Source organism: Flavobacterium filum DSM 17961, from assembly GCF_000425465.1.
GTDB lineage: Bacteria > Bacteroidota > Bacteroidia > Flavobacteriales > Flavobacteriaceae > Flavobacterium > Flavobacterium filum.
Window position 1 is genome coordinate 57,672 of sequence record NZ_AUDM01000011.1, and the last position, 85,727, is coordinate 143,398.

The window sequence follows — 85,727 nt, forward strand, 5'->3', positions numbered from 1 at the left end:
TTTGAGGATTTGAAGTTCCCCAAACCACCTCAGCAATAGCTGTAAGTCGAGGAAAAAGCATGTATTCTACTTGGCTGGTTGTCTCAATATACTCTGTCCATAAATTGGCTTGGGCTCCTAATATATATGCCGATTCTGCCTCGTTTAACTCAGCTGGAATTGGATTGTAACTATACACTTTTTCTAAAGTAGTATATCCTCCAAAAGCTAACGGTTCATTGGCAGGTTCGCCTTGGTAATGGTCAAAGTAGCAATGTGAGCCCGGTGTCATAACAGCAAAATGTTTTTCTTTGGCTGCTGCAATTCCGCCATCGGTTCCTCTCCAGCTCATTACGGCTGCGTTGGGAGCCAAACCACCTTCGAGAATTTCATCCCAACCGATGATTTTTCGTCCTTTACTGTTGACAAATTTTTCAATGCGTTGGATGAAATAACTTTGCAATTCGTGTTCGTCTTTTAACTTCTCGTCTTTCATTCTTTTTTGGCAAAGTGAACAACTTTTCCAACGTGTTTTAGGACATTCATCTCCGCCAATATGAATGTATTCTGACGGAAATAAGGCAATTACTTCACTTAAAATATTTTCTAAAAAGGTAAACGTTTCGTCTTTTGGACAAAAGACATCGTCTAACACACCCCATGTTTTTCCCACTTCAAAAGGTCCACCCGTACAAGAATATTCCGGATAAGCGGCTAAGGCAGCCAAGGCATGACCCGGCATTTCAATTTCAGGAATTACCGTTATGTGTCGTTCTTTGGCATACGCCACAACTTCTTTGATCTCTTCTTGGGTGTAAAATCCACCATATTTTATATTGTCAAAAGATTGGTCGCGGTAATGCCCTACCATTGAACCGTTTCGCCAAGCTCCAATTTCTGTGAGTTTTGGATATTTCTTGATTTCTATTCGCCAACCTTGATCGTCGGTTAAATGCCAGTGAAAAGTATTCATTTTGTACTGAGCTAAATAATCGATATACTTTTTGATAAATTCTATATCAAAAAAATGACGAGATACATCTAAATGCATGCCTCGCCATTTAAATTTGGGTTGATCATTAATTATTAAACAAGGTATCTTAATTTCATCTTTTTCTTCCAACGGAAGCAATTGCAATAAAGTTTGAATACCATAAAAAACACCAGCATTTTCATGTGCTGCAATTGTAATTTCATTCTTATTTATTAACAACAAGTATTCTTCATCATTACTTTTAAAAGAAGAGCGTTTTCCTGATGAATCTTTAGTTACTGATAATTTTGGAGAGAGAGCATAATTTAATGCAATACAATTTTCACTCTTAGCATTTTTATTGATTGTTAGTTTCAACCCATTATTTTCATGAATATATTGTTGAAGAAATTGAGCTTCAAATGAATTTTCATCTGCTTTAATTACGGTTTCATTGTTTAACGTAAAAGTACCATCGCGAAATTCTAACGATTCAGGCTTTGGAATAATATTTTGACCAAAACCTGAATATGAAATTAAGCCAATTAGTAAAAGAAAAAGTCTTATCATAACATAAAATTATTCCGCTAAATGTAGTAAAAATAAAAATGCCTTGCGTGGGCAAGGCATTTTTTATAGTTGTAAGATTAAAAATTATTGCTTTTTGAATTCTTCAATTTTAGCAGTAACTTCTTCGTCTGTTCCTTCAAAAGTTTGCGTTTCTGTTTTTTCTTCACCATTTACTTTAGAGGTAATCGTTACAACAGCCCCAACTTTACCGGAAGCATCTTTAGATTTTTCAACAGAAATGTTTTTGTAAACTTCTTCTTTTTCTTCGTTCATGTATTTACAATTCTTGTTGGTGCACCCTTTTGCAATACATTCTTCTTTAGACATTGAAGCACACATTTCAGTAGAAGAACAACAAGCTGCTTTTTCTGAAACTGTTGTTGCATTGTGACCTCCTAAAATTGGAGCGATTACCAAACCTATCAAACACGTTAATTTGATTAAGATGTTCATTGATGGTCCTGAAGTATCTTTAAATGGATCACCAACAGTATCACCGGTTACTGCAGCTTTGTGAGCATCAGAACCTTTATAGGTCATTTCACCATTAATCATTACACCTGCTTCGAAAGATTTTTTAGCATTATCCCAAGCACCACCGGCATTGTTTTGGAAAACAGCCCAAAGTACTCCAGAAACAGTAACTCCTGCCATATACCCACCTAACATTTCAGCAATCAATTTATTGTCGTATCCTAGCAACATTGGTAAAACTGCTATTAAAATTGGGAAACCAATCGTCAAAATACCAGGTAACATCATTTCGCGTAAAGCCGCTTTAGTAGAAATTTCCACACATTTACCATATTCAGGTTTGTTTTTACCTTCCATGATACCCGGAATTTCTTTGAACTGACGACGTACTTCATACACCATATCCATCGCCGCTTTTCCAACTGAATTCATTGCCAAAGCAGAGAATACCACCGGAATCATACCACCCACAAACAACATCGCTAAAACCGGAGCTTTGAAAATGTTGATACCGTCAATTCCAGTAAAGGTTACATAAGCAGCAAATAAGGCTAACGAAGTTAACGCCGCAGAAGCAATAGCAAAACCTTTTCCGGTTGCAGCCGTTGTGTTTCCTACTGAATCCAAAATATCGGTACGAGTACGTACTTCTTTAGGCAATTCACTCATTTCGGCAATACCACCGGCATTGTCAGAAATAGGTCCGAAAGCATCGATTGCTAACTGCATTGCTGTTGTAGCCATCATCGCAGAAGCTGCTAAAGCCACACCGTAGAAACCAGCAAATGCATAAGAAGCCCAAATAGCTCCAGCAAATAACAATACAGTAGGGAAAGTAGAAATCATACCTGTAGCTAAACCAGCGATTACGTTAGTCCCCGCACCAGTTGATGATTTTTGTACAATTGCTAAAACCGGTTTTGTACCTAAACCAGTGTAGTATTCTGTTACAGATGAAATAATTCCACCTACAGCTAAACCAACAATGGTAGCATAAAATACACGCATAGAAGAAATTTCTTTTAACCCTTCACCAAAGAACTCCATGTTCATCGTTTCAGGCAACATATATTGTACTAAGAAATAACAAGAAATCAATGTTAGAACAATAGAAACCCAGTTTCCAATATTCAAAGCACCTTGTACTTGTTTTTCTTTTGCATTATTATCTTTAATTTTTACCAACATGGTTCCGATGATCGAAAATAAAATTCCGAAACCGGCAATTGCCATTGGTAATAAGATTGGACCAATTCCACCAAAAGCATCGTCAATAGCACCACCCATATCTTTGATAACATAGTTACCTAAAACCATCGCAGCTAAAACGGTTGCTACATACGAACCGAATAAATCGGCACCCATTCCGGCAACGTCACCAACGTTATCACCAACGTTATCAGCAATAGTAGCTGGATTACGTGGGTCATCTTCCGGAATTCCCGCTTCAACTTTACCTACTAAGTCAGCACCAACGTCAGCAGCTTTGGTATAAATACCACCACCTACACGAGCAAATAATGCAATAGATTCAGCACCTAATGAAAATCCGGCAAGTGTTTCAAGAACAATAGTCATTTGGTCTGTAGAAGTCCAAACCCCACCCATGAAATAGTGGTAGAAAAATATAAAGAAAGCCGTAAGACCTAAAACAGCTAATCCGGCTACACCTAATCCCATTACGGTCCCACCACCAAAAGAAACTTTTAAAGCTTGTGGCAAACTGGTTCTGGCAGCTTGTGTTGTTCTCACATTGGTTTTGGTTGCAATTTTCATCCCGATATTCCCTGCAAAAGCAGAAAAAATAGCACCGAAAACAAAAGCTACAACAATCAAAATATCGGTTGTTGGAACAATAAATGAAATAGTAGCTAAAGCCACACTGGCTCCAACAACAAAAACGGCTAATAATCTGTATTCTGCTTTAAGGAAGGCCAAAGCACCTTCGTAGATATAATCTGAAATCTCTTTCATTTTACCATCACCGGCATCTTGCTTTAACACCCAAGCTCTTTTGGCCCACATAAAAGCTAAGCCTAAAAATGCCATTATTAATGGCACATAAATCATAATTGAATCCATAAAAATGTATTTTATAATTTTTTTAACGATTGCAAAAGTAACAAAATAGGAATAAAAAAAAGCAACAAATCAAAATTGAATGTTGCTTTTTTTATTAAAATACTAAAATCTTTAGGAAATACTAAATAATCCTTCCGGCTTATCTGCCAAATTCGCAAAACGATCAACGCATTTTTCGATGATTTCTTTGGCTACAGTTACATCACCCCAACCTTCTACATCTACTTTTTTTTGCTCTAAATCTTTATAAACTTGGAAAAAATGTTCGATTTCTTTAAGTAAGTGTGGATTTACATCCGATAAGTCGTTTAATTTATTCCAAACGGGGTCGGAAACAGGCACACAAATTACTTTTTCATCCGGTCCTTTTTCGTCTGCCATGTGGAAAACACCGATTGGTTTTACTTCCATAACACAACCCGGAAATGTGGGTTCGGTTACCAAAACCAATACATCAAGCGGGTCTCCATCTAAAGCTAATGTTTCCGGAATAAAACCATAATCGGCCGGATACATCATCGATGAGAAAATCATTCGATCATAACGGACTTTTTTGAGTTTAAAATCGTATTCGTACTTATTTCTGCTTCCTTTAGGTATTTCAATCAATACATCAAAAGATTTTTGTTTTGCTGGACTCATAATTCTCTTTATTAGGGATTGCAAATTTACGAGCAATAACAATCAACTCCTTAATTAAAATTAATTTTTATGAAAATCTTAATCTAGCATAAACTAAATTACAACAAATCAAAAAATAGCGATAAAAAATGAGAGATTAGAAATAAAACCCAAATGACCCGTTTACGGCAAAATTATTGGCTTCAGGTAGATTACGGTATTTACCTCGCCAAGAAAAATCAATTCGGAAAACTTTAAAGATGTTATTTACTTTATTTATTTTTAAATTAATTCATTATATTCTTTTTCAACTAATAAGAAGAAATCACTCAATTGAATTGAAAAATACTCACATATTTTGGATAATGTTGACACCGTTATATTTTGTTTACCTTGTTCTATTCTAGCTAAATGTATACCAGTATCAAAATAAAACATTTCTAATGTTATATTTTTTGATTTTCTAATTTGCTGAATACAAATTACTATGCTTTTTAGCAATACAGTATTTTTAACCTGCTTTGGCATCATGCTAAGTTGAAAATACCTTTTCAAAAAAATAATTACATTTTTGTCATTTTATTAATTTATTTTATATTTTTGGTAAACATTAATAAACTCATTATCAGATGAAAAAAATCTACCTTTTAACAACATTATTTTTTTTACTTTTTTTCAAAAATTATGCTCAAAAAACTGAAAATCCTATAAATAATGAAAAAGTATCTTCAACAAGTTCCAAATCAATACAAAATCTCTCTTGTGTTGTAAATGGAATCAATATTACTACAACAGGCACTCAATTGGGAACATATAATACTCCTACTGTAGATAATAGTTGTCCTGTAAATGTTTCAACAACCACAGGTGTAATTGGCACAGGCACCTCTAACACTGGATGGATAAGATATACTTTCAGCTCACCTGTTTCGAGTGTTACTATTGGATACAGTTCTGTAAATAGTCATGATTCTGGATTAATATCAATAAATAATCCTAGTGGTGTTTTCCTTTCTAATCCTTGTGGTGTTTATATCACTGGGAATAATGTTATTACAGGTAACAATTTTGGTGATGAAACTTTATATGGTGATATAAACATAAGAGTATCGGCTGCAACTTTAGGTGCTACTTTTACTCAAATTACCTTAACAAATATTAGTGGGTTAATTGGTAGTGGATGGGCAAGTGCAAATGCATGCAATTTTATAATTCATCCAACACAACCCACATCTTTTTCTAATTGTCTTAAAATATATTTAGATAGTTTTTGTTATAATGCTACACAATCTCAAACTACTGCCCATTCTGTTTTTAACGGAACAATAATTGATGAGTCCTGCTTTGGAATGCCATGTTTGATTAATGGTTTACCATGTTCGTCGTCTAATGTTATTCTAGAGTTAGAAGAACCATTACCTTTTGGTTGTATTTTAAACCCTAATGGAACTGTAACTTTTCCACCTGGAACAATGCCTTTTTATCACGAGTTTAATTATAGACTCCGATCCATAGCCAATGGAGCCGCATCTATTTATTACAGGGCTAGCATAAGAATACATAAAAAAGTTTTGCCAGCAAGTCCAACTATTTATATTGATGCTGATGGCCCTATAAATGGGGTATATTCCAACGGAAGTGTAAACATATTAAATGGAGCTGCAACCAGTCAAATCAATACCTCCACAACAGGCGTATGCGGTTACATTCCATCAGTAATTGGGCAACCTAATGTTTCTAACACGGTTAGTATAATTGAAACAACAACACCTCAAAATCCTTATTACAGGATTAATACAGGAACAGGTGCAATTGTTTTTAGACCACCTTATAATGCTAGTAACCCTCCTCCTGTTCCAACTCTTCCGGAGAAAAATTATTATCTTACTTATCAAATGTGTATTAATAATACAGGTGCGGTTTCTTTTTGTGAAAATGGTCAAGTAACTATACATCATTATTATGACAATTTTAAACAAGGTAATAAAATTGACACGAAAAACATCTCTATATATCCAAATCCTTCCTTAGATGGAAATTTTACTGTATCTTTGGAAGACAACAAAACCTCTTTTGATCTTGAGGTATATGATATGCTTGGACAATTAATTTATTTTAAAGAAAAAAATCATTCAAATGATATTTTGATTAATTTAACCACTTTTTCAAAAGGAATTTATCTTATAAAGATAAAGAGTGATGACGAAGTAATAAATAAAAATATCGTCATAAAGTAATTAATTGAATAGAACAAAATCACTATTATGAAATGAAAAAAATATATTCACTTATATTTTTCATTATTTATTATGCTAATGGACAGATAATCAATATTCCAGATCCAAACTTCAAAGCATTATTGTTACAAGCAGATGTTGATAACGATATTGCTGGATTTGTAAAAATTGACATTAACAACAATGGTGAAATTGAACAAAGTGAGGCTTTGTCAGTATATTATTTTATTATTCAGCCTGGAAACATTTCAGATTTAACAGGCATAGAGTACTTTACAAATTTACAAGACATTTACTGTGCAGGCAATCCAATTACAACTTTAAATTTAAGCAACTTAACGCAATTAATTACGATTAGTTTTGGAGCCAATCAGTTAACAAATTTAAACTTAACAGGTTTAACCAATTTAGAATTTATCCTTTGTGGTGGCAATCAACTTACTGAACTTGATGTTTCAACGCTTACAGCTTTAAAAATAGTGATTTGTGGACAAAATCTGTTTACCGAATTAGATTTTAGTAATAATCCGGTTTTTAGTCAGCTAAGAGCTGATGAATGTCCCAATTTAACTACCATAAAAATAAACAATAATTATCCTCAAAATTTTACGCCAACACCTTATAATGGTTGCTGGAGTGGTAACCCAAACTTAGTGAATATCTGTGTGGATGCCAATGAGGTTACACCTATTCAAACTTTTCTTAATGATTGTAACATCATCCAACCCATAAATATTTATACGGATTGTGCGTTGAGCAATGATGATTTTGTGTCAAATACCCTTAGGTTAGCTCCTAATCCAACAGAAGGAAATATTTTCTTTGATAATAGTATAAATCCATTTAATATGGCCAGTGTTTATAACTATCTTGGGCAAGAAATTTTGAGAAAAAAACTAACCCCTATTTATAATGAACAACTAAATCTATCACTTTTTGATAAAGGTATTTATATTGTCAAATTCTCAAACGAAAAAGAAAATACTTTTGTTAAAGTAATTAAAAACTAAAAATAAAACCCGAAAGAACCTTTGATTGCAAATTTATTAGCATCCGGTAAATTGCGATAATTTCCTCTCCATGAGCAATCAATTCGGAAAACTTTGAAGATATTACCCACTCCTACACTATACTCCCAATACGGTTTTTCTGGAGCTAAATACGTTAATCCGGAAGCATTTAAAGCTCTGTTTGCATCTGATACGGTTCCAATTACGCCTTTAATCCCAACGATTTCTCTCAAATTCATTTTACGTAATCCCGGAACTCTCGATAAAATTCTTCCCAAAAAATGATGCTCTAATTGTAAAGTTGCATATTCGTCGGTAACAAACTCATAAAAATTCAAATTATTAAACGTGTTTTCTATCAAAAAATAGGATTGGTTACCCGGAACCACGCTCATTAATCCAAGAGGTACTTCTCCAAAGGTTTTACCTGCTTCTGTAATTACATTTAATCGACCAAAACCACCTACTAAAATGGGTTGTTTAAAATAAAGTTGAATTTTTTGATAATCAAAATCGCTATCCATCACTCCTTTTAATCCTTGACTATAATTTACAAAAACTCTGGTAAAAGGGCTATCAACTGTACTTCTTTCAACACCGTATCCAATTGTTTTACGTTTTGGCGTATAATCAACAGACAAGGTTATTTCAGATTGTTTCACTTCACTTTCAACTCCGGTTGAGCTATCTGAAGAAAAATAATCCAAACTAAATCTATCCCAAGCCGGTTTCAATGTTCGATATGAAAAACCGGTTTCTAAAGTTAAATTTTTTACCGGCTCAATATTTAAGGAAACAGTGCTCAAATTTATACTGGTTAAATTATTATTAGCACCCGCCATAAAAAGTCCGGAAGAAGCAAAACTTCGTCCTAAAACATTATTGGTAGTAGTTAAACTAGCTCCTAACTGCTCAATATCTCTGCGGTTTCCTCCTTCTAAAATCAATCTGTTTTTTTTGTTAAGTAAAATTTTTCCGGAGACTCCATATTTTACTTGGTCATCTTTAAAACCATAAGCGGTATAAAATTGTAAACGCCACGGATCATTTTGACCAAAATAGGTTCTCCCACCGGCTCGAAGTCTAATTCCTTCTACATCATTATATCCTACTGTTGAGAAAATAGGGCCGAAATCAAAGTTGCCTTTTTGAATATATCCACTTCCTAAAATAGCAACAAGATTATACATCTGCTTGAATTTTTTTACGGTTTTCAGCGTATCAAGCATTTTATACACTCCCAATTCATCTTTGCTTAATTCTTCAAAACGATTTTCTGACCAATATTCATCATTTTTACTGTAAACGGAATTATCAATAAAATTTACTTCCTCTTTATAAAACTCTTTTGGCTTTGGTTCATTGAACTTGTAATTTTTATATAAGGTTGTTCTTTTTCCATACACCCCTTTTGATTCTTCCTTTTTATTAAAGGCAAAATCTGACATCATATGATCACGTTTGAGTAAGAATACAGAATCGTTGACAACTTCAAATTCTTGCTCAATATAAATTTCTTTAACCCAGTTGATGTTGGCACTTTTTGTAACTGCCAGATTTATATTTTTAACGGCAAAAGTGGTATCGTTTACCCAAAAATCACCTTTAAAAGTTAATTCACCTTTTCTTCTAGGATAATATACAATATTGTAACACCATTTATTATCAATAAACATACTGTCGGTCAAAGCATAATTGTAAACATCAATTCCGGTTCGCGAAAGTGGACTCACAAAATCTTTATCAAAAAATTTCAAATAATTATTGTATATATCATAGTCGGCATATAAATCTTTGATGAATGCAATAATTTGCTGATTGGAACTAAAACCTGAATTTTTATTGGCTTTTAGAATTTCCTTTTCACGTTTAGAAGTATTATCGCCATATACTTCAGAAAGTGATTCATTAATAAAAATTGGCAAATATGTTTTTCCGGTAATTTTAGATGTATCCATTTGCTCAAATACAAATTCCATTCCTTTGAAAAGCTTACTCTTCATGGTGGCACTGTCAATTGTATTCAAATCAAATTCAACTTTTTCATACTTATTGTACTGATAATGTTGAAATTGCCTTAATCCATTTTGCTTTTTTCTCGCCCAAATTTTACGTAAAATATCGATAGCCGGATTATTTTTTTTAGGCATTTTTCCTGAAATCAAAACTACTTCGCGTAGTGTTTCTCCTTCTGAAAGGCTTATTTTTAAATTATAAGTAACCGCTTTTTCAAGTTTAATTTCTTGTGAAGTGTATCCAATAAAAGAAGCTATCAAAAACGCATGTGATTTAGTAGATTCCAAATAAAAACGTCCATTTTCATTTGTAATTACTCCTTCAGTTGAGTTTTTAAAATATACATTTGCAAATGGAATGGGTTCATTTTTCTCATCTACAACAACTCCACTTACTTTGGTTTGAGCAATTACAGTAAGCGAAAACAATAAAAATAAAATGTAAAGGCTTTTAATTTTCATAGCATTAAGTGTAAAAAAAAACTTCATCAAAATTTAGGTTGATGAAGTTCCAAATATAGTTTTTATTTTGATTATTTATACATAACCTTTTTTACCGCTTTAACAACATCTCCAGCATTTGGCAACCATTCTTTTAAAAGTGTTGGCGAATAAGGAGCCGGTGTATCGGCGGTTGTAATTCTTTGTACCGGAGCATCTAAATAATCAAAAGCTCTTTCTTGTACCATATATGTGATTTCAGAAGCCACACTAGCAAATGGCCAAGCTTCTTCTAAAACTACCAAACGATTTGTTTTTTTCACAGAATTAATGATAGCATCATAATCCATTGGACGAACGGTTCTTAAATCGATGATTTCACACGAAATTCCTTCTTTAGCCAATTCATCGGCAGCTATAAAAGCTTCTTTGATGATTTTCCCAAAAGAAACAATCGTCACATCTGAACCAGCTCTTTTGATGTCTGCCACTCCAAGTGGAATGGTATATTCGCCTTCCGGAACTTCCATTTTGTCACCATACATTTGTTCAGATTCCATAAAAATTACAGGATCATTATCACGAATTGCAGATTTTAATAATCCTTTTGCATCATACGAATTCGATGGAACCACCACTTTTAATCCAGGCGTATTGGCAAACCAATTTTCAAATGCTTGTGAATGTGTAGCGGCTAACTGACCGGCAGATGCAGTTGGTCCTCTAAAAACCATTGGCATAGGAAACTGTCCGGCTGACATTTGACGCATTTTTGCTGCATTATTAATAATTTGATCAATTCCAACCAAAGAGAAGTTAAACGTCATGAATTCTACAATCGGACGACAACCGTTCATGGCAGAACCAACCGCAATTCCGGCAAAACCAAGCTCTGCAATTGGCGTATCGATTACTCTTTTCGGACCAAATTCATCTAACATTCCTTTTGATGCTTTGTAAGCACCGTTATATTCAGCTACTTCCTCACCCATTAAATAAACGCTTTCGTCACGACGCATTTCTTCACTCATCGCTTCTGCAATAGCTTCTCTAAATTGAATTGTTCTCATATGGATATTATCTTAAATTCATTTTTACGAAAGGCAAAAATAAAAATTAAAAATCACTTTACTGCAAAATTTTACTTTAAAATAGTGGTCAATTTATTCCGCTGAAATTTTACATTCTTTTCATTTTTACTACTTGATTTTTTAAAAACATTAGTTAAAATTTTACGAAAACGATTTAGTTTTAAAAAAATATTATGCACGCATAGTAAAATTAGAAAAAATATTCGTAATTTCGTAACCGAAAAATAATTTAATTCTATTATATGAAAATATTAGTTTGCATCAGTCACGTGCCTGATACTACTTCAAAAATTAACTTTATTAATGGTGATTCAGAATTTGACACGAATGGTGTTCAGTTTGTAATCAATCCGAATGATGAGTTTGGTTTAACGCGTGCGGTTTGGTTTCAAGAACAACAAGGAGCAAATGTAACTGTTGTAAATGTGGGCGGACCTGATACAGAGCCAACTTTAAGAAAAGCATTAGCGATTGGAGCCAATGAAGCTATTCGTGTAAATGCTAATCCTATGGATGGTTTTTTTGTAGCCAAACAATTAGCAGAAGTAATCAAACAAGGTCAATATGATTTAGTTATTTGCGGAAAAGAATCATTAGATTACAATGGCGGAATGGTTCCCGGAATGATTGCAGGATTGTTAGGTTATAATTTCGTAAACTCTTGTATTGATGTAAAAGTTGATGGTAACTCTGCAACAGCAGTTAGAGAAATTGACGGTGGAAAAGAAACTACTTCTACTTCATTACCATTAGTAATTGGTGGACAAAAAGGGTTAGTAGAAGAAAAAGACTTACGTATTCCGAACATGAGAGGAATTATGACTGCCAGAACCAAAGCCTTAACTGTTTTGGAATCGGTTGGAGCAAACAACAATACTAAAGCGGTGAAATTTGAAAAACCGGCACCTAAATCTGCCGTAAAATTAGTTAGTGCCGATAATTTAGATGAATTAGTAAATTTATTACACAACGAAGCGAAGGTTATTTAGTAAGGAGTTGGGAGTTTTTAGTTGGGAGTTAATAGATAGCAATTTACCCTCTTTTAAACTTTTTAAACCTTTAAACTTTTAAACCTCTTTTAAACATTTAAACAAAAAAATTATGTCATTATTACTATACGCAGAATCCGCAGAAGGAAAATTCAAAAAAGTAGCTTTTGAGTTAGCTTCTTATGCAAAAAAAGTAGCAGAATCATTAGGGACAACTGTTACAGCAGTTACTATAAATGCTGGCGATGTTTCTGAATTATCAAAATATGGAGTAGATAAAGTATTGAAAGTTACCAATGATAAATTAAGTTCTTTCAATGCAAAAGCGTATGCTGATGTTATCAAACAAGCCGCTCAAAAAGAAAATGCAAAAGTGATTGTTCTTTCTTCTACAACTGACAGTATTTATTTGGCTCCGTTAGTTGCAGTTGGTTTAGAAGCCGGTTATGCTTCAAATGTGGTTGGATTACCTTTAAGCACTTCACCATTTCAAGTGAAAAGAAATGCCTTTTCCAATAAGGCTTTTAATATTACCGAAATTTCTACCGATGTAAAAGTAGTAGGATTAGCCAAAAACTCATATGGATTAGTTGAAAGCAATTCTTCATTATCAACCGAAGATTTTTCGCCAAGTTTAAACGATGCTGATTTCTCTGTTAAAGTTGAGAATGTAGAAAAAGTAACCGGAAAGGTAACCATAGCCGATGCAGAAGTGGTCGTTTCTGGTGGTCGTGGATTAAAAGGTCCAGAGAATTGGGGATTAGTTGAAGAATTAGCAACTGTTTTAGGAGCGGCAACTGCTTGTTCAAAACCGGTTTCTGATTTAGGATGGAGACCTCATAGTGAGCACGTTGGACAAACCGGAAAGCCAGTAGCAACCAATTTATATATTGCGATAGGGATTTCAGGAGCTATTCAGCATATTGCCGGAATCAACTCATCAAAAGTAAAAGTAGTAATCAATTCAGACCCGGAAGCTCCTTTCTTTAAAGTAGCCGATTATGGAGTGGTTGGAGATGCTTTTGAAATTGTTCCTAAATTGACTCAAAAATTAAAAGAATTTAAAGCTCAAAATTCATAATTTTTTATAAATTGTGCCCTTATTGGGCTATCTAAATTGAGATAGTTGTATCTTTGTTTAGATAGCCCAATTTTTTATTAGTAATTAAACATAAATGCTTCACTTTTAGTGAATTGTTATACTATGAGTCTTGTAAAACTAGCCATAAAAGGAATTTCTTATAGCCAAACCCAAAACGGTGCATATGCCCTAATATTGAATGAAGTTGATGGAGAACGAAAATTACCTATTGTAATTGGAGCATTTGAAGCCCAATCGATTGCCATTGCTTTAGAAAAAGAAATTAAACCTCCTCGCCCCCTCACACATGATTTGTTTAAAAGTTTTGCCGATCGTTTTGATATTGTGGTAAAACAAGTTATCATTCACAAATTAGTTGATGGTGTTTTTTATTCCAGTATTATTTGCGAACGCGATAAAATTGAAGAAATTATCGATGCTCGAACGTCTGACGCTATTGCTTTGGCCTTACGATTCAACGCTCCCATTTTTACGTATAAAAACATTTTAGACAAAGCTGGTGTTTATTTAAAAGGAAATACCATGGAACCTGAAAATGCCGAAAATGAGGATCAAGGAGTTTTAAGCACACCTGAAACATTTGGTATTGAGGAATCCACAAAAGATATTTATAGTTCAAAAACGATTAAAGAGTTATATGAATTATTAAACGAAGCCGTTCAAAATGAAGACTATGAAAAAGCGGCAAAAATCAGAGATGAAATCTCCAAAAAAGAATCTTAAATAACACATCTTCCAATCACATTATAATGTATAAAAAAATCGTTTTACTATCATTAACCTTGTTGTTCACACTTGGTTTCAAAGCTCAAGAGTTAGAAAAAAAATGGCAATTGAGTTCTTCTAAATCGGATTATTTAGTATTAAAAGAGGGTAGCTATGAACTAAAAATTACATCTGACAGTCTTACACAAAAAGGAGATTATTTAGTTCAAGACAACTGCCTTTTTTTATTTGAAAATGGTGCAGATGCTCCAACAAAACGATTTATAATTACCTCAAAATCAGATTCGCTTTTGACTTTAAAATCGAAAGACAAAGCCTATTCTTTTTTTGCCTCTAATAAAATAGAATCGGTTCAAAATCAAGGTAAATTAATTGCCAGTGAAGGCTTTACTATTACTAGTTTGTGGAAAGGCGTATTAGGAATGTTGTCGCTTCTTTTCATTGCTTACATTTTCAGTTCCAACCGAAAAGGAATTAATTGGAAAACGGTTGTGATTGGTGTTTTAGCACAGTTAATTTTAGCTATTGGAGTGCTAAAAGTCGAATTTATTAAAAATCTTTTTGAGTTTGTTGGCGGATTGTTTGTAAAAGTTTTGGATTTTACAAGAGCTGGAAGTGAATTTTTATTGGGTGGCATGATGAATGTAGATAATTTCGGTTTCATCTTCTTATTCCAAGTTTTACCAACGATTATTTTCTTTTCTGCCTTAACTTCTTTGCTATTTTATTTAGGCATTATTCAAGTTGTTGTAAAAGGTTTAGCGATGCTTTTAACCAAAATTTTAGGTATTTCAGGAGCAGAAAGTTTATCTGTAGCTGGAAACATCTTTTTAGGACAAACCGAAGCTCCATTGATGATTAAAGCTTATTTGGAGAAAATGAATAAAAGTGAAATTCTCTTGGTTATGGTTGGTGGAATGGCCACAGTTGCCGGAGGAGTTTTAGCAGCATACATTGGATTTTTAGGCGGAAATGATCCTGTTTTGCGTTTGGAATTTGCTAAACATTTACTTGCTGCGTCAGTTATGGCAGCTCCGGGAGCGATTGTTGTGTCAAAAATGTTATTTCCGCAAACGGAAACTATCGATACCAATGTAGAGGTTTCAAAAGAAAAAATCGGTTCAAATATATTAGATGCAATAGCTACAGGAACAACAGAAGGGTTAAAATTAGCCGCCAATGTTGCAGCGATGTTATTAGTTTTTATTGCTTTTATTGCGATGATAAATTACACCTTAGGTTGGATTGGCGGTTGGTCTGGATTAAATGAAGTTATTGCCTCAAACACACCTTATTCTAAATTTTCATTAGAAACTATTTTAGGAATTGTGTTTGCCCCCTTAATGTGGTTAATTGGTGTGGCTCAAGAAGACGTCATGTTAATGGGGCAATTACTGGGGATAAAATTAGCCGCATCTGAATTTGTGGGCTACATTCAATTGGCTGAGTTAAAAAATGCCGCTTCTACGATTCATTTTACGTATGATAAATCAGTAATCATGGCGACTTATATGTTATGTGGTTTTGCCAATTTTGCTTCCATCGGAATTCAAATTGGAGGAATTGGGTCATTAGCTCCAGGTCAACGTAAAACACTTTCTGAATTTGGTTTAAAAGCGGTAATTGGTGGAAGTTTAGCATCTCTGCTTTCAGCTACAATTGCCGGAATGATAATTGGATAGGTGATGGGTAATTGGTGATGGGTAATTGGTGATGGGTGATGGGTGATGGGAGAAATAAAAAAGATTAAAAATTTTATTAAGTATATAACCTTTAAATTAATATAAGCCATGAGAAATTTTAGAGAATTAGACATTTGGAAAGAATCAAGAATTTTAGTCAAAGAAATTTATTTTTTGATGAAACAAATGCCTGAGGAAGAAAAGTTTGGGTTAACCTCTCAAATGAAAAGAAGTTCAATCTCAATTCCATCAAATATTGCTGAGGGTTGTGCAAAAAAATCTAATAAAGATTTTGCAAGATTTTTAGAAATTAGTTTAGGGTCATGTTATGAACTGGAAACTCAATTAATTTTGTCTGTAGATTTAGATTTTTTGCAAGAAAATAAAATTAATAATATTATCAACTCAACTCAATTGATTGAAATGAAGATTACGTCATTTATTAATTATTTAAATAAGCACAATTAAAAACCTTTTACCATTTACCAATAACCTATTACCTCCATTAAAATGAAACAGTATCATGATTTAGTCAAACACGTTTTAGAAAATGGTTCACAAAAAGGCGACCGAACCGGGACAGGAACCATCAGTGTTTTTGGGTATCAAATGCGTTTTGATTTAAGTGAAGGTTTTCCGATGGTGACCACCAAAAAACTACATTTGAAATCGATTATTTATGAGTTGTTATGGTTTTTAAAAGGCGACACAAACATTAATTATCTCAAAGAAAATGGTGTAAAAATTTGGGACGAATGGGCCGATGAAAATGGCGATTTAGGTCCGGTTTACGGACACCAATGGCGAAATTGGAACAGTGAAGAAATTGATCAAATTACCGAATTAATAGAAACGTTGAAGAAAAATCCAAATAGCAGAAGAATGTTGGTTTCCGCTTGGAATCCTTCTGTTTTACCGGATACATCGAAATCATTTGCAGAAAATGTAGCCAATGGAAAAGCGGCTCTTCCACCCTGTCATGCCTTTTTTCAATTTTATGTGGCTGATGGAAAATTAAGTTGCCAATTGTATCAACGCAGTGCAGACATCTTTTTGGGCGTACCATTTAATATTGCTTCATACGCTTTATTAACCATGATGATTGCACAAGTTTGTGATTTACAACCCGGTGATTTTATTCACACTTTTGGTGATGCACATATTTACAACAACCACATTGAACAATTGGAATTACAACTTTCACGTGAACCAAGGCCATTACCAAAAATGGTTTTGAATCCGGAAGTTAAAAATATTTTCGATTTTACATTTGATGATTTTACGTTGGAAGGATATGATCCGCATCCGCATATTAAAGGAGTTGTTGCTGTTTAAAATTTACTTATGAAATATCAATTATTCTTTTTTTTATTTTCATTTTCTTTGTTAAGTCAAGAAATTAAATCTCAAAAGTATTATCCATTTACGGATATCTGCAACATAGAGTCAGATTATTATGATTGTGAAAGAGAAGTTTTTGAAAAAGAAATAGTAGGATTAATTACTCCTGAAATTGAAAATGACATCATTAGGAAAATGATAGACAACAAAGCTTCTTTAACTTTTGCTTTTGTTTACGGTCCAAATAAACCTATTAGAGAAGATATTGATATTGACTTTGTAAATGAAGAATTGAAAATTAAAATAATTCAATTTTTACTTCAATTACAACCCTATCCAAGCGTTGAAAATCCTGAGGATATACTTAAAGCAAAACGTTTTGAATTTGTTTTTTTAAAAAATTCAGACAACAAACTTATTATTGCTAGTACTGAATTATTAAAAGAAATGAAATATAAATCTCAATTAAAATTTATGATTGGACCTCATCCGTCAGAATGTGCAAATTCAGCTGATTTAGAAGGTTGTGTTAATAAATATTTCTCAAATCATATAGTCAAAAATTTTCGATATCCGAATAAAGCACTAAGAAAAGGGATTGAGGGCAGAGTTGAATGTAAATTTTATATTGATAAAAGCGGAATGTTAATTATTCAAGAATTAAGTGGTCCTGATAAAATGCTGGAGGACGAAGCCGAAAGAATTTTGAAAAAAATTCCAAAATTTGTAAATGGAACAATTAAAGGGATTCCCGTAAAATTTTCGCTAAGTATACCTATTACTTTTAAACTTGACTAAATAATCACACAATAACTATTTAAAAGGATGTATAAAATTAGAATTTTGTTTTTTCTTTTATGTATTAATTTGATTTCAGCTCAAACAGAAGAGAGCGAGAATCAAGAAAATGTTTCTTTTCAAATTATTGAAGATGTTCCAATTTTTCCGGGTTGCGAGGAAATTTCTATGAAAGAAAGAAAACATTGCTTCCAAGAAAAAATACAAGAACATATTAAAATTAATTTCAGATACCCTAGAGCTGCAATTAAAGATAAAATTCAGGGAAAAGTATTTATTTCCTTTATAATTGAAAAAGATGGTAGTGTTAACATAAGTAAAATAAGAGGTCCACATCCTATTTTGGAGGATGAAGCAAAAAGAATATTTTCATTATTGCCAAAAATGATACCCGGTTATCAAAAAGGCAAGCCCGTAAGAATGTCAATGGCAATTCCTTTAACATTCAAGTTGACATAAAAAAACCACCTTAAAAAGAGGTGGTTAAATTTAAATTTTAAGCTATTCTTAAACCGCTACAACACTATTTTCAGCAGCAGCAAAATCATTCCATTTGTAAGCATCTGCTTGATCGTCGTTTACAAATTCTCCGTCAACTAAATAACGGAATTCGTACGAATTAGAAGCCGGTAATTCAAATGTTGCTTTGAATGTTCCGTTTTTCAACTTGCTTAATTCTCCTTCTTTTGGATTCCAGTTGTTGAAATCACCAACAACAGCGGCAGTAGTTGCCTCTTTTGCTTCGATTGAAAAAGTTACTTTACAAACCGGTTTTGTTTTTATAAATTGTTTCTTAATTGCCATAACTATCTAATTTTTAGAATTATGCTACAAAGAAACAAACAGAATAATGAAAATCAAATAGTTAGCGTTACTTTTATCATTTTATTAAAAAGTTAGTCTAAAAAAACACTATTCTACAATTTATAACCAGTTGATTTGCATATATGAAAACAGGAAAACGGTTTCGTAATTCATTTTACGTAATTTGATTTTTTTATTTTTCAAAAAAACTTTACCTTTCAATGCCAAAAAACAGCAAAATTTATGGATATGAATACGGAGCAACATGAAAAATATGAATATGCTCGCAGACGAATAAAACAAAAGAAAAGATTATATTTTCACTTTGTCTTGTTTTTAGTGGGTAGTTTATTTTTCTTTTTAATCGAAAAATTCTTTGATATTCAACCTTTTGAAGGATGGTATTTATGGGCTGTAACGCTTTGGTTTTTTCTATTCATCCTTCATTTTATTAAAGTTTATATCACCGACCGGTTCATGAATAAAGAATGGGAAAGAGAACAAATTGAACGCTTAATGGCAAAACAAGAACAACGCATTAAACAACTGGAACAAAAAGTTGAGAATGACATCAATTCAAAAAAAGTAGAATAAGCATGATTATTATGATTGCTGCTGCGGCAGAAAACAATGCCTTAGGAAAAAACAACGATTTGGTTTGGCATTTGCCCAATGATTTTAAACGATTTAAAGAACTTACTTCCGGTCATTATATCATAATGGGAAGAAAAACGTTTGAAAGTTTCCCAAAATTACTACCCAATAGAACACACATAATTATTACTCGTCAAAAAAATTATCAACCTGACCATTGTATTGTTGTGGATAGTTTAGAGAAAGCATTAGAATATATCCCCGAAGAGGAAGATGGATTTATCATAGGCGGTGGAGAAATCTACAAACAAGCTATTAAAATTGCCGATATTATAGAACTTACTCGTGTTCATGCTTCTTATGAAGCAGATACTTTTTTCCCAGAAATTAATGATGATGAATGGCAACTTATTGAAGAAGAATACCATCCTAAAGATGAAAAGCACGCAGTAGATTTTAGTTATTTAACCTACATCCGTAAATAAAAAAAACATCCCTTTCGGGATGTTTAGAATCATTGTTTCATGTTTGAGTAGCCTATTCAAGCATCAGTATCTGATAACTTAATATAAAAATTACCACTGCCAGAAAAACTCCAGAAATGAAGATTACGACATTGGCAAACCTCTGAGAATACATCTCAAAGAAACCTTTAATACCAAATACCACAAAGGTACTAAAGGCGAAAAAAACTAAAATTTCCAAAAACAAATTTAACCCTAAGAACGTGCTTGGCACCCCAACTGCAGAACCGCTTAATAAAACGGAACTGTCGATACTGCTAACAAGAAAAAATGTGATGACTAGTGCCAATAGTATCCATTTCATTTCAGCTTTAATAACTCTTGATAACATGTAAACAAGTAATTGATTCATGTTGTAAAATTCAACATTAAGAATCATATACACAATCCCTAAAAATAGGGATTTTTTATATCACTAAATTTAGTGATATTTTGTTTATTCTTTTTATAAAAAAAGTAAACATTTTTTACTTCTTAAAATTTTAATCCTAAACATTTAACCCTTATATTTGTCCAAAATATAATTATGGCGAAAATAGTAACTCCCTACAAAGATTCTTCACTTGGCAAAAAAGAACAGGTTGCCCAGATGTTTGACACCATTTCAGGGAATTATGACGGCTTAAATCGTGTAATATCTTTTGGTACAGACATCAAGTGGAGAAAAAAAGTGTTATCGATAGTTGAAGCCAAAAATCCAACTACAATTCTTGATATTGCAACCGGAACAGGAGACTTAGCCATTCTTCTTTCTAAAACTAAAGCAAAAAAAATAATAGGTTTAGATATCTCTGCCGGCATGCTAGAAGTAGGGAAAAAGAAAATTATACATAAAAAACTAGATGACCGAATTGAAATGATTTTGGGGGATTCTGAAAATCTTCCATTTGAAGACAGTTCAATTGATGCGATAACAGTAGCATTTGGAATTCGAAATTTTGAAAACCTTGAAAAAGGGCTTTCTGAAATTGTAAGAGTATTAAAACCAAATGGTGTTTTTGTGATTTTAGAAACTTCTGTCCCTCAAAAATTTCCTTTTAAACAAGGGTATCATTTTTACACAAAAAATATTCTTCCTCTTATTGGCCGTCTTTTTTCGAAAGACAATTCAGCTTATGCTTATTTATCTGAATCGGCTTCCGTTTTTCCATTTGGCGAAGAGTTAAACAATATTTTGAGAAAAATTGGGTTTATAGAAGTGAAAGCTATGCCGCAAACATTTGGTGTAGCCACAATTTATTCTGCTTCAAAACAATAAAATGAAAGCCATATATAGCATATTATTCTCCATAATAGCGTTTCAAAGTTATGCCCAATTTGGTAGCATTTTTGGCAAAGACCCTATTATCCATCTTGAAAATTTCGATAAACAAAGAGTACATTGGGGTTATTATCTCGGATTCAATTCTTTAGATTTTAAAATTGACCAAAACAGATTGGCCGATGAGATTGTTTCAGAAAACACATTAGGATTTAATGTGGGATTAGTTGGCGATTTGAGAATTTCGAATCATTTGAACCTTCGTTTTGAACCGGGTTTATATTACACCCAAAGAAATTTAACTTTCCCTGGTTTTGATAACAAGTTTGATGCATTAAGAGAGGTTAAATCTACATACATTTTTTTTCCACTTCTTTTGAAATTTTCTGCCCAACGAACCGGAAATATTAAACCTTTTATAGTTGGTGGTGTTTCAACGGCCTTAAATCTTTCCAGCAATGCGAAAGCCAAAGATGACAATGAAAACAATCGATTTAGAATGATTCCGTGGACTAATTTTTATGAAGTTGGTTTTGGTATCGACATTTACTTGGAATATTTTAAATTTTCACCGTCCATTCGTGGTGTTTTCAGTATGGATGACGAATTAAAAAGAGATAATGATCCGAATAGCCCGTGGACGTCTTCTGTTCAATCTATGAGTACAAGAGGATTTTTTATCAACTTTACATTCCACTAACCATTTCTTTTGAATTCGCTCAATAAAATGGCAGTTGCCGTTGCAGCATTCAAACTTTCAGTAACTTGAAGTTTTCCAAATCGTGGAATGCAAATTCGCTTTTGAATGTGTTTTTCTACTAGATTGCTAATGCCATTTGCTTCATTTCCAATGACTAGCACTGCATTTTCAGGAAGTTCTTGTTGATAGACATTTTCACCATCCATAAATGCTCCATATATAGGTAATTGAATGTCGTCAAAAAAATCAATTAAATTGGTATACCATACATTTACTCTACTGATTGAACCCATAGAAGCTTGTACCACTTTTGGATTAAAAACCTCTGTGGTATCTTCAGAACAAACAATATCTTCAATTCCAAACCAATCTGCTAAACGAATAATTGTCCCTAAATTTCCCGGATCTCTAATGGCATCTAAAGCCAGTAGTAAACCATTGGTTTTCGGCTTTCTAAAAGAAGGCATTTCTACTATCGCCAAGCAATCATTTGCAGTGGTTAAACACGTAATTTTTTTTAAATCTGTCTCTGAAATCAGAGTAGGAATAAGCGAAGAAGAAAAGGAAATATCTTCATTTGTGGCATAGATTTCGCTAATCGTAAAACCAGCATCAACCAATTCTTGAATTACTTTTTTACCTTCAGCAATAAACAATTTAAGTTCATTTCTTGTTTTTTTCTGTTTTAAAGCTGTAATTCGTTTGATTTGATTTTTACTAAGCATAAAAAAATGTACTTTTGATTAAATTTTGAAAAGCTTGAAAAGAATTTTCACAAAAATATCATTTATAATTGTATTCATCATTGTTTTTTACGCTTGTGATTCTACCAAAAGAGTTCCAAACGGTAAAAATCTTTTAACAAAAACCGAATTAAAGGTAGATGAAAAAGTGATTAGTGATGAAGAACTTACTAATCTTTTAATACAAAAACCCAATCCAAAAGTTTTAACCATTCCTTTTAGTTTACATATTTACAATTTGGGAAGACCCAATCCTGATTCGGTTTTTGCAGCAAAATACATTTATGACACCCTCAAATTCAGACGCACAGCAAAGTTGCTTTCTGAAAAGCAAGTTTATCGACTTGGTGAATCGTTTTGGCATAAAGGAGTGCATACATTTTTAAAAAATACCGGAGACGAACCGGTATTATATGATGAAATTAAAAGCAAGAAAACTATCAACCGATTAAAGTCACATTACTTCAATGAAGGTTATTTTAATGTAAAAGCATCCTACACAACAGATAGTTTGGGCCCTAAAAAAGTAAAATCTACTTTTTTAGTTCAATTAGGAGAACCATATAAAATTGACAGTATTTCAACAGTTATAGCTTCTCCAGCCTTGGATTCTTTATATATATTGACAAAATCCAATTCCTTAATAAAAAAAGGAAACAATTATAATTCATCCGTTTTTGATGAAGAAAGAAGTCGGTTAACTGCTTTTTTTAGAAATAATGGAGTGTATAATTTTCAACAAAATTTCATCACTTATGACATTGATACTATTGATACCGGTAAAAAGGCAAATGTAAAAATTTTGATTAGTGATTTTACTTATCGTGATGGTGACACTATTCGAACTAAACCTTTCCAAGTCCATAAAATAAGTGAAGTAAACATTTATACCATCAACCCTAACCAAAGAAATAATGCTACCATCACAGACAGTTTAACGTATAACAATTATAATTTATTCAGTTCAGGAAAATTTAAATACAAACCAAAATCAATTACCAATGCTGTATTCATTACAAAAGGCGGAACGTATGCTGATTTTAAAAATAATCTTACCACAAGGTCGCTAAGCAATTATAAAGTGTTCACTTATCCCTCTATTCAGTACAAAATCAATGAAAAAGATTCGATTCAAAATTCTTTAATTGCCTCTATTTTTTTAAATCCGCGACCTAAATACAGTTTTGGAGCATCGTTTGATGTTACGCATTCAAATATTCAAGATTTTGGAATAGCTGGTCAGTTAACATTCTCCATTCGAAACTTGTTTAATCGTGCAGAAACACTTGAAATTTCAGGTAGAGGTAATATAGGATCTTCTAGAGATTTGGCTAATCCTGATAATCGATTTTTCAATATTTCAGAATTTGGTGGAGATATTAGAATTAATTTTCCACGTTTTCTATTCCCATTTGCTTCAGATAAGATTATTCCAAAATCAATGTTTCCTTCAACACAATTAAGTGTTGGTTTTGCGAAACAACAAAACATTGGTTTAGATAAAGAAAATTTAACCGGAGCTTTTACTTATAACTGGATTCCAAAACGAAACAACACTGTAAAATTTGATTTATTTTCCATTCAATATGTAAAAAATATTAATATTAGTAATTACTTTAATGTATATCGCTCTTCTTATAGTGCTCTGAATGCTATCTCAAAAAATTACACTGTACCAGAAGAATATTATGATGATGGAAATTTAATTATTAACTCCGGAACAGATGGTTTCTTAAATGATGTATTAGGTGAAAACCCAACCATTTTTACGACAACAAACGATTTTAGAGAAATCCGAAGTATACAAGAAAGAAAAGAAAGACTAACTGAAAACAATCTCATACTAGCCTCTAGTTATAGTTTTACAAAAACCACCAAAACGGGAATCTTAGATTATAATTTTTATGTTTTCAGAGCAAAAATTGAATCTGCCGGAAATGTGTTATCACTTTTAGCTAACGCTTCCAACCAACCCTTAAACGATAAAGGAAACCGAACTATTTTTGACATTGAATTTTCGCAATATTTAAAAACAGAATTTGAATACATCAAACATTTTGAGCTAAAAAGACAAAATGTAATTGCAACTAGAGTTTTCCTTGGAGTTGCAGTCCCTTATGGAAACTCAAACAACATTCCTTTTTCACGAAGTTACTTTGCCGGAGGTATTAATGATAACAGGGCTTGGAGACCTTATAGTCTTGGCCCTGGTAGAAGTGGCTCACAGAATGATTTTAATGATGCCAACTTAAAATTGACCTTAAATGCTGAATACCGATTTAATGTTACCCAAAAAATAAAAGGAGCATTGTTTGTGGATGCTGGAAATATCTGGAATTTTTTAGATAACATTGAAAATGAAGAGGCAAAATTCAACGATTTATCTTCTTTAAAAGACATTGCTGTTGGTTCCGGATTCGGAATTAGATATGACTTTGGATTTGTGGTAGCTCGTTTTGATGTTGGTTTTAAAACGTTTGATCCTGCTGTTAATACTGAACAAAGATGGTTTAGAGATTACAACTTCAGTAACTCCGTTTTTAACATTGGTATCAATTATCCTTTCTAAATCGTTATCGTAACTTTTTGTGAAAAGTAAGCGATTGGAAAGCGAATTTGTGGTCAATTATTTTTAGTTCATTTTATTAATTCCTATTTTTGTTCTCTTAACTAATAAAAAAGCAAAATGGCACACAACATAAAACCGGGAGTTGCAACCGGAGATCAGATTCAAGAAATATTTAATTATGCAAAAGAAAAAGGATTCGCTTTACCAGCTGTAAACGTAATTGGTTCCAGCACCATTAATGGTGTTTTAGAAACCGCTGCAAAATTAAAAGCTCCGGTTATTATTCAATTTTCAAACGGTGGTGCTTCTTATAATGCCGGAAAAGGACTTTCAAATGAAGGACAACGAGCTGCAATTTTAGGTGCTGTTGCCGGTGCAAAACATATTCATACTTTGGCAGAGGCTTATGGTGCTACAGTTATTTTACATACTGACCATTGTGCAAAAAATTTACTTCCTTGGATTGACGGATTATTAGATGCTTCTGAAAAGCATTTTGCTGAAACAGGAAAACCATTGTTTTCTTCTCACATGATTGATTTATCGGAAGAACCATTGGAAGAAAATATTCATATCTGCAAGGAATACTTAGCTAGAATGAGTAAAATGGGAATGACTTTAGAAATTGAATTAGGTGTAACCGGAGGTGAAGAAGACGGTGTGGACAATTCAGATGTAGATAGCTCAAAACTATATACACAACCGGAAGAAGTAAGCTATGCGTATGAAGAATTGATGAAAGTGAGTCCGAAATTTACCGTTGCTGCTGCTTTTGGTAATGTTCATGGCGTTTATAAACCTGGAAATGTAAAATTGACACCTATCATTTTGAAAAACTCTCAAGATTATGTGCAAAACAAATTCAACACCGGTCACAACCCGATTGATTTTGTTTTCCATGGAGGTTCAGGTTCTACATTAGAAGAAATAAGAGAGGCCATTTCGTATGGTGTTGTAAAAATGAATATTGATACTGATTTACAGTTTGCCTTTACGGAAGGAATTCGCGATTATATGATCGGTAAAATTGATTATTTACGCACACAAATCGGCAGTCCGGACGGTGCAGATTCTCCAAACAAAAAACATTACGATCCAAGAAAATGGATTCGCGAAGGTGAAGTAACGTTCAACAAACGTTTGGAACAAGCTTTTGCAGATCTAAATAACGTAAATACTTTATAAAAATTTGTTTCAAGTTTCAGGTTTAAAGTTTATAACCTGAAACTTGAAACCTGAAACACTATAACCTTAAACTAATAAAAATGGCTTGGTTTAAACGAACAGAAAAAGGAATTCAAACTCCTACAGAAGATAAAAAAGATGTTCCAAAAGGACTTTGGTATAAATCACCCACCGGAAAGATTATTGACCAAGATGAATTGGCTAGAAATTTATGGGTAAGTCCTGATGACGATTTTCATGTTAGAATTGGTAGCAAAGAATACTTTGAAATCTTATTTGACAACAATGAATTCAAAGAATTGGATGCCAAAATGACGTCTAAAGATCCTTTGCATTTTGAGGACACCAAAAAATATGCCGACCGCTTAAAAGAGGCATACAGCAAAACCGGATTAAAAGATGCCGTTCGCACTGCTGTAGGTAAATCAAAAGGAAAAGATTTAGTGGTTTGCTGTATGGATTTTGCTTTTATCGGTGGATCAATGGGTGCAGTTGTGGGAGAAAAAATAGCAAGAGGAATTGATTACTCCATTAAAAACAACGTTCCTTTTATAATGATTTCTAAATCAGGAGGTGCCAGAATGATGGAAGCAGCGTATTCCTTGATGCAATTAGCCAAAACCTCAGCCAAATTAGCACAATTAGCCGAAGCTAAAATACCTTATATTTCATTGTGTACCGACCCCACTACGGGTGGAACAACTGCCTCGTATGCTATGTTAGGCGACATTAACATTGGTGAACCGGGAGCTTTAATTGGTTTTGCGGGACCTCGAGTAGTAAAAGACACAACAGGAAAAGATTTACCGGAAGGATTTCAAACTTCTGAGTTTTTGTTAGAACATGGATTCTTGGATTTTATCACACACCGAAAAGAATTAAAAGACAAAGTAAATCTCTATTTAGATTTGATTTTGAATGACGATATTAGATAAAATGAAATCCCGAGCAATCGGGATTTTTTTATGATTTTTTTACTTTGATATTTACATTCCACTCCTTATCGCTTCCACCGGATCTAGTTTTGAAGCGGAAACTGCGGGTACGATTCCTGAAATAAGCCCGATAATACCCGCTAAACCGGCACCAAGCATCATATTGCCAAAACTCAACACAAATTCAAAATCAAGAGCTTTGGATAGTCCCATGGCAATGAGCCACACCAACACTAACCCGATAATTCCACCAATCACGGAAAGGATTACGGCTTCAAATAAAAATTGAAACAAAATGAATCTGTTTTTGGCTCCTAATGATTTTTGAATACCAATGAGATTAGTACGTTCTTTTACCGAGACAAACATAATGTTGGCAATACCAAAACCACCTACTAAAAGGGAGAAACCGGAAATAATCCATCCCACCACATTCATTTGTCCTACAATGCCGTCTATCATATCGGTAAAACCAGATAACACATTGATGAAAAAGTTATCCTCATCGGCGGCTTTTAATCCTCGATAATTTCTTAATTTTTGGGTAATTTCCCCTTTAAAACCCTCCATATCAATTCCTTTTTGAGGTTTGATAAGAATGGCAGGCGTAATCATATCATTGTTTTCACCGTATAATCGTCTGATAAAATTCATGGGGATGAAAACTGCATTGTCGCGGCTGTCGCCAAAGGTTGAGAATCCTTGCTTTTGGGTCACACCAATTACCGTGAATCGTTGACCATATAACCTTACTTTTTTTCCAATGGCTTGTTCGTTATTATCAAAAAGCCCTTTTGCTACTTCATAACCAATGATGATTACACCTGTTCCGGCATTGGATTCAGCTTCGTTAAAAAACCTTCCTTGTTCAATTTTGATCCCGTCAATTCCGTCAAACTCATCGGTTGTTGGTGTAACGCGAACAGCACTCACCGTTTGGTTTTCAAATTTTATGTTTTCGTTACGGGTAAACAGATTAAAAGCCATTTTATCCACTCCATTCAATGATTTTTTTAAATAATCATATTCGTCATACGTTACATTAGGGAATTGTTCTCTTTTCCATCTCGGTACTTCTGAAGGTCCGAATGAAAATTTTAAAAGATACACCGTGTTTTTGTCTAAATCGCCTAAATCTGCTTTTATTTTTTGGTCTAAAGAATCTACGGCAGCCAGCACTGCAATAATCGAAAAAATTCCGATGGTTACTCCCAATAACGATAAAAAGGTACGCAATTTATTGTTTCGCAACGCATTCATTGCAAAATTGAAACTTTCTTTGAGTAATCGTAGGTAGAGCAGCATTTTTAGTTTTGTGAAAGTAAATATTATAATTGGTAGTTGAAATTGGGAAAATGTTACAGTTTTTTTGGTGTTTTTTGTCCTGCTATGCAGGAGAATCCTATTTCGACTGCGTCTTCTTGCGGATTGACAAAAAAGGGAATGGGTTTTGTGTCTTGCTTTACAAGAGAATGCTTCGCCAGTTCTCTTTCGCTCGTGTCCTATTTCGACTGCGTCTTCTTGCGGATTGACAAAAAAGGTGGTTGAGCGGATTGAAAAAAAATAGAAAAAAGTAATCTTGAATTTCTTTGAAAGTTAGGTGGACAAATAGTACTTTTGCCCCTTCTAAACAACAACACAATGACAACTACAAAAACCATTCAATCAGCTTTAATTTCAGTGTTTGACAAAACCGGGTTAGCACCCATTGTTGAGCAACTACATCAACAAAATGTAACGCTTTATTCAACCGGAGGAACCGAAGAATTTATTAAAAATTTAGGTATTCCTGTTGTTCCGGTAGAAGAAGTAACTTCTTATCCTTCTATTTTGGGAGGAAGAGTAAAAACACTTCACCCGAAAGTTTTTGGTGGTATCTTAAATCGTCAAGACCATCCTAGTGATGTGGAAGAAATGAAAACGTTTGAAATTCCGCAATTGGATTTGGTGATTGTGGACTTGTATCCGTTTGAAAAAACGGTTGCTTCGGGAGCTTCAGAAGCAGATATTATTGAAAAAATTGACATCGGTGGTATTTCATTGATTCGTGCTGCTGCTAAAAATTTTAAAGATACAGTAATTGTTGCCTCGGTAAACGAATACGATTATATTTTAGAAATGATTACTACTCAAAATGGAGTGACAACATTAGAGCAAAGACGTCATTTAGCCACGAAAGCTTTTCATGTCTCTTCGCATTATGATACGGCTATTTTTAACTATTTCAATACTGATGAAACGGTTTACAAAGCAAGTATTGACAATGGTCAAGTGCTTCGATATGGTGAAAACCCACATCAAAAAGGTTATTTCTTTGGCGATTTTGAACAAATGTTTACCAAATTACACGGAAAAGAATTGTCGTATAACAATTTATTAGATGTTGACGCAGCCGTTAATTTGATTTTAGAATTTAAAGATAACGACCCGACTTTTGCTATTTTAAAACACAACAATGCTTGTGGTTTAGCAACAAGAAGTTCAATGAAGCAAGCATATTTGGATGCATTGGCCGGTGACCCAACTTCTGCATTTGGCGGAGTTTTGATTGCAAATGGAAAAATTGATACGGCTACCGCAATGGAAATCAACCAACTGTTTTGCGAAGTAGTTATAGCTCCCAGCTATGAAGATGAAGCCGTAGCTATTTTACAAGAAAAGAAAAACCGAATTATTTTAGTTCAACACGATGTTGCTTTACCTGAAAAACAAGTGAGAACTTGTTTAAACGGTTTGTTGGTTCAAGATAAAAACAATATAACAGACAATAAAAAAGGTTTAACAACCGTTACTTTAACAACACCTTCATCACAAGAGATTGACGACTTGCTTTTTGCATCAAAAATTTGCAAAAACACCAAATCCAACACGATTGTTTTCGCTAAAAACGGACAATTATTGGGTTCAGGAACCGGTCAAACTTCTCGTGTTGATGCGTTAAAACAAGCCATTGAAAAAGCCAATTCGTTTGGTTTTGATTTGCGAGGTGCTGTGATGGCCAGTGATGCATTTTTCCCTTTTCCGGATTGTGTTGAAATTGCCCACCATGCCGGAATTACGGCTGTTATTCAACCCGGTGGCTCAATAAAAGACGAATTGAGTATTAACTATTGTAATGAAAATAAAATTGCAATGGTATTTACAGGAACACGTCATTTTAAACATTAATTTTTATACCTTTGCACGTTAGATTATTATAAACCTGATTAACCCTAAACAAACGTATGGGATTTTTTGATTTCATGACCGAGGACATCGCGATTGACCTTGGTACCGCCAACACTTTGATTATCCACAATGACAAAGTTGTAATTGATTCACCTTCTATTGTTGCCCGTGACAGAATTACGGGTAAAATTATTGCCGTTGGTAAGGAGGCGAATTTGATGCAAGGTAAAACACATGAAAACATAAAGACCATTCGACCGTTAAAAGACGGGGTTATAGCTGATTTTGATGCGTCTGAAAAGATGATCAGCATGTTTATCAAAAGCATTCCGGCTTTAAAAAAGCGTTTGTTTACTCCTGCACTTCGCATGGTCGTATGTATTCCTTCCGGTATTACAGAGGTAGAGATGCGTGCGGTAAAAGAATCGTGTGAAAGGGTAAATGGTAAAGAAGTTTATTTGATTCACGAACCTATGGCAGCGGCTATTGGTATTGGCGTGGACATCATGCAACCAAAAGGAAACATGATTGTGGACATTGGAGGAGGAACCACAGAAATTGCGGTTATTGCCTTGGGTGGAATTGTGTGTGACAAGTCGGTAAAAATTGCCGGTGACGTTTTCACAAATGATATCGTATATTACATGCGTACGCAACACAACTTGTTTGTGGGAGAAAGTACCGCTGAAAAAATAAAAATTGAAATTGGAGCTGCGATTGAAGAATTAGACACTCCACCGGATGAAATGTCGGTACAAGGGCGAGATTTATTAACCGGAAAACCAAAACAGGTAGATGTTTCCTACCGTGAAATTGCGAAAGCATTAGACAAATCAATTCAGCGTATTGAAGATGCGGTGATGGAAACCTTATCACAAACACCTCCTGAATTAGCGGCCGATATTTACAACACCGGAATTTATTTAGCCGGAGGTGGTTCGATGTTGAGAGGATTAGACAAACGTATTTCATTGAAAACCGATTTACCGGTTTATATTGCTGAAGATCCGTTGAGAGCAGTAGTTCGCGGAACGGGAATTGCTTTGAAAAACATTAACCGATTCAGAAGTATTTTAATAAAATAATTCGGTTTACGCGAAATTTTTAGTCACAAACTGAATCGTTGAAGTATGCAGCAGATATTTGTATATATATTTAAAAACAGCACTAAGTTGCTGTTTTTGTTGCTTTTACTTATTTCTGTTTTCTTAACAATACAATCACATTCTTTCCATAAAAGCCAAGTGATTACGTCTGCCAATTTTGTTTCGGGTGGCGTATATAAACGTATAAATGCTGCAAATGAATACCTCAATCTAAAAACAGAAAATGAGGGTTTAGCAAAAGAAAATGCACGTTTAAAAAGTTTACTTTTCAATAAAAAGGACAGTTTGATTGATGACAGCAAAAATTTACCTGCTGAGTTATCTACTTATAAAGTAATTCAATCAAAAATTATCAATAATTCGTATGGTGTTCATGAGAATTTTTTAACCATCAATTCAGGAAGCAAAGAAGGTGTTAAACCGGACATGGGAGTTTTGAACAGTAAAGGAATTATTGGTATCGTTGAACATACTTCAAAAAATTATGCCACCGTGATTAGTGTGTTGAACATCAAATCGCAGATTAATGCCAAAATCAAGAAGACCAATCATTTTGGTACGTTGACTTGGAATGGAAAAAACACCGGCTATGTTCAATTGATTGACGTTCCGAGATTGGCAACAGTGAAAAAAGGCGATACGATTGTAACAGGAGCCCAATCCATTATTTTTCCGGAAAATATCAATATTGGTACTATTCATAAAATTTATACCGACAATAAAACGAATTACTTTACGATAGATGTGAAGCTGTTTAATGATATGACGAGTTTAGGGCATATTTATATTGTGGAGAACAAACACCGAAAAGAAATTTTAGCCTTAGAAGCCAAAAACAAAGATGAATAGTACGCTATTGATAAATATCGCCCGTTTTATAATCTTGATTCTAGCTCAAGTGGCTTTTTTCGACAAAATTAATTTTTTGGGTTATATCAATCCTTATCCCTATATTTTATTTATCATCTTATATCCGGTAAATGCAAACAAAAATGGCTTATTATTGGCTAGTTTTTTATTGGGTTTAACGATGGATATGTTTAATAATTCAGGAGGAGTACATGCCGCATCATGTGTAACTTTAGCCTATTTAAGACCTTCCTTTTTTAGATTTGCTTTTGGGTTAAGTTATGAATATCAAACCGTCAAAATTAATGAACGATTGACACCTGAGCGGTTTTCGTTTATTTTAATTTCCATATTAACGCATCATATCGTTTTCTTTTTACTGGAAATTTTCCGATTTAGTTTTTTTTGGAATATTTTGTTTAGAACCGTTTTGAGTACTATCTTTACACTATTGCTTTGCATTTTAATCATTTACATGTTTAAACCTGCCAAAAATTGAGAAAAGCTATTCTTCCCGGAATTATCATTTTTGCCACTGTTGCCATTTTGGCAAGGCTGTTTTATTTGCAAATCATTGATGACGAATACAAATTAAAGTCGGATAACAATGCCATTAAAATTGTGTATGATTATCCGGAACGCGGCTATATTTATGATCGTAATGGAAAGCTTTTAGTAGCCAATCAGCCTTCGTATGACGTAATGGTTGTTCCCAGAGAGATTAAAAATCTTGATACATTGAAATTTTGTGAATTGCTGAGCATCACTAGAGAAGAGTTTGATAAAAAACTAAAAAAAGCTATCGTTTACAGTCCACGATTGCCCTCTGTCTTTCTTCCGCAATTGAATAAAAAAGAGTATGCTGCTTTTCAGGAAAAAATCAGAAAATTTGAAGGATTTTATATCCAAAAACGTTCCTTAAGAGATTATCAGGTGAATGTTGGAGCCAATGTTTTTGGGTTTATCACCCAAGTTAATCCGGCTATGATTGAAAAAAATCCTTATTATAAAAGCGGTGATTTAATTGGTAAGCAAGGAGTTGAAGAATTCTATGAGGAGTTTTTAAGAGGACGAAAAGGTGTAAAATACATTCAGAGAGATAAATTCAACAGAGAAATTGGGCCTTATAAAGAAGGAATTTTTGATACCATATCAAAACAAGGAGACGATGTAACCCTTTCACTTGATATTGAACTTCAAAAGTATGGCGAATTATTAATGAAGAACAAACGTGGTGGAATTGTTGCTATTGAACCCAAAACGGGTGAAATATTGGCTTTGATTTCTGCTCCATCGTATGACCCTGCTTTATTAGTTGGTAGAATGCGTTCAAAAAATTATACCGCACTCTATAATGATAGTATTGCAAAACCCTTATATGACAGAGGTTTATTGGCAGAATATCCTCCGGGTTCACCTTTTAAAATATTGACTGCCTTAATTGGATTACAAGAAGAAGTGATTGATCCGCAAACCAGTTTTTTTTGCCGAAGAGGATTCAGTTATGGAAATCGATTCATGAAATGTCACGATTCCGGCCCTTCGCAATTGAATGATGGCATTTATAAATCGTGTAATACCTATTTTGCGAATGTGTATTTAAAAACCATTCAAAAATATCCCAAACCGGCTTATGGTGTTGATGCGTGGAGTAATCATTTAAAAAGTTTTGGCTTAGGCAATTTTATGGGATATGATTTGCCTCCGGGACGAAGAGGACATATTCCTACCTCAAAGTTATATGACAAATACTACTCTGCCGGTGGTTGGAAAGCTACTACAATTATATCCAACTCAATTGGACAGGGAGAGGTTTTAATGACGCCCATACAATTGTGTAACGTGATGTGTGCTGTCGCCAATCAGGGGTATTATTACACCCCTCACGTAATAAAAAAGATCAAAAATCATACGATTGATAAAAAATTTACTACCAAACATATTACGACCATTGATAAACAATACTTCCCGGAAGTGATCAACGGTTTATTTGATGTGTATAACAAAGGAACTGCTTCACGATTACGAGTAGAAGGATTAGAAATTTGCGGTAAAACAGGAACTGCAGAAAACTTTACTAAAATTGACGGTAAACGCGTTCAGTTGACCGACCACTCTATTTTTGTTGCTTTTGCACCGAAAGACAACCCAAAAATTGCTATTGCAGTATTTGTAGAAAACGGATATTGGGGAGCACGAATTGCCGGACCGGTCACTACTTTAATGATTGAAAAATACCTGAAAGGTAAAATTACAAGAACTGATTTAGAGAAAAGAATGCTCGAATACAGTTTGGAAAGCGAATATGCAAAAGTATTAAGTGGACAACCTTTTTCAATTAATCGATAATGAAAAATCAAAGTGTAACCAGCAATTTAGATTGGACAACGGTATTGATTTATTCAACATTAGTCATAATGGGATGGATCAATATTTTTTCCACTTCCATTCCGATTGAATTTACCACTTTTGATTTTGGAGGTTATTATGGTAAACAAATGATTTTTATTTTGTTATCCATTCCTTTAATCATTGTTATATTATCGATTGATGCCAAAATTTACGAAAAATTTTCCTTTGTATTTTATATTTTGGGCATATTGCTTTTAATGGGACTTTTCGTTTTTGGTAAAACGGTCAAGGGGCAAACCAATTGGTATGGTATAGGTTCTTTTGGTTTTCAACCTTCTGAGTTCATGAAAACAGGAGTTTCTTTATTGTTAGCCAAATACCTCAGCGATGCTCAAGTATTTTTAAAAAACACAAAATTTCAACTTATCGGCTTTGCAATTATTGGATTCCCTGTATTGTTAATTTTACTCCAACCGGATGCCGGAAGTGCGATGATTTTCTTGTCTTTAATTTTAGTATTGAACCGAGAAGGATTACCGGAATGGTATCTATGGACGGGTTTTATAGCTGTTGTATTATTTTTTGCTGCTTTATTGATAGAACCACTCTATATCATTGGTGCAATTATACTTTTGATGATTTTTCATTATTTACGAGCCAGAAGAATTGATAGAAATCCTATTGCCTATTTAGTGGTTTTTGTGGCTTCTACCCTTTTTATACTTTCTGTTGACTTTGTATTTGACAACGTATTAGAACCGCATCAAAAAGACCGTATTAATGTTTTGTTTAGTGACAATGTAGATTTAAAAAATGAAGGATACAATTTGAATCAATCGATGATTGCCATTGGTTCGGGCGGATTGATAGGAAAAGGATTTATGGAAGGAACCCAAACCAAAGGTGGATTTGTACCGGAACAGCATACCGATTATATCTTTACCACGGTTGGAGAAGAATGGGGATTTGTGGGTTCTACCGTAGTGATTCTATTGTTTGTGACACTTTTGTTTCGCATTATTTATTTGGCTGAGCAACAAAAAACAAAATTCAGCAGGGTGTACGGGTATTGTGTGGCCACTATTTTATTTACACACTTCTTTGTGAATATTACCATGCTGATTAAGCTTTTCCCAACGATTGGGGTGCCACTACCCTTCTTTTCGTATGGTGGTTCGAGTTTGTGGTCGTTTACTATTTTGTTGTTTGTCTTTTTAAAATTGGATGCCAATAAAGTAAATGAATGGTAGTTTACTTTAACGTCAGTTCTACCCAAACCGGAAAATGATCAGAAGGATATTTACACTCGTAACTATCCGTAAGTACGGTATATTTATGAATTTCAACTTTTTCTTTGGACACAAAAATATGGTCAATTTCTTTTTCTTTTGGAACCGGTTGATGAAACGCAAAAGCATTAAATGTTCCACCTTCATTGTATTTTAACTTGGCGTGATGTTTTGAATGCCAATAGTGATTAGATAAAAACTGTAATGGCTCAGCCGTAGGTTCCAAATTGAAATCACCCATAAGGATTATCGGAACGTGTTGGGAATTTACTTCTGTTATTTTTTGATGAATTAATTGAGCACTTTTGCTTCTGGCTACTTCGCCCACATGGTCAAAATGGGTATTGAACACATAAAACATCTTGTTTGTTTTTTTGTCTTTGAATAAACCGAACGTACAAATTCTATTGAGTGCTGCATCCCATCCTTTTGCGACTTGATTAGGCGTTTCAGAAAGCCAAAACGTTTCATACGAGAGTAATTCAAACCGTTCTTTTTTGTAAAAAACAGTGCTGTGCTCACCATTTTGATGACCGTCTCTCCCTTGACCGAAAGCACCATAGTTGGTGAGTGCATTTTTTAAAAAGTCAACCTGATGGGGCAATCCTTCTTGAATACCAAAAATATCCGGTTCATGAAAGTGTATCAATTGAGCTACCTTTTCTTTTCGGTTGGGCCAACTGTTTTCTCCGTCACTTGTTACGTCTAAACGGATGTTATAGGTCATTAGGGCTATTTCCTGAGCTTGAAATTGAGTGGTTAGAAAAAGAATGATGTATAAATATGCTGTTTTCATACTCCTTTATTTAAAACTCCATTCTTTATAATCCTTACTTTCTTCTATTTTCTTTTCAACGTCATCCGGAAGTTGATGAAAAAAATCAATTCCGGTACGTTTTTCCAGTTCATCAATGGATACGACGAAGGAATAAAGTGGTTGTTCACTGTTTTCATGTGGTACTAAAAAAGCGATGGCCCGTAACTTATCACCGGCATTTCGCAATAGTACTTTATAAAAGGCATTGGGCACTGAAACCTCTTCTTTCCCTATGGTTTTTAAATTGGGTTCTAAAACTCCTCCGGTTACGACAAATAAGCCATCGTATTTATCGGCCCAATACCGTACTTTTTGTTCCAATCGGTTCCACACTCCGGCATTGAAATCCGGTTTTTGTGGTGAAATATTTGAGGTATAAAAAGTATCGTCATAGGCTTGTTTGGAAAATTTCATGTCGCCAGCCGGACACAAATGCCCTTTGTCATACCCTGAATTTCGGTAATTTCGCCAGTCGGCAGAAGCGGTTTGTACTTTTGGGTCTTCCACAAAATAAGGGCGTTTAAAATCGGAAGTAGAAGAACTATTGGGTTGCAATTGATAGGCCACCCATTCTGCTTGCTCGTGTTCCTCATGATAGGAAAGTGTGTAATAATTGTGGTGAATGATTTGGTTGGTTGTGGAAGTCGGGAAAAAATCATTTGCTTTCCCAACTTTCTTTTCTTTGGGAACTTCAACTTGTACACCCTTTTCTTCTTGTGTAAAGTTACCATACTCTCTACAGGCTAATTGGAAGACAATGAGTGAGCATACAATCCATCTACCAAGGTATTTCTTCATATAAAACAATCATAAAATTTACAAAGCGGAAAGATAATTACTACCTTTGTAAAGGTATTAAAAAAGCACTTCTTTTTTATAGTTCTAATTTGTTTAATTAAAAATCACTTTCCATGAAGACAACTATTTATATTTTTTCATTCTTCTTTTCAATTGTTTTTTGCCAGGCACAAGAAACAAAAACTACACTTTCTGATAGTTTAATCTCAACAAAAGTGCCTGTTATGGAAGAAAAAAGTGTTGAAGAGCAAAAAACAGCTCAAAAAGAGGCCGATAAAGCAAAAAAAGCAGAAGAAAAAGCAGCCAAAGAAGCTGAAAAAGCAGTAAAACAAGCTGAGAAAGAAAAACGTTTGGCTGAAAAACAAGCCAAACAATTGGCTAAAGATCAGAAAAAGCACGAAAAAAAAGTAAAGCAATTTGAAAAACAACAAAAAAGAGTAGCTTCTGCTGAAAAGAGTGTTTCAAAAGCACAAGACAAATTGGCGAAAGAAAAAAAATCACTTCAAAAAAACATGGAGAGCCTTGAAAAGAAAAAAAGAAAAGGTAAATTAAGTGAGATTGAAGTTGAAAAAGAGAACATCAAAATCAGTAAACAGCAAATTAAAGTTAAAGAATTAGAGAAATCTTTAGAAAACGCACAGAAAAAATTAGTAAAAACCAGAGGATAAATTTTGAAAACCACGCTGTAAAAAGTGTGGTTTTTTTTGCTTTATCTAAAGCTTTTCGCTTCAGGATGAAACCTTTTTGCTTGATTCTAACAATTAAAAATTCTATATTTGAAATAAAAAAGTCTTTGTAAGAACTATAAATTTAATCCAAAAGGAATTTATTGTAAAATTTAACGAAAGGATTTTAGCAGTAGCTAAGGTTTTTTAAATTATTAATATTTAATTAAATCATCAATGTTATATGTTTTTGGAGCATATGGTTCAGATTCTAAATCTGATGCATGAAATATTATCCGCTTATTACCTTTTATTTTTTTGCTTAATTCTACTTGTGTCATAATGTCAATATTAGGGTCACCTTTTATTTCAATATTCTGGCTAACTCTAATATATTTTGTACCATTACTTTTTGTAATTCTTAAAACCCTGTAATCTAAAAAGTCTTTTGAAAAAGAATTTGACTGAATAATAATTTTTGATAATGCATTTGAACAAAGTAATCTCATTTCAAACTCTTCTTTAGTTTTTAAAATTAAAAGTAAATTGTATTCATTACAATTTTCTATTTGCACTTCACCTAAACCACCATATCTTTCACTAAATTCTTTCAAAGAACCTAAGTCTTCAAAAGGGCTATTGTTAGTATTTGCGTATTTTAAAAGTATATCTTCCATATTAAAGCTATTAATTTTATTAATACTGTTTTAACAAAGTTACTGAATTAAAAGTATATACCAGTGATATTGACCATCTAATACCTCAGCTCACTTTCTAATTCTTAACTATGTTGCTAGCAGAAAATAAACTTTTATTTCAATTAAAATAAATCATAAGTAGAAGTAAAAACTATAAATTTCTTAATTTAGAAAGACTTCATTCATTATAAACAGCTAGAAAGGATGCATTTGATATCAAGGGTATTAACTTAGTTAAGCTTTTGTTGTCTCTCAACACACTCACTGCCCATTTCAAAACATTAAAGCTTCACTTTAAAATACATCTGACAAGATAAAAGATTAATGAAAACTATTAGCAATTACAAAATGACAAAACTATAAAAATATAGATTTTTTGGTTCTCTCATGTTACAGTTTATATTAAAACCTCTTCGGAATTTAGCCCAAAGAAATGATTTTTAAAAAGTTGACCTTTTTAGTCGTCTGGAATACTTAGCCATAAAAAAGAAGGAAATAGCCCGTAAACACTGACTTTTTTCAAGTCGATTTTTGATGTCCTTTTTTTTATTGAACTATCAAAGTAGCTTGCGTTTTGATGTCCGAAATAAAAAAATGAAACTTTTTTTCTTTGAACACGAACTTTTTGAAATACGAACATATTTATAATAAAAGAAATAATTATGAGTAAAAAACCACATATCAAAATCCCACTTCCAAAATGGACTTGGAAGCAAGTAACAATTACTATTGTTGTCATAATATTGGCTTGTCGTATTGATGCTACTCCTGCTTTAGAATTATTGAAAGCTGTGTTAAAAAGTTGGCTTGCACCATAAAATTATCTTCTATAGCTTTGTAAAAAAACCAAATCTCATGAATGTAACTATTAACATCAACAAAACAGTATCTGAAGTTAACATCATTAAATGTGAAGCAAAAGAGTTAGAACAAATTAACACCATTCTTGATGGTGTAATGATTAACCTAAAAGAAGATGCTGAAATCAAAGAGAAAATAAAAAGCTTTGGTGAAGACAAGTTAAGGAATATAGCTTTAGAACTTTTTAAAGAAAAAATGAAAGAACAAGAACAGGAACAAATAAAAAGTGCTATAGAATTTAGTGAGCAAATTACACAAGCTATGATAAATGGAGTTGTTAAAGGGGCAATGCAAATTGCTAAAGAATTATAACAAAAACATAGAACTTTTAGCCGTAGATGTCTTTTGAGGTACTTTATTCTCCACAAATCCTTTCCTTTAGGTCTGGTAAATAAAATATTTTACTACATTTCAATAATACGAAAATATGAGTAGTTACAATAAATTACATTTTACAAAATGTATTTACTTGTTGTAAAACAACACGATAATATTTTAAACACATAGCAATCATAGGTTGATGCTTTTGGATAACCCTATAAAGAAGTTGTGTTATTTCGAAATTAATAACGCAAAAAAACCGCCCTTTAGAGGCGGTCATTACATTACAATTACTTTTACAACGTATCCCGATGGGCGGTAACTTCGGCGATAAACACATCTACTTCGGCAAGTTGTTTGTTTACGCGTTCAAGGTCTAATTCTTTTTCTAGCAGAGCTACGGCACCATAACTTTCTTTACGGTTTTCCAACAAAAATTTGCGGTATTCTAGCCGAACTTTTCGTTTTTCTTCGGCCTCTTTGGTAGGGCCTTCCGGCAAAATAGCAAGAACCGTGTCGACGGCAGCAATTTCTGCATTTACACCTTGCAAGATGGCATCAATCTCTACAGCGGTATTGCTGTAGTTGGTAACAAGTCGTTCTTCTGATAACTTTTTAAAGTTTAAATCAGATTTTTCTTTTTGGGCCATACCCAACAACACATCGCAATCGGCAACTGTTGTTAAATTACTTACTGAATACATAATTAAAAATTTTAAAATTATACTTACATAAACGCAAGTATTATACCTTAAAATATTATAAATCAGAAGTTTATAAAAATATTAACTTGTAGCGTTAATCTTATTTTAAAAATATACTAAGTTGTATTTTATTGTCGTTATAAACGCTTTTTTAATTAAAAAATGAGTTTTATTTAATCGGTTTCAGTCCCAACTCTTTCAAAAACGCATTGTGTTTGTCCGTATTGATTTTAATACTTTCATTAATAGAAGTCAATTTTTCATTCACCAAATTCAAGTCAATTTGTATTTCATCAACGGATGTGCTCACATATCTTGAAATATTCAAGTTAAAATCATTTTTATTAATTTCGTCCATTGAAACTCTTCGAGAGTAACGTTCTCTTTCATTTCTAAATTTGTACGTTTCTACAATATTGTCTAAGTGCTTTTCAGAAAGTGTATTCTGCCTTTTACCTTTTTCAAACTGATTACTTGCATTAATGAATAATACATCTTCGTTCTTTTTGCATTTTTTTAAAACCAAAATGCAAACGGGAATTCCAGTTGAATAAAACAAATTAGATGGCAAACCTATTACAGTATCTATATAATTTTCTTTTAAAAGTTTTTCTCTAATTCGAGCTTCTGCTCCACCTCTGAAAAGAACACCATGAGGTAATATTATTGCCATTGTTCCATCGTCTGCCAGTTGTCCTTCTGAACCTAAGAAATGAAAACCATGCAATAGAAAAGCAAAATCGGCAGCTGATTTTGGAGCTAAACCATACCCTTTAAATCTAAAATCTTCTGCTAATGTATCTGTTGGCTCCCAACGCAAACTAAATGGAGGATTAGCCACAATAGCATCAAATTTTATTTTTTTGCTAGGATTCATTTGATTGAAATCATCCCATTGGTTTAATAAAGTATCACCGTGAAATATCTCAAACTCGGTGTCTTTCATACCATGCAAAAGCATATTCATACGGGCTAAATTGTATGTAGTGATGTTTTTTTCTTGACCATAGATTTTACCAATTGTTCCAATTCCTTCTGTTTCGTTTTTTAATTGTGTACGAACATTAAGCAAAAGAGAACCAGAACCACATGTAAAATCCAATACTTTGTTTAACTTTGTTTTATAGCCTTGTGTTGGGTCGTGAGAATCTAACAGTACAATTCTGGAAAGAATAGTTGAGATTTGTTGAGGAGTATAAAATTCACCTGCTTTTTTACCTGAACCGGCTGCAAATTTTCCAATCAAGTATTCATAAGCATCACCTAAGGTGTCAGTATCCGTTGAAAATTCAGCAATTCCCTCAGCAATTTTTCTAATTATTTTACAAAGCTTTTCATTTCTTTCTTCGTGCGTTTTACCTAACTTTTCAGAATTAAGATTTATTTCAGAAAAAAGCCCTTTAAAGGTAGTACCAAAAGATTCATTTTCAATATGACGAAATCCATCATCAAGAATTTCCAACAAATCACCACTTTGTTTGCTTGCTAAATGGGTAATATTGCTCCACAAATATTTAGGATTAATAATATAATGCACTTTTTTTCGCATACTATCTTCAAAAAGGGCAATATCTTCTTTATTGTCTTTATACCAGTCTTCTAACGGTGGAGGAACTGTAAAATCAAATCGATTGTCTTTTGATCTGCTTGGCGGGTAGTCTTTACCTAATTCTTTTTTTGCAGCTTCTTCATAATTGAAGGACAAATACCGAAGAAATAAAAAAGAAAGCATGTAATCACGGAAATCATCCGCATTCATTACGCCTCTCAAATCATTGGCAATATCCCAAAGGGTATCGCCTAATTTTTTATGTTGTTCTTTTTGTGTCATTAGTTTCTGTTTTATGCAAAAATTTCAGGTAATTGAAATTCGTATTTATCTGTAAATGCTTTTAAAATTTTTTTGAATAAGTCTTTATTATCTTCATTCATTTCAACCGGTTGATAGATTGAATATTTGCCATGACTTAGTAAGTTTAAAGCTCTTGAAAAAAGCACATCATCTTCAACAGTTTTAAAACAACTTGAAAAATCATCATACCCAAAAAATGTAGATGTTTTTTCCAATATTGCCCTCAACATATTAAAATGATAGGTGTTTATATTTCCGTTTTTAGAAACTTTATCTAATTCAGCTAATATGGCAACATGATGAAAAAATGGTGTTTCATCTGTAGCCCTTAATATATATCCGTCTGCACCATTTTTATGTAAAAAATGGCTTTTATGCTCAATTTTCTTTAGCTCATTATACATTACGTTGTAGAACAATGAATGATGAGAGGAGATAACTACTTTTACTTTGTCTTTTCCTTTTTTTAATAGTTTGGCCAAATCACTCGCTACACTAATAGCATTATTATCGTCAAGTGATGAAATGGGGTCGTCTATGTAAATGAATTTGACCCAATTGTATGGTCCATTTCCGTCATCATCTATGGCAAGTTCGGCAATTGCCAAAAATATGCACCAAATAAAGATATTTTCTTCCCCTCTCGAAACTTTAATATGGTTGTTTTCTTCTCCTTTGTTGAAAGTGATTGTCCACGCATCATAATCAATTCTAAAATCAAAATCGGCGTAACGTTCCAAAAAATTGAAAATCTTTTCTTCCAAAGCCAATTCTCTAAAACCTTCAAAAAAACGGGAATTTCTGTTGATGATTAAATGCCTTTTTGTATCGTTTTCAAGGTCATTGTTCCAATGAAAAAGGTCTTCTGTAAAAGCGTTATAATACAATGTATCTGTTACTGGATTTTTTTTCCGCTTTTTGCTTATGTCTTTGAACTCCATTGAAAGGCGAGTTTTACCTGTTCCATTGTAAGCGTACAATAAAACAAAATGATGATTGTTTAAATCATCTCTTAGCCTGACAGCCACATTTTTCAGTGTTTTATATTTATATAGTTTTTTTTGACCACTCATTCTAATCACTCATTTTTGGAAACAAACCTTGCATTAAACCTTTTTTGTGTTGTTTCAATTGCTCTATTTCTTTTGCCTGTTCTGTTATCAGTTCATCTAAAGAAGAAAGGCAAGAAGCGATTTTTTGTTGTTCTTTAATACTCGGAATAAAAAGTCCTAATTCTTTTATTTGAGAAACTGATACAATATTCTTAATTGCTCCACCTGCTGATTGGGATAATAATTTTTCCTGATTATTATCAGATTCTAATGTAATTTTCACAAATAAATTATCATACCCTTTCTTTACAGTTAGTTTAAGTAAAGCCTGATTAATTACTCCAATTTTGTTTTCTTCAGGTACAATTGCAAATTTTCCCATAGTACCTGAACAACTCATTATTAGATCACCTGACTTTACAGAAAATCTTTTTAATTCGTTGAACTTGCCTTCATCAATAAAATATCTAAATGAACTGAAATCACTATATATAGCGTGTGATTGCTCATATACAGCATAGCCTTCATTTACAAAGATTTCTTTTTTCAATGCACCACCGAAAGGACCCCTAACAAGTTTACAAATATCATCAAGTGGTTTCTCCACCCACACCCCATCCTGCTCAAATTCCTTAAAGCGATACTTTGGTACTTTCTCGCCCTCTTGCGGAAAAAGATTTTGCATTAAGCCTTTTTTGTGGTCTTTGAGTAACTCTAACTTTTGGTTGTGGGCTTCAATCAAATCATCCAAGGAAGAAAGACAGGATGCTATTTTTTGTTGCTCTCTTTTGTCTTTTGGAACTAAAATTGGGAAATTTTGAAGTATAGGTTGTCTTAAAGACAGCACAGTTGACTGAACAGCCTTTTGAGATAATAAATTACTATTATACAACATTGAATAATATACAAATTGTCCGTTAATAGTAAAATTTTTTAAAGCATATGCTCTTTGATGAAGATTGAACTTACCATTAAAATATTTAGGAATAAATCGCATACCTTCTCCAGGTATTATTACAGCTTCAGTATCGAAAATGTATTCATTTGATGCCTTAATAACTTCTGATCTATCAAATAAAGGATATTGACCTTCTTGAATATGGTCTTGAGCGTTAGATTTACCATTAGTAATTTTACAAACTTCTCCCAAGGTTTTATCTTGCCATTCTACCCCATTATTAAATTCAGGGAAACATATTTCTGGTATTAGTCTTTTCTTCTTATTCATATGCTGCTAATCCTGAAATTTCACGCCCTTGGGCTAATTTTTTTAATTGGGGTACTAAATCTTCCATTAGGGCAAGTTCTTTTACTCTGCGTTCTTTCCAATTCAAATCTAAAGGTGCTAAAAGGTCGGTGAGTTTTTCACCGTCAAAAATCATTCGGCTCATAATTTTATCGATGAACTTTTTCAAGTCTGCTGTTTGTAAGCCGTGTTTATTTGCAATATTTGCTATTTCTTTGTTGTATTTATTGTCTTTAAATTGGGTTAAATTAAGTTTTAATTCATCAACCGTTTGACCTATTGACCAATCTACTTGCTCTACAAATTCTGCTAAATCTTCATCATCCATTAAGTTAGAATTAGATTTTAACAAGCTGATGACTTCTTGCTTCGTCATTTTTTGTCTGGCAGGTTTTTTTTGTGTGCTGTCTGCAATCAGATTCATGATATAGTCATAATCAATCACAGCAGAAGCAAACAATACAAATTCAAAATCAAGTTGTTGAATTTGAGGCGGTGCTTGGTCTCCCTCCTTTTCTTGTTGTTTTTGAAATGCTTTGGCTGTTTCTAAATATGAACTTTTAAACTCTATGTAGGTTTCTTTAGGTAGTATTTTATTAATGAGTTCCTTTTGTTCCGGTTCTAAATCAGTAAATTGTTCTAATGCCAATAACTGACGTTGAACTTCTTTAAAGTTTTCAATAAAGGTAATTTTGGCAGCATCACCTTTAACATTATATACTTCTTTAGGTTCACAAACCAACCCTTGTTCTTGCATAAAAATGCCTAGTTTTTCAACTGCTTGTTTGAATTTTTCAATCACTTTTGGTGCAGGGTCAACCAGCCAAATCTCTCTTGACCTACCTTCATCAACACCAGAAAACAAAGTAATAGCTTGATTTACGGCATCTTGTTGTGAACGAAAATCCAAAATATTACCATGAGGCTTAGTGTCATTCAACACCCTATTTGTTCTTGAAAAAGCTTGAATTAAACCGTGGTATTTTAAATTCTTGTCAACATATAAAGTATTAAGGTATTTGCTGTCAAAGCCGGTAAGTAGCATATCTACTACAATGGTAATATCAATCTTTTTCTCGTGAGCATATTCTTTTTTACTGTATTGATGATCTTTGATGCGTCTTTGTATATCTTGATAATACAAATCAAATTCATTGATATTGTGTTGGGTTTTAAATTGATTATTGTAATCTTCAATTATTTCCGTTAAAGCCTTTTTCTTTTCTTCCGGATTTTGTTTATTGTCTTCTCGCTCCTGAGTCAAATCTTCTTGCAACTGTCTGATATCAGCCGCATTTTTTTGACTTTGTTGGTCGCCCTGTTTGGCAATGAGTTGAGAAGGTGGCGAAAACACACAAGCAATGTTTAACGGGACATATTCAGGATTTTCAACTTGTTTTTTGTTTTGTAATTCTTTGAAAAGCTGATAATATTCTATTGCATTATTAATAGAAGCAGTAGCCAAAATTGCATTGAATCTTCTTGAATTGGTAGCTGCATCATGTTTGTTTAAAATAGCTTCAACAACTGCTTGTCGTGAAATAAATTCACCTGGTTTTTGGTTTAAATTTCCTTTAAAATAATCAATGTGAAAACGCAATACGTTTTTATCTTCTATCGCATGGGTTATTGTATAAGCATGTAACCTTTTTTGAAAAATGTCTTCAGTTGTTTTAAAAGAAGCATATTCGCCCTCCTTGATACTATATGTTGCATTTTCATCAAAAATTGGTGTACCCGTAAAGCCAAACAACTGGGCGTTTGGGAAAAACGCTGCGATGGCTTTATGGTTTTCTCCAAACTGAGAACGATGACACTCATCAAAAATAAAAACGACTCTTTTATCTTTTAAAGGTTTTAGTCGTTCTTTATAGGTTTGAAATCCTTTTTCGGCTTTCTTTTTATTTCGATCATTGTTTTCATCCAAGGCCAAACCCAATTTTTGAATAGTGGTAACAATCACCTTATCCGCATAATCGGTAGAAAGCAAACGTCTTACTAGGGTTTCGGTATTGGTGTTTTCTTCAACACTGCCTTCTTGAAATTTATTGAATTCTTCGCGGGTTTGTCGGTCAAGGTCTTTACGGTCCACCACAAATAAACATTTTTCAATATCGTGGTTGTCTTTTAACAGCGTTGATGTTTTAAATGAGGTCAAGGTTTTACCGCTTCCTGTGGTGTGCCAGATGTATCCATTACCTCTGTTTTGTTTTACACATTCTTCAATAGCCTTCACAGCATAAATTTGATACGGTCGCATGACAAGCAATCGTTGTTCGCTCTCCACCAAGACCATATATTTACTAATCATTTCTCCAAGAGTGCACTTACTCAAAAATTTTTCAGTAAAATCATATAGCCTATTAATTTTCTTATTTTCAATATCAGCCAATTCATAAACCGGCAAAAACTGTTCGTCTGCATTAAAAGTAAAATGTTGATTCTTATTGTTGGCAAAATAGAGTGTTCTACCTCCATTACTCACAATAAATAATTGCATAAAGCATAGTAAAGAATTTCCGTAACCGTTTCCGGGTTCGTTCTTATAATCTACAATTTGTTGCATGGCTTTTCGTGGTGAAATGTCAAATTTTTTTAACTCAATTTGCACCACCGGCAATCCGTTTATCAATAAAATAATGTCATAGCGTTGATGGCTGTTTTCTGTATTGATGCGTAATTGACTGATCACTTCAAAGTCATTTTTACACCAATCTTTGATGTTCACTAAAGTGTAATGTAAAGGGGTACCATCCTCCCGTTGAAAGTATTGTCTTTGTCGTAATTTTTTAGAAGTAATAAATACATCTGCGTTGATGATTTCTTCTCTTAATCTTAAGAATTCATTATCAGATAATCTAATTCGGTTGAGTTCTTCAAATTTTGCTTTAAAGTTTTGCTCAAGCGATTTTCTATCCACAATGTCAGGGCGATAAATGTATTTCAACCCTTTTAGTTGCTCAATGAGGTTAAGTTCTATTTGATTCTCCTTGTTCATTTATTTATAACTCTTTGGCATTTATTGATTTTAAAATAATCCAATCCGTTTAAATTTTCAATAATTTAAAATCACTTTTTTTTGAGATTTTATTCAGCTTTTATAATTGACTCTTTAAAGCCGTAGCCTTTAAACCAATTTTGATTGCTCAAATATAGTAAAAAATACTTGCTGTGATTTTGAAAAACTATCCTATTTTTATGGGTACTTTAGAAGTTGGATGCTATAAAAAATATTTTTTGAGGCTATTACTTTATTCCAATTTCTATCGTAGTTTTTCGTTTAAACATTCATTTTTTGTTTTATAAAAAACATTTCATTTTCAATTTGTTGTTTTTTAAGTTCACATGCGGCTAATTTTTGAAGCGAATTGAGTTCTAAACTCTTTTTTATCCTATTCTCAATGATTCTTGTTTGCAAACTGTTGTTGTCCTTTTTAGTTTTAAAAAAATCTAATGCTGTGATTCCCGCCAACAAATGCTCACGTGTTTTTTGTATTTCTTCTATTTTTTTATTGACCTGATGATGCATTATTGCTAAATCGGTTAGTTTCTTTTGCCATTTTTTTTGAACAGTTTTACTTTCATTCTCTAGAAATGTTCGACTGGTTTTGGCAGTTTTATTTTTTTTCACATAATGCAAAAGTTCGTTAAGCTTTACAGTAGCTTCTATAGGCAAACTTCTTTTTCCGCTAACAAACATAGACCATTGCGAACGGTGTATTTCTAGAAATAAGGCCATTTCATCGTGTGTAAGTCCGGTAATTTCTTTAAAAGCATTCATTAAGCACTATATTAAGCGTGTCAATTTTTTTTGTTTGAACAAATATACACAAAAAGTGTGTCAAAAAATTTATAAAAATAATTTTTACACAAAAAGTGTGTCGAAAAAATGAATTACATTTTTTTGACACAAAAATTTAAATTGATTGTGATTAATTAAAAGTTTGACTTAAAAAGATTAAGCAAAGAGACATTAAATTAAGTGAGCTATGAATGCTTGGTTGAGTTAATAGTTACATCATTTATTTCAATGATAATTAATCTAAAAATAAAAGCTTTAGCTGACCATAAAGGTATTCTTAGTATTATGCAAACCCAAGCTATTGTTCTATAAACGAATTTATTAAAAATGAATAGTCTCATTAGTAAACTTTATGGCAAATTGTTTGGAGATCAAGAATAGTTGCTAAAGAATTTTTTAATCATTTTAGCTAATTGATTTCAAATAGAAATTAAAGTGAATAAGAATATGAAAAGTAAATTGGTAACTTTAATTCAAGATGTATTATACTTTAAAAAAGAGCAATATTTAAACCTATTTAACGATTAAGATTTTTTTTAAAGTTAAACACTCAAAAAAATTTTCTTATAAAAATTACTTCCACAAGAATTTCTCATTTTTAATATCATACAATTTTGCAAAAAGCCTTGTTCAAAAGAAATTAATTGACACGGAACAATTAATATTTTTTAATAGTTTTATCTTTAACTAATGTTAAAATAATCTTTTTTTTAAAATTTATTAAGAAAAAATTTGTAAGATAATTTTTTTTTTTAACTTAGCACTCAAGAGGAAGTTAAATAATCAATTTAGATGCGTAAGAGCAACAACACAATTATAGGGGTTAAAATCCTCTCTTCCTCTTTTCTTTTTTAACACATCTTCTTCATGAAAACAAATAGAAGAAAATTCATTTACACCACAACATTAAGTTTTTTGAGCATCAAATATGCAGGTGGTTTGTTTGGCATGTTTAATCAAGCAGAAATAAGACAAAACAATCAAGTTACAAATAGTCAAACTATTTTACAGATGCTAACTGAAGCATCTGCCAAAAGGAAAAATGGTTTGTTAAATGAAGCAATGTCAATATATAATAATATTATTTCTATAAATTCAAATGAGATTAGAGCTTATGATGGTATTAGAAAAATATTATTGCAGAGTAAATACAATGAATTAGAAGTTTTAAACTTATACTTAAATGGATTTACCTTAAACCCATCAAATATTTTCTTTAAACAAAGAATTGCAAATGAATATATGAGATTAGCGTTAGGGAATAAAAAATTTAATGATCAATTAAACCTTCAAGAAGATTTACTAGAAAAGGCTAAAATTTATTTAGAACAAGTAAATCTTGAAATTCCTACAAATGAACAAATACAAAAAATTCTTGAAAAAGTAGATTTTAAATTAAATGCAAATGCTAATACAATAGACGCTAGATTAAATGAAGAATTAAAAGCTTACCGAAAAGAAAAACATTTGAACTATAAAAACAGATTTAATGGTATCACAATTACCGAAATAAAATTAAAACTAGATGAATTAATTGAAAAACCATCAGATTCTTTTAGAGATGTTCATGTGAGAGAACTTTATAGAATTTATATCAAAAAATTAAAAGACTATGGACAAATTGAATTAGCCTCTCAATACACTAAAGAATTGTATCTATTTGACAATAAAGACTCTAGATCATTAAAGATTGCAAGAAATATTTGTAAAAAAGATGAAAAATATGAAGTTTTAGAAGTTATTGAAAGAAATAATGATGCTAGAAAAAAAAGTTTTTGGTCTAAGATTGCCTTGTTTGATGTATTATATAAAAGATATAAAAAAGAGGGTGTTGGTAGTTTAAATGAGATGACGAATATATTAGCTTTTGCAAACACAAAGAAATTCTCATTTTACCATATTTTTGAATATAAAGTAAGACAAGTTAAACTTGCCCTGATAAAGAACAATACTGTTGAGGCTAAAAGTCTATTAAATAATTTTGGTGATAGTTTGATAGGAACATCATCTGCACATTTTATAAACAAATATAACCTTTTATGTATTGAGTATTTCTTGAAAATTCAAGACTTAGAAAAAGCAAAAACTGTATATGAAATTGCTTTAAAACAAAACGATGTTGATGTTTCGGATACTTTTTTAAAAAAAATAATATTAGTTAATTCAGAAAAGGATAATAAAAAAGAAATTCACAATGAAAGATTAAACAAACAAAGAGCAAAACTTTATAATTAGAAAAAATTTGAAAAATGTAATAAAAACAATATTTAGTTTATTTATTTCTATAAACGCTTTATCTCAAGTAGTAATTACAGAAGTATATTATGACACTCCTTTTTTAGAGGACATTTATCACTATCATTACCATGGATTACCAAATCCTAACAGTTTGTATCATCACTTAGGAGAATATATCGAACTTTATAATTATACAACTGAAGATATACCTTTAAAAGGATGGGCAATAACTGATTATACTTCAAAATATGTTTTCCCTGATAATGCAATTATAAAATCTAATGATTTTATTATAGTTGCATACGGTAATTCAAACTCAACATATTTCCAAAGTCTTTTCCCTAATACGCTTGGAAAAGAAGATAAAATATATTATCAAGATAAAATTATTTTAAGAAATGATAAAGAAGTACTAACTGTTAGGATAGGACAATTAAGAGGTGTGATGTATAGTAATAATTTAAGAGCATCGCATCGCATGTCTTGGGGAGGCAATGGTATTCAAACACCAATTGACAATGGGTATGAATATTCATTAGAAGGAAGTTGGGGTACAACATATTATAAACAGTCTCTTCATTTAAATTCTTTTGATCCAAACATAAATTATAGCAATCTTCAAAATTCAGAGAGTTTTAGTGCCGGAATTGCAACACCACTGAGTGCTGATTTTATCCCCTCAACTCAAAATCTACTTGAAATACCTAATGTTTTTCAATCTTTTAATTCTACCTATACAAATCTTACTTATGAATATGAAGTAATGCAAATCATAAATACTATTTGTGCTGATAATATTCTTTTAATTAATCAATTACCAAGTGATGTGTATCTTGATAATGGAAAATGTTTTAACTATGACAATTCAGGAAATACTATAGAAGCAATAGACTGCTTAATTTCAAACAACAGTACAGATCCTTCAAATCCAACAGAATATACTACAGCTGAACTAGAAGATTTTAGTTCTTTAATTTTAATAAGCCCCAATCCAACAACAAATCATTGTGTAGCATATTGGACTGGAGAAGTAATAGGCAAAATTAATCAAATTGAAATATTTAGCATGGGCAACATCTTAATAAACTCTTATTTAATAAACCAAGATCAATTTGAAGAACAACTTTCTCTAAACTATAGTTCATCAGGTGTATACATAGTAAAATTCATTTTAAATACTGGACAAATTATATCAAAAAATGTTATCAAAATGTAACATTTAATTTTTTATCATAAACAGATTATGTGTAAATTTAGTTTTTATTTTTCATTTTTTTTATTGTTGTTCAGTAATGTAATTGTATGCCAAAATACTGAACTTATTGAATTACAATATGATATTTCTGGTTATGAGAACAATGTATTTAATCGTAATTCAATAAATCAAAATGCTCCTGTAAATACTGATACAATTCCAACGATTAAATCAGAAATGAATGTTTCTGAATCAGGTGCTATGACATATATGGTACCAATTGATATAGTTGAAGGTAGAAATAGTTTTCATCCAAATATTGCTTTGGTTTACAACAGTCAATCAGGAAACGGAATGGCTGGTTGGGCGTGGAATATTTCTGGCTTATCTACTATTACTTTAGGTGGTAAAAGTAAATTTATAGATGGTATAACAAAAGGTTCTCAATTTGACGGAAGCGATCCTTTTTATCTAGATGGCGAAAGACTATTAACAGTTAGTCCAACTATTTTTGAAACACAAAAATATTCTAAAATAAAAATTAACAGAGACTTATCAGCAACTCAAAGCAATGGTTATAGTTTTACTGTTCAATATACTGATGGTAAAATTGCAAAATATAGAGAGATAGTGCCTGGTCAACACATGATTGTTTTACTAAAAGATTCATTTGACAATGAAATACATTACACATATACTATTTTTCATAATGTAGCATATATTTCAATGATTTCATATGGCGGCACTACTGTAATAAATGACATTTACAAAATAATCTTTAATTATGAAACAAGAACAATTTCTCCTATTTTTTACCGAAATGGAATACCATTTAAAAACACTAAAGTTTTAAAAGAAATTGAAACAAAAACATCTTTACTTTCTCAAAATAATGGACGTTATAGAATATATACTTTATTCTATGATAAAATTCAAGGAAATAAAGTTGAACGACTCAGAAAAATTGAGATTGAAAATGAGAACGGTGCAAAATTAAAGCCTTTAAATTTCTATTATAATTCAATTCAAACGGGGACAATTGAAAATGAAGTTACTTACTCAAATCCAATACCCTATTCAACAACACAACTAGGTAGTGTTGCTATAGGTGATTTTTACAAAATGGGAAAGCCTGTTTCTGTATATGAAGCAAAACACGATTGGTATTATACTATTGTTGGGAATCATATATCACATTTTGGAAATTATTATGACTCAAAAGAATTATTTGCCGGTAAATGTTTACTAAATGGCAAATTAAATGACAACGATCAATTATTAACTATATCAACTGAATACAGAGGATATTTGAGTAGTTTAGTTAATGGTGCTTCAACTAATGATCTTGTTGACCGTATTACTTTTGATTTTCGAGATTTAAACACAGGACAATTTTTATATTTTGGTTTTGATTTTCCGGCAGGTGCAACAAGTTTACCTACTATGTTTAATAATACAATTGTTAATGATGGAGAGAGAAATAAATCAGGTCGAGAATTTATTACCGGAGATTTTAACAATGACGGAATTACTGATATAATTATTTTTGAAAAGGCTGATTTACTTAGACCACAAAAAATTTATTTTAAAGAAATTGGGAAAAGTGGATCTAGTTTAATTGTATTAACGGGAGCACAATTAATTGAGGATTCGAGAATTTTTCAGATTGAATTTGATGGTGATGGGATACCTGAATTAATGGTTGTTGGAAAAGAAAATGGTATTTATAATCTCTATAAAATTGACTTAACTTCAAACAGTATTATACCTATTCAAGGTCAACAAAATATACAATTAACAAATTATAATAAAAGAACACCATTAATTTTTGGTGACTTTAATGGAGATGGTTTAACTGATTTTATTACTCCACAAAAAGTATATAGGTTTGAAGATTCAAATCCTGCCTATGAAGTATTTAAAATGGAAAGCGAACAATTACTTTGGTGGCAATATATTTCAACGGGTAACGGTAACTCAGGTTTCATAAAAACACAAAAAGATTATACTGAGCAAAAACTGGCTTATCTAGCTCCTTCTCAAAGGCATGTTATTAAAAAAGGTGCTTTTTGGGATAATTTTTGGGCTGGAAATGCAGATAGTTATGACTATACTGAATATGGAGCTTGTACAATTTTACCCATTGACATCGATAATGATGGTAAGACAGACCTTGCTTCTTTTAGAAAATTTGGTAAAGTAAAATATAACCAGAACGGTCTTTTAAGAAATGCTACTGTTGAAGGATTAGATACTTTTTTTATGCCAATCGGTCCTACCGGTTCATTTGTTATTCCTCCTACAAATACAGTAAATAAACTTTTTTTTCATCAAAACATTATTGATAACAATGGTAACCCTCAATTAGTTAATTTACCAACTGTTTTGTCGTTACAGAATGTAAATATTTCTCCATTTTCTGTCGCTGTTAGCAATTCAGATTATAATCAATTGAATTCATATAAATCACAAATTTATATTATTGATGCTATATCACAAAGTAGAAGAATAAGTATCAATAATGACAATTTCAACGAAGGATTAATACGGAATATTGATAATGGTTCATCTATAATTCAAGAAGTCGAATATAGACCAATGTCTGAAAAAAACTCTAACAATAATGAAAGAACTTACAGCACTAGTTCAAATACTCCAAGTTATCCTATATATGTTCCAAAAAATTCAGGAATAACTTATTTAGTTCATAAAATACATACTTTATTTGATAATTCAATTTTAACAAAAGAATATCGATTTCAAAATGCAATACAAGATTTATCTGGAAAAGGATTTTTAGGTTTTCAAAAAAATTTTGAAAGTGATTTGTATAGTAGTAAATTGTTGGATTCAAACTATTTCCCGGCAAATGTTTTAAAACCTACTTTTTGGACAATAAAAACATACAATCCTACAATGGACAATGTCTTAGTCTCAAAAACATATGGGAGTTTAAATCAAAGTATTTCTAATAATCAAAGTAATCAGAATCCAAACTCAGTATTTACTCAGACCGCAATTACAAATTTTAAATTTGACATGGGCAACAACAGGTATCTAATTTTGCCTATTTCGGAAAAAAATTATGATTTTTTAAATGATATTACTATTTCAAAAACTTTTCAATATGACTCAAATAATGAATTGCTTCTGAAACAAGTACTTACAGATTATAACTCTCAAGCCTCTTCTCTAGAAAAATATTTCTATACACCAGAATTTAATGATGGGGAACATTATTATTATGGTAAATTTTCTAAAATTGAAAACACTAATGTAAGAGACGGCGTTATTTTTACTACTAGTAATGAAAACACATATAATCCTAACGGTACTTTGTTGCAAACTAAAAAATTTGGAATAAGCTCAAATTTGGCTTCTATGCAAAGTGTACCTTCAATTGTTACAGATTATACCTATAATACTTTTGGAAATATTGAAACAGAGACATTATCAACATCAAGTGTAGCAACTAGTTCAGGCATTGTATCTTTAACAACCTCCTATGAATACGATTCAACTCAACGTTATGTTAGCAAAATCACTTCACCGGATGGTCTTTTTAAAATATCAAATAAAAATTCGTTAGGTAGGATTACATCTGAAATATCAGAACTTGGTTTGACTACATCATATAAATACGATTCTTGGGGAAATGTTAAAGAGATTACTGATTTTTTAGGTAAAAAAACAACAATTAAAAAAATGTTAGGCTCTATTCCTGGGTCTTATATTATTTCTAAAAAAAGAGAAGGTGAAGCAGAAGTTCGTGTATTAATGGATAAATTTAATAGAGAGATTAAAACTTCAACACAAACTATAAATAATCAATGGATTAATGTATCAACAACATATAATGTTTTAGGGAATAAAACATCAGTTAGTGAGCCTTATTTTGATGATGATATAATTCTTAATAACACTATTGAATATGATAATTTAAATAGACCTATAAAGAATATCTTATTTAATGGAAAAATAATTACTACATGTTATGAGAAAATGAAAGTAACTGTTGATGATGGTTTTAAAAAAACTGCCAAATGGCTTGATGCAACAGGAAACACGATTAGATTTAAGGATAATGGTGGTGAAATTTTCTATAAATATTATCCAAATGGCTCATTAAAAGAAACCGATTATCAAGGTATAAAAACCAAAATTGAAATAGATGCGTGGGGCAATAAAACCAAGCTTATTGACCCTTCTGCTGGGACTTATTTATATGAAAATGACAACTTAGGAAGAATAAAGAAAGAAACAAACCCAAGAGGGGGTATTACAAATTACACATACGATGATTGGGGAAGACCCCTAACTGAAAACACTATTGGCGGTAGTGGTGAAAATACAATCATTCAAAAATCATTTTCTTATGATAGTGCTACCCATTTACCAAATGAAATTAATGGTTCCTATAATGGAAAGTCTTTTACTTATACTACTTTCTATGATGACCCTTTCCATAGAGTTACTGGTAAAAAGGAACAAACCCCTGATTTTACTTATGAAACGTCAACTACTTTTGATGATCAAGGTAGAATAGATGTAACTAAAATCAAAACAGTTTTAAATACACCAAATTATACTTCTGAAACTAACATAAAAAATAATTATGATAACAATAGTTTTTTAATCAGTCAAACTGACTTGGGAAATTCACAAGTAATTTGGACAGTAAATTCTATAAATTCTCATGGTAAAACTACTCATATGACCTATGGGAATAATTATGTTCTAAACACTACATACGATGCAAATACGTTAAGTTTAAATAAAATAAAACATGAAAAAGACGGTGTTGCTGCTGTTGATATTGAATATACCTATGATGTTCAACGTGGTGTTTTACTTAATAGAAACAACCTGATTTTTGAAAAAAATGAAGTTTTTGAATATGATGTATTAAATAGATTGTTAAATGAAACCATAAATGGAATTATATCACAAAATTATACCTATGACAATAAAGGTAGAATGACTTCAAATACAGATATTGGTAAATACAATTATAATGAAAATAATTACAAATTAGAAAGTATTAATTTTAATGACAATGGTAGTTTATTAAATATAGAAAGAGGATTTACGGAAGTTCAATACAATACTTTTAAAAATCCGAATGAAATATTTTTAGCTTCAAAAGATAGAATTTCTTATGAATATTCAATACTCCAAACTAGAAGTTTAGCTTATTATGGTAGTTTAGATACTGACCCAACACAACGACCAATTAGAAAATACTATAGTGCAGATAAAGCTATTGAAATTATAAAAGAAGATAATACAACCAAAATTATCACTTATATTACCGGCGATCCATATAATTCAAATTATATAAAAATTGAATTATTAACAGGAAACGCATTAACAAGCTTAAATCATTATTATTTACACAGAGATAGCCAAAGTAGTATAGTTGCAATAAGTAAAGCAGATTCCAGTGGTGCTTTAGTAGAGCAACGCTATTTTGATGCTTGGGGTAATTTAAAAAATGCAATTGTTTCTAATGTATCAATAACACCAAATTCTTTAGGTTGGATATCATCATTGATATTAGACAGAGGATATACGGGTCATGAACATTTAAATACTGTTGGATTAATACACATGAATGGTCGTTTATACGACCCAAAATTAAAACGTTTTTTATCACCTGATAACTTTGTTCAAGATGCTTTTAATACTCAAAATTATAACCGATATGGGTATGTATTAAACAATCCTCTTTTATATACTGATCCTAGCGGGGAAGTTTTTGGAATTGACGACGCAATAATTATAGGCATAGCTGTAGCAGTAATCTCTAATGCCGTTAATAATGTTATAAATGGAGTACCTTTTTGGTATGGAACAGGAAAAGCAGCTGTTATAGGAGGTGCAAGTGCAGCAATAAGTTTTGGAATTGGTCAAGCAACATCTGGTTTAGCTATATTTGACAAAGCACTTCTTCAAGCTGGTATGCATGGGATGAGTGGCGGTTTAATGAATGTGTTGGGTGGCGGAGAATTTGGCAGTGGTTTTGCCTCCGGAGTGGTAAGTTCTTTAATTAGTAGTGTAATTCAAGCAAGAGTTGAAGGTAAGAATTTTGCCACTAACAACCCCGGTGCGTTTAAAGCCATTATGATAGCTTCTGGTGGTTTAAGCGGGGGCTTTAGTAGCACCATTGCCGGTGGTAAATTTGTAGATGGTTTTAGACAAGGGATTATTACGAGTGGATTGAATCATTTGGTGCACAACTTAGTTGATAATGGAGATCCGAAGAAAGATTATAAAACTTGGTTTAAAAATAAACTAAAAGAATTAGACAGAATAGTAAGTTCTAGTCCTAGAAATGCTTTAAGGTTTTATTTTAATACGGTTGAAAATGTTGGAACCGCTATTGAAGTTGGAGCATTAGTTGCTGCTCCTTTTACAGAGGGAGCTAGTTTAACAATATTACCATCTGCTTTTCAAATTAATACGGTTGGGGTAATAGGAAACTCAATGATTGATATATATGACGGGAAATTAGGTGCTGCATCGATGAGATTGACAAAACATTTTGCCTTTTTAGGACTAGGGAGAGCATTAAATAAAATGAGTTATGGTTTTGTAGATAAATATATTTTAGAATTACATATTTTTATGTATGATAAATTTATCATTCCTATAATAGGGAATTCAATTTTAGATTCTAGAAGCTATTTTACTCCTATTGAGTACAAATTTGACAACAATTTTAATCCAATTAGAAAATAAAAAAGATGAATAAAGAATTGTTAAATATTTTTATTTCAATAATTATTATTCTGATAGTTATTAAGTTAAGAAAGAGGCTAAAAAGAAAAATAGAATTAAATAATTATAAATATAAAAATGAAAATAACAACTATATCAAAAATTCTTGGGAATTTTATAAGACTTATGTTCATGCATTGATTTATATAGTTTACGTTTTTTTATTTGCTATAATAATTTCAATTTTAAGACTATCAAAAGTTATAAATTAACAGGGATAATATTTTTTTTTACAAAAAGTATTCAACCTTTGTATTACAACGGTATGAATCCTTTCGTGTGGTTCTTGTTAATAAAATAGTTTTTTACTACATTTGAAATAAGAGAAAAGTATTTTTTGGAATTATAAATTTCTTCATCCAAAATGACTTTTTTATTATATAGCCACACGAAGGGATTCGTGCGGCAGCGAGGGATTATTACCAGTGGGTTGAATCATGTGGTGCATATAATTGAGGATAGTTGGAGAACCAAATTAACAAAGGAATATGCAAAAGAATTTAAATCTAATGAAAAGTTACAAACTGCACTGAGTATAGTTGGTGAAGCACTTTTAGAAACTACGGAATATGGTGAGCTCTTAACGAATGTTAGAGAACAATAGTTTAAATGGTATGGTAATCAAAAGAGTCAAGAACTTAATGAAACTTATTCAAAAGTTATAGAAGTTGTTAAAAATATTAAAACATCATTAGGTGGTGATAATAAACTTACTGATTCTTTTATTTACAAGACAAGTGCCGTTTTGTTTGCTAAAGCTACCTTATTATCGTTTAGAAATACTTATTTAAGCAGTGCAATTAAAAAACTTGATTTACATGTATACACATTTTATCATATTGATCCAAATGATCCGGATAATATTCAAAGAGGAGGATTTAGTGGTGGTGGTGCTGGTGGTCTTTACACTTGGTAATTTTTTTGACTAAATAATTAAATTTTACATTTATGAGAGTGATATTTAAAATAATCGTTTTTATAATTATTGTATTCTCTATTGGTTTATTTTTTATGGTTAAAATCGAAAATAAATTAATTGCTAAAAAAGAATCACTTGATAATCAATGGCGAAAAATAACAAAATTGAATGATTATAAAATCAGTTTGTTAAAGAATAATATTTTGGATTTAAAAAAAAATGATACTCTTTTATTTTTGCTTAATTCAAACGTGAAAAAAAGTAAATGTAATGATGATTATTCTCTTTTTGCATTTTATTTAAATGAATATATCTTAAAAAATGAACTTAAGAAAGATTTAAATATTAATTTAACTAAAAATGATTCTTTAATTAATCAGACTATAACCAAATACAACTCTGAAGTTATGGAATTTAACAAATATGCATCTTCTTTTCCTATAATAATAATTTCAAGAACTATGAAATATAAGACATACAATAAATTGCCAATTATCTTTGGTGAAGAGAATCTTAATCCAAAGGTTTCTAAAGAAGAGACATTTAAATGGTTAAAAGAAATTGAAAAAAGTGAGGGCTTATAATGTCACATTACAGCAAATTTCACCGAATTTGTGTTTTTTTACTTTTTATATTCAAAAAAGAAATATAGTAATCTTATTCAGATTGATAAGATAAGTTATGCCATGCTTGCATCTAAATTGTTCAGAACTATTTCCTCCGCTACTACATTCTATTACAATAAAAAAAAATTATTGCTTAACATCCAACGCATCTCTTAATGCGTTTCCGGTCATCATAAAGGCTAACGTAATGAGCATGATGGCCACACCGGGTACTAAGGCCAGATACGGTTTTCCGAGAATAATATAATTGTAATGGTCTTTTATCATTCCGCCCCAACTTGGAATAGGCGGTTGAGCTCCTAAACCTAAAAAGCTTAAACCGCTTTCTACTAATATAGCCGACGCAAAATTGGCCGCAGAAATAACGATAACAGGAGCCATGATATTAGGAATGATATGGTTCCAAATGATTCTGAAATCGGAAAAGCCTAAAGCTCGTGCAGCGGTTACATATTGCATTTGTTTCACGCTAATGATTTGTCCGCGAACTACTCTGGCTACTTCCACCCACATGGTTAATCCGACAGCAACAAAAACCTGCCAGAACCCTTTTCCTAACGCTAACGTAATGGCGATGACCAATAAAAGTGTTGGAATTGACCAAATTACATTGACCAACCACATGACTAAAGCATCTACTTTTCCACCATAATAACCACCCAATGCCCCAAAAAACAATCCAACAATAACCGAAATGAAGACCGCCACAAACCCAATGGAAAGTGACACTCTCGAACCAACTAACATTCTGCTAAGCAAATCACGGCCGTATTTATCAGTACCGAGATAGAATGTTTTAGTAGAAATCAACTCCTTTTCCATTTCCTTTGCGGAAGAAAAACCCGGAATATTTTGAAAAGGAATTTCCTTTTGCAAATTGAGCCCATCCGTTTCACTGAATTCGGTGTATTGGATACTGTTTTGGGTAAAAGTATACTCGTTAATGGGTATTTCGGTGATTTGATGGGTATGCCCGAAAAAATAATTTTTTATCGATTTTGGTTGTTTTTCTTCTATGGGTAAAGCCAACATTTTCACTGTAAATCCGGGAGGTTTAGAGTGGATGGACAAATGCATTTGATTGGCATTTTCGGAATCATCCGGAGCTAAAACATAGGCAAAAATGGCCAACAAGCACATCAAAACGATGTAACCAAAACTAAAAACACCCCAAAAATTCTTGGCGAATTTTTGAAGTGCTATGGTTGATAAGGATTGATTACTTTTCAAAGTTTTTGTATTGAAATAGAGATTACTTTGATTTAACCACTTTTTTCTTTAAGTTAATGTCCCCTTTTGTCACCGGTTTACCCTGTAAATCATCCAACACATTTAAGGCTTCTTCTACATAAATATCTTTAGATAAACTTTCAAACCAACGCTCTCTTTTTTCTTTGAACGATTCATCTTTTTGCATTACCACTTCGTCTTCAGGTATAGGTTTAAATTTCAAATCATTTTGATAATCGGTTATGGGTTTGAAAGTTTTGCTTTCCGCTTCAATTTTTTCTTGTTCTTTTTTGAATTCATCGAATTTAAGACTGTAAACAGCGGCATCTTTTCTTTCTTTGGTCCATTTTGCATTTTTCTCAATCAATTGAAAATGCTCGTTTAAGGCCATTCTGCTTTTGCTGTTTTGTAACGCTTTTTCAAAATTAACTTGCTTTTTCCAAGTATCATAAGGAGCCGCATCAATTTTTGACCACGGCATAGCATTTTCTAAATCACGTTCTCCAATGTTGATATGCGAATAACGATCGGGCATTACTACATCACTGGAAACACCCTCTAACTGTGTTGAGCCACCATTAATTCTGTAGAATTTTTGCGTCGTCGTTTTTAATGCTCCTAAATCTCCTACTGTATTTCCTCTCACAAACTGATTCAAATCGATTACGTTTTGAACAGTTCCTTTTCCATAGGTTTGTTTGCTACCGATTACAATTCCTCTTTTGTAATCTTGGATAGCCGCAGCTAAAATTTCAGAAGCGGAAGCGGAGAAATTATTCACCATAACCACTAAAGGTCCGTCCCATTGTACTTTTGCATCACGGTCATATAAAACTTCTTTTTTCGTACCGGCTGATTTAATTTGTACCACCGGTCCTTGTTCAATGAATAAACCGGTTATGTCAACAGCTGTTTTCAATGAACCACCACCATTGTCACGCACATCCATGATGATTCCGCTAACGCCTTGTTGTTTTAAACGTTCCACTTCAATGGCTACATCTTTTCCGGCATCTCGGCTGTCTTTATTTTCAAAATCGATATAGAATTTGGGTAAATAAATGATTCCGTATTTTACTCCATTTCGTTCTACTACACTTGATTTAGCATACGTTTCTTCCGTTTCTACCATGTCGCGTATGAGCGAAATGACTTTGATGGTTCCATCTACTTTTTTCACCGTGAGGCGAACTTCTGTTCCTTTTGGCCCTTTGATTTTTTTCACTACGTTATCTAAACGCATACCGGAAATATCGACTGGTTCACCATCGCCTTGAGCTACTTTTAATATCACATCTCCGGGTTCCAATTCTTTTCCTCTCCAAGCCGGACCACCGGAAATGAGTTCAGTAATTTCAGTAAAGTCATTTTTCTTTTGTAAACGAGCTCCAATTCCTTCGAATTTTCCGCTGATGCTTACATCAAAACGTTCTTTGTCATCGGGAGCCATGTAGTTGGTGTGTGGGTCAAATCGGGAAGAAATAGCATTCACAAACACTCCAAACCAATCATTTCTGTCTAATTCTGAAATAAATTTGAAATAATCATCTAAGGTTTTTAACGAACTTTCTCTCGTTTCTTTTTCTAACTCTTCAAAGGATTTTATTTTTTTATTTTCTGATTTGTCTTCTTCTTGCAATTTAATTTTATCTGTTAAAGAAGACAACGTAGAAAGTTTGATTTGCTTTCTCCAACGTTCTTTTAATTCACTTTCATTTTTAGCAAAAGGCATTTTTTCATAATCCGTGTTAATGGACTCATTGACGTTGTAATCAATTGGTTCATCCAATATATCTTTATAGAATTTTTGACTTTCCTCCATTCTTTTCACATATGTGGAATAAGCCAAATCAAAAAAGGTAAACTCTTTGTTTTTGATTTGATCATCAATTAAGGTTTCATGTTTGGCAAATTTGTCAATATCCGATTGGATAAAATAACGTCTGGATGGATCCAAAGCATCAATAAAATCTTTATAGATTCCTTTTGACAAATTATCATCAATACTTGCCGGGTCATAATGCCCTCTTTCTATGACAAACATCAATAATTCAATTAACAATTTATCTTTTTCGGGGTCATGTGAGGAAGATTTACTCTTTTCATAGGCTGAGAAAGCAAAAAGAGAAACAGATAAAAGAATGGTTACAATGACCAATTTAATATTTCTTTTCATAAACAGAATGATTGAATTCATTTTCATTTTTTCTTATGACATAAAGTATGCCAAAAATAGTGCAATTTTTTATGTAAATTAATTCTAAAAAATTTACATCTCCAAACAAAGTTATAAAATTAGATAGGTGAGTAAAGTTTAAATTTCGTTAATTTTGTTCAAAATACTGTGGATATCGGTAATTTTGGTGTTTTGATGTTTGTTTTATCAATCATTTTCTGTAAACATTGTCCATTTATGAAAAAAAGACCTTTGATTTTAGTGACCAATGACGATGGTATTTCGGCACCGGGAATTCGGACATTAATCAGCGTAATGAAAGAATTAGGCGATGTCATTGTGGTTGCTCCTGATAGTCCGCAAAGTGCGATGGGACATGCCATTACTATCAATAATACCTTGTTTGTAAACAAAGTGCAATTTGATAATGACTTAAAAGGCGAATACAGTTGTTCCGGCACACCGGTAGATTGTGTGAAGTTGGCGGTAAATGAATTAATCAAAGAAAAGCCTGATTTATGTGTTTCGGGTATCAATCACGGTTCCAACTCTTCCATTAATGTGATTTACTCCGGAACGATGAGTGCGGCAGTTGAAGCCGGAATTGAAGGCATTCCCGCTATTGGATTTTCCTTATTGGATTATGATTGGAATGCTGATTTTGAACCATTCAAAAAATATGTCCGAAAAATTGCTTCTGAAGTATTAGAAAAAGGTTTACCGGAAGGGGTGATTTTGAATGTCAATTTCCCAAAACGAAAAGAGGAAGAAATCAAAGGAGTAAAAATTTGCCGACAAGCAAAAGCCTTTTGGAAAGAAGAGTTTGACAAACGAAAAACACCTCAAGGCAAAGATTATTATTGGTTAACCGGTGAATTTATTAATCAAGATAAAGGCGAAGACACCGATGAATGGGCACTTGCAAACGGTTATGTTTCTGTAGTTCCGGTGCAATTTGATTTAACTGCCCATCATGCGATTCAACAACTCAACACCTATTCATTTTAATGAAATTATGAAAAAATCAGATTTATTTATTGGCATCGTTATCGGAATCATTGGTGCTTTTTTAGGCGTTTATTTGTTTATAACCTTATTTACGGAATATGGCTTTTTGGGTGGCATTAGAGGATTAAAAGCTCAAAATGCTTTAGGAAAATTAATTGCGTTAGGTGCTGTTTTAAATGTTGTTATTTTCTTTATTTTGTTGAAATACAACAAAGAGTTAATGGCAAGAGGAGTAGTATTGGCTACTATCCTCCTATCAATCATCACTTTATTTGTGTAAAATGAAATATTACATCATAGCAGGCGAAGCATCGGGAGATTTGCATGGTTCGAATTTGATGAAAGCCATCCACAAGGAAGATGCACAGGCAGACATTCGGTTTTGGGGTGGCGATTTGATGCAAGCAGCCGGCGGAAAATTAGTCAAACACTACAAAGCACTTGCTTTTATGGGCTTTGCCGAAGTTTTATTCAATTTAAAAACCATTTTAAACAATATTTCTTTTTGTAAAAAAGACATATTGGAATTTCAACCGGATGTACTCATTTTTATCGACTATCCCGGTTTTAATATGCGAATTGCTAAGTGGGCAAAAACGCAGAACATTCCCACTCATTATTATATTTCGCCACAAATTTGGGCTTGGAAGGAAAATCGCATCAAGGATATTAAACGTGATTTTGATCAATTGTATGTCATTTTGCCTTTTGAAAAAGACTTTTACGAAAAAAAACATCATTTTCCGGTAGAATTTGTGGGTCATCCGTTGATTGATGCAATCCACAACCGCAAAAAAGTGGATGAATTGACCTTTAGAAAAGAATATCAATTAGACGAAAGACCGATTATTGCTCTTTTACCGGGAAGCAGAAAACAAGAAATCAGCAAATTGCTACACGAAATGTTGGCTGTGGTGGATGATTTCCCGGATTATCAATTTGTGATAGCCGGTGCTCCAGGACAAGATTACGATTTCTACCAGCGATTTCTGACGAACAAGGCCGTTCATTTTATTTCGAATAAAACCTATGATTTATTGAGTGTAGCTCATGCTGCTTTGGTTACCTCCGGAACAGCAACCTTGGAAACAGCTCTTTTTAAGGTTCCGGAGGTAGTTTGTTATAAAGGAAATTGGATTTCGTATCAAATTGCCAAAAGGATCATCACCCTGAAATATATCTCATTGGTCAATTTAATTATGGATGAAGAAGTCGTTACCGAGTTAATACAAGGCGATTGTAATGCCAAAAAAATCAAAGCAGAACTTTCTAAAATTTTAGAGGAGGATTACCGAAAAAAACTCATCGAAAAATATAATCAATTAGAAAAAAAATTAGGTGGTGAAGGTGCAAGCAGTAAAGTAGCCAAGTTAATTGTTCGTCAAATTTCTTGATTATAACGCAATACCTTTTTATCTTTGTAGCTCTATGTTAAAAATTAAATTCATATCCATTTTTCTGCTTTTGATAGTATTAGTTGGCTGTAAGCCAACACAATCCGTTATTGTTACCAACAAAGATGAAGCTGTAAAAAAAGGAATTTATTCTTCTCCTGTTGCGGAGAAAAAATCAACTGTTGCAAAGACAACAAAAACAGTAAAACCTATTGTTGAGCCTTCAAAAAAAGAGAAAAACACATCTAAAAAAAGTCTATTAAACGAAACTGACGATACTGTTTATTCAGATAATAATGACGTTTCTTATTATATTAAACAATTGATTAATAATGCGATGCAATACAATGGTGTTAGGTATCGCGGAGGAGGAACAACTACTGAAGGCATGGATTGTTCCGGTTTAGTTACCACTGTTTTTAAATCGTATGACATTTCTTTACCCAGAAGTTCATTTGATATGGCTAAAGTTGGAAAAAAACTAAACCGAAATGACATTCAAGTTGGTGATTTAGTTTTTTTTAAAACCAATGGGAAAAAAGTGATTAATCACGTTGGTTTGGTTACAGAAATAAAAGATGATGAAATCATTTTCATTCATTCTACTACTCAAAGAGGTGTAATTTTATCTTCAACCAAAGAACCTTATTATCAACGCACTTTTGCTCAAGCCAATCGTGTTTTGTCTGAAGATTACTTTTAATTTTTTTTTGCAATAACAAGAATTTTACTATTTTAGCAGAGTGAAGGTAGTAAAATTTCCAGCCTTAAACATCGCGATTTGCGTTGTACTGGGAATTTTGTTTTCAAATGAATTCAGACCCGGTATTGCTTACTCATGCTTATTGCTTTCGGTTTCATTTTTACCTTTTTTTATTTTTTACCTTCTTACTAACCGTCAAAAAAAATATCAATTCCCTTTTCAACTCGCTACTCTTTTTCTGAGTTTATGTATTGGAATTGCGACTTATTCTTTTCATTTTCAACCTAATCATTCCTCTCATTACACCTCTATAAAGAAAAATGAAAAGCAACTGGTGGAAGGAATTATTATTGAAAAATTACGTTCAAATCCCTATTCGTTCAAATATTATTTATCGGTAAATTTTGTTGATTCTATTCCTAAAAAGGGAAAACTATTGATAATTCAATCGAAAAAAGAAGAACGTCCAGCATTACAAGTTGGTGATAAAGTGTTGGCCTATTGTCCTATAAAACCAATCATTCGTCCTCACAATCCGAATCAATTTGATTATGCTAATTATTTGGAAAAAAAAGATGTGTTCGACCAATTGTATTTAGAAAACAATAATTATCGTTTGTTGGGTAAAGAACAAAATCGTTTGGTATTTCTTGAAAATATTCGAAATAGGATAACATATTTCTTCACTGAACTTTCAATTGATCCCGAAATTGTAAACATTATTAAAGCTTTATTTTTGGGACAACGACAAGATATTGACCAAGAAACACTCAATCGATATTCTCAATCAGGAGCCATTCATATTTTAGCTATTTCCGGATTGCATATAGGAATTTTGCTTTTCTTTTTTAAAGGTTTATTGAAACCTTTGGAACGAATCAAAAACGGAAAAAAAATAGTTCCCTTTTTATTGATTCTTATCCTTTGGGGCTTTGCCATGCTTTCCGGTTTATCAGCATCAGTAGTTCGAGCGGTTACAATGTTTTCATTTGTTGCCATTGGTTTGTATATGAAAAGAGAAACCAATATTTATAATACGTTGTGGTCTTCTATTTTAATTTTAGTATTAATTAACCCTAATTTTATTTTCGATGTAGGATTTTTGCTGAGTTATAGTGCGGTTTTTTCAATTGTTTCTCTTCAGCCTCACTTATCGAAAGTTTGGCAACCTAAAAACAAAATCATAAGCTATTTTTACGACATCATAACGGTTTCAGTTGCTGCTCAAGTGGGAGTTTTACCGTTGAGTTTGTACTATTTTCATCAATTTCCTGGATTGTTCTTCATTACTAATTTAGTTATCATTCCATTACTTACTGCCATTTTAGTTGTAGGATTAACAGCCATTATTCTTTCTTTACTTGGTTTAAAGATTTCATTTCTCTTTTTAACTTTGGCTGAGTTGATTCGTTTTATGAATGCGTTTATTGAAAAAATAGCTTCATTTGAACAATTTATTATAACATCAATTCCATTTAATTCTCTATTATTATTTAGCAGTTTATTAGTCGTTTGGTCTATAATACTATGGTTTAAAGATTCTAGTTACAAAAGATTACTTTTTGTTATTGCTTCACTATTTATACTTCAAATAAGTTGTATAGGTTCCATTGAATGGAATAAAAATAAAAATGAATTTATTGTTTTTCAATACCCCAAAAAATCTATTTTGGCTAAGAAAATCGATGGAGAAATTTTCTTAATCAGTAATGATTCTACTCCCAAAACTAATTATGTAATTAAAAACTATATTGAATCAAATTTTGGAAAAATTAAGACTATTCAACCCCTTAAAAATCTAATTAGTTTTGATCATAAAAGAATGTTAGTTATTGATGAGAAAGGAATTTATCAATTACCGGATAATACCAAAGTAGATATTGTTTTACTGACACAATCGCCAAAAGTTAACCTAGAACGATTGATAAAAGAATTAAATCCCAAGTTAATAATTGCAGACGGTAGCAACTATAAAAACATAACATCCAGTTGGGAGCAAACTTGCTTAAAACAAAAAATCCCTTTCCACTCTACTAGTGAAAAGGGATATTATAAGTTTAAATTACCTTAATTTGGTTTTAAAAACGGATTTACTGATTCAATCCATTTGGATGGCCCGCCGGCAACATAACCGGTTTTACCTAACTGTTGTAAATTTATTTGTTCTCCATTTTTTTGTGGTGTCACCAACCAAATAGTAGGAAATCCGGATACTTGAAAAATTTGTTGCAATTGTGTATTTTGTTGTTTTAACTTTTCTTCCAATTGTGTTTTCTTTGGAAAATCGAGTTCAACCAAAACGACATTTTTGGCCCATTGCGAAAATTCAGGTTGAAGAAAAACTTCTTTTTGAAGTTTAATGCACCATCCACACCAGTCACTTCCGGTAAAAAATAGCATCATTGGCTTTTTAGACTTAATAGACAACTTAATGGCTTTATTAATATCGGTATGCCACGTCAGTTCTTGTGCAGAAACTTGAAAACACCAAAAAAAGGCCAAAAGAAAAACAAATTTTTTCATTATTTTATTGCTTTTAATTCCGTTAATAATTGATCGGCTTGATAATAACCCACAATTACTTTTGCAATTTCCCCTTTTTTATCCAACACATACATCGAAGGATAGCCTTCAACTTTCAAAAAGCCGGTAAATTCATGCATACTGTTTCTGCCTTTTCTGTTGGCGTCATATCCCGGATTGGAATATTTTTTACCTTTATAATTTACTGTTGTATTACCCTCACCATTGAATTTAACTGCATAATAATTTGCATTGATATACTCCGCAAACTCCTTGGTTTGAAACGTGTTTTTATCTAACATTTTACACGGTCCACACCAATCGGTATAAACGTCCATAAAAATTGGTTTTGGGTCTTTCTTTTGTAAAGCAATCGCTTCGTCAAATGTTACCCATTTGATTTCTTGAGCTTCAACAAAAGAAACCAACAGTAAAGCGATGTATAAAACTATTTTTTTCATAATTATTTATTTTAAAATTCCTTTTCAAAAACAATGCCGAGTTTATCGAACACCGTGCATCATTTTCTTAATCTTTGGCGTTAACAAAAACAATATTAAAGCAGCAATACCACAAAGCACCACAAACACCATAAAGAAATCATATAAATTTTGAATTTCAAAACCGGCAAATGATTTGTAGTGATCACTGATTTGATTTTCTGCTAAAAGTTGTAATTGTTCAGGTGTTGGTGTAATGGTTTTATCTAAAACGCCTTGTAAATCGATACCTAGTTCTTCCGCTTTTTTAAATTTATCACCGGTTGCAGGAAGAATTGAACCTAACGTTCCTGATAATGCATAACCGGCTGCACTTGAAATAAAGAATACCCCATAAGCCAAAGAAGCAAAACGTTTTGGAGCTAATTTACCCACTAATGATAAACCGATTGGAGACAAACATAATTCAGCAACTGTTTGAATTAAGTATAATAAAATCAACCATTTGATGGCTAACAACCCTGATGTACCTAAATCTTTAACATTATGAGCAATGATAAAATAACTCAATGCAATTAATAACAATCCTAAAGATTGTTTTACAGTTGAAAGTGGTTCAATATTTTTTGCTCTTAATTTATCCCACAACATACTAAATGGGAACGCTAACATTACCACAAAAAGTCCATTAAAAATTTGAACCATTGAAGGAGGCATGTTCCAACCAAAAATATTTCTATCGGTTTGGTTATCAGCAATAAATGTCAAAGATGAACCTGCTTGCTCAAAAGCTGCCCAAAAGAAAATGATGAAAAACGACATAATATAGATTACCCAAATTCTTTGCGTTTCCACTTTTGTTAGCGTTTTGTCTAACAAAATCAAAGTAGCAAGGGCTACACCACTAGCATAAATGAATGGGTAAATGTATAATTTCACCACATTTGCTCCTTCAGTATTAAAATAAAAAGCAGCAAATACAGCTAGGAAAACCCCAATTGTAATCATAATTGATTTCGTTGAGAATTCTGCCTTCATTGATTCTCCTTCTTCATAATCTGAAGCGTCATGTCCGGATGGTAAGCCACCAATTGGTCTTCCTTCTGGTGTAACTACATATTTATTTTTCAATACATAAAATAATACAGAACCTAAAATCATGGCAATCCCGGCCGCTAAGAAACCGTATTTAAAAGCATGAACATCACGAATCATATTTATAGATCCATCAGCCATTACTATTTCATTTTTCACATCTCCCACAAAAGGACAAATAAATTGACCTAAAAATGCACCAATGTTGATTCCCATGTAGAAAATTGTAAAAGCTGTATCTAACTTAGATTTTTCTTGTTTTGGATACAAACTCCCCACCATTGAAGAAATATTTGGTTTGAAAAATCCATTTCCAAACACAATAATTCCTAGTGCTCCCCATAATAGAGCATTCGCTAAACCTAAATTTGAACCAAATATACTGGCACTAAAAAACAGCATAATTTGACCAATGGCCATCATTACACCACCAATCATGATACAATTCCTATTTCCTAAAAAACGGTCGGCAATAAAACCACCTAACATGGGGGTTAAATAACACAATCCAAGAAAACCACCATAAATAATGGATGCCTCTTCTTCTTTCATCAACAAGGCATTTACCATAAACAAGGTTAAAATGGCTCTCATTCCATAAAAGTTGAAACGCTCCCACATTTCGGTTCCGAAAAGAACCCATAATCCTTTTGGATGTCCTGATTTTACTGCTACTTCACTCATAAAAATTGTTTTGGTTAATTAAAGATTTTGTTTAATATAGTTAGTCATTTTAGTATACAATTGCAAGCGAATTTTTCCTCCATAAATTCCGTGATTCGTATCGGGATAAATGGCTTGATCAAACTGTTTGTTGGCCAATTGCAATGCACGAATCATTCGGGTTGCATTTTGAAAATGTACGTTATCATCGGCTGTACCATGAATAATTAAGTAATTCCCTTTTAGTTTATCTACGTGATTGATAGGAGAATTATCATCATAACCACTTGCATTTTCTTGTGGGGTTTGCATATAGCGTTCAGTATAAATCGTGTCATAAAAACGCCAATTCGTAACCGGAGCTACTGCAATAGCCGTTTTAAACACATCATTTCCTTTCAAAAGACAGTTACTGGACATGAATCCTCCGTAACTCCAACCCCAAATTCCGATGCGGGATTTATCGATATAGGGATAATTTCCAAATACTTTAGCAGCATCAATTTGATCTTCAACTTCGTATTTCCCTAATTCTTTTTGCGTAACTTTTTTGAAAGCTGCTCCTTTGAATCCGGTTCCTCTTCCGTCAACGCAAGCTACTAAATAGCCTTCTTGTGCTAACATCATGTGCCAATAATCATTCGAATTCAACCATTGATTCGCCACTTGTTGTGAACCGGGTCCGCTATATTGAAACAATAATAATGGATATTTTTTAGACGCATCAAAATCTTTCGGTTTAATGATGTAGGCATTTAATTTATGTCCTTTCTCCGTCGTTAATTCAAAATATTCTTTAGTAGGAAGGTTATATTTATCCAATTTTGAAATCAATTCTGCATTATCAACAATGGATTGAATTTGTTTTCCGTCTTTTGAACTATTCAATGTAAACGAAGTGGGTTCGGTAGCACTCGAATACGAGTTGATAAAAAATTGAAAATTCGGACTAAAAGTAGCTTTGTTGGTTCCGGTTTTACTAGTTAAACGCATTTTACCTTTTCCATCTAATTTGATTTTATACACATCGCGATTGATAGAACCATTTTCAACCGATTGATAATAAATTTGTCCGTTTTTCTCATCAAAACCATAATAAGTAGTCACTTCCCAATTTCCTTTCGTGATTTGATTACGCAGTTTTCCAGATTTATCGTAATGATAAATGTGATTAAAACCATCTTTTTCAGAAGTCCAAATAAAACTATTATCTTTTAAGAAAGTTAAATTATCCGTCACATCCACATAAGCGGCATCTTTTTCATTTAAAACCACTTTGGTTGTTCCGGTTTTGGCATCTACAAAAAGTAAATCCAAATTATTTTGATGACGATTTAGCACTTGAATACTCAACGCATTAGCATCATTTGACCATTTTAAACGAGCGATGTAAAAATCGTTGTATTGTTTTAAATTGATATTTTGTGTAATGTTGGTAGCTACGTCATACACATGCAAACTTATCTCCGCATTTTTTTCACCGGCTTTAGGATATTTAAAAACTTCTTGCGAAGGATATAACTCTTTACCATACACATCCATAGAAAATTCTGGAACATTGGTTTCATCAAATTTGATATAAGCCAAATGCGTTCCGGTGCTATTCCAATCAAAAGCCCTTACAAACCCAAATTCTTCTTCATATACCCAATCAGTAATTCCGTTGATAATTTGATTTTTCTTTCCGTCAGTTGTAATTTGAGTATGCTTTGACGATGTGAGGTCTAAAACATATAAGTTGTTTTGATGGCCATACGCAATTTTTTTCCCATCAGGCGAAAAAGTAGGTTCTTGGATTTTATAATCGGCAATTTTTTGTAATTTCTTACTGTTCAAATCATATACATAATAATCTGAAACAGCTGAATGTCGATAAATTTGTTCAGAATTTAAGGCAATCAACAGTTGCGTTTCAGTAGCATTAAAAGTATAACTATCGATAGAAGTTAATTCAGCATGATTTTTAGTATCAATCAGCGTATTGACCTTTTTTAAGGTTGAAAAATCAAACAAATCAATCTGAAATGTTTTTGAATTTCGATCATAATTCAACACTGTATATTGGTTGGTATTTTTAAGAGCTTGTAAAGCGTCCATCCCCTTTGTTCTGAAAGTTCCTGAGGACCAGATATCTTCTAATGAAATTTTCTGCTGACCAATAGCCGAAAACGAAACAAAAAGTAATAAACAAGCGAACTTATAGAATTGATTCATGTTGAATGCGTTAAAAAAGATTCAATTTTAGTGAAAAAAAATGGAATAAAAGATTTTTTTTCTGTTAAATAGCGATTTTAGTTTCTCTGTGATTGAAAGAAAAGAGAATAAAATTATTTCGATTTATATTTTTATTAAATTTGTTTACAAAACAAAAGGCTATGGAAACCATACGTATTCAATTTCAAACCAACTTAAAATCAAAAATTCTTGAATTACTTCGCTCATTTCCTGAAGATGAAGTTCAAATTATTCAAGAAGATCCTTATTTTGAGAAAAACAAAGCCATATTGGAGAAAGAATTAGAAGATATTAAAAATGGAAAATCTAAATGTATTTCTATGGAGGAGTTGGAAATGGTTTTAGAAAAAATAATTACTAAATATGAAAATTAGTTTTTCAGAAAAATTCACCAATACACTTTCTGAACTTATTGAATATATTTCTAAAGACAAACCAAAAGCTGCCCGAAAATTCAAAATTGACTTATTGAGAAGTATTTCTAAAGATTTGAAAAAACCTTTTCACTTCAGAAAATCAATTTATTTTGAAGATGAATCAATCAGAGATTATATTTTTAAAGGCTATACTGTTGTTTACAAAGTCAATTTGGAAAAAAAAGAAATAATTGTTTTTGGTTTAATAAAATACAAAAATTCGCTTTAAACTAATCATACTAAAAGTATCTTTGCCACTCAATATTCAGCAACATGAATCACGAAATTTCCGGATTTTCAAAACTATCCAAAAACGAAAAAATTGAATGGATTGCCAAACAGTATTTTTCACAACCTGAAGAAGCTGTTTCCTTACTTAAAAACTATTGGAATACCGATGAAAAACTACAACAATTGCACGACGAATTCATCGAAAATACGATTTCCAATTTTTATTTACCGTTGGGAATTGCTCCGAATTTCAACATTAACGGAAGAAATTATACCGTTCCGATGGTGATTGAAGAAAGTTCGGTGGTGGCTGCTGCGGCTAAATCGGCTAAATTTTGGTCAAAACGTGGCGGATTTAAAACAACCGTATTGAATACCGAAAAAATCGGACAAGTTCATTTTATATATAAAGGTGAAAAGTCGAAATTAATTGCCTTCTTCAACCAAACCAAATCTAAATTTTTTGACGAAACCAATGGCATAACGTCCAATATGCAAAAAAGAGGTGGCGGAATTTTAGATATTGTTTTGCATGATAAAACCGCCGATTTAGCAGATTACTATCAACTTCATGCGACTTTTGAAACGAAAGACAGTATGGGTGCGAATTTCATCAATTCATGTTTGGAGCAATTTGCAAAAACATTAAAACACGAAGCTCACATTTTTGAATCTTTTTCGGAAGAAGAAAAAAACATTGAAGTAGTGATGAGCATTTTGTCAAATTATGTGACGAATTGTATTGTTCGAGCGGAAGTTTCGTGCACAATAGAAGAATTGGCTGAAAAACACATCGAAAATCCTAAAGAGTTTGCCGAAAAATTTGTGAGAGCCGTTCAAATAGCACAAATCGAACCTTATCGAGCGGTAACGCACAATAAAGGTATCATGAATGGAATCGATGCCGTTGTATTAGCCACCGGAAATGATTTTAGAGCCGTAGAAGCCGGAGCACATGCTTATGCTTCTCGTGATGGAAAATACCGCAGTTTATCTAATGCCTCGATTGAAAATGGCATCTTTACATTTTGGTTAGAAATTCCGTTAGCGTTGGGAACTGTGGGTGGATTAACTTCTTTACATCCATTAGTAAAATTGAATTTAGCCATTTTAGAAAAACCATCGGCTCGTGAATTAATGCAAATTGTGGCCGCTGTTGGATTGGCTCAAAATTTTGCAGCGTTGCGTTCATTAACGACCAAAGGTATTCAAGAAGGTCATATGAAAATGCATTTGAATAATATTTTGAATCAATATCATGCAACGGCAGAAGAACGTGTAAAAGTAATGGAGTATTTTAAAGATAATACGATTTCACATGCTTCTGTGGCAGGATTTTTGGAGGAAATTAGAAAATAAATCGCCTTGAAACAAACCTTTTACAGCAAGGGAAAATTACTTTTAACCGGAGAATATGTAGTTCTTGACGGAGCATTATCATTGGCTTTACCCACCAAATTCGGACAAAATTTAGTTGTCGAACCCATTTCTTCGAAACAAATTATATGGAAAAGTTTGGATCAAGATGGAAGCATTTGGTTTGAAGATGCCTTTACTTTTGACGAAATTATACACAAACCGTTTGATGTCGAAAATTCAGTTCGAAATACCTTATTGGAAATATTGCATGAAGCCTTTCAAATGAATCCCGATTTTCTTTTAGACAAAAACGGTTTCGCTATTCAAACGAATCTGACTTTCCCTAAAAATTGGGGATTGGGAACCTCTTCTACGCTAATCAACAATATTGGTCAATGGTTGAATATTGATGCATTTGAATTGTTGCAACGCAGTTTTGGCGGCAGTGGTTATGACATTGCTTGTGCTCAAAAAAATACGCCTATCACTTATCAATTGATAGACAACAAACCCCATTTTAAGAAAGTTTCGTTTTTTCCGGAGTTCAGCAATCATTTGTATTTTGTTTATCTCAATCGAAAACAAAGTAGCAAAACGGCCATTGCGAATTATATGAATAAACAAAATGAGATTGGTAAAACGATTGAACAAATTAACAAAATAACGCTATCGATTTTATCAAATCCTGATTTACGAACGTTTGTTTATGCAATGGAAAAACATGAACATCTCTTGAGTGATGTTTTAGAAACTAGCACTATCAAAGAAGCATTATTTGATGATTTCAAAGGAACTTTAAAAAGTTTAGGAGCTTGGGGTGGCGATTTTATCTTAGCTATTTCCAAAGAAAATCCGGAAGGATATTTTAAAGAAAGAGGTTTTGAAACCATTATTCCCTATCACGAAATGATTCTAAAATAAAAAATCCCGGTTGCCCGGGATTTTTAAATTTAACAGTTTGAATTAATAATTAAACTGAAAACGATTATCTTTAATATCTGCTTTTTCTTTTAACGCTCCAAATACTCTACCTACAGCAGAAGCACTTTGCGATTTAAGATTATTTCTTTGCGTAGTATAATCTGTAGTTGGTAAAGGTTCTGTTACAGTAGTTGTTTTTACAACAAAAACACTTGCATTTCCTTCAATTGGAGCAGAAATTTTGTTCACTCCGGTTGCAAATGCAACACCTACAACTTTAGGCTCATATCCAGCAGTTGAAACCACAGGATTTTCTAACGTTACATCAGCAGCAGTTTGTACTTGAACAGCATTAGCTTTTGCAATTGCATCTAAAGAAGCACCTTTCATTTTTGCTATAATTTTTTCCGCTTTTTTCTTGTTTTTCAAGATTGGCTCTACCTGAATTCTAGCGTCATCAATATTTAATAAACCTTCTTCATTTACTTTTTTCAAACGAGCAATAACGTGTCCAATTTTAGCAATTTCAAAACGTTTTACATCATTTAAATCAGTATCTTTTTCAAAAGCCCAACGAATCACTTGACGTTGTGCTCCTAATTGACCTAGCATTTCATCAAACACTTTCACACGAACAGAAGGAACAATTTCTAATTTCATTTCTTTTGCAGCTGCCTCGAACGATTTATCATTAGCTGCTAATTCAAATTTAACAGCATTAGTATACGACACTTCAGATGATTTTTCAGAAGGTTCAACTTTTTGAGCAATTGTAGCCAAACGAATTGCATCTTGTTTATCCGTTACTTTGATGATGTGGTATCCAAATTCAGTTTCTACTAAACCAACCTTTCCAATAGGATTATTGAAAACAAAATCATTGAATGCAGGAACCATTTGACCAGGACCAAAGAAATCTAAGTCTCCACCACGTTGAGCAGAACCTTGATCTTCTGAAGCTGAAAAAGCTTGCATGATAAATGAATCCGGATTTTTTTGAACTTCAGCTAAAATTCCTTCTGCTTTTACTTTCGCTTCTTCTTTTGTTCTATCTTCTTTGGGTTGAGCTCTAGATCCTGTAAAACTAATTAAGATGTGACTTGCACGAGCTTTTGCCCCAGCTTTTTTACCCATAGAACGGCTTAATGCATAATAATCACCATACATATATGGTCCATAAATTTGACCATCAGCTAAGTTATAAAGTTGCTCTGCATGCTCAGCCGGTAAATCCGTTTTAGACACATACGTTGAATCGTATGGGAAATCAGAATTTGAATTTACAAATTCAATTACATTTTTGGTAGATGAAAAACTTGCAATTGTGTCATTTGCTTTAGTTTCAGTATTGTAAACAACTCTTGGCGAAAGGAATGAAGTTAATTTATTTTTAATTTCTTCTTTATCTGCATCAGTTGGTTTATCTTCAATTACAACATATTCCACTTCTCTGGTTTCGTCAGCTTTGTACTTTTTCTCATTCTTCTTCATGTAATCCATGATTTCTTGGTCTGTAACTTTTACGTCACTATCCTTGATAGAAGAATAAGGTACTGCAACAAAATCAAAAGCAACCTTTTTGTTCTCTAACATGTGCTTAAATTTAGCATCATTTTGAGTAACAAAGAAACCACTTCTTACTAAGGTACTATAAACTTGATATTTTGCATTAATGTTGGCATTAATCTCTGTAGATTCAAAGAAGTCTTTTTCTTGTTGATTCGTACTTGCGGCAACATATGCTTTATACTTATTGATGTCAAATTCCTTTAATTCATTTTGGAAAGTAGGATTTTGACCAAAATTCGGATCATTTTTCAAAGTCTCAACTAAGTGTTTTTCACTAATTCTAATCCCTAATTTTTCTAATTCTTCTGTTAAAAGAGCTACATTTACCTCTTGATCCCAAACTCTATTAACTGCTTGAATTGTGGATATGCTTTGACCGTTTTGTCCGCTTTTTTCAGTATTCCCAACTTTCATTCTAAATTCTTCAAATGGAATATCTTTACCATTGATAGAACCTACATTGGTTGATGTTTGACTAAATCCACCACTTTGAATCACATCAGCCAGTACAAAAGAGAACAATGCTAACGCAATAATCACAATAAGAATAAAAGAACGTTGTCTAATTTTTCCTAAAATCGCCATTTCTATATTTATTTTATTTTATTTCAGTTTGCGAAAATACAATTATCTGTGAAATAATAACAAACAATTCTATATATTTTGCTGATTTTTTTGGGTATAAAAAGAAAACCGAAAATGATCTGGGTCATTTAACCCTAAAATGAAAAATTTGAATCGTAGAAATCTTAGTCGTGAATGGTCATGACTACTAATTCAATCTTTTTATTGGTAGCTTCTTCTACATAAAAGTGAAATGAATCAATTTCAATTTGTTCACCTTTTAACGGAATTTCTTTGGTGTGATTTACAATAAATCCTCCTAAAGTTGAATATGAATCTTCTTCCGGGATATTGAGTTGATACGTTTCATTGATGTATTCCACATCTAAACGAGTTGAAAAACGGTATTTGTTTTCTTCGATTTTTTCTTCAATCAATGTTTCATCAAAATCGTGTTCATCTTCAATTTCACCAAAAAGCTCTTCAACAATATCTTCAACCGTTATCATACCTGATGTTCCGCCATATTCATCTAATACTATGGCAATGCTTTTTCTCTTTTTGGTTAACAGATCCAAAACATCTTTTATAAACATTGTTTCGGGCACAAATTCTACAGAAATCATAACCGACTTAATGGTTCTAGGCTTTCTAAACAATTCAAATGAATGAACATATCCAATAATATCATCTAATGAAGATTGATAAACCAATATTTTAGAGAATCCGGTTTCAATGAAAAGTGTTCTTAATTCTTTGACAGAATCATGGATTTCAACGGCAAAAATCTCTGTTCGCGGAATCATAATATCTCTAGCTTTTACGCCTGAAAACTCTAATGCGTTTTGAAAAATCTGAATTTCAGAATCTACAGTGCTTTTGTCTTCTACTGCATTCATTTGCTCTGAAATAAAATTTCCTAATTCTACTTTACTGAAAAACAATTGCGTTTCATCTCCCACTGTTTTAAAAACTTTTTTCAAGATAAAGTCCGAAATTTTAATGACAAATGTTGAAATGACATACAACAATTGATAAAAGAAATAAGCCGGAACAGCGAAAATTTTTATAAAAGTATTGGCATAAATTTGAAAAAAAACTTTAGGTAAAAATTCTGCAGTAACCAAAATCACTAGAGTAGAAATCAAGGTTTGAATGAGTAAAACTTGAAAAGGTAATTCTAAAATAGTTCCGTTAGCCGATATTAATTCAGGATAGATGAGTTGTATGATTAAATCTCCCATCATAAATCCGTAAATTACTAATGTGATATTGTTTCCTACCAACATGGAAGCAATAAACTTAGAAGGATTTTCTGTTATCTTGGTTAAAATTTTACCTATTAATCCTTCTTGCATTTTTTCAATGCCTAAATACACTTTGTTAGAGGAAACAAAGGCAATTTCCATTCCGGAAAAAAAAGCCGAAAGCAGTAAACACAATATAATGATGCCTACTTCCATAGTTGTTTATTTTTTGGATTGGTTGTTCATTTTTCCATAGAATCGTCTTCTGAAAAAGAACATAAAAATAGCCATTGCTGCAAAGAAAAACATCAACCACGGATTCTTTTCTGTAGAGTTTAAATGGGTAATTCCTTCATAAATAAAGAAAACAGCAGCAATTAGATAGAAATATTGTATGTATTTAAAGTAAGCCATAAATTATAATTGAATGGAGTAAAGATACGAGATTATTCGGCTTCATTTATCAGTCCATAGACTTTTTGATAATTTATTCGTTTAAAATCTTTACTGAAATCAAGCCCTTCGCCTGTTGAAACGCCTTTTAATGGGTCGGTAAACTTAAATGGTTTCTCAGTAAAAAACCATTCGTTTTTTTGGTCATAATACAATTGTTCAGTTTCCAAATACTGACCTCCTTCGGCTGTCATTTTTACATTTCCTTGCATATCAATAATATCCGTTCCTTTGAAGGTAACCGCGTAATCGGAACGAATAAAATTTTTCTTTCCTGATTGATCAAAAAGGGTAACCAAAACTCCTTTTGGAAATTCGGTAAAAGGGTATTGCACAGTTGCATAATCAATCATTTTTGGACTCACTAAAATAGCTTTAATTCTTCCCGAATCGGTATATTTTAGATTGACCGTATCGGCTTCTCCGGAAGCCATAAATTCAGATTTATTAATTTTCTGAATTTCTTTAAAGTTACTTTCGCATGCAAAAAACAATGTCACAGCAAAAACTGTGACACTGATTTTTAATATGTTCAATTTGTTTTTCATTTTACAAATTAGGAACGGTTACACTTCTACCTACCCAACATTTGAATGAAATATTTTGCCCCGCTCTTCCTGAGTTAAAAATTTCAGTTTTAGTTGGAGCTAACTTATCATAAGAAGCTGCTGCTGCGTTTCCATTAGCTGTTCCGGCTTTTCTTGCTGTTGAAGCAGCTAACCAATAGATTGCTCTTTTTTCGAATGGATCATCACCACATTCATTTGCACTATTCGCATACAACTGAGCTAAAAACACATATGCTTCACCAAAAGAAGGTTTTGCTGCAAGTGCTTTCTCCAAATAAGTTCTTGCTTGTGATTTATTAGAGCTTCCGTAAATATTTCTCGCAATTGTATAATAAACGTTCGCTTTTTTGTTGTTATCTTTTTGTAATTCTGCTGATTGATTAAAATATTCTAATGCTTTAGCAGTATTCTTTTTGGTATAAAAAGACACACCTAAATTATAAGCAGATTCTGCCGTTGGATTCAAAGCATGTAAAGCATCTGAAATTTTGCTAAACAATGGATCAGAAGAACAACCTTTCTTATCTAAACGATCAGCAGCTCTTTTTAACCATTCTGCATCACCTTTTTTCTCTTCAAAGCTTCCACCTAAAAACGGAATCAAACGTTCACAAGTTGCTAACTGAGCAATTTTTGCATCCATACTCGTTCTAATTGTTTCAAAAGCTTCAAGGTTAATTTGACTATTGTCTTTAGCTCTTTTCTCTTTATCAGTTAATTCAGTACCTGCTTCTTCTTTTTGAATTAAAACATCTAATGCATCAGATACTCCTTTTTCTTCCTCGTCAATTTTGTCTGAAATTAAATCGTATTTATTGAAAATATCTTGCAATTGAATTCCTTTTTTATTAGCTTCAAAATCATTAACAAAAATCTCAAAGTAAACATACAAAGCTTTAGCATTTGTAAAGTTAGCTCTATCATTTTTGAAAGCTTTGTCTAACAATTGATATACCTCATCAGGAGTTCCAGTATTGTTTTCAAACAATGCCATAGATTTTTTTACATCAACTGCTTTTGCTTTTGCTGGAAAATATTTTAAAAAATCATCTTGCAATTGAAGAAAATCTCTCACTTCTTTTTCTTTATCAGCCGGAGTTTTTGCATTATCAATACGGTAATTGATTACTCTTTCTCCATAAATATAGATGGCCTCACTAAAACTTGGACAATTTTTTCTCAAGTTTTGAAGATGTTGATAAGTCTCATCACCATAGTTTTTAGTTTTCGCTAACTCTGCAAAAATGGATAACTTTTCAGCACATTCAGCCGCATTTTGAGCTTTAGTTTCTGATAATCCAAAAATAACGGCGAATAAAATAAAAATTTTAGTTTTCATAATATAATAAATTTCTCAATTAGTCAATTTTTCTCTTTAAAAACCATTTGTCATTTAACGACAAACTTATTGTAATGTTGGAGTAGTTTTCTTGAATCAAACCAGCATTGGTTGTACCTCGTTTTCCGTATTCATAACCAATGTTCATATTTGAAAAACTTCCTCCTAATGGTAATCCTAAACCAAAAGTTATGCCAAAGTTTGTAATCGATTCATTGTTGATTACCATTCCTGTATTTTGATAAAAGAATCCGGCACGATAGTTTACTCTAGAGAAATAGCTGGTAAAAGATTTAAAGTTGGGTAAATAATACCCACCAATGTTTAATTTTGTGCTATTTTCAAAAGAAACTTGTCTGATGTCCGTAAAACGATTACTAGTTTTACTTGCCTGAATTATCGAAAGTTCAGCCCCAACTGACCATTTTTGCATTTGACCTATTCCAAGACCAAATGTAAATTTGGAAGGAATTTTAATTTTTGTATCTTCTACAGGAATATCTTCACTCTCAATTACTGTTTCTCCAAACGTTTCAGAAAATTGAACAGTGGCAATATTTCTTTCATTTTGCAAAGTTAGCGTACCTTCAGGAGAATAAACCGCACTACCGAAAAAGGTTAGTTTTTCATTTAGCTTTCGGTTATACATCATAGCCAAATTAACATTTGCTCCTGAAATATTACTCACGTTTTTCTCTCTTGTACCATATTGAATATCGGAAAGAAAACTAATATTACTAGTTGAAATCTCCCCAAAATTATAATTAAAATCGGCACCAACAGAAAATGATTTATTTAATTTATACCCTAATCCGGCATAAACTCTATTAATTCCACCGGTTCCGGTATATCGATAGCTTGGCTCACTTTCATCATCACTAATATTTCTAATTTGATATCCAACAGAAGTATAAGGCATCAATCCAACTGCTACACCGAATTTTTTTGTTATCGGCATACCAATTAACAAGTAGTCTAATGAAATTCTTTGAGCACTTTCATTATCAGAAGTTGTTTGTAAAGAAGTTTTGTTCAAATTTCCACCAATTGTATAAGTGGTATACATCAAATCTGATAATCCGGCAGCATTTTGAACATTAACATGAATAGAATCTTTCAACATATTGATTCCACCCATTGAACGTGTTTCTACCGTTCCTTTAAACACTAAATCTCCAATACCATAAAAAGAATAAGGTGAAGAAGAAGCTGTTTGCCCCATTGCAGCAACAGTAAAAATCAAAGTTAAACTAACTATAAATTGTTTAATCATTTTTGTTTGAAAATTGAAAAAGTTGGTTCAAACTATCCAGTAGGAAATTTGAATTGGCAAATATGGTATTTTTTAATCGCTTTGCCAAAAAAACAGCATCACCTCCCGTTAAAATTATGGTAAAGTTTTCGTTTTCTTTAGCATATTGATGGATAAATCCTTCTATTTCATGAACAATTCCATTAATAACACCTGAATGAATGGATTGATTTGTAGATTTTCCAATAAAAAAATCAATTTCTTCAACCGATAACAGAGGTAATTTTGCTGTAAATTGATGAAGAGATTGATAACGCAATCTAAACCCCGGCGAAATAGCACCGCCAAGGTAATTATTTTGTTCGTCAATAAAATCGTAGGTTATACAAGTTCCAGCATCAATAACAATTCTTTTTTGATTTGAAAACAACAAAGTTGCACCGGCAGCAAGAACCATTCTGTCAACTCCTAAGGTAGTAGGCGTTTCGTATAAATTTTGAAAAGGAAAAGATGTTAAACGAGAAACAACATGAATTTTGATCTCAATTTTGGAAGATAAAAATCCTAAATCCATTTCATTTCCCACAGAAGAAAGCCATAAATTTTTCACTTTCGGATAGGTTTTTAAAATTTCCATCACTTTTTTTTCAAAAGATTTTTTTTCAATTATAAAAAAGTCAATTGTGTTATTGCCTTCATATACAGCGGCTTTAATTCTGGTATTTCCGACATCAATAGCTAAAAGCATGATTTTAATTTAACGGTGCGAAGATACAAATTGATTTTTTTTAATATTTGTTTTGCATAAAATAAAAATCGCATTATATTTGCACCCGCATCAGCAAAGGTACCTTAGCTCAGATGGTAGAGCAACGGACTGAAAATCCGTGTGTCCCTGGTTCGATCCCTGGAGGTACCACTTAAACCCGAATAGTTTTATTCGGGTTTTTTGTTTTAAAAAAAGCATAATGTCGCACTTCATTTATATTTTATATTCAGAAACCACTTCAAAATATTACATTGGAGAATCATATAATTTAGATGAAAGAATAAAAAATCACAATCAACACTTTTACCAAAATTCATTTTCTAAAATTGCTAACGACTGGAAATTATTGCTTTCCTATGAATGTATCGATAGACATTCCGCTTTATATCTTGAAAGATTTATTAAAAAAATGAAAAGTAGACTTTTCATCGAAAAGATAATTTCAAATCCCGAGATTTTATCTGACATACTTTCCAAAAGAAAATAAATCCATGTGTCCCTGGTTCTCATATCTTTACAAAGTAAACAAATAAGGTTGTAATAACTACCAAGGTCTAGATACATTTTTATGATATTGTTCGGGAGGAATATCAACCTTATTTTAATCATATATTGAATTTGAATTAGTACTTAAACACTTTATTTTTATATAGAGATGTTGCATAAAATATGAGATAAAATCCAATATGATTTTGTTTACTTAACATTTTTAAATTTTTGAAATATGCTAAAGTATTCTGTTGGACTTGACGTTTCAAGTAAAAAAATTGATTGTTGTATTAGTGTT

Annotated in this window: 74 protein-coding genes and 1 tRNA gene (1 of these 75 only partly in view); 43 read left to right on the forward strand and 32 right to left on the reverse strand. The window is 32.3% G+C overall.

Translation table 11 applies throughout. From position 1 onward, the window contains the following. From H601_RS0108020 to H601_RS0108035, 4 genes are all read right to left on the reverse strand, one after another. Positions 1-1,522, reverse strand: the 5' portion of a protein-coding gene (locus H601_RS0108020) for a glycoside hydrolase family 20 protein (RefSeq protein WP_026711028.1). The gene continues 770 nt to the left of window position 1, outside the view; 1,522 of the gene's 2,292 nt are visible here — the first part of the coding sequence; it begins with the start codon at positions 1,520-1,522; its stop codon lies beyond the left edge, outside the window. A gap of 84 nt (positions 1,523-1,606) precedes the next feature. Then, the gene (locus H601_RS0108025; RefSeq protein WP_026711029.1) at positions 1,607-4,078 is read right to left on the reverse strand and encodes a sodium-translocating pyrophosphatase; all 2,472 of its coding nucleotides are present in this window, start codon (positions 4,076-4,078) and stop codon (positions 1,607-1,609) included. Between the two features lie 111 nt (positions 4,079-4,189). After that, complete coding sequence (locus H601_RS0108030) at positions 4,190-4,720, reverse strand: inorganic diphosphatase (RefSeq protein WP_026711030.1); 531 nt, start codon at positions 4,718-4,720, stop codon at positions 4,190-4,192. A gap of 261 nt (positions 4,721-4,981) precedes the next feature. Continuing rightward, positions 4,982-5,254, reverse strand: a complete 273-nt coding sequence (locus H601_RS0108035) for a helix-turn-helix domain-containing protein (protein WP_211223541.1) — start codon at positions 5,252-5,254, stop codon at positions 4,982-4,984. 74 nt (positions 5,255-5,328) lie between these two features. Between H601_RS0108035 and H601_RS0108040 the strand changes: the two genes are divergently transcribed. Both H601_RS0108040 and H601_RS0108045 read left to right on the forward strand, forming a co-directional pair. Continuing rightward, the gene (locus H601_RS0108040) at positions 5,329-6,936 is read left to right on the forward strand and encodes a T9SS type A sorting domain-containing protein (protein WP_026711032.1); all 1,608 of its coding nucleotides are present in this window, start codon (positions 5,329-5,331) and stop codon (positions 6,934-6,936) included. A 32-nt stretch (positions 6,937-6,968) separates the two neighbouring features. After that, positions 6,969-7,946, forward strand: coding sequence for a T9SS type A sorting domain-containing protein (locus H601_RS0108045; RefSeq protein ID WP_026711033.1), 978 nt, complete (start codon positions 6,969-6,971; stop codon positions 7,944-7,946). Here H601_RS0108045 and H601_RS0108050 read toward each other — a convergent pair. Next, the gene (locus H601_RS0108050; RefSeq protein ID WP_026711034.1) at positions 7,943-10,423 is read right to left on the reverse strand and encodes a DUF5686 and carboxypeptidase-like regulatory domain-containing protein; all 2,481 of its coding nucleotides are present in this window, start codon (positions 10,421-10,423) and stop codon (positions 7,943-7,945) included. The genes H601_RS0108045 and H601_RS0108050 overlap by 4 nt on opposite strands. 71 nt (positions 10,424-10,494) lie before the next feature. Continuing rightward, positions 10,495-11,472: a pyruvate dehydrogenase complex E1 component subunit beta gene (locus H601_RS0108055; RefSeq protein ID WP_026711035.1), complete on the reverse strand. Its 978-nt coding sequence runs from the start codon at positions 11,470-11,472 to the stop codon at positions 10,495-10,497. Between the two features lie 263 nt (positions 11,473-11,735). Here H601_RS0108055 and H601_RS0108060 point away from each other — a divergent pair, with 263 nt between their 5' ends. The 8 genes from H601_RS0108060 to H601_RS15470 all read left to right on the forward strand — a co-directional run bounded on the left by H601_RS0108060 (position 11,736) and on the right by H601_RS15470 (position 18,590). Next, on the forward strand, positions 11,736-12,482 hold the full coding sequence (locus H601_RS0108060; protein WP_026711036.1) for an electron transfer flavoprotein subunit beta/FixA family protein: 747 nt from the start codon (positions 11,736-11,738) through the stop codon (positions 12,480-12,482). 112 nt (positions 12,483-12,594) lie between these two features. Next, complete coding sequence (locus H601_RS0108065; protein ID WP_026711037.1) at positions 12,595-13,563, forward strand: electron transfer flavoprotein subunit alpha/FixB family protein; 969 nt, start codon at positions 12,595-12,597, stop codon at positions 13,561-13,563. Between the two features lie 123 nt (positions 13,564-13,686). Further along, the gene (locus H601_RS0108070) at positions 13,687-14,307 is read left to right on the forward strand and encodes a bifunctional nuclease family protein (RefSeq protein WP_026711038.1); all 621 of its coding nucleotides are present in this window, start codon (positions 13,687-13,689) and stop codon (positions 14,305-14,307) included. 26 nt (positions 14,308-14,333) lie between these two features. Beyond that, the gene (locus H601_RS0108075; protein WP_026711039.1) at positions 14,334-15,992 is read left to right on the forward strand and encodes a NupC/NupG family nucleoside CNT transporter; all 1,659 of its coding nucleotides are present in this window, start codon (positions 14,334-14,336) and stop codon (positions 15,990-15,992) included. 108 nt (positions 15,993-16,100) lie between these two features. Next, positions 16,101-16,460 (forward strand): four helix bundle protein, encoded by a 360-nt coding sequence (locus H601_RS0108080; protein WP_026711040.1) that lies wholly within the window; start codon positions 16,101-16,103, stop codon positions 16,458-16,460. A 42-nt stretch (positions 16,461-16,502) separates the two neighbouring features. Beyond that, entirely contained in the window at positions 16,503-17,327 is an 825-nt protein-coding gene (locus tag H601_RS0108085; protein ID WP_026711041.1) for a thymidylate synthase, read from the forward strand. A gap of 9 nt (positions 17,328-17,336) precedes the next feature. Then, a complete protein-coding gene (locus H601_RS16140; RefSeq protein WP_026711042.1) occupies positions 17,337-18,131 on the forward strand; it encodes an energy transducer TonB in 795 nt (264 codons plus the stop codon). Positions 18,132-18,200: 69 nt separating this feature from the next. Then, positions 18,201-18,590 carry an energy transducer TonB gene (locus H601_RS15470; protein ID WP_169628259.1) on the forward strand — a complete coding sequence of 130 codons (390 nt, stop codon included), beginning with the start codon at positions 18,201-18,203 and terminating at the stop codon, positions 18,588-18,590. A 48-nt stretch (positions 18,591-18,638) separates the two neighbouring features. Here the strand turns inward: H601_RS15470 and H601_RS0108100 are convergent, their stop codons facing one another. Next, complete coding sequence (locus H601_RS0108100) at positions 18,639-18,935, reverse strand: isoamylase early set domain-containing protein (protein WP_026711043.1); 297 nt, start codon at positions 18,933-18,935, stop codon at positions 18,639-18,641. 249 nt (positions 18,936-19,184) lie between these two features. On the opposite strand from H601_RS0108100, the gene H601_RS0108105 reads away from it, so the two are divergent. Together H601_RS0108105 and H601_RS0108110 are read left to right on the forward strand one after the other, a co-directional pair. Next, positions 19,185-19,529 carry a 2TM domain-containing protein gene (locus H601_RS0108105; protein WP_026711044.1) on the forward strand — a complete coding sequence of 115 codons (345 nt, stop codon included), beginning with the start codon at positions 19,185-19,187 and terminating at the stop codon, positions 19,527-19,529. Between the two features lie 2 nt (positions 19,530-19,531). Beyond that, positions 19,532-20,014, forward strand: a complete 483-nt coding sequence (locus H601_RS0108110; protein ID WP_026711045.1) for a dihydrofolate reductase — start codon at positions 19,532-19,534, stop codon at positions 20,012-20,014. A gap of 52 nt (positions 20,015-20,066) precedes the next feature. On the opposite strand, the gene H601_RS0108115 is transcribed toward H601_RS0108110, so the two are convergent. After that, on the reverse strand, positions 20,067-20,405 hold the full coding sequence (locus H601_RS0108115; RefSeq protein WP_245571629.1) for a hypothetical protein: 339 nt from the start codon (positions 20,403-20,405) through the stop codon (positions 20,067-20,069). Between the two features lie 174 nt (positions 20,406-20,579). Here H601_RS0108115 and ubiE point away from each other — a divergent pair, with 174 nt between their 5' ends. Together ubiE and porT are read left to right on the forward strand one after the other, a co-directional pair. Then, on the forward strand, positions 20,580-21,311 hold the full coding sequence (gene ubiE / locus H601_RS0108120; protein ID WP_026711047.1) for a bifunctional demethylmenaquinone methyltransferase/2-methoxy-6-polyprenyl-1,4-benzoquinol methylase UbiE: 732 nt from the start codon (positions 20,580-20,582) through the stop codon (positions 21,309-21,311). A gap of 1 nt (position 21,312) precedes the next feature. Next, on the forward strand, positions 21,313-22,014 hold the full coding sequence (gene porT / locus H601_RS0108125; RefSeq protein WP_026711048.1) for a type IX secretion/gliding motility protein PorT/SprT: 702 nt from the start codon (positions 21,313-21,315) through the stop codon (positions 22,012-22,014). On the opposite strand, the gene H601_RS0108130 is transcribed toward porT, so the two are convergent. After that, entirely contained in the window at positions 22,011-22,739 is a 729-nt protein-coding gene (locus H601_RS0108130; RefSeq protein WP_026711049.1) for a TrmH family RNA methyltransferase, read from the reverse strand. The two genes, porT and H601_RS0108130, sit on opposite strands and share 4 nt — an antisense overlap. Positions 22,740-22,773: 34 nt before the next feature. On the opposite strand from H601_RS0108130, the gene tamL reads away from it, so the two are divergent. From tamL to accD, 3 genes are all read left to right on the forward strand, one after another. Continuing rightward, positions 22,774-25,326 (forward strand): translocation and assembly module lipoprotein TamL, encoded by a 2,553-nt coding sequence (gene tamL, locus H601_RS0108135; protein WP_026711050.1) that lies wholly within the window; start codon positions 22,774-22,776, stop codon positions 25,324-25,326. 117 nt (positions 25,327-25,443) lie between these two features. After that, positions 25,444-26,511 (forward strand): class II fructose-bisphosphate aldolase, encoded by a 1,068-nt coding sequence (fbaA, locus tag H601_RS0108140; protein WP_026711051.1) that lies wholly within the window; start codon positions 25,444-25,446, stop codon positions 26,509-26,511. A gap of 80 nt (positions 26,512-26,591) precedes the next feature. Beyond that, the gene (gene accD, locus H601_RS0108145; RefSeq protein ID WP_026711052.1) at positions 26,592-27,446 is read left to right on the forward strand and encodes an acetyl-CoA carboxylase, carboxyltransferase subunit beta; all 855 of its coding nucleotides are present in this window, start codon (positions 26,592-26,594) and stop codon (positions 27,444-27,446) included. Between the two features lie 51 nt (positions 27,447-27,497). On the opposite strand, the gene H601_RS0108150 is transcribed toward accD, so the two are convergent. Further along, complete coding sequence (locus tag H601_RS0108150) at positions 27,498-28,751, reverse strand: ABC transporter permease (protein WP_026711053.1); 1,254 nt, start codon at positions 28,749-28,751, stop codon at positions 27,498-27,500. A gap of 336 nt (positions 28,752-29,087) precedes the next feature. Here H601_RS0108150 and purH point away from each other — a divergent pair, with 336 nt between their 5' ends. The 6 genes from purH to rodA are packed head-to-tail and all read left to right on the forward strand — an operon-like array spanning position 29,088 to position 36,171. Continuing rightward, positions 29,088-30,614, forward strand: a complete 1,527-nt coding sequence (purH, locus tag H601_RS0108155; protein WP_026711054.1) for a bifunctional phosphoribosylaminoimidazolecarboxamide formyltransferase/IMP cyclohydrolase — start codon at positions 29,088-29,090, stop codon at positions 30,612-30,614. Positions 30,615-30,670: 56 nt separating this feature from the next. After that, positions 30,671-31,699, forward strand: a complete 1,029-nt coding sequence (locus H601_RS0108160) for a rod shape-determining protein (protein ID WP_026711055.1) — start codon at positions 30,671-30,673, stop codon at positions 31,697-31,699. Between the two features lie 45 nt (positions 31,700-31,744). Further along, entirely contained in the window at positions 31,745-32,569 is an 825-nt protein-coding gene (gene mreC / locus H601_RS0108165; RefSeq protein WP_026711056.1) for a rod shape-determining protein MreC, read from the forward strand. Beyond that, on the forward strand, positions 32,562-33,068 hold the full coding sequence (locus H601_RS0108170) for a hypothetical protein (protein ID WP_026711057.1): 507 nt from the start codon (positions 32,562-32,564) through the stop codon (positions 33,066-33,068). The genes mreC and H601_RS0108170 overlap by 8 nt, the downstream gene beginning before the upstream one ends. Next, a complete protein-coding gene (gene mrdA, locus H601_RS0108175) occupies positions 33,065-34,918 on the forward strand; it encodes a penicillin-binding protein 2 (protein WP_026711058.1) in 1,854 nt (617 codons plus the stop codon). Before H601_RS0108170 ends, mrdA begins: the two co-directional genes overlap by 4 nt. Next, positions 34,918-36,171 (forward strand): rod shape-determining protein RodA, encoded by a 1,254-nt coding sequence (gene rodA / locus H601_RS0108180; protein WP_026711059.1) that lies wholly within the window; start codon positions 34,918-34,920, stop codon positions 36,169-36,171. Before mrdA ends, rodA begins: the two co-directional genes overlap by 1 nt. A gap of 1 nt (position 36,172) precedes the next feature. Here rodA and H601_RS0108185 read toward each other — a convergent pair whose 3' ends face one another. Both H601_RS0108185 and H601_RS0108190 read right to left on the reverse strand, forming a co-directional pair. Further along, on the reverse strand, positions 36,173-37,006 hold the full coding sequence (locus tag H601_RS0108185) for an endonuclease/exonuclease/phosphatase family protein (protein ID WP_026711060.1): 834 nt from the start codon (positions 37,004-37,006) through the stop codon (positions 36,173-36,175). 6 nt (positions 37,007-37,012) lie between these two features. After that, a complete protein-coding gene (locus H601_RS0108190; RefSeq protein ID WP_035655738.1) occupies positions 37,013-37,825 on the reverse strand; it encodes a DNA/RNA non-specific endonuclease in 813 nt (270 codons plus the stop codon). 113 nt (positions 37,826-37,938) lie between these two features. Here H601_RS0108190 and H601_RS16490 point away from each other — a divergent pair, with 113 nt between their 5' ends. Then, the gene (locus H601_RS16490) at positions 37,939-38,493 is read left to right on the forward strand and encodes a hypothetical protein (RefSeq protein WP_051220701.1); all 555 of its coding nucleotides are present in this window, start codon (positions 37,939-37,941) and stop codon (positions 38,491-38,493) included. Between the two features lie 212 nt (positions 38,494-38,705). Here the strand turns inward: H601_RS16490 and H601_RS0108200 are convergent, their stop codons facing one another. Beyond that, a complete protein-coding gene (locus H601_RS0108200; protein ID WP_026711062.1) occupies positions 38,706-39,167 on the reverse strand; it encodes a hypothetical protein in 462 nt (153 codons plus the stop codon). 683 nt (positions 39,168-39,850) lie between these two features. Between H601_RS0108200 and H601_RS16495 the strand changes: the two genes are divergently transcribed. After that, the gene (locus H601_RS16495) at positions 39,851-40,006 is read left to right on the forward strand and encodes a hypothetical protein (protein WP_156900368.1); all 156 of its coding nucleotides are present in this window, start codon (positions 39,851-39,853) and stop codon (positions 40,004-40,006) included. A 37-nt stretch (positions 40,007-40,043) separates the two neighbouring features. Next, positions 40,044-40,361 (forward strand): hypothetical protein, encoded by a 318-nt coding sequence (locus tag H601_RS0108210; protein WP_026711063.1) that lies wholly within the window; start codon positions 40,044-40,046, stop codon positions 40,359-40,361. Positions 40,362-40,666: 305 nt separating this feature from the next. Here H601_RS0108210 and H601_RS0108215 read toward each other — a convergent pair whose 3' ends face one another. The 6 genes from H601_RS0108215 to H601_RS0108240 form a co-directional block, all read right to left on the reverse strand. After that, positions 40,667-41,074, reverse strand: coding sequence for a hypothetical protein (locus H601_RS0108215; protein ID WP_026711064.1), 408 nt, complete (start codon positions 41,072-41,074; stop codon positions 40,667-40,669). A 169-nt stretch (positions 41,075-41,243) separates the two neighbouring features. Then, positions 41,244-42,905, reverse strand: coding sequence for a type I restriction-modification system subunit M (locus H601_RS0108220; RefSeq protein WP_026711065.1), 1,662 nt, complete (start codon positions 42,903-42,905; stop codon positions 41,244-41,246). An 11-nt stretch (positions 42,906-42,916) separates the two neighbouring features. Continuing rightward, positions 42,917-43,954 carry an AAA family ATPase gene (locus tag H601_RS0108225; RefSeq protein ID WP_245571630.1) on the reverse strand — a complete coding sequence of 346 codons (1,038 nt, stop codon included), beginning with the start codon at positions 43,952-43,954 and terminating at the stop codon, positions 42,917-42,919. A 46-nt stretch (positions 43,955-44,000) separates the two neighbouring features. Then, positions 44,001-45,206, reverse strand: a complete 1,206-nt coding sequence (locus H601_RS0108230; protein ID WP_026711067.1) for a restriction endonuclease subunit S — start codon at positions 45,204-45,206, stop codon at positions 44,001-44,003. Continuing rightward, positions 45,199-48,222 carry a type I restriction endonuclease subunit R gene (locus tag H601_RS0108235; protein ID WP_026711068.1) on the reverse strand — a complete coding sequence of 1,008 codons (3,024 nt, stop codon included), beginning with the start codon at positions 48,220-48,222 and terminating at the stop codon, positions 45,199-45,201. Before H601_RS0108235 ends, H601_RS0108230 begins: the two co-directional genes overlap by 8 nt. Before the next feature lie 282 nt (positions 48,223-48,504). Further along, a complete protein-coding gene (locus tag H601_RS0108240) occupies positions 48,505-49,005 on the reverse strand; it encodes a hypothetical protein (RefSeq protein ID WP_026711069.1) in 501 nt (166 codons plus the stop codon). Positions 49,006-49,893: 888 nt separating this feature from the next. Here H601_RS0108240 and H601_RS0108245 point away from each other — a divergent pair. The 6 genes from H601_RS0108245 to H601_RS0108275 all read left to right on the forward strand — a co-directional run bounded on the left by H601_RS0108245 (position 49,894) and on the right by H601_RS0108275 (position 60,742). Next, entirely contained in the window at positions 49,894-51,261 is a 1,368-nt protein-coding gene (locus H601_RS0108245; RefSeq protein ID WP_026711070.1) for a hypothetical protein, read from the forward strand. A 7-nt stretch (positions 51,262-51,268) separates the two neighbouring features. Further along, positions 51,269-52,480 (forward strand): lamin tail domain-containing protein, encoded by a 1,212-nt coding sequence (locus tag H601_RS0108250; protein ID WP_026711071.1) that lies wholly within the window; start codon positions 51,269-51,271, stop codon positions 52,478-52,480. 27 nt (positions 52,481-52,507) lie between these two features. Further along, positions 52,508-59,200 (forward strand): RHS repeat-associated core domain-containing protein, encoded by a 6,693-nt coding sequence (locus H601_RS0108255; protein ID WP_026711072.1) that lies wholly within the window; start codon positions 52,508-52,510, stop codon positions 59,198-59,200. Between the two features lie 403 nt (positions 59,201-59,603). Continuing rightward, positions 59,604-59,843, forward strand: coding sequence for a hypothetical protein (locus tag H601_RS16615; RefSeq protein WP_026711074.1), 240 nt, complete (start codon positions 59,604-59,606; stop codon positions 59,841-59,843). Between the two features lie 141 nt (positions 59,844-59,984). After that, positions 59,985-60,155, forward strand: coding sequence for a hypothetical protein (locus tag H601_RS16500; protein WP_156900369.1), 171 nt, complete (start codon positions 59,985-59,987; stop codon positions 60,153-60,155). A gap of 32 nt (positions 60,156-60,187) precedes the next feature. Then, positions 60,188-60,742 (forward strand): LemA family protein, encoded by a 555-nt coding sequence (locus H601_RS0108275; RefSeq protein WP_084139959.1) that lies wholly within the window; start codon positions 60,188-60,190, stop codon positions 60,740-60,742. A 168-nt stretch (positions 60,743-60,910) separates the two neighbouring features. Here the strand turns inward: H601_RS0108275 and H601_RS0108280 are convergent, their stop codons facing one another. Both H601_RS0108280 and H601_RS0108285 read right to left on the reverse strand, forming a co-directional pair. Continuing rightward, positions 60,911-62,014, reverse strand: coding sequence for an ABC transporter permease (locus H601_RS0108280; RefSeq protein WP_026711076.1), 1,104 nt, complete (start codon positions 62,012-62,014; stop codon positions 60,911-60,913). Positions 62,015-62,036: 22 nt separating this feature from the next. Further along, complete coding sequence (locus H601_RS0108285) at positions 62,037-64,211, reverse strand: carboxy terminal-processing peptidase (RefSeq protein WP_026711077.1); 2,175 nt, start codon at positions 64,209-64,211, stop codon at positions 62,037-62,039. A 216-nt stretch (positions 64,212-64,427) separates the two neighbouring features. On the opposite strand from H601_RS0108285, the gene surE reads away from it, so the two are divergent. From surE to H601_RS0108310, 5 genes are all read left to right on the forward strand, one after another. Beyond that, positions 64,428-65,198, forward strand: coding sequence for a 5'/3'-nucleotidase SurE (gene surE / locus H601_RS0108290; protein ID WP_026711078.1), 771 nt, complete (start codon positions 64,428-64,430; stop codon positions 65,196-65,198). Between the two features lie 7 nt (positions 65,199-65,205). Further along, positions 65,206-65,478 (forward strand): hypothetical protein, encoded by a 273-nt coding sequence (locus tag H601_RS0108295; protein ID WP_026711079.1) that lies wholly within the window; start codon positions 65,206-65,208, stop codon positions 65,476-65,478. Between the two features lies 1 nt (position 65,479). Next, positions 65,480-66,592: a lipid-A-disaccharide synthase gene (gene lpxB, locus H601_RS0108300; RefSeq protein WP_026711080.1), complete on the forward strand. Its 1,113-nt coding sequence runs from the start codon at positions 65,480-65,482 to the stop codon at positions 66,590-66,592. 70 nt (positions 66,593-66,662) lie between these two features. Further along, positions 66,663-67,295 (forward strand): C40 family peptidase, encoded by a 633-nt coding sequence (locus H601_RS16825; protein ID WP_245571631.1) that lies wholly within the window; start codon positions 66,663-66,665, stop codon positions 67,293-67,295. Between the two features lie 40 nt (positions 67,296-67,335). Beyond that, positions 67,336-69,366 (forward strand): ComEC/Rec2 family competence protein, encoded by a 2,031-nt coding sequence (locus tag H601_RS0108310; RefSeq protein ID WP_026711082.1) that lies wholly within the window; start codon positions 67,336-67,338, stop codon positions 69,364-69,366. On the opposite strand, the gene H601_RS0108315 is transcribed toward H601_RS0108310, so the two are convergent. Genes H601_RS0108315 through H601_RS0108330 form a run of 4 tightly spaced genes read right to left on the reverse strand, consistent with a single transcriptional unit; the run spans position 69,363 to position 74,230 of the window. Then, positions 69,363-69,818: a thioredoxin family protein gene (locus H601_RS0108315; protein ID WP_026711083.1), complete on the reverse strand. Its 456-nt coding sequence runs from the start codon at positions 69,816-69,818 to the stop codon at positions 69,363-69,365. The genes H601_RS0108310 and H601_RS0108315 overlap by 4 nt on opposite strands. Further along, the gene (locus H601_RS0108320; RefSeq protein ID WP_035655743.1) at positions 69,818-70,279 is read right to left on the reverse strand and encodes a thioredoxin family protein; all 462 of its coding nucleotides are present in this window, start codon (positions 70,277-70,279) and stop codon (positions 69,818-69,820) included. The genes H601_RS0108315 and H601_RS0108320 overlap by 1 nt, the downstream gene beginning before the upstream one ends. Before the next feature lie 42 nt (positions 70,280-70,321). Next, positions 70,322-72,037 carry a peptide MFS transporter gene (locus tag H601_RS0108325; protein WP_026711085.1) on the reverse strand — a complete coding sequence of 572 codons (1,716 nt, stop codon included), beginning with the start codon at positions 72,035-72,037 and terminating at the stop codon, positions 70,322-70,324. A gap of 18 nt (positions 72,038-72,055) precedes the next feature. Then, positions 72,056-74,230 (reverse strand): S9 family peptidase, encoded by a 2,175-nt coding sequence (locus tag H601_RS0108330; protein ID WP_026711086.1) that lies wholly within the window; start codon positions 74,228-74,230, stop codon positions 72,056-72,058. A gap of 161 nt (positions 74,231-74,391) precedes the next feature. On the opposite strand from H601_RS0108330, the gene H601_RS0108335 reads away from it, so the two are divergent. From H601_RS0108335 to H601_RS0108350, 4 genes are read left to right on the forward strand one after another with little or no spacing between them, the layout of a single operon-like run. Then, positions 74,392-74,625: a hypothetical protein gene (locus tag H601_RS0108335; protein ID WP_026711087.1), complete on the forward strand. Its 234-nt coding sequence runs from the start codon at positions 74,392-74,394 to the stop codon at positions 74,623-74,625. Then, on the forward strand, positions 74,615-74,896 hold the full coding sequence (locus H601_RS0108340) for a type II toxin-antitoxin system RelE/ParE family toxin (RefSeq protein ID WP_026711088.1): 282 nt from the start codon (positions 74,615-74,617) through the stop codon (positions 74,894-74,896). Before H601_RS0108335 ends, H601_RS0108340 begins: the two co-directional genes overlap by 11 nt. Before the next feature lie 44 nt (positions 74,897-74,940). Continuing rightward, positions 74,941-76,257, forward strand: coding sequence for a hydroxymethylglutaryl-CoA reductase, degradative (locus H601_RS0108345; RefSeq protein WP_026711089.1), 1,317 nt, complete (start codon positions 74,941-74,943; stop codon positions 76,255-76,257). Positions 76,258-76,263: 6 nt separating this feature from the next. After that, positions 76,264-77,178, forward strand: coding sequence for a GYDIA family GHMP kinase (locus tag H601_RS0108350; protein ID WP_026711090.1), 915 nt, complete (start codon positions 76,264-76,266; stop codon positions 77,176-77,178). 42 nt (positions 77,179-77,220) lie between these two features. On the opposite strand, the gene H601_RS0108355 is transcribed toward H601_RS0108350, so the two are convergent. From H601_RS0108355 to H601_RS0108385, 7 genes are all read right to left on the reverse strand, one after another. Beyond that, entirely contained in the window at positions 77,221-79,332 is a 2,112-nt protein-coding gene (locus H601_RS0108355) for a peptidylprolyl isomerase (RefSeq protein WP_026711091.1), read from the reverse strand. A 164-nt stretch (positions 79,333-79,496) separates the two neighbouring features. After that, positions 79,497-80,774 (reverse strand): hemolysin family protein, encoded by a 1,278-nt coding sequence (locus tag H601_RS0108360; RefSeq protein ID WP_026711092.1) that lies wholly within the window; start codon positions 80,772-80,774, stop codon positions 79,497-79,499. Between the two features lie 6 nt (positions 80,775-80,780). Then, the gene (locus tag H601_RS0108365) at positions 80,781-80,972 is read right to left on the reverse strand and encodes a hypothetical protein (protein WP_026711093.1); all 192 of its coding nucleotides are present in this window, start codon (positions 80,970-80,972) and stop codon (positions 80,781-80,783) included. A gap of 32 nt (positions 80,973-81,004) precedes the next feature. Next, a complete protein-coding gene (lptC, locus tag H601_RS0108370; RefSeq protein ID WP_035655744.1) occupies positions 81,005-81,559 on the reverse strand; it encodes an LPS export ABC transporter periplasmic protein LptC in 555 nt (184 codons plus the stop codon). A gap of 1 nt (position 81,560) precedes the next feature. After that, positions 81,561-82,919, reverse strand: a complete 1,359-nt coding sequence (locus tag H601_RS0108375; protein ID WP_026711095.1) for a tetratricopeptide repeat protein — start codon at positions 82,917-82,919, stop codon at positions 81,561-81,563. A gap of 19 nt (positions 82,920-82,938) precedes the next feature. After that, a complete protein-coding gene (gene bamG / locus H601_RS0108380; RefSeq protein ID WP_026711096.1) occupies positions 82,939-84,192 on the reverse strand; it encodes a BamG family beta-barrel-assembly machinery protein in 1,254 nt (417 codons plus the stop codon). Further along, the gene (locus H601_RS0108385) at positions 84,185-84,919 is read right to left on the reverse strand and encodes a type III pantothenate kinase (RefSeq protein WP_026711097.1); all 735 of its coding nucleotides are present in this window, start codon (positions 84,917-84,919) and stop codon (positions 84,185-84,187) included. Before H601_RS0108385 ends, bamG begins: the two co-directional genes overlap by 8 nt. A 98-nt stretch (positions 84,920-85,017) precedes the next feature. Between H601_RS0108385 and H601_RS0108390 the strand changes: the two genes are divergently transcribed. Beyond that, positions 85,018-85,090 (forward strand) — tRNA-Phe (locus H601_RS0108390). A gap of 49 nt (positions 85,091-85,139) precedes the next feature. Further along, entirely contained in the window at positions 85,140-85,427 is a 288-nt protein-coding gene (locus tag H601_RS0108395; RefSeq protein WP_026711098.1) for a GIY-YIG nuclease family protein, read from the forward strand. The last annotated feature ends 300 nt before the right edge of the window (positions 85,428-85,727 follow it).

Bases quoted from the DNA above. Each gene is read 5' to 3' on its own strand.
- H601_RS0108210 (WP_026711063.1), top strand. From the start codon at position 40,044: ATGAATGTAACTATTAACATCAACAAAACAGTATCTGAAGTTAACATC.
- lptC (WP_035655744.1), bottom strand. From the start codon at position 81,559: ATGAAAAACAAATTGAACATATTAAAAATCAGTGTCACAGTTTTTGCT.
- H601_RS0108340 (WP_026711088.1), top strand. From the start codon at position 74,615: ATGAAAATTAGTTTTTCAGAAAAATTCACCAATACACTTTCTGAACTT.
- H601_RS0108115 (WP_245571629.1), bottom strand. From the start codon at position 20,405: ATGAATCAATTACTTGTTTACATGTTATCAAGAGTTATTAAAGCTGAA.
- H601_RS0108230 (WP_026711067.1), bottom strand. From the start codon at position 45,206: ATGAATAAGAAGAAAAGACTAATACCAGAAATATGTTTCCCTGAATTT.
- H601_RS0108275 (WP_084139959.1), top strand. From the start codon at position 60,188: ATGAGAGTGATATTTAAAATAATCGTTTTTATAATTATTGTATTCTCT.
- H601_RS0108070 (WP_026711038.1), top strand. From the start codon at position 13,687: ATGAGTCTTGTAAAACTAGCCATAAAAGGAATTTCTTATAGCCAAACC.
- H601_RS0108220 (WP_026711065.1), bottom strand. From the start codon at position 42,905: ATGACACAAAAAGAACAACATAAAAAATTAGGCGATACCCTTTGGGAT.
- H601_RS0108355 (WP_026711091.1), bottom strand. From the start codon at position 79,332: ATGGCGATTTTAGGAAAAATTAGACAACGTTCTTTTATTCTTATTGTG.
- H601_RS0108055 (WP_026711035.1), bottom strand. From the start codon at position 11,472: ATGAGAACAATTCAATTTAGAGAAGCTATTGCAGAAGCGATGAGTGAA.
- H601_RS0108050 (WP_026711034.1), bottom strand. From the start codon at position 10,423: ATGAAAATTAAAAGCCTTTACATTTTATTTTTATTGTTTTCGCTTACT.
- H601_RS0108080 (WP_026711040.1), top strand. From the start codon at position 16,101: ATGAGAAATTTTAGAGAATTAGACATTTGGAAAGAATCAAGAATTTTA.
- H601_RS0108395 (WP_026711098.1), top strand. From the start codon at position 85,140: ATGTCGCACTTCATTTATATTTTATATTCAGAAACCACTTCAAAATAT.
- H601_RS0108030 (WP_026711030.1), bottom strand. From the start codon at position 4,720: ATGAGTCCAGCAAAACAAAAATCTTTTGATGTATTGATTGAAATACCT.
- H601_RS0108320 (WP_035655743.1), bottom strand. From the start codon at position 70,279: ATGAAAAAAATAGTTTTATACATCGCTTTACTGTTGGTTTCTTTTGTT.
- H601_RS0108345 (WP_026711089.1), top strand. From the start codon at position 74,941: ATGAATCACGAAATTTCCGGATTTTCAAAACTATCCAAAAACGAAAAA.
- H601_RS0108285 (WP_026711077.1), bottom strand. From the start codon at position 64,211: ATGAATTCAATCATTCTGTTTATGAAAAGAAATATTAAATTGGTCATT.
- H601_RS0108215 (WP_026711064.1), bottom strand. From the start codon at position 41,074: ATGTATTCAGTAAGTAATTTAACAACAGTTGCCGATTGCGATGTGTTG.
- ubiE (WP_026711047.1), top strand. From the start codon at position 20,580: ATGGCGAAAATAGTAACTCCCTACAAAGATTCTTCACTTGGCAAAAAA.
- rodA (WP_026711059.1), top strand. From the start codon at position 34,918: ATGAAAAATCAAAGTGTAACCAGCAATTTAGATTGGACAACGGTATTG.
- H601_RS0108335 (WP_026711087.1), top strand. From the start codon at position 74,392: ATGGAAACCATACGTATTCAATTTCAAACCAACTTAAAATCAAAAATT.
- H601_RS0108150 (WP_026711053.1), bottom strand. From the start codon at position 28,751: ATGCTGCTCTACCTACGATTACTCAAAGAAAGTTTCAATTTTGCAATG.
- H601_RS0108365 (WP_026711093.1), bottom strand. From the start codon at position 80,972: ATGGCTTACTTTAAATACATACAATATTTCTATCTAATTGCTGCTGTT.
- H601_RS0108235 (WP_026711068.1), bottom strand. From the start codon at position 48,222: ATGAACAAGGAGAATCAAATAGAACTTAACCTCATTGAGCAACTAAAA.
- lpxB (WP_026711080.1), top strand. From the start codon at position 65,480: ATGAAATATTACATCATAGCAGGCGAAGCATCGGGAGATTTGCATGGT.
- H601_RS0108325 (WP_026711085.1), bottom strand. From the start codon at position 72,037: ATGAGTGAAGTAGCAGTAAAATCAGGACATCCAAAAGGATTATGGGTT.
- H601_RS0108255 (WP_026711072.1), top strand. From the start codon at position 52,508: ATGTGTAAATTTAGTTTTTATTTTTCATTTTTTTTATTGTTGTTCAGT.
- H601_RS0108360 (WP_026711092.1), bottom strand. From the start codon at position 80,774: ATGGAAGTAGGCATCATTATATTGTGTTTACTGCTTTCGGCTTTTTTT.
- mreC (WP_026711056.1), top strand. From the start codon at position 31,745: ATGCAGCAGATATTTGTATATATATTTAAAAACAGCACTAAGTTGCTG.
- H601_RS0108045 (WP_026711033.1), top strand. From the start codon at position 6,969: ATGAAAAAAATATATTCACTTATATTTTTCATTATTTATTATGCTAAT.
- H601_RS0108185 (WP_026711060.1), bottom strand. From the start codon at position 37,006: ATGAAAACAGCATATTTATACATCATTCTTTTTCTAACCACTCAATTT.
- H601_RS0108190 (WP_035655738.1), bottom strand. From the start codon at position 37,825: ATGAAGAAATACCTTGGTAGATGGATTGTATGCTCACTCATTGTCTTC.
- H601_RS0108330 (WP_026711086.1), bottom strand. From the start codon at position 74,230: ATGAATCAATTCTATAAGTTCGCTTGTTTATTACTTTTTGTTTCGTTT.
- H601_RS0108040 (WP_026711032.1), top strand. From the start codon at position 5,329: ATGAAAAAAATCTACCTTTTAACAACATTATTTTTTTTACTTTTTTTC.
- H601_RS0108200 (WP_026711062.1), bottom strand. From the start codon at position 39,167: ATGGAAGATATACTTTTAAAATACGCAAATACTAACAATAGCCCTTTT.
- H601_RS16615 (WP_026711074.1), top strand. From the start codon at position 59,604: ATGACTTTTTTATTATATAGCCACACGAAGGGATTCGTGCGGCAGCGA.
- surE (WP_026711078.1), top strand. From the start codon at position 64,428: ATGAAAAAAAGACCTTTGATTTTAGTGACCAATGACGATGGTATTTCG.
- H601_RS0108240 (WP_026711069.1), bottom strand. From the start codon at position 49,005: ATGAATGCTTTTAAAGAAATTACCGGACTTACACACGATGAAATGGCC.
- H601_RS0108315 (WP_026711083.1), bottom strand. From the start codon at position 69,818: ATGAAAAAATTTGTTTTTCTTTTGGCCTTTTTTTGGTGTTTTCAAGTT.
- H601_RS0108295 (WP_026711079.1), top strand. From the start codon at position 65,206: ATGAAAAAATCAGATTTATTTATTGGCATCGTTATCGGAATCATTGGT.
- accD (WP_026711052.1), top strand. From the start codon at position 26,592: ATGGCTTGGTTTAAACGAACAGAAAAAGGAATTCAAACTCCTACAGAA.
- H601_RS0108085 (WP_026711041.1), top strand. From the start codon at position 16,503: ATGAAACAGTATCATGATTTAGTCAAACACGTTTTAGAAAATGGTTCA.
- H601_RS0108075 (WP_026711039.1), top strand. From the start codon at position 14,334: ATGTATAAAAAAATCGTTTTACTATCATTAACCTTGTTGTTCACACTT.
- H601_RS0108130 (WP_026711049.1), bottom strand. From the start codon at position 22,739: ATGCTTAGTAAAAATCAAATCAAACGAATTACAGCTTTAAAACAGAAA.
- H601_RS0108375 (WP_026711095.1), bottom strand. From the start codon at position 82,919: ATGAAAACTAAAATTTTTATTTTATTCGCCGTTATTTTTGGATTATCA.
- purH (WP_026711054.1), top strand. From the start codon at position 29,088: ATGACAACTACAAAAACCATTCAATCAGCTTTAATTTCAGTGTTTGAC.
- H601_RS0108105 (WP_026711044.1), top strand. From the start codon at position 19,185: ATGAATACGGAGCAACATGAAAAATATGAATATGCTCGCAGACGAATA.
- H601_RS16495 (WP_156900368.1), top strand. From the start codon at position 39,851: ATGAGTAAAAAACCACATATCAAAATCCCACTTCCAAAATGGACTTGG.
- fbaA (WP_026711051.1), top strand. From the start codon at position 25,444: ATGGCACACAACATAAAACCGGGAGTTGCAACCGGAGATCAGATTCAA.
- porT (WP_026711048.1), top strand. From the start codon at position 21,313: ATGAAAGCCATATATAGCATATTATTCTCCATAATAGCGTTTCAAAGT.
- H601_RS0108025 (WP_026711029.1), bottom strand. From the start codon at position 4,078: ATGGATTCAATTATGATTTATGTGCCATTAATAATGGCATTTTTAGGC.
- H601_RS0108245 (WP_026711070.1), top strand. From the start codon at position 49,894: ATGAAAACAAATAGAAGAAAATTCATTTACACCACAACATTAAGTTTT.
- H601_RS0108065 (WP_026711037.1), top strand. From the start codon at position 12,595: ATGTCATTATTACTATACGCAGAATCCGCAGAAGGAAAATTCAAAAAA.
- H601_RS0108160 (WP_026711055.1), top strand. From the start codon at position 30,671: ATGGGATTTTTTGATTTCATGACCGAGGACATCGCGATTGACCTTGGT.
- H601_RS0108170 (WP_026711057.1), top strand. From the start codon at position 32,562: ATGAATAGTACGCTATTGATAAATATCGCCCGTTTTATAATCTTGATT.
- H601_RS16140 (WP_026711042.1), top strand. From the start codon at position 17,337: ATGAAATATCAATTATTCTTTTTTTTATTTTCATTTTCTTTGTTAAGT.
- H601_RS0108385 (WP_026711097.1), bottom strand. From the start codon at position 84,919: ATGCTTTTAGCTATTGATGTCGGAAATACCAGAATTAAAGCCGCTGTA.
- bamG (WP_026711096.1), bottom strand. From the start codon at position 84,192: ATGATTAAACAATTTATAGTTAGTTTAACTTTGATTTTTACTGTTGCT.
- H601_RS0108110 (WP_026711045.1), top strand. From the start codon at position 19,532: ATGATTATTATGATTGCTGCTGCGGCAGAAAACAATGCCTTAGGAAAA.
- H601_RS16490 (WP_051220701.1), top strand. From the start codon at position 37,939: ATGAAGACAACTATTTATATTTTTTCATTCTTCTTTTCAATTGTTTTT.
- H601_RS0108060 (WP_026711036.1), top strand. From the start codon at position 11,736: ATGAAAATATTAGTTTGCATCAGTCACGTGCCTGATACTACTTCAAAA.
- H601_RS0108100 (WP_026711043.1), bottom strand. From the start codon at position 18,935: ATGGCAATTAAGAAACAATTTATAAAAACAAAACCGGTTTGTAAAGTA.